Below are 112,721 nucleotides of genomic sequence, written 5' to 3'. Positions count from 1 at the left end.
TCAGGTAAGCCTCTTCCCAGGCCTTACGCAGATCCTGCACATCTTTCGGCATGGCAGCGCCCTGTTCGGCCAGCAATGCTTCAAGCGTTTCCAGCCATGCGTGGAAGTAATCGTCACCGCCATCCAGTTCCCGGGCAAGCCCGTTGCGTTTCAATGTCGCTGAAAAACGCGCCGCCCAATCCGCCCATTCGAACCGCCCGGCCTCGTTCAGCGCGACTGTGACGGCAAAGACCTGAGCGTGCCAGGGCTCAGCAAAAACCGGCTCGGGGGCTCCGTATGTGATACAGTCGTTCATGCCGGTTGCAGGTAGCTTTGCCAGAGGTCCAGAACCACCTGGTCAGCGGGATGTTCGGGGGCGGCCCAGAGTTCTGATGCCGCAAAAGCCACTGCATAAATCGGCTCTGGCGCCTCACCCAACCCATGCGCATTGGAATCGGGCAGAACATGGGTTCCGTGCAGGCGCAGGATTCGGCCCCTGGCACCGGATGCATAGACAGGCAGGCGCGTGTGACCTCCATCCACGAGGCGATTTGCCGCCGGTTGGACCGTGACAACCTCTTGCCCCACAGAATACAGCGCCGCGACATTGGAAGGCCTGTCCGCAGGCCCGCCTTTGGCCAGCGCTGCGGACACCGCTTCCGCCTTGAGCGCTCTGTCTGCCAAGGGGTGCGGTTTGTCGCCACGCACGCCACGCAGATCTTCCAATGTCAGAACACCCTTTTCGACAAGCAGATCGGCCAGACCGGATATCCATTTCTCATAATACGAAAACCGGGTGTAGTCCTTCGGGGACAGGCGTTCGCGCGCGTGGCGTGAAACGTCGATGTTCCACTGCCCCAGAAACCCAGATGCAAGTGTGACCGCAAGAGCGCGGGCGTGCCAGTCTTCGGCAAAGACCGGCGCATCCTCTGCCTCTGGACGTATCGGACCATCACCGAAACGGCCTCCCATATCGTGAACGCGGGTCATGCGGGCACCCTCGGAAGGCCCGTGCCGATCATGCTGTCGCGCGTCACAAGCGCGGTTAGTTCATCTTCGTTCATCCCGTCTGTGCCTTCAGGGCGCATGGGCAAGACAAGGTAGCGAATTTCGGCCGTCGAATCCCAAACCCGTACAGAGGTGTCTTGGGGCAAGGTGACGCCGAACTCGGCCAGCACCTTGCGCGGTTCTCGCACTGCGCGGGCTCGGTAGGCGTCGGACTTGTACCATCCGGGCGGGATACCCAGCAGTGGCCAAGGGTAACAGCTGCACAGGGTGCAGACGACCATGTTGTGCCGATCCGGTGTGTTCTCGACAACCACCATATGTTCGCCCTGGCGGCCATAGTAGCCAAGGTCGGCTACGACCGGAGTGGCGTCTTCAAGCAGGGCGGCTTTGAAGGCAGGGTCGCTCCAGGCTTTGGCAACGACGCGCGCACCGTTTTGCGGCCCGATCCTGTTCTGATAGGTGTCGATGATCTCATCCAGAGCCGCCGGATCGATCAGCCCTTTGCGAGTCAGAATCGTCTCAAGCGCTTTGACGCGCAATGCGGGTTCGGGTGGCAACAGGGCATGCGGGTGGTCGTGATCGTCATGTGGCATGGCCGCAGCCTGCGTCACAACTCAACGCACTGTCCAGTCCCTTTGACGTGATGGGATACATCAAGGAAGTTGATGCCAACTCCTGACTTGCCCCCGCTGGCAAACTTGCATAAGTACCACGCGATACACGCCACGCTGTACAGGACCACCATGGAAAACGTCGTTCTCATCATCCATCTTCTTCTGGCTCTGGGCCTGATCGCCGTTGTCCTGATGCAGCGGTCTGAAGGCGGTGGCCTTGGCATGGGCGGTGGCGGTGGTGCGATGACCGGTCGCGCGGCAGCGACGGCTTTGGGCAAGCTGACCTGGATACTTGCAGCGTGTTTCATCGTCACCTCGATCACGCTGACCATTCTTGCGGCTCAGAAATCTTCGGGCAGCTCGGTAATCGACCGTCTGGGCGTTCCGGCACCGGCTTCGACCGAGGAAAGCGCACCGGCTATTCCGTCGGTTGATGATCTTCTGCCGCCGGCACAGGACGACAACGCGCCGCTGATCCCGCAGGCGGATTGATCCACAAAACCTAGAAACCTGAGAGAGGACTGCAACAGCATCTTGCGGTTCTCTTGCGCTTTTGGCGCGAATCCTTTATACGTGAAGTCCCGTGATGCAGCGGTTTTTCGGAGCCGCCGGGCAGCTGATTTTGACGTCTCACGGGAGCAGCCGAAAAACTATGGCACGTTTTATTTTCATCACCGGTGGTGTGGTTTCGTCCTTGGGCAAAGGGCTGGCTTCGGCAGCTTTGGGCGCTTTGTTGCAGGCCCGCGGTTATTCGGTGCGTCTACGCAAGCTGGACCCCTATCTGAACGTCGATCCCGGCACGATGTCGCCCTTTGAGCATGGCGAAGTATTTGTCACTGATGATGGCGCCGAGACCGATCTGGACCTTGGCCATTACGAACGGTTCACCGGTGTCGCGGCACGCAAGACCGACTCGGTCAGCTCGGGCCGGATTTATTCCAATGTTCTGGAGAAAGAGCGCCGCGGCGATTACCTCGGCAAGACCATTCAAGTGATCCCGCACGTCACCAACGAGATCAAGGATTTCATCGCCATCGGCGAGGATGAGGTTGATTTCATGCTGTGTGAGATTGGCGGTACTGTGGGTGACATCGAAGGCCTGCCCTTCTTTGAAGCCATCCGACAGTTCAGTCAGGACAAACCACGCGGCCAGTGTATCTTTATGCATTTGACGTTGCTGCCCTACATCAAAGCGTCGGGTGAGTTGAAGACCAAGCCGACCCAGCACTCGGTGAAAGAACTGCGCTCGATCGGTCTGGCACCCGATATTCTGGTCTGCCGGTCTGAAGGGCCGATCCCGACCAAGGAACGGGAAAAGCTGGCCCTGTTCTGCAACGTGCGTCCAGACAGCGTGATCGCGGCACAGGACCTGTCGACCATCTACGACGCCCCGCTGGCCTATCACCGCGAGGGGCTGGATCAGGCCGTTCTTGATGCCTTCCAGATCAGCCCCGCCCCCAAGCCCGATCTGGCCAAATGGGAAGATGTGAGCGACCGCATCCACAACGCCGAAGGCGAAGTGAAAGTGGCCATTGTCGGCAAATATACGCAGCTTGAAGACGCCTATAAGTCGATTGCCGAGGCGCTGACCCATGGCGGTATGGCCAACCGCGTGAAGGTCAAGATCGAGTGGGTGGATGCCGAGGTTTTCGATACCGAAGACGCGGCCCCGTATCTGGAAGGCTTCCACGCCATCCTCGTCCCCGGTGGGTTTGGCGAGCGTGGCACCGAAGGCAAGATCAAGGCGGCGCAATATGCGCGCGAGCACAAGGTTCCCTATCTGGGCATTTGTCTCGGCATGCAGATGGCGGTGATCGAGGCTGCGCGGAACGCTGCGGGAATCGCCGAAGCCGGGTCCGAGGAATTCGACCATGAGGCCGGGAAGAAACGGTTTGAACCGGTGGTCTATCACCTCAAGGAGTGGGTACAGGGCAACCACAAGGTCGAGCGCAAGGTCGGCGACGACAAAGGCGGCACAATGCGCCTTGGGGCTTACAACGCAGTATTGGCGGATGGATCCAAAGTGGCCGAGGTTTATGGCGGCACGCAGATCGAGGAACGACACCGCCACCGCTATGAGGTGGACATCAAGTATCGCGACAAGCTTGAAAAAGCGGGCCTGAAGTTTTCGGGCATGTCGCCGGACGGACGTCTGCCTGAAATCGTGGAATGGGCGGATCATCCGTGGTTCATCGGCGTTCAGTACCACCCGGAACTGAAGTCCAAGCCGTTTGACCCGCATCCGCTGTTTCGCGAATTTGTGCGGGCCGCGAAAGACACTTCGCGGCTGGTCTAATCTCTGACTGTGTCGGACTGTCACCCCACGTTGTTTCGTGGGGGCTGACCTCTTAACTGTGTGGAGAGGCAGGTTTTCTGCTTTTGCATTTCACGGTTTCAGGAGATTTCCGATGAGCAACGCAACAACGATCACCAACCTTCAGCAAGCGCTTCATATGGAGCTTACTGCCGCGCACCAATACCAGTTGCACGCGCACGTACTGGACGACTGGGGCCTTGATATTCTGGCCGAGAAAATGCGGGGCGAGATGCAGGAAGAACTGGTGCATTCTGACGCCTTTATCGAACGTATCCTGTTTCTGGGTGGAACCCCCGAGCTTGCGTTTCAGAAAAGCCCGGCCGCAGCAGGCACACTAGAGGAGATGTTCGCCTCTGATCTCAAAGACGAGAGTGAGGCCGTCGACTTCTACACCAATGCAGCGCAACAGGCGGCTGAGGCCGGTGATGTTGGTTCGCGTACACTTTTCGAACGCATCCTGATGGAAGAAGAAGGTCACAAAGCCTGGCTGGAGACACAGCTGAGTCTTCTGCAACGTCTGGGCGAATCTGCGTTTAGCGCAAAATTCGTCTCTGGCGCCGTGGGCGAAGCCTGAGACCTTGGTTTCAAACCGATGCAAGTCACAGGTGCTGTGCGCAACTGACGCAATCTGTGCCTGTGCCGTCACCTCAAAATGACCTGGCTGGTCGCAAAAACTCTGGCCGGGTCATTGTCGCAGCGTTAGCTGTAGGATTCGCGACAACAGGAGAGTTCCGATGACCAGCCAGTCCCAGAAAGCCGTGACCTTTACCAGCCTTCACAAGAAGGGCGATCCTGTCATTCTGTTTAATATCTGGGACGCTGGCAGCGCTGGGGCTGTTCGGGACGCCGGTGCCCAGGCCATCGCGACCGGCAGTGCCCCTGTTGCCATAGCGCAAGGTTATGGCGACGGGCAGAACATTCCACTTGAGGCCGCGTTGGACAATGCACGCCGCATCGTTGCGGCTGTTGATCTGCCGGTAACACTGGATTTCGAGGGGGCTTATGCCGAAGACCCGCAAGGGATCGCACTAAACGTTCGGCGCGCGCTTGATTGCGGAGTGGTCGGTTTCAACTTTGAGGACCAGATCATTAGTGGTGACGGTCTCTACGATATCGCCACTCAGGCCAAACGTGTTGAAGCGGTATGCGGCGCTTGCGCGCGCGCGGCTATTCCCGCCTATGTCAATGCGCGCACAGATATCTTCCTGAAGGCCGCTGCGGACACCCATGACGACACGATGCTGGATGAGGCCATTGCCCGTGCCAATGCCTATGCTGATGCAGGTGCCAGCGGATTCTTCGCACCCGGGCTAAAGAACCAAGCCTTGATCGCCCGGCTTTGCGAATCCACGACCTTACCGGTCAATATCATCGCCCTGCCCGGCACGCCGGATACGCCCATTCTGGCAAAGCTCGGGGTTGCGCGGATCAGCTACGGCCCGGTCCCCTATCGCCAAATGCTGGCCTGGTTGCAGAACGCAGCCAAAGAGGCGCTGACATGGTAAACGCAGGCCTTTGTTTCTTAAGGACAAATTGAAACTCATGGATATTGGGCAATGATTGATTGTTGGCCGGTGTGTACCCGGTGCCGCGCAGCTCTGGTTCAGCGCGGGACACACGCAATACTATAGCAAGACCGGCATTTCGTGCTTGGCCGATCACGACCTGTCGTCTAGGTGTTTGTTATGTTGAAAAGGTTCTTTAAGGCGCTCAGACCGCCTCATCATGAACAATTGCCGGACCCGGATGCAGAACTTGCTCTGGGTGCTCTGATGGTGCGCGTCGCGCAGGCAGATCGCGATTATAAGCTGGAAGAGATCAGTCTGATCGACAAGATACTGGCCCGTCTTTACCAGCATAACGCGATTGAGGCGGCCAAGGTTCGGGCCACCTGCGAAAAGCTCCATGCTGCGGCACCGGAAACTGATACGTTTGGCAAACTGATCCGGGAAACCACGGACCTGAAAGAGCGGCTGGCAGCCCTTGACGCGTTGTGGGAAATCGTTCTGGCAGATGGCAGTTCGGACGAGGGCGAGATAAAGATCGTCGAAGAAGCCCGCATTGCCATGGGCCTGAGCTATAATGACAGTCAGGCAGCGCGCGAGCGCGTCCAAAGCCGCTTGGATGTGAGTTAAGCGCCCGCTATATCTTACCCATGTTCAGCGACTTTCTTTCCAGGCTCACACAGCCCAAGCCCGACCCGCTTGTCGAAGATGATGCCCGCCTGGCCCTGACGGCCCTGCTGGTGCGTCTGGCACGATCTGACAACGATTATTCTGATTCTGAGATGGCGCGCATCGACCGCATCTCGGCTGAACGATACGGTTTGTCCCCGTTCGAAAGCGCGGCTTTGCGCGCCCGTGCCGAAGATCTTGAGGCCGAGGCCCCCGACACGGTCCGTTTTACCCGTGCCATCAAAGAAGCTGTCGCTTATGAAAACCGGCTGGCGGTGGTTCAGGCGCTGTGGTCGGTGGCGCTGGCTGATGGCCACCGTACGGGTGAGGAGGACTCGCTGCTGCGTCTGGTTGTCAGCTTACTAGGGGTCAGCGACGTGGATTCGGCTTTGGCCCGGCAAAAGGCCGCTAAATCTTGATCGCCATGCTTGGCATGTATGACATGCCCGAGGTTCAGGCCGCCAATGATCGGTTCTGGGGGTTGATTCGTGCGCATTTGGGATGCGGGCCAGAACAGCTGACCCGAGACACCGATGTTTGGCAGGTCTGGCTGGATCCCGAACTGGTGCTGGCGCAGACCTGTGGAATGCCCTATCGCACACGCTTGCATGGTCGGGTTCAACTGGTGGGCACCCCGGATTACGGCCTGCCCGGTTGTCCTGCCGGGCATTATTGCTCGGTCTTTGTGGCGCGGCGCGACGACAACCGCACGCTGGCGGGCATGACTGACGGTATCTTCGCGTATAACGAAGCGCTGTCTCAATCCGGCTGGGCAGCACCGATCACGCATCTATCCCGAGAGAACCTGAATCCTGCGTCGTTGTTGGAAACAGGCGGTCACGCGCTGTCAGCGCAGGCGGTCTCGGACGGGAAGGCAGATTTCGCCGCGCTGGATGCATTGACCTGGATGATGTTGCAGGAACATACCGATCTGGGCAAAAGCCTGCGCGAATTGGCAAAAACCTCTCCTACACCAACCCTGCCCTATATTACTGGACCCGACCAAAACGCGGATCTGGTCGCAGACGCAGTTCGAACCGCAATAGTCGGCCTTGCCGAACACGACCGCAAAACGCTGCATATTCAGGGGCTGATCGACATCCCGGCGGAGGAGTACCTGTCCGTACCGACCCCGCCACCGCCATGCGCACAGCGGATAATCTGATGACCAAATTGTCCGGTGCATTTGGTCATTTTGGCTGTTTCCGACCCTGAATTTGCGAATTGCGCATTGCATTGAGCAAATTTTTCGGCCCTATTACCGCACCAACACCACAAACTACTGGACTGCCCGTGACAGAAATCGCTCCCGTCATCGAAATCAAAAACCTTCACAAAAGCTTCGGCAATCTGGAAGTGTTGAAGGGGGTGGATATCACAGCACATGGCGGCGACGTGGTCTCGCTGATCGGGTCATCGGGGTCAGGAAAATCAACTTTGCTGCGCTGCTGCAATCTGCTGGAAGACAGCCAGCAGGGTGAAATCCTGTTCAAAGGCGAGCCTGTCAAATGGTCGGGCGATAGCCATGGGCGTCGCCCCGCGGACCCCAAGCAGGTTCTGCGCATCCGCACCAACCTGTCGATGGTGTTTCAGCAGTTCAATCTGTGGGCGCATATGACCATCCTGCAAAATGTGATGGAAGCCCCCGTGACCGTTCTGGGCCGCGACAAGGCCGAAGTGGAAGACAGCGCGCGCAAATACCTTGAGAAAGTTGGGATTGGCGACAAATGCGACGCCTATCCGGCGCAATTGTCCGGCGGTCAGCAACAGCGTGCCGCGATCGCGCGGGGGCTGTGCATGGAACCGCAGGCGCTGTTGTTCGACGAACCGACCTCGGCGCTGGATCCCGAACTGGAACAGGAAGTGATCAAGGTGATCAAGGATCTGGCCGCAGAAGGGCGCACCATGATCATCGTGACCCATGACATGAAAATGGCGGCAGATATCTCGAGCCACGTGGTATTTCTTCATCAGGGCCTGATCGAGGAAGAAGGTTTGCCCGAAGATATCTTTACGTCACCCGAATCCGAACGGCTTCGGGGCTTTCTCTCCGCTACTCAAGCGGCTTAACTTCAAGAACAGAACCAAAACTGGGGAGTAACCAATGAAAAACCTGATTCTGTCCACTGCAGCCCTGGCGCTGACTGCTGGTATCGCGATGGCCGACACGGTCCGCATGGGCACCGAGGGCGCCTACCCTCCGTACAACTTCATCAACGATGCAGGTGAAATCGACGGGTTCGAGCGTGAAGTCGGCGACGAGCTGTGCAAACGCGCTAACCTGGAGTGTGAATGGGTCAAGAACGACTGGGATTCGATCATTCCGAACCTGGTCTCGGGCAACTACGACACCATCATCGCCGGTATGTCGATCACTGCCGAACGTGATGAGGTCATCGACTTTACCCAAGACTATTACCCGCCGACCGCGTCGGCCTATGTCGCGACCTCTGACTCGGCAGACGTAACCGGTGGTGTCGTTGCTGCGCAAACCGCCACGATCCAGGCAGGCCACGTTGCCGAATCCGGTGCAACCCTGGTTGAATTCGCGACCCCGGAAGAAACCATTGCAGCCGTCCGTAACGGCGAAGCCGATGCCGTTCTGGCCGACCGCGACTATCTGGTGCCGTTGGTCGAGGAATCGGGCGGTGAGCTGGTCTTTATCGGCGATCCGGTTCCGCTGGGCGGCGGCGTCGGCATGGGCCTGCGTGAAAGCGACGGTGAACTGCGCGGCAAGTTCGACGAAGCCATCACTTCGATGAAAGCTGACGGCACGCTGAACGAGATGCTGATCAAGTGGTTCGGTGAAGGCACCGCCACATACGGTTCTGACGGTTCGGTCGTCACCAACTAAGACCTGACCAATCCCGGTCCGGTGCTTTGGCGCCGGGCCGCTTCCGGCCTAGCCGGAACAGACGTTGGAAAGACGCCATATGTTCTCGTACTGCGCTGATCCTGACACGCTGGGCACGTTCCGCTGGTTTTCATGCTACCTGACCAATGGCGTCCACTGGTCGTTCTACCTGTCTTTCATCAAGGTTTTGGCCTTGCTGGCTGTGACCGCGCCCGTCGCTCTTGGCTTCGGGTTTGCAGGTGCCATGGCGGCGCGCTCGCATTTCCCCCCGCTCAGCTGGCTGGGCAAAGGGTATATCGCGATTGTGCGCGGCGTGCCCGACATTGCGTTTTTCCTGTTCTTCGTCATAGCGTTGGATCAGGCGTTTGAGTGGACGCGGCATAAGATATTGTGCCCGGACTGGACCGACCCAATCCGCCAGGGCAATGACTTCCTCGTTTGTCAGGCCGCCAAGCTGCCGCTCGGAACCGCGCCTGAATGGGTGCATGAAACCTATGGGTTTTTCCTTGCGGTCATCACCTTCTCTATCGTTTTTGGTGCTTTCGCGGCCAATGTCCTGTTCGGCGGAATGCGCGCCGTACCACATGCGCAACTGGAAACGGCCGAAGCTTATGGCATGAATCGCCGCCAGACCTTCTGGAAAATCCTCGTACCTCAGATGTGGGTTTACGCGCTGCCCGGCCTGTCCAATCTGTGGATGGTGCTGATCAAGGCGACACCCCTGCTCTTCCTGCTGGGCGTCGAAGATATCGTGTATTGGGCGCGCGAACTGGGCGGCACCAAAACCTCGAAATTCACGCAATACCCGCATGGCGACTGGCGCATGTGGTATTTCCTGTTCCTGCTGATCTTTTACCTTGGCATGACCCGTTTCTCGGAACTTGGGCTTGAAAAACTGATGCGGCGATTGTCCCACGGACAGGCCACTTCCGGCGGAGAGCTTCTGCGCAAGGAGACCACGGCATGATGATCCGCGTTCAAGACCGCAACCGGGTGCCGCACGCGATTGCACAGCAATCTCTCTCGCGCCCGCAATCTCCTTTCCAAGGAGCCCGATCATGAGCTGCATCCAGACCATTCAGGATTACGGCCTGCGGTCGCTTGGCTTTGGCGAACGCCTGCTGCCCAAGACCGATTTCACCCTGTGCGAACAGTTCACCCTGATCGGCTCGGGCATGATCTGGAACATCTATTTCGGCGTCATGGCGCTGGCGACCGGGTTCTTTCTGGCCACCGCGCTGGCCGTCGGCAAAGCCTCGACCAACAAATGGCTGCGCAAACCTGCCGAATGGTTCATCTTTCTGTTCCGGGGCTCGCCTCTCTTTATCCAGTTCTTCTTTGCTTATTTCTTCTTCCTGTCGCTGAAGAAAACATATCCGATGTTCGACGCCTTCACCTCGGCCTGGCTGGGGGCGCTGATCGTGCTGTTCCTGAACACCGCAGCCTATTCGGGTGAGATTTTTTACGGTGCCCTGCGCTCGATCCCCAAGGGAGATATCGAAGCGGCAGATGCCTATGGCATGTCCGGCTGGTCGCGGTTTCGGCGGATCGTCTGGCCCACCATGCTGCGTCTGGCCTGGCCGGCCTATACGAACGAAGCCATCTTTCTGTTCCATGCCACCACGCTGGTCTTCTTCTCGGCCTTTCCGGCCTGGCAACAACGTGGCGACGCGCTCTATTACGCAAGTTATTTCGCGGACAAAACGTTCAACCCCTTCATCCCCTATCCAATTCTGGCGTTCTATTTCATCCTGCTGACATTGGTGATTGTCGGGGGATTTGGCCTGATCAACAAACGCCTGAACCGCCACCTGCCCACCGCCAAACGGGCAAAAATGCGGTTCAAACTGAACCTGGCGCGCTAAAGGACAGCGCGCCGTAAATTCCGGCATTCAAGCCTACACTACCCTTGTAATACGCTTGGTGATGCGAACACGGACAGTCGATTTGGGGGGAATGGTACCGCCTCCCTGGCTTGAACAGGGGACCTCTGGATCCACAATCCAGCGCTCTAACCAACTGAGCTAAGGCGGCACTTTGTGAGGGGCGATGTACCGAACGCGCCGGGGGAATGCAAGAGGATTAAAGCCGAATTCTCCAGCTTTGTTCGACAAGATCGACGCCAAAGGAATGCACCGGTTTGCTGTCGATCAGTTCCCAGCCAAACGCCCCGTAAAGCGCGCAGGCAGCCGTATGACTTTCATGGGTCCACAAAACCATTTCCCGATATCCAGCCTCGCGTGCGAAGTCTGTACAGGCCTGTAACAGCCGTTTTCCCAACCCAAGTCCGCGCGCCTCGGGGACAAGCAGGAAGAGGCGCAGTTTGGCGGTTGTCTGGTCAACACGCACGCAGAAAATGCTACCCAGTCTTTGCCCAGCCCGTTCAGCAATCCAGCCTTTTTCAAAGGACGGGTCATTGTCGGCAATGAACTCCTCAAGGATGCGCGCAACCAATGGGGCAAAGCTGTCATCAAATCCTTCGTCGCGCGCATAGAGTAACCCGTGCTGTCCAACCAGCCACGCGGCATCATCGGGGCGAAACGTTCTGAGAACCACATTTTCCATGTCTTATCTGACCGCAAAGGTGACTTGATTCTCAACCCCGTGCGCGCTAGCACGAATGCTCAGTCTCGGAGGCATAGATGGGCATCAATACCGAACGCGATATTCAGGCCAACCTGCAAATCGGTCCGACCGATCAGGGGATGGTACGCTTGTTCATCGAAGCCGACGGCATCGAGATTCCGATGGATTTCGACCCCGAGGAAGCCGAAGAAATCGCCGATGAGATCCGCGCCGCGATACAGGCCGCCCTCGCCGTCAAAGGCTGAGCTTTTACAAGCGCGGATCGCGCAGCGCATGCAGACGGCGTGCTGCATCTGTTGCAAATTTCTGGATCATCTTCTTGCGCCGCGCCGGGGCAAGCTTGTCCTCGGGCGCCATGCGCACGATCTCGGCATCATAGGCGTCAGCAATGATCAAGCCCGTTTCATCAGGTAACAGATCGGTCGGAAACTCGGTATCCACGGCCCAGAAGAATCGATCACACCATTCCAAATAGCCCTGCCATTTGGCATCCGATTGATAATCGGCACGGCTGGATTTGCATTCGATCACCCAAATCTCACCTTTGGGACCCAGCCCCATCACATCGACACGCAAACCACGTGCCGGAACGAATTCTTCAACAGAAACAAAACCATGCGCGGCAAGGTGGCGTGCGACGCCACGCGCGAGCTTCTGTCCGGGCTGCAAATCTAACAACATACCCCAAATGTGAACAATTGGTGAACAAAAGTAAAGTACTGCATCGCGCTTGACATGGTACCATTTGGTATCGCATTAATATGATACCAAATGGTATCTGTTCTGGGGTTGCTTATGGATAACCGAACTCAAAACGCGTTCCGTGCGCTGGCCGATCCCACACGTAGGGACATTGTACAATTGCTTTCGTCTCAGGACATGACCATCGGGCAGTTGACAGACCGGTTCGACATGACCCGGGCCGCGGTCAAAAAGCATCTGACCGTGCTATCCGACGGCGGCTTGATCACCGTTGAAACCCGTGGCCGCGAACGCATTAACCGACTTGAACCACAAGGCATGGCCCCCGTTCTGGACTGGCTCAGATATTTTGACCAGTTCTGGGACGATCGCCTCAACTCTCTCAAGGAAGCTGTTGAAAGGAAATCGAAATGACCGATGCAGTTCTGAAGAAATCGATCTTTCTGAGGGCCGAGCCGGAAACGGTTTGGGCTTATCTTACAGACCCGGATCGCCTGGCGGAATGGTTCCACAAACCGAAACATCCTCTGACCGCGGGTCAAAAGCTGGAGATGTTTGGCACAACAAGCGGCGACCTGTTGATCTGGGGTGAGGTTCGCGTTGCCAACCCTCCCAAGTATCTGGAATACACGTTCACCGTAAAACCGATGGGCGACGCGGTGAGCGTCGTCAAATGGACCCTGGAACCCGTCGCAGGCGGGACGCGCCTTGACCTGCGGCATGAAGGCCTGCCGCAGGGGGCCGATGCCTTTGGCCTGATCCTGGCACTGGACAAGGGTTGGGACGAGCACTTTGGCAAGATGCGCACGGCATTGCATGAAACTGTTGATGCCTGACCCCTTGTGCGAACCCGTCAGACGCCCTACTTAAGCGCGTGGCGGGTTCTGCCCTTCTTGTGACAGGTAGCATTCTGGTGGCCTTAAGCAATTCCGAGGGGGCTGGCTCTGTTCAGGTCCTGGCCTGATTACCTGGCGCCCACCTGTATATACAGGTCCTCGGGAATCAAACCACACGGTTGTTTGGTGGTCCCGCCACATTGCTGAATTGGCTCAGAGCACCACCAACGTCGGTCTTTACACGCCTGGATGTCATGCAGATCAAATTAATCCGCTCTGATAGCCCAATTCTTCCAAAAGCAATGCTGACTTAGTGTACCAGCCTTCCTGTTGAAACATAGCACCCATTCCCTGGCCCCAAGAATATTCATGCAAACTGGTTCAAGGCTATCCTTCGATGAGAGAAAACAATTCGATTGGATTAGCAAGGCCACGAACTTCGTGAACCCCACAAGGCAAAAACAGATCAGGTGAGGTCCCAGCAATCGCTGATGTTACCAGCACTCTGTGACCGATAGACTTGGTTAGACCTTCTATGCGACTGGCAACGTTCACTGCGCCCCCGAGAACCGTGAAATCAAGCCTTCCCGGACTGCCGATATTGCCATAGCTGACTTGCCCAACATTGATCCCGATTCCTACATCCAAAGACGACTTATTAGCCTCAACGCGGCGACTGTTGAGCGTCGTCAAACCGGCCAATACACTTTGTGCGGCTTGCGCAGCCTTTCGGCATCGGTCGGCGTGGTCAACCTGAGTTGCGATGGTGAAGATCGAGAGAATACCGTCACCCATAAACTTGAGAACATCGCCGCCGTTCTCTTCTACGGATTGCACAACCAGATCAAAGTAACCGCTCAGCGCGTCAAAAACATCCACCTCGGGAGCGGCTTCCGAAAGAGCCGTGAAACCTCGCAAATCAGAAAACATGACAACTGCATCAACTGTCGTTCGTTCGCCCCGCTTGATCCGCCCATTCCAAACCGCATCAGAGGGCCCATCACCAAGATATGTTCGCAGCAGCCCCTTGGCTGACTTGCGCATTGTGACGGGTTCCAAGGCGGACGATAGAGCAGGCAGAGCTTCCTCAATCAATTCCAGATGTTGCGGTGAAAAACCGTCTGGGTCCTGTGTAACAAATGTACAGCCGTGCAGAGATCCATCACCATAATACATAAGGGTGGCATAGTAGTCTGTGCCACCCGACTCAGCGAATTCAAGATACGATGAATGCTCGGTCCTTGGATCAAGTTGTCGCAGACTTTTATGAAGTGGCTTTCTGTGCTCCAGAATGTACTCAAATGAGCTGCCAACATACCCGTCTGTCGACATCGTTTCATGAGTTACGTCGTAGCTGTCGGTCCGGTCAGGGGTCCAGACTATCCCCCATGCAATAAGTAACGGATTGGCGAACCGCTGACCAATATTGACTCGCCAGAGTGGAACGCCTTCGTCAACTAATGACGAGCAGAAATGAGAAACTACTTTCACGGGGTCGCCTGAGCGGCGTCCTTCGGTAATCATCCAGTCGGTTAATTGTGGTACGGAGGCCATGTTGTCAAACTAGTCGCATGGACAAGATGATCAAAGTCCCTTCCTATTAGCAGGTTATTCAAAGCGCTATATTGAAGGAATATGTTCAGACCAAGGCCCCAGATACGCCATTCTGAATATCCGCGATAGGCTGAAATCAACCGCATACAAACGTGACAGCGGCTGCATCTGCTTTGAAGCTGCAACAGTCAATGTCGGCGCAACCATCTCACGTTATGCCAGAGAACCCATAAGAGGCTTGGTGTGATTAAGCCTGGCATCAAAATTAGCGTGAAACACTCGCCTCTTGCTTGATCGCAACTGGTTTCAAATCATCTAAAACCGGTGTTCCCCGGCGCGGGCCTTGCGGCTTTTCTGCCATGCTCATGATCTTGTAGGCGAACTGGACACCGGCAAAGACAATGCCGTTCATGAACCAGATCATCACCAAAGCGATAAGACCGATTTCCGAACTGGTTATCAGATGGCGCAGGTTTGCGACATTCAGCGCCAACAGGACGCCGACAAACACAGCCGAAATGACAAAGCCCCAGGCAACTTGCGTGATATAAAGGCGGATCAGTTTGGGCATGGCGAACCTCTTTGCGCTATGACATTCAAGTTAGCGCATATCTGGTTCTCGTAAAGGCGTCAGAATGCCTCGGGCTGTGCCTCGCGGGCCATATGATCCAGCACAGCATTGACGAATTTCGGCTCTTTGCCTTCCGGGAAAAACGCACGCGCAACGTCAACAAATTCAGTGATGACAACCTTTGGCGGCGTGTCGCTTTGGGTCAGCTCTGCCCCAGCCGCACGGAACAGCGCCCGCAAGGTCGGGTCAATCCGAGCGATCGGCCATTTGGCGACCAGCGCACGGTCCGTCATCTGGTCGATGGCCGCCTGATAGTTCACCGCATTATCGACCAACGAGCGGAAGACGCTGATATCACCGTCCAACATTTCCTCACCCTCATAGACAGCGCCAAAACGGTGATCCAGAAACTCATTCACGACAGCTTCGGTCGTTTGCCCGGACTGTTCCATCTGGAACAGCGCCTGCACGGCATAAAGCCGGGCGGCGGATTTCATCAGGCGTTTCTGGTTGGCCGGTTTCGGCGCGTCTGTCTTGGTCATGCTGTCGAGGGTCCGTTGCTGTCGCCCGCCACGAGGATGGACTCGGACGGCGGTTTGAAACCAACGCCCTTTTTGGAAGAGCCCCACTTACGGCTGAGCGCGATCAGATGCAAGGCCGCAGCAGCAGCCCCACCCCCTTTATTCATCTTTTTCGGGTTCGCGCGGACTTCGGCCTGCGCGTCGTTTTCCACAGTCAGAATGCCATTGCCGATGCACAGGCCCTGTAGGCCCATCAACTGGATGGCCCGGCTGGAGTCGTTGCAAACAGTTTCGTAATGCGTAGTCTCGCCGCGAATGACGCAACCCAGCGCGACGTAACCGTCAAAGTTGCATTGACGGTCGGCCATTGCGATGGCGGTCGGGATTTCCAGCGCGCCGGGCACCTCGACCACTTCGCAGGTTCCACCCGCGGCTTCGATTTCGGCCTTCGCGCCCGTGATCAGGTTATCGGCAATCGCACGATAAAACGGCGCCGCCACGATCAGCAGCTTGACCGGCTTGTCAAATTTCGGTGTCGGCAGAACGCCATGTTCGTCTTGAGCAGCCATGATCAGTCTTCCTTCAAAATCGAACGGGTACCGACGATGGACAGGCCAAACGCGTCAAGCCCCAGATATACGGTTTCTGGCGAGTCGGTCAGCAGAACCAGTTCCTGAATTCCCATCTTGGACAGGATCTGGGCCCCCAGACCGGTTTGTTTAATGGTGCGCGGTCCCTCGTCACCCGTCGCATATAGCGAGTTGCGCGGTTGACGGAACAGGCAGACCACGCCCCGTCCTTCTTCAGCAATCTTTTCCATGGCACGCGGCAGTTCGCGCGAGGATTTCGGACCAAGACCCAGAATATCGGGGGCCTCGTGCAGAGCATGGGTGCGGGTCAACACCGGTTCGGGTGTGGTGATATCGCCCTTGATCATGACCACATGTTCGATGCCATGGGTCTGATCGGTGAACAGCCGCATCTCCCACTCGCCGCCATATTCTGACGTCACCATCTGACGCGAGGTTTCAACCACCAGATTGTCGTTGCGCGACCGGTACGCGATCAGGTCACTGATCGTGCCGATCTTCATGTTGTGCTCTCGCGCAAATTCAACCAGATCGGGCAGACGCGCCATGGTGCCGTCGGGTTTCATGATCTCGCAGATCACGCCCGAGGGGTTCAGGCCGGCCAGACGTGAGATATCAACGGCAGCCTCGGTATGACCGGCACGCACTAGCACCCCACCCCGCTTGGCGCGCAAGGGGAAGACGTGGCCGGGCGTTGCGATATGAGCCATCGTGTTTTGCTCGTTGATCGCAGTCGCCACGGTTAGCGCACGGTCGGCGGCAGAGATCCCGGTGCTGACCCCTTCGCGCGCCTCGATGGACACGGTGAATGCGGTTTCGTGCCGGGATGAGTTGTTCACCGCCATCATCGGCAGCCCAAGTGCTTCGACCCGTTCTGCCGTCATCGGCAGGCAGATCAGGCCACGGCCATGGGTGGCCATAAAGTTAATGGCCTCGGCATCGGCGAACTCGGCAGCAATCACCAGATCGCCCTCGTTTTCGCGGTCCTCGTGGTCGACCAGGATATACATCCGGCCCGCACGCGCCTCTTCAATAATGTCTTCGATCGGGCTGATCGCATCGCGCAGCCGGGCCTCGACCGGGCCGGGTGTCTCAAAGCTCATTGGGCAGCCTTTCGCATGGCATGTTTGAACGGCGGAATAGACCACTGAGGGCACAAAGACCAGTCCACAAACGGCGCAGGTCTGCTCCGACGCGACGTATGGTATCAGGACATCTCGGCCAGACGCGCCACATAACGGGCCAGCGTATCGATCTCAAGATTGACCCTGTCACCGACCTGCACGTCACCCCAAGTGGTGACCTCTTTGGTGTGTGGAATGAAGTTGATGCCGAAATCGCAATCTGTCACGTCATTGACCGTCAGGGATGTGCCATTCAATGCCACCGATCCTTTGGGCGCGATGAACCGTGCAAGATCCTTTGGCGCGCGCAAGGTGACGCGTGTGCTGTCGCCGTCTTCCTTAATCGCGATCACCTCGGCTACGCCATCCACATGGCCCGAGACGATGTGACCGCCCAATTCGTCACCAACCTTCAGGGCACGTTCAAGATTGACACGCTTGCCGACAGTCCAGGTGTCGAGATTGGTTTTCGAGACGGTTTCCGCGCTGATCTGGACGTCATACCAATCGTCGCCCAGCGCGATCACGGTCAGACAAACACCGTCACTGGCAATCGAAGCCCCGATATCGATGCCCGCAGTGTCATACGCAGTCCTGATCCGCGCACGCAGGTCTCCCTGCTGCTCCAGCTCGGCGACGGTGCCCATGTCGGTGACGATCCCTGTAAACATTCCGTTAACCCTCAGTTCCTAACCTGTGCCTGACTATCACCGTCGAGGTAAGGCCAACGGGCCGCGCGGGCAAGCCCTGCCTTGCCGTACACCGACCAAACGGGCATAGTTTTGGCAACAACAACAATACGAGCAGTTCGGATGCCGCACCCGCCTTCAAGGTCTCATGATCGGGTCTTCCTGTTCCTTCAGGGCCCGCACGGACCTTTTTTCCCGGCCTTGGGGCGTATGTTGCGCGCCACGGGGGCTCGGGTCTGGCGGGTTGGGTTCAATGCAGGCGATCAGGCGTTCTGGTTTGACAAGGCAAGCTACATCCCGTTTCAGGACAAACCGGAAAACTGGCCCGCAACACTGTCCTCTTTGATCGCTGAAAAAGCTGTTACGGATATTGTTCTATATGGCGACACCAGACCCATACATGCGCGTGCGGTCGAAATCGCGCGGTCTTGCGGAGTTACCGTTCATGTATTCGAGGAGGGGTATCTGCGCCCATGGTGGGTGACTTATGAGCGGGACGGATCAAACGGAAATTCCCGGCTGATGTCGCTGGACGTTCAGCAGATGCGCCAGGCCTTGGCCCTGTCCGACCGAAAGGCGCCGCCGCCACCGTCGCATTGGGGAGACATGCGGCACCATATCTTCTATGGCGCCCTTTATCATTGGTTCGTGATGGCCCTGAACAGCCGCTACCGCAACTTTCAACCGCACAGGGAATTACCTGTCTCGCAAGAATTCAGATTGTACCTCAAGCGCCTGTTTTTGATGCCTTTTCATCGCCTTCAACGAAGTGTGGCAACGGCGCGGGTCAGATGGGGCGGATACCCCTATCATCTGGTACTGTTGCAGCTTGGGCATGACAGCTCGGTGCAGGCTCATTCCAGCTTTTCGGGCATGTGTGAATTTCTTGAGCTGGTAATCGAAGGATTTGCGCAGGGCGCGCCTGCCCATCACAGGCTGGTGGTAAAGGAACACCCGTTGGAAAACCATCGCGAACCGTTGCGACGCCGGGCCCGCGAGATAGCCGGAAAACATGGCATCGGCGACCGGGTTCATTATGTGCCGGGCGGCAAACTGGCCAGATTGCTGGATGAGGCGAATTCGGCCGTCACCGTGAATTCCACCGCCGGACAGCAGGTTTTGTGGCGAGGCATTCCATTGCGCATTTTCGGGCGTTCGGTTTATGACAAGCCCGATTTCGTCTCGCAGCAGCCAATCGCGGCGTTTTTCGCCGATCCCCATCACCCGGATGCCGAAGCCTATCGCTGTTATCGTCAATTTCTTCTGGAAACCAGTCAGGTACCCGGCGGGTTCTATTCAAGGCGCGGCCGCCGTCAGCTGCTGCGCCGCGCCGTGGATATGCTTTTGGACACCAACGACCCCTACCAATCGGTTCTGAACACGAACGAGGCGCGAACGACACAGTTGAAAGTCGTCGAATGAAACGGGTGGTGTCTGACTGGAAGTTAAGCAACTTACCAGCTAGTCTGCACGCAACTACAAAAGACTGAGGATATCGGGCGGTGAAAGTCTCTCCTAGGCGATGGATGCGGGGTGTGTCCCTTGTGGCTGCAATTGGTCTGCTGGCTGCGTGCCAGCTACCAAAATCCGGACCGAACAAATCCGAAATTCTGGCCGGTTCAGTTCAAAACGGGGGCAACGCATATGTCGTTGAAGTTGACGACAATGTCACACGCGCGACGTCCGCCATTCCTCAGTACGGCTTTTCGTCCTCCTTCAGCAGTGCCCAGACATTGACCGCAGATACCGTCCGCCCTGGTGACGTGCTGGGGCTGACCATCTGGGAAAACGTCGACGATGGCTTGCTGTCAGGCGAAACCGGTCTTGCGACCGCGTTGAACGAGGTTCAGGTTGATAGTGACGGATTTATCTTTGTCCCCTATGCAGGCCGGATTCGGGCCGCGGGAAACACGCCGGAACAGCTGCGCGTTCTGATCACAGACAAGCTTCAGGAACAAACGCCGGACCCGCAGGTCGAAGTACGGCGCGTCGCGGGTGACGGGTCCACCGTCTCGCTGACGGGCACGGTCGCCGCACCGGGCATTTATCCGATTGAACGGCCAACCCGATCGCTGCTTGGTATGTTGTCCCAGGCGGGCGGGGTCTCGGTCGCGTCGGACATCGCGCTGGTGACCCTGATCCGGGGCGATCAGAAGGGTACCGTTTGGTACGAGGACCTGTTCCGCAACCCCAAGCTGGACGTCGCCCTGCGCGGTGGCGACCGCATTCTGGTGGAAGAGGACAGCAGATCGTATATCGCCCTTGGCGCAACCGGGGGCCAGTCGCGAGTGGCGTTTGAAAGTCAGGATCTGTCGGCACTGGAAGCCTTGGCGCAGGTCGGCGGTCTGCTGACGCTGTCCTCGGATCCAACGGGTATCTTCATTCTGCGCAAGGAACGTCAGGATGTCGCCCGCAGTGTCACCGGACGGGCCGACCTCAAAGGGGATCAGCGCATGATCTACCTGCTGAACTTGACAGCCCCCAACGGCCTGTTCATTGCACGCGATTTCGTGATCCGGGACGATGATACGATCTACGTGACCGAAGCGCCCTATGCGCAGTGGAGCAAGTCGATCTCACTTATCGCAGGCGGTCTGACTCCCGTTGCAAACGTTGCCACGCTAACCGGCAATTGATGCATGCGGCCCGATCCCGACACGTCAGCCGGGAGCGGGCAAAATCGGCTGTTTGTTTATAACGGCGGCTTTCTGACCCAGAAACGTCTGAGACGAATTCTGTCGCTTTCGGGTTACGACATTCGACTGGGATTTCCGAAAGAAGGCGATTGCGTAGGCGTCTGGGGCAACAGCCCGACAGCACATCGCGGTCTTAAGATTGCTGAAAAACACGCTGCCCCGATTCTGCGGGTCGAGGACGCCTTTCTCAGATCTCTGCACCCGGGCCGGAATGGCGAGCCCCCTTTGGGGCTGTTGCTGGATCGTTCCGGCCTGCATTTCAATGCCGCCACGCCGTCTGAACTTGAAACAGTGCTGGCCACGCACCCTCTGGATGACACGGCCCTGCTGAACCGTGCCCGCGCCGCGATCACGCGGATCAGAGAGCTTAACCTCAGCAAGTATTCCGCCTTCGATCTCGATCTTGAACCACCCGATCCGGGTTATGTTCTGGTGATTGATCAGACGGTCGGCGATGCGTCGGTAACAGCAAGCGGAGCGGACCGCGCCCGGTTTCTTGAAATGCTTGTGTTGGCGCAGGAGGAAAACCCCGGCGCGCGCATCCTGATCAAGACGCATCCTGAAACACTGGCGGGTCACCGTCAGGGGCATTTTACCGATCAGGACCTGTCAGACCGGATAACGCAGTTCAGCGACGCGATCAGCCCATGGCCGTTGCTTGAAGGGGCTGTTGCTGTCTACACCGTGTCCTCGCAACTGGGGTTCGAGGCAATTCTGGCAGGCCACAAACCGCGTGTGTTCGGCCAACCTTTCTATGCCGGATGGGGCCTGACGCAGGATGACAGACCCGTTCCGCACCGCCAGCGCAGCCTGACACGGGCGCAATTGTTCGCGGCCGCCATGCTGCTTTACCCGACTTGGTATGACCCCTATCGCGATCAGCTGTGCGAACTGGAAACGGTACTGGACACGTTAGAGGCAAAGACCCGCGCCTGGCGACAGGACAAGAACGGCTGGACGGCATCCGGGATGCGCTTGTGGAAACGCAGGCATCTGCAACAGTTTTTCGGGCAACATGGAAAGCTGCGCTTTACGGCATCTCAACCCGGCACACTGGACCGCCCCCACATGGTCTGGGCCAGCCAGGCAAGGAACACCGAAGGGGCGGTTCGGGTCGAAGACGGGTTCATGCGTTCACGCGGGCTTGGGGCGGCACTGGTCCCGCCATTGTCGCTGGTGACGGACGAGAGCGGAATTTATTACGACCCGACAAAACCCAGCCAGTTGGAAGAGCTGATCACTTTGCGTGAAACGTTGAGGCCGGATCAGGACCTGCGCGCGGAACGTCTTGTCGAAAACCTTTTGGCCGCCGGCCTGAGCAAATACAATACCGGCAATCCGACCAGCACCCTGCCCGAAGGCCATCGTATTCTTGTGCCCGGACAGGTCGAGGACGACGCCTCGATCCTGTTGGGTACCAGCGCGGTCCGCAACAATCTGGACCTGCTGAAAACTGTGCGCGATGCCAATCCCGACGCGATCCTGATTTACAAACCCCACCCCGATGTCGAAGCGGGTCTGCGCGAAGGCAGGATCGATGCCGAGGCGATTGCAGACATTGTCGTAACCCAAACAGACCCCGCATCATTGTTGCCGCACGTGCAGGAAGTATGGACCATGACGTCGCTTCTGGGGTTCGAGGCTTTGCTACGCGGCGTGAAGGTTACAACTCTGGGCGCGCCCTTTTATGCGGGTTGGGGGCTGACCACGGATCTGGGGGCTGTTCCCGCCCGGCGAGGCGCACGACCGACGTTGATGGGCCTCGTCCATGCCACCTTGATTGATTACCCTCGTTATTTCGACCCGGTCACAGGGCAACCCTGCCCGGTCGAGGTTGCCGTTGAACGTCTGGCGCAGGGCACTTGTGCTCCGACCGGTCCGTTCAATCGAGTTCTGTCAAAACTTCAGGGCGTGTTTGCGACACATGCGCACTTGTGGCGCTAAACCTAGTCAGACGCCCTGCGCCAACGGTGCAGGATATCCCCACCCACCACTTTCGCTTCAACCAGTTCGAACCGTGGCGCGGCGTCCAGTGTCGTTAAAGCCAATGTTCCCACAGCAGCCAGACCTTCGGCCCCAATGGTCAATCCAGCGGTAAATCCGACCAATTCATCCACCAGATCCTCGGCCAGCAGCGATGCAGCCAGCGCCGCCCCGCCTTCGCAGAAGACGCTGGTCAGACCGGCTTGCCCCAACTGTTGGAGCAGATCGACCGCGTCAATCTGATGATCCTTCAACGCGCAGGGGATCAGCCTTGCGTCCAATCCTTCCCAGGCTTTCGCGCGCTCGGCATCCGGGTGATGCGCATGGCAGAGCCACACAGGTGTCTTTGATGCCGTGCGGGCCAAATGCCCCATCAGGGAAATATCCATATGGCGCGAAACCACAACGCGCACGGGCTGATGATCTATGCCAAGATCCCGAACTGTCAGTGAGGGATCGTCAGCCCGCGCTGTACCCGCTCCGACCATCACCGCGTCGTGTCGCGCACGCATGGCATGGACAACGCGGCGCGCCTGTGGCCCGGTAATCCATTGGCTGTGCCCGGTCGAGGTTGCGATCCGCCCGTCAAAACTGCTGGCCAGCTTGAGGGTCACGAAAGGTCGTCCCTGTTCGGTCTTCAGAAAAAAGCCCGCCAGATCACGTTCCGCCTGCTCTGCGAGGACACCGGTTACGACCTTAATTCCGGCCTCGCGCAACTTGGCAAAGCCCTGCCCCGCGACACGTGGGTCGCTGTCTTCCACGGCTGCCACGACACGGGCGACACCCGCAGCAATCAAAGCCTCGGCACAGGGGGGTGTTTTGCCGTGATGGGCGCAGGGTTCCAAAGTCACATAGGCGGTCGCGCCATGTGCGGCCTGCCCGGCTTGCGCCAAAGCCTCGGTTTCGGCATGGGGGCGGCCGCCCGGCTGGGTCCAACCGCGCCCGACAATCCGGCCTTTGCGCACGATAACACACCCCACCGCAGGGTTTGGCCAGCACATCCCCTGACCGCGCCGCCCCAGTGACAGGGCCAGCGCCATGAAACGCTTATCTTTTTCGCTCACTCGTCCGTCGGTGGCTGCGGCGGGCGCAGTTCGTGGACAAACTCCTCAAAATCATCGGCCGCCTGGAAATTCTTGTACACACTCGCAAAGCGAACATACGCGACGGTATCGATCCGCGCCAGAGCTTCCATAACGATCTCACCGATCTTGTGGGACGGGATATCCGTGTCGCCCATGCTTTCCAGCCGACGCACGATACCCGAAATCATCTGATCGATCCGCTCGGGATCAACTGGCCGTTTCTGCATCGAGATGCGGATCGAACGTTCCAGTTTATCGCGATCGAAATCCTCGCGCTTACCATTGGTCTTTATGACAACCAAATCACGCAGCTGCACACGCTCATAGGTCGTGAACCGCCCGCCACAGGCCGGGCAGAACCGGCGTCGGCGGATTGCCACGTGGTCCTCTGCCGGACGTGAATCTTTTACCTGAGTATCGATATTTCCGCAAAACGGGCAGCGCATCCGCCGTCTCCTCGTCCCTTGTTCCGCCTCTTTTTGTAAGCGCTGCGACTTACTTATCCACAACTATAGGGCAGCAACTAGAGTTTGGGTAGTCGGAAATTTCAACCGCTAGATAAAGGGTCAGACAAGGTGCGCTGCAATCCGTCTCTGGTGTGGTGCCGTGCGGTGTTCAAACAGATATATCCCCTGCCATGTTCCAAGGCACGGGCGACCCTGCACCACAGGTATCGACAAGGATACCGGCAACAGCGCAGCCTTTATATGCGCTGGCATGTCGTCGGGGCCTTCATAAGTATGCCGAAGATACGACATTGCCGGGTGATTGGACGGCGGCACCAGCCTTTCGAAAAACGCCCGAAGATCAGTTTGAACTTCGGGGTCTGCGTTTTCCTGAACAAGCAATGAACAGGAGGTGTGGCGAACAAAAAGCGTCAGTAAGCCATCCGTCGCCACCTGCCCCAGCCACTGCGTCACCTCGGACGTGAATTCGTAAAGACCTGATCCTTGGGTCCGGATTACAAATTCAGTCTGCATTCGCGGTGTCTCGCCGTTTTGTCAGTCGTTATAGAACGGTCGATAGTTACACCTGGCATTCGCGCCTTGTACAGACATGCTGGTGCCAGGTTGAAAACCGATTGTAACAAAGCTGCTTGGCTGTGCACCCACATTCTGGGGCGGCTTGGTCGAGAACTGAACCGCCGTTTTACGACCGGTGGTGACGCTTGGCCCATACCCGCGCAACACGTAGATCCGATCGCGCCAGCCCGCGCCCAATGTACGCCGTGCATAATCCGCTGCCGCGCACCAGTATCCTTCGGTACGCTGGTCGCCGCGCGGAATAACTTCGAAATCGGTGGCGTTTATCGGCTCGGTCCGGTACCCGTGCGGTGCCGCGTCAGCCGTCATTGGAATGCTGAACGCCAGGGCGGCAATCGCGGCAAATGTCCGTGTATGTTTCATTGTCATTTCTTCCCTGATTGTGTGTCTCAAAAAGGTTAGGCCATAAGCTTCGTCGGCACAGGGTCGCTCACGTTCTGTTTAATCCGTCTCATGCGTTGCGTGAACCGGCGTGAGCCATCCCTGGTACCTGATCAACAACCCCAGTCCCGGCGCGTCCGCAGACACATCAAACCGAAAGCGCCCCGCTTTGTCCTGCCATTCGTGCGTTCTTGAACGCGGCAAGGAAAAAGATGGCATCGGGATGCCAAACACGGTCAGGCGGAGAATTTTGATATGCATCCCGTTTTCCTGCCAAATGGGCTGCAACCAGATCGAGATCGCGCCAAAAGATTCACGGACACACTCTCTTTTTGTATCATATTTCAGAGTTGATCGGGTTTTGTGGCCCGCAAAATTCCGATTCCATGACCAGAATTCGCCATTAATATCAATGTGCAGGGAGACGGGGACGTCTTTGCCGCTTTGCGGAAACCCGGCCAGACGTGTTGCAAGGGCAGCCCATATCCCTTTGCCACGTTCGATATCGCAGCGTCCTGCAAAGCAGCCCTCGCTCATGTGCAGATCTCGAACCGCCTTTGGCAACCTTTCGGTCGATCCTACCGCCTTAAGAAAGGGATCGCCCATCGCTAGTACCCGTTTTCGGCAAAACGAGCCCTGATATCGGGACTGGGAACCAGACATGTTTCGGAACGCCCAAAGAATGCATATCTGTTTCGTGCGATCAGGCGATAGGTCGGATCCTTGATGAGCCAAGGCAGAAACCGACACATTGATAACAGCGACCATGGGCCGCGCAACTGTCGCATCGCCGCTGCAAATGCATCCAGATGCTGAAAAACAGCGCCATTCACGACCACCAGATTTGTTGGAAAATCCTGTGTGGGAAGGCCGAGATCACGATATAGCTTTTGCCCAAGCGGGGACTGCGCCGTTGCAAATTGAAAAACATGGCGCTGGTCACGTTTCAGCATAAACTGGAAAAACCCCGAACACAGCACGCATTCGCCGTCAAACACAATTAGGTTTTTGTCATAAACCGCTGTATTCTCAAAAATATCCTGCAAGGTTTTACACCGGAACTATTGACTTAAAGCCAGCCTGACAAAACCACCTGAGCGAAGCAATGCGACATGTATGAAAGGTGTGGGGGCGTGCCGGGGAGCCTTAACCAGAGGCTGGTGATTTCCCCGAGGCTCTGACCTCATCCCCATAAAGGTCTGGACCCGGCAACACCACTGAATTGGTTCGTTGCACATGGCGATGCTTGTCCATACCGGTCAAAAAATTTCGAGAAACTGCCACCGACGGCTTGTTTCTGTGTGAAATCCACTTGTCAGCACCGTCGATCCTGAAAGACAATTCCGCAATAGTTTGTGTATGTAATTGAAAATTTGAGGTACTGTTTCGCGATGGATGTCGATATCGGCCGACTTCATCTGTTTGTTCAGGCGCTGGACCGCTATTCCGGAAATGGCGACATGTCCTGCGATGTCCTGAAAATGGCAGGGCTGCGCCCTCAGGATATCGCGCCGCCGGTGACCACCTACAGCGTACAAAGCGAGGCTTTGTTTATCCGTTATGCATGTGACGCCACCCATGACATAACGTTTGCGGCCCGCACGGGTCTTGAGGTTACATCAGCCTCGACCGTGACCGCCTATATCAGCAAGTATTCCCGCGACCTGAAACAGGTGATGGAGAACCTCTCGCGCTTTCACGGTATCATCGACCCTGCCATCGCGCTTAACCTGCGCGTCGCGGATAACTTTGCGACCTTGGAAGCCGAGTGGAAAGACCCCGGATTTGCGCGGTATCACAGACGCACCGAATTCCTGATATTTGCTGCCCTGGCCAGAATGCGGAACCTGACGCAAGTCGATCTTTATCCGATAGAAATTCGGTTTCAGCACAGGGTCGGTGACCACGCCCGAAGATTTGAAAAGCTTGCCGGTTTTCCCGTGACCTTTGGGGCTGAGAACCTCGAGATTATCCTGCCTCTTTCAGCGCTGGACCTGCCTGTACCGACTTATGACCCCCAACTCAGAGAGCACTTGCTGGAATATGCAGATCGCCTGCTTTCTGAGAGAGGCGCGCCCAAACATCTGACCCGTGCCAAGGTCGAAGGGCTGGTTACCCGATCCCTGCCCGGCGCAATCCCGCAGGCCGAAAGCCTCGCGGCTGATCTGGGGATGAGCCTTAGAACCTTCAGTCGGCGCCTCAGGGACGAAGGCACCAGCTATCGCGATGTTGTCGACGATCTGCGGTGCGACCTGGCGCAGACCTTTATCAAGAATGAAATGCCCTTGTCCGAAATCGCCTATTCGCTGGGCTATGCCGATCAGGCCGCATTTTCGACCGCTTTCAAACGTTGGACAGGCCAGCCGCCCAGCGCGTTCAAGACGCGAACAGAACACCCGATACGGACGTGAGACCGGGGGTCATCAGCTTGAAAAACCTCGCCCCGGCCCGTCCCATGAGTGGACAGAACGGATATAGAAGGACAGAAGGTCCAGCCCTTGTGCGTTCCCGCCAATGTGATGGGAGAACAGGCCATCGTGAAGAGTGTCCGGAATAAAAAAAGGCGCCTCGGGAGAGGCGCCTTGATACTTACTGATCCAGGAAGGACCGAAGTTTTCGGGATCGGCTGGGGTGCTTCAGCTTCCGCAGCGCCTTCGCTTCGATCTGGCGGATACGTTCGCGGGTCACGCTGAACTGCTGACCCACCTCTTCAAGCGTGTGGTCGGTGTTCATACCGATGCCGAAACGCATCCGCAGCACACGTTCTTCACGCGGGGTGAGTGAGGCCAGGACCCGTGTCGTGGTTTCCTTGAGGTTCTCCTGAATGGCGCTGTCCAGCGGCAGCACAGCATTCTTGTCCTCGATGAAATCACCCAGCTGGCTGTCTTCTTCGTCACCAATCGGAGTTTCCAGCGAAATCGGCTCTTTGGCGATCTTCATCACCTTGCGAACCTTCTCAAGCGGCATTTGCAGCTTTTCGGCCAGTTCTTCTGGCGTCGGCTCGCGGCCGATCTCGTGCAGCATCTGGCGGCCGGTCCGGACCAGCTTGTTGATCGTTTCGATCATATGAACCGGAATACGGATCGTGCGTGCCTGATCCGCGATTGAACGCGTAATAGCCTGACGAATCCACCACGTTGCATAGGTCGAGAACTTATAGCCGCGACGGTATTCGAACTTGTCTACCGCCTTCATCAGGCCAATGTTACCTTCTTGAATAAGATCAAGGAATTGCAGGCCGCGGTTCGTGTATTTCTTGGCGATCGAGATCACCAGACGCAGGTTGGCTTCGACCATTTCCTTCTTGGCCTGCCGCGCCTCTTTTTCGCCCTTCTGGACCTGCTGAACGATGCGGCGGAATTCGCTGATGTCCAGACCTACATATTGGCCGACCTGAGCCATGTCGTTGCGCAGCTCTTCGACCTTCGCGGTCGAGCGTTCGATGAACATCTGCCAGCCCCGGCCCGGCTTTTCCGCCATTTCGGCCAGCCAGTTGGGGTCCAGTTCACGCCCGCGGTATTCGTCGATAAACTCGCGACGGTTTATCCGTGCCTGATCGGCCAGCTTCACCATCGAACTGTCCAGCGACATGACGCGACGGTTGATACCGTAAAGTTGGTCGATCAGCGCTTCGATCCGGTTGTTGTGCAGGTGAAGACCATTCACCAATTGCACAATCTCGGCCCGCAACTTCTGATAGGTCTCTTCGTCTTTTTCGCTGAACGTGCCATCCTCGTTCAAGGTGGCCGAAATGCGGCTGTCCTGCATTTCGGACAGCATCGCGAAATCGGTTGAGATCCGCTCCAGCGTGGTCAGAACCTGATCCTTCAATGCAGCTTCCATCGCGGCCAGCGACATGTTGGCCTGATCGTCTTCGTCATCGTCGTCGTCGCTGGTGATCGGGTTGCCATCGGCATCCAGTTCCGGCCCGGCCTCTTTCGCGGGTTTCGCAGCCTGCACCGCCGACGCGTCAACAACTGGCGCGTCCCCATCTTCGTCCAGTTGGTTGCCGAATGTGGTTTCCAGATCGATGACATCCCGCAGCAGAATATCCTCGGACAGCAATTCGTCGTGCCAGATGGTGATTGCCTGAAAGGTCAGTGGGCTTTCGCACAGGCCCGCAATCATGGTATTGCGCCCTGCTTCGATCCGCTTGGCGATGGCAATCTCGCCCTCACGGCTCAGCAGTTCAACCGAACCCATCTCGCGCAGATACATGCGAACGGGATCGTCGGTGCGGTCCAGCTTTTCAGTGGCGGCCCCGGCCAACGCAACCTCGCGGTTGCTTTCGGTGGTCGTCAGTTCGGTCGAGCCCTTGTTCTCTTCCTCTTCGGCCTCTTCATCTTCGATGATGTTGATGCCCATCTCGGAGAGCATAGACATAACGTCTTCGATCTGTTCCGAGCTGACCTGATCGGGCGGCAAAACCTGATTGAGCTGATCGTAGGTGATGTAACCTTTCTCGCGGGCCTCGGCGATCATCTTCTTGACGTTGGCCTGGCTCATGTCCAGCGAGATTTCCTGGTCCTGCTCGTCGGATTTGCGATCTTCGGTCGTGTCTTTGGCGGCCATTCAATGCTCCTGCAGGGATGGGTGATTCGATTGAACCGAATCATTAGCGCGTAGAAGTGATTCGGCCACCCGTTTACCCGTTTTTCTTTTCCAGTGCCTTACGAAAACACCATTTTACCGGCGTTTCCGCTCGAATTTGATGCCGGACATGATTGCCTCGAACGCGTCTTTCTCGTCGCGGTTGATTCGCGCCCCGTTGTCGGCGATGTCGAATATGGCCCTGTCTTCATTCTGGCTTCGGTTTGTCCGGTTGCGTTCTTCTGCCGCTTGCGCCAGCCGATATGTCAGCGCCTCATCGGCCAGATCGGACAACTCCTCTGCGGCTTCGGCAATCTCAGCATCCAACCCCCGGAGCGCTTTGATTTTCGCGAGTTCTTCGGCCAGAGTCATCTCGGCCTTTTCAACGTCGCCCGGTTTGAACACACAGGGGATTACGGCGACATGGCGAAGGGCCAGCAGGTTTTCAAGGGCCTCAGGCCCTAAAGTTTCGGCAATGTGGTCCTTCAGATTGTCCGGGTCATCGATCGCGTGGCGCAGAATTGCAGTTCGCAATGCGGCGTGATCAACATCGCGGCATTCCATCTCTTCCAGTTGGTGTTCGAACTGCACGACGACTTGGGGGTTAAGCGCGGCAATAGCCAGAATGGCCGCTTCGCGCAGTTGAATCTCGGCATTCTCGGACGAGGCCAGAAACGAGGACCGCGCGCCGGGCGTGGCGGGTTGTTTTGGCGGCACCCATTTGCCGCGCGGTTGCCATTGCCGGGATTGCGGCTGCCGTTGCGGACGGAACAACTGCCAGCGCAGGTCCTTGATTTCTTGCCCATAATGCGCCCGTATCGATGGGTCGCGGATCAGCTTGATTTTCTCGCGCAGGGACTTGTCCAAAGCCGCCTTGCGTTCAGGACTGTCGAACACCTTGCCGTCGGTCTCGCGCTGCCACAGCAGCTTGACCATCGGAATGGCACCATCCAGCACGGCCTTCACAGCGCCTGCCCCTTCGGCGCGCAGCAGGTCGTCGGGGTCTTTGCCCTCGGGCATCAGGGCAAACCGCAGCGACTTTCCAGCTTCGAGCATCGGCAAAGCCAGATCAACCACCCGCATCGCAGCGCGCAGACCTGCTGTGTCGCCGTCCAGCGCAATGATCGGCTCGTCCGATATCCGCCAGAGCAGTTGCAGCTGATGTTCGGTTATGGCGGTACCCAATGGGGCAACCGACGCGCCAAAGCCTGCTTCGGCCAGCGCGATCACATCCATATAACCTTCGGCCACGATCAGCGGCTGCCCCTTACCTGCCGCCTGTCGAGCCGGGCCTTGATTGTAAAGACTGCGCCCTTTGTCGAACAGCTCGGTCTCGGGCGAGTTCAGGTATTTCGCGTTGTCATTGGGGTCCATCGCCCGCCCGCCAAACGCGATGCAACGTCCGCGCGGGTCGCGGATCGGGTACATGATGCGGTTGCGGAAGGTGTCATAAGGCTTTTTGCCCTTGTTTGACGGCTTGGCCAGCCCGGCCCCAAGGATCAGGTCCTCGGCCACGTTCTTGCCGCGCAGATGGTCCCACAGCGCCTGCCAATCGTCCGGGGCAAATCCAATCTCCCACCGGTCCAGCGCTTGCGCGTTCAACCCGCGGCGCGTGAGGTAGTCTCGTGCGGCGGCTCCTGCCCCCGTCTTGAGCTGCAGGCGGAAGAACTGCGCTGCCTGCTCCATCACTTCAGCCAGCTGTGTGCGGTGGTCCTGTTTTTCCTGCGCCTTCGGATCGCGCGCAGGCATCGGCATCCCGGCTTCGCGGGCCAGAATCTCGACTGCTTCGATGAATGAGACATTCTCGGTCTCTTTCACAAAACTGATCGCGTCGCCTTTGGCGTGACAGCCAAAGCAGTAATAAAACCCCTTTTGGTCATCCACGTGGAACGAGGCCGTCTTTTCATGATGGAACGGGCAAGGCGCCCACATGTCCCCTTTGCCCTGATTGGACTTGCGCTGGTCCCACATGACTTTGCGCCCGACAACCTGAGACAGGCTGAGCCGCGTGCGCAATTCGTCCAGAAATCCGGGGGGCAATGACATCTGCTAAACCTGCCAGAAATGAAAACGCGCGCCAAGAGGAAGGCGCGCGGTTGTCCACAGGGAAATGTCCGAGTTGTGGATTATTGTTGCAGGCACAGTTCAAGCCACGCCGCGCCCAGGTCTTTCTTGCGCACGTCCCGCATCTTTTGCTCATAAACCCAAGGTGTGATCAGCGGGATTGCAGCATTGTAGTTTTCGGGCCATGTCGGGCCGCTATCCGCCACCGCTTGTACAACGTCACGTTCTTTTACACGGTCCAGTCGCGCCTTTTGAACCGCAGCCACCACATCAGCTTGGTACTTGCAGCTTTGTTCCTTGGTTTCCTGAGCGGCCAAAGGGGTGGCCAACAGAGCCGCGACAAAAGCGATACGCAACATGGAATTCTCCGGAGATTCGTTTCTTTGAAGTAGATTGCCCGTCAACCTAACGGGCTGTCATGGACATTCAAGCCGCAGCGCGTACTGGCGGGATGAAATGATCACCCCGCCCACCTAATTCACAGCCCCTTGGCGCGGTAGCTTTTCGCAACGCGGTCAATCGCCACGATATAAGCCGCCGTACGCAGGTCCTCGACATCATCACGGCCGTGCCAAACCTCACGCATCGACTGATAAGCAATACGCATTGTGTCATCGAGACCCGAGCGCACCAACTCAAGCTCATCCGCGCCTTTGAGGTACTTGGCCTTGAAGTCCGGCGACATCGACCACGCATCCCCCAGGTACCGGTCCAGCCTTTCCAGCTCGCTGACGATCAGTTCGTGACGCGACTCTTCCTGACGACGCTGCATCCGGCCAAAGCGGATATGGCTAAGGTTCTTGACCCATTCGAAATAGGATACTGTCACACCGCCTGCGTTGGCATACATGTCGGGGATGATCACTGTGCCCTTCTTACGCAGGACTTCATCCGCGCCAGCGGTTACCGGACCATTGGCAGCTTCGATAATCAGCGGTGCCTTGATCCGATCGGCGTTCGACAGGTTGATGACACCTTCCAAAGCCGCCGGGATCAGAATGTCGCATTCAGCCTCCAGCACTGCCGCGCCTTCAGCGGAATGGGTCGCATCGGGATAGTCCTTTACGCCACCGTGTTTGACAATCCACTGACGCACGGCTTCGACGTCAATCCCGTCGGGATTAAATAGCGCACCGTCCCATTCGATGATTCCGGTGATGCGCGCGCCATCTTCCTCGCTGAGGAACTTTGCAGCGTGATAACCTACATTACCAAGCCCCTGCACGATAATGCGCTTACCATCCAGTTTACCTGACAAGCCTGCTTTCTGGATGTCTTCAGGGTGGCGGAAAAACTCGCGCAACGCGTATTGAACACCGCGCCCAGTCGCTTCGACCCGCCCCGCGATACCACCGGCATTCAGCGGCTTTCCTGTCACACAGGCGCGCGCATTGATGTCCGTTGTGTTCATCCGCGCGTATTGGTCAGCCATCCAAGCCATTTCACGCTCCCCAGTGCCCATATCGGGCGCAGGCACGTTTTGCGATGGGTTTATCAGGTCTCGCTTTGCAAGCTCATACGCAAAGCGCCGCGTGATCTGTTCAAGCTCATGCTCTTCATATTCTCGTGGATCAATGCAAAGCCCACCCTTGGAGCCACCAAACGGTGTTTCGACAAGTGCGCACTTATACGTCATCAGCGCAGCCAGAGCTTCGACTTCGTCCTGGTTAACCGCAGTGGCATATCGAATACCGCCCTTGACCGGTTCCATATGCTCCGAGTGGACAGACCTGTAACCAGTGAAGGTATGGATTTCACCACGCAGCCGCACGCCAAATCGAACTGTGTAGGTTGCGTTGCAGACACGGATCTTTTGCTCCAACCCCGGCGGCAGCTCCATAAGGGCGGCTGCCCTGTTGAACATCAGGTCAACACTTTCACGAAAGCTGGGTTCTTTGATGCCGGTCATAAAATCCTCCGTAGCGGTACATGACGATGCGTCACGACGTTTTGTCGCACCACTGGCGGCCTGCTGCAATCAAACAATGCACTTTTTTTAATCATTTTATGAACGCACGCTTAGTTGCCCTAGGGTGAGTCGCTCAGATCGGCCAACTCCTTAACGAATTGTTTTCATTTCATCGACAGATCACCTGAAACGGTCCAAATTATACCCCTTCGGCGCGTAAAAAGGCCAAAACCAAGCCTTTTTCGCCCAATTCACGCCACGTTTGAAAATTAACTTTGTCCCAAATCTCTTTTTCTTTGACGCACGAATTCGACGTGTGAGGCGGAGTAACCAGAATGCTAAATTCCTTGCTTTGTAACGACGGCTCGAAACCGAAGCGCAAAACGTTCAAGTTAGAGCAGTTCGCTCGGAACGAAGATGGCGTCTTCACTATCTTCGTATTGTTCATGGTGGTCCTGATGCTGGCAATTACCGGCATGGCCATGGATGTCATGAAGTATGAGCGTGACCGCGCCAGCCTGCAATCCACCCTGGACCGCGCTGTGCTTGCTGCCGCTGACCTTGACCAGGATCTTCCTGCCAAGGCGGTTGTCGATTCTTACATGGACAAGGCCGGGCTGGGCAATCTGAACGCCATTACGACGGTTGTTGAAGGGTTCGGCTCTAAAAAAGTAAGTGCTACAGCCGAAGCGGTTGTTCCGACCCGCTATCTGAGGTTCGGCAAAGTCACTGAACTGGGCCTTGTTGCCAGCAGTGCGGCTGAAGAATCCATTGGCGCTGTAGAAATCTCGTTGGTTCTCGACATTTCCGGCTCTATGTCGCGCTCGTCTGCCACACCATCGAAGACAAAAATCGCAGTGTTGAGAGAAGCTGCGTCGGAATTTGTAAGGCTCATGCTGGACAAACCTGATGAAACACAGATTTCAATCTCGATTGTTCCTTATGCAACGCAGGTCAACGCGGGTGCGCCAATCCTGGACAAGTTCACAAATGTCACGCAGGAACACAGCTATTCGCACTGCGTAAACTTCATTCCGGAACAGTACAGCGATTCTGATCTGGAACGCGATGACACGTTGGAGCGCACCGCCCATTTCGATCCTTTCACCTATTCTGAAGGGTCAATCGACCTGCCCGTTTGTCCGGTCCGCGCAGGAAGTGCAATCACCCCTGTCACCGACAATATGAACAAACTGCTTGCTCAGATTGCGTCCCTCACCCCCGGTGGGAACACGTCGATCGATATTGGGATGAAGTGGGGAACTGCCCTGCTGGACCCGAGCATGCGCGGAATTGTTCGCGACCTGTCGCTGGAACAGGACCCATCCTATGCAGGTACAACAATTGTGCCATCAAAATTCTCGGTCCGTCCCTCGGACTATGGCACCGACGTTCTGAAGATCGCCATTGTTATGACCGATGGTCAGAACACCGATCAATACATGCTTAACCCATCGCTGCGCGAAGGTATGTCAGACGTTTGGTACAACCCGGAAGCTGATGAATACACCGTGTACCATTCTCAGGGTCGTCCGAATTTTTTCTGGCCTCAGCAAGACGTTTGGGCGGATCATCCCTACGGAAACCCGGAACCTGAGACGCAGCTGAACGAAGAACCTGGAACAGCCGTTCGGTTGTCATATCCCGAACTGTTTAACCGAGTATCTTTGGCATGGAACGCACGGTACAACTATTACTGGCAGTCCAGCGGTTGGGCGGAATGGTATTCCAAGGCCTACGCGAAAGTTGAAACGTCGGCCAAGAACCAGCGCACCAAGCACATTTGTGATGCGGCCAAGGATCAGGGCATCATCGTTTACGGTATCGCGTTCGAGGCGCCCAGAAGCGGGTACAGGACCCTCAAAGACTGTGCCAGCTCTGACAGCCACGTCTATGACGTAAGTGGCCTGAACCTTGAGAAAGCCTTTGAATCCATCGCATCGTCGATCCGCAAGCTGAGGCTAACCCAATGATCAGCAGAAAGCTGTCGATGCTCCGCCTGTTTCGACAATCCGAGGCAGGCAATGCGACAATCGAGTTCATCATGCTCGTACCCTTCTTCCTGGCGCTTCTCGTGGCAGGAGCCGAACTGTCCATCATCACAATGCGGCATGCTGCTTTGGAGCGTGGGGTAGACCTGATCGTAAGGGATATTCGGCTGGGCACCGGTACGAACTGGGATCACGACGTAATCAGAAATCGGATTTGCGAAGTGTCCGGAATCAAGGATTGTACAGGGAATTTGCGACTGCAAATGGTCAAGCAGGACGCGTTCGCTGGTATCGTACTTTCAGACAACGTTCCCTGCACGGACAGTTCCGAAGATCCCAAACCGGTTCTGGATTTCAAAAGCGGCCAATCCAACGAGTTGATGATCTTGCGGGCCTGTTTGCGCATAGATCCGGTTCTTGAGACCTCAGCCATTGCCAAGCTTGTCCCGGACGCTACCGGTCACTACGCGGTGACCGCAACAACGGCATTCGTACAGGAGCCACTGTAAGATCATGTCTGTATTCCGAAACCTGAAGAATCGCTTCAAAGTCTTCAAGAAAGACGAAAGTGGCATTCTGACCGTAGAAGCCCTCATGATTTTTCCGCTGATGTTATGGACGATCACGTTCACGTTCACAGCATTCGAGGGGTTTCGTCAAAGCGCATCCAATCTGAAGGCAGCTTATACGATCAGCGACCTGATTTCGCGTGAAACGCAGGCCGTGACCGATGTGTATATTGACTCGTTGCACGATTTGGCGGGCAAGATGATCAATAACCGGTCAGAAGTGAAAATGCGGGTTTCTCTTATCGTTTACGATGAGGACGATAAACGCCATTATGTGCGCTGGTCGACCGTACGCGGCTTTGATCAGGAATGGGATGACAACAGGATCGATGAAATCGAAGACCGCCTGCCGCCAATGCCCAATCAGGACACCGTTATTCTGGTTGAAACGTCCAATGAATACATCCCCACGTTCCGACCGGGCTGGGATTTTGCGACAGGTATCACCTTTGAGAACTTCATCTTTACCCGTCCCCGCTTTACAAACGAAGTTGCTTGTAACTTAACCCAGACCCCGTTCGTCTGCACAAATAGCGGATAGAATTTCGGACATGAACTTGGCCTCGGCGGCAGATGTCATGCCGCCCACGCCAACCCGGTGACCAACCCGCCACCACAATCCCGGAGCCCAACTGTTCGCCGCCTTGTTTCGCGTACGGACCAGAAAGCCGTTTGACGGTTTGAAGGCGAACACACCCCGATCTACCGTTTCAATGTCGGCCACTTCTGCGATGATCTGACCCGACCCCGTTCGCAACTCGGTCCGCGTCAGTTCGATCCAGTCTTCTGTGGCGCGCCAGACGCGAAGCGCCAGCCAAAGCGATGCACCGCCAACGACAAACAGAAACACCTGCCAAACCGGTTCGGGTGGCGATGCCAGCGCGACATAGGTAACCAGCGTTCCAACCGTTGTCAGCATCCCTACCCCGGTCCATCGTCTGGGGGATGAGGCCTGAATCGTTGCCAACACGTCGTCCTGCATGGAAGTCTCCTGTCTGATCCGCTTCGATCTAGCCATTTTGCGCCGGAAACAACAGAGGCTTGGCCGCAAAACAATTTCGCACAGGTCCGGTTATTTCATGCAAATTGACTGCCGTGGCGCAGAGATTACATGCTGCCCGGATGAAACGGAGGTGAACATGTCCCTTAGACCGACGTTAGAAACACGCAAAGCCATCCCCACAATGGAAGGGGCTGGTGTCAAACTTCACCGTGCATTCGGGTTTCAGGATCCGTCCGAACTGGATCCTTTTCTGCTGTTCGATGATTTCAGAAACGACCGCCCGCAGGATTACCAGGCCGGGTTTCCCTGGCACCCGCACCGGGGAATTGAAACGATCACTTACGTTCTGACCGGCACAGTCGAGCATTCGGATTCGCTGGGTAACACCGGCACGCTTGGCGCCGGTGATGTGCAATGGATGACCGCAGGATCCGGTATCTTGCATCAGGAAATGCCAAGCGGCAACATCTCGGGCCAGATGCACGGCTTCCAGTTGTGGGGCAACCTGCCCTCGGATCAGAAGATGACCGCCCCGCGCTATCAGGACGTTCAAAGCAAGGACATCCCCGAAATCACCGATGACGATGGCACCACAGTGCGGGTGATCGTAGGTGAGTTCTGGGGTAAGACCGGACCCGTTGACGGGATAGCTGCTGACCCGCAGTATCTGGATATCTCTGTCCCGGCAGGTGTGAAGAAAACCCTCCGGATCGATACGTACCGCCGTGCCTTCGCCTATGTGTTTCAGGGTCAGGCCGCCTTTGCCGATGCCTCGCAGCCGACAGGTGTGCTGTTGGAAAAGGAAATCGCCGGGCAAGAGGTCAATATCCGCGACATGTCAGGGGATCGCACGCTTGTCCGTTTTGGCACGGGCGATGAAATCACCGTTCAGGCTGGCCCCCAAGGTGTGCGGTTCCTGCTGATCTCTGGGGCTCCGATCAACGAACCCGTCGCGTGGCATGGCCCCATCGTGATGAACACGCGGGCCGAACTGGAACAGGCATTTCGCGAGCTGCGCAATGGCACGTTCATTCACCCCGCGCACTAACAGCGTGACGGTTTGACCCTGTCAGGCCGTCACGGCCTTGTGCACCATGTTCCAATAGATCTCTTCGACCTCGTCCAGTGACAGGCGACCACCCGAACGGTACCAGGTCATCACGCCGTTCAGCATGGCAATCACGGCCAGCGTTGCAATCTTCGTGTCCGAAATTGCGAATTGTCCGGCCTGCTGCCCTGAGTCAAGGATGCTTTCCAGCACGTTTTCGTATTGGCGCCGCAAGTCTTCGATTTCAGCAAAGTTTTCGGGCGAAAGATTGCGCAACTCCATATAGGCGATGAAAACTTCGTCGGGGCGTTGCAAATGGAAGCGGATGTGAAAGCCGATAAACTGGCGCAAAGCGTCTTCGGCATCGTCGCAACGGCCCATTGCATCAAGCGCCTCAAGCAGGTCCTGCATGTGTTCGCGCATCAACCGGTGCAAAAGGCTCTGTTTGTCGGGCGTATAGTTATAAAGCGCGCCTGCCTGTACGCCGACCTCTTTTGCGATCTGCCGCATCGAGACAGCGGCATACCCATAGCGGGCAAACAGGTGCAGCGCGGCCTTGCGGATTCGCGGGCCGGTTATGTCGGAATGTGAGCCTTGAGTGCGTGCCATGGGTCTACAGTATATGAACAGATGTTCATATAGAACCCCGCTTGAACGATGTCGTCAAAACGTGCATCACGATGGGGCAACAAAGACCGAAAAGCCTGCGACATGAAACTGCTGCCTGTTTTGCCCCTTATTCTATTTTGCGCCGCCTGTGCGGACATTCCCGAGTTGGAAGGCAGCGAACCGGCTGCAGTCAGATCCGCCCCCTACCCGCGCCTTATTCCGTTGCAGGAAACCTTAGGGCCACCGGTGGACCCGATCCATCAGGCAGCAGCAGTCGAAGACGATCTGACCCAACGCAGCAATGCCTTGGCCCAAAAGGCGCAGGCGCTACAAAACGCGCAAACCAACTGACGCGTCATAAATCACCCCTACTATCCCCCAGTGACGGATTGCACCCTTGGCCTGAACCCGCTAAGGCAGCGCTGATTGGACAAGCATCCGACACCAGAAAAATTCGAGCGGAAAAGGACCCACGACATGACACAGGCACTGCGGCTGGGAATTGCGGGCTTGGGAACGGTCGGCGTGGGTGTCGTCAAGATCGTCCGCCGCCATGCAGAATTGTTGCAGGCCCGCACAGGCCGTTCGATTGAAATCGTGGCTGTATCCGCGCGCGACCCGAACAAGGACCGTGGCGTGAACCTGTCGGATTATGCCTGGGAAACCGATCCGGTTGCACTGGCAAAACGCGACGACATAGACGTTTACGTCGAATTGATGGGTGGCGAGAACGGTCCTGCCAAAGCCTCGGTCGAAGCAGCATTGGCCAGTGGCAAGGATGTGGTCACCGCCAACAAGGCGTTGCTTGCCATCCACGGGCAGGAACTGGCTGAAAAGGCCGAGGCCGCCGGTCGTGTGATCCGGTTTGAGGCCGCTGTCGCTGGTGGTATCCCGGTAATCAAATCCCTGACCGAAGGTCTGGCGGGCAACGAAATCACCCGCGTGATGGGTGTCATGAACGGGACGTGCAACTACATCCTGACCCGGATGCAATCGCAGCGTCAGGGCTACAATGCCCTTTTCGATGAATGCGCCGAATTGGGATACCTTGAGGCCGACCCCAATCTGGATGTCGGAGGTATCGACGCTGCGCACAAGCTGGCTCTGCTATCCTCGATTGCGTTTGGGACCAAGCCGAATTTCGACGGGATCGAGATTGAGGGTATTCAGCAGATCAGCCTGGACGACATTGATCAGGCCGAAGACATGGGCTTTCGCATTAAACTGCTGGGCGTGGCGCAGCGCACCGCACGCGGGCTGGAGCAACGCATGCAGCCTTGCCTGGTACCCAGTGAATCGCCACTGGGCCAACTGGAAGGCGGCACCAATATGGTCGTGATCGAAGGCGACGCGGTTGAGCAGGTTGTTCTGCGCGGCCCCGGCGCAGGCGAAGGTCCGACAGCCAGCGCTGTGATGGGCGATGTCTGCGATCTGGCGCGTGGATTGCATATCCCGACCTTTGGCCGCCCAGCCACCACGCTTGAAACCGCAGTTCCCGCCGTCACCGGCCGACCTGCGCCGTATTATCTGCGGCTGGGCCTGCTGGATAAACCTGGTGCATTGGCCAAGGTTGCGGCCATTCTGGGCAATGCCGGGGTGTCAATCGACCGGATGCGCCAATATGCACATGCCGAAAGCACCGCGCCTGTGCTGATCGTCACCCATAAGACCACCCGAACGGCGCTGGACGTCGCGTTGGAGGGTTTCCGCGAAACCGATGTGGTTGCAGGCGACCCAGTTGCATTGCGGATTGAGGCGGTTTGACCTTGCGGCCTGCATGAAACGCAAGCTATGCCGGAAGACACGGCTATACTGACCAGAGGATACAGAAACATGAGTGCTGCCAAGACCGATTTCAATGACCGCCTGCTGTCTCTGGGGCTGGCCAGGGTGGCGGAACAGGCTGCACTGGCCTCGGCTTCGCTGGTAGGCCGGGGCGATGAGAAAGCCGCGGATCAGGCCGCTGTGAACGCAATGCGCGAACAGCTGAACCTACTGGATATCGCAGGTGTTGTAGTCATCGGGGAAGGCGAGCGTGACGAGGCGCCGATGCTGTATATCGGCGAAGAGGTTGGCACCGGAAATGGCCCCGGCGTGGATATCGCATTGGATCCGCTGGAAGGCACCACGCTGACCGCCAAGGATATGCCAAACGCACTGACCGTCATCGCCATGGGCCCGCGCGGCTCGATGCTGCACGCGCCGGATGTGTATATGGACAAACTGGCGGTTGGCCCAGGGCTGCCGGAAGGTGTCGTGAATCTGGACATGTCGCCACGCGAGCGTGTCGAAGCACTGGCCAAGGCCAAGGAGTGCAAGCCGGCCGACATCACCGTCTGCATTCTGGAACGCCCGCGCCACGAGGCGATGATTGCCGAAGTGCGCGAAACCGGCGCCGCGATCCGTCTGATCACTGATGGTGACGTGGCGGGTGTCATGCATTGCGCTGAAAGCGAAGTAACCGGCATCGACATGTATATGGGCCAAGGTGGCGCGCCCGAGGGTGTGCTGGCCGCCGCTGCGCTGAAATGTATGGGCGGGCAAATCTTTGGCCGCCTGTTGTTCCGTAACGATGACGAACGTGGCCGGGCCGCCAAGGCAGGCATCACCGATCTGGACCGTGTTTATGCACGCGATGAGATGGTGACGGCGGATGTGATCTTTGCCGCCACCGGCGTGACCGGTGGCTCTTTGTTGCCCCGGATCAAGCGCGAGCCCGGCTGGGTGGAAACCACGACGCTGTTGATGCGGTCCAAGACCGGGTCGGTGCGCCGCATGTCCTACCGCACGCCGACATGGCCGCATGACAACACATAACGGCTTGCGCCGTTGCCTTCGGCGAGAGTATTTCTGAAAAGGTGAAGAGGCCGGGTCCGCAAGGGTCCGGCCTTGGCGCATGAGAGGCGAGCAATGAGTTTTCTTGGAGTCGAGCAATCACTGACGGGACGGCTTTGGGTTGGACCCAGCCCGGAGATTGAGCGGGCGGCCGAGATGATGGCGCAACAAACCGACCTGCCCCGTGCCGTTTGCCAGGTTCTGGCCCGGCGCGGCGTGCCGGTATCGGAGGCGCCCGGCTTTCTTGACCCAAAGCTGAAGGAATTGCTGCCTGATCCGCGGGCCATCAAGGATATGGAAGTTGCCGCCACGCGCTTTCTGGAAGCCGTCCGCAATCGTCAGAAAATTGCGGTGTTTGCGGATTACGATGTCGATGGCGGCAGCTCTGCCGCGTTGCTGCTGGTCTGGCTGCGGCAGATGGGCGTGCAGGCGACGCTTTATGTGCCGGACCGGATCGACGAAGGGTATGGCCCCAACGTTCCCGCGATGCAGGAGCTTGCGGCTACGCATGATCTGATCATCTGCGTTGATTGCGGCACGCTCAGCCATGATCCGATTGCGGCGGCTACGGGGGCGGATGTGATCGTTCTGGACCACCATCTGGGGGGCGAGACGCTGCCCGATTGCGTCGCGGTGGTGAACCCAAACCGACAGGATGAAAGCGGCGATCTTGGTTATCTTTGCGCGGCGGGCGTTGTGTTCCTGATGCTGGTCGAGGCCGGTCGGCAGCTGCGTGACGCGGGCGCAAGGGGACCGGACCTTGTGGCCCTTCTGGATCTGGTGGCCCTGGCGACCGTTGCCGATGTGGCACCACTGATCGAGGCCAACCGCGCCCTGGTGCGACAGGGGCTGAAAGTGATGGCACAGCGGCAGCGCCCCGGCCTTGTCGCGCTGTCCGATATCTCGCGCATGGATACCGCGCCGAACTGTTATCACCTCGGGTTTCTGCTTGGGCCCCGCGTGAATGCCGGTGGACGGATCGGTCAGGCCGATCTGGGCGCGCGCTTGCTGAGCACCGATTCCCAGCAAGAGGCGCAGGCGTTGTCCGAACGTCTGGATGCCTTGAACACTGAGCGCCGTGACATTGAAAACACGGTACGTGCCGCCGCGCTGGAGCAAGCCGAGGCGCGTGGCTTGGACGCCCCTTTGGTCTGGGCAGCAGGCGAAGGCTGGCACCCCGGTGTCGTTGGTATCGTGGCCTCTCGGCTGAAGGAGACAGCCGATCGACCGGCGATTGTGATTGGCTTTGACGGGGATGAGGGCAAAGGTTCGGGCCGCTCGGTTTCCGGCGTCGATCTTGGGGCTTCGATCCAGCGTCTGGCGGCCGAAGGGTTGCTGGTCAAAGGAGGCGGTCACAAGATGGCCGCAGGTTTGACCGTCATGCGCAATCAGTTGGAACCCGCAATGGAACGCCTGAGCGAGTTGCTGGCCAGACAAGGGGCGGGCCAGGGTGGGCCTGCGGATCTGAAATTGGATGGCGCGTTGATGCCCGGCGCGGCAACCGTGGAACTGATCGAGCAGATCGAACAGGCCGGACCGTTTGGCGCCGGTGCCCCGGCCCCGCGCTATGCGTTGCCTGACCTGCAGGTTCGCTTTGCCAAGCGGGTCGGTGAATCGCATCTGAAACTGTCGCTGACCGATGGAATGGGCGGCGGGCTGGATGCGATTGCCTTTGGTGCTTTTGACGGGCCGATGGGCGAAAAACTGTCAAATCACGGCGGTGCGCGCTTTCATTTTGCGGGTCGGCTTGAGGTCAACACCTGGGGCGGGCGCCAATCTGTGCAGCTCAGGCTGGAGGACGCGGCAGAAGCCCGTTAACACGCGGCTTTGGTGTGCTAAAAAACTTTCCCGTCCCTGCGTTTTTACGCTTGCGGGGGTCACGGCGAAACCGTAAAAGGCCCTCCACAAGCCAGCGTGGCCCGTTCGTCTATCGGTTAGGACGCCAGGTTTTCAACCTGGAAAGAGGGGTTCGATTCCCCTACGGGCTGCCATTTGCGCTTGTGACCTTATACCAAGTGGCCCGTTCGTCTATCGGTTAGGACGCCAGGTTTTCAACCTGGAAAGAGGGGTTCGATTCCCCTACGGGCTGCCACTCTTCCTTAGCTTCTTCCATCCCAAAGCAGCAAGATCATCCGGGCCGCGTCTGGAATCAGCAACCTAGCTGTCATCAGCGATCTGAATTTCGATGCCCCAACGGTCAAGGAATCTGGCCACCCCACCCTTTGGCACAGCATCCGTGACCAGCGAATGCACCAGCCGAGGATCCGGCCCCACATAAGGTGCCCTTTCACCAAACTTGGAATGTGCTGCAGCCATGACAACCTGGTCCGCACACCTGACCACCACCGATGCAAGATCCGCTTCGACCGCGCTGTGGTAGAGAAACCCTTTGCTGTCGGAAATCGCGTCCGTGCTCAGGATCACGATGTCAAAGGCATAGCGTTGCAGCTGCTTGTGGGTGACGTGACCAAACGTCCCCCTTTCATCGATCTGCAACTCACCCCCCAAAAGGTGCACCCGGTTTCCGTTGACCCCGGCCAAGGTCTGAACGACACCGACGGAGTTGCTGACAACCGTGAGGTTGCTGACCTGGCGCAGCTCTTCAGCGACGAAAGCGGTTGTCGATCCCACATCCAGGAAAACGGTCATCTGATCGCGAACCAGTTTCGCGGTATGCCCGGCAATCAAACGCTTTTCATCCGCGTCTTGTGATATCCGGTGAAAGAAGTTGGGGGCACCCTGCACTCCGGCAAGGTAAGCTCCGCCATGAACGCGTTCGACCGTACCCGCCTTTGACAAGGCTTTGATCGTTCGGCGCACCGTCTCTTCGGATACGCCGAGCATATTCGCCAAATCCGAATTCCGGGCCGTTCCACCCAAACGTCTGAGGGCATCAAGCAATTCCAGCTCACGATGGGTGTTGAGGGTATTCTTCTTCACGAACCGGCTCCGGAATTTTTCTTTATATGGACACGGAATACCGTGAACGGCAAGGCAGTGCTACATCCGCATTGCCACAACTGGCCTTTTGTCGGAACGGATTGGTGCCATGTGAGCACTGAGTTTCAGCAGTAGTGATCCGGGAAGCTGGTTTGCCTGACTTCTCACGAGTGCCGGATCAGTGTCCATGCCTCTCGCAACGCGAATGCAATTCAACGCACCCTCTGTCATCTCTTGCTTGCAATGGGTCTCAGTGGAGTTCCCTATTTCCCTCGCGGAGAAATTTTGAAATTTCGATAACATAATTATATAGTTACAATCATTTACAGCGTTGGATACAAACTCAATTCATGCGGCTCCGGAGTGCCTGAACGTCAATTACTAAAAATTTAGTTTGACACATACGCAAAAAATCGCTGATGCTGTTCTGCATCCGGTTCCCGCCGGAGAACCATAATTTTTGGGAGGAGACAGATGCGGAGACATCTACTTTCCGCAGTGGCGGCGGCTGCCGTCATTGCGGGGCACGGGTCCGCTTGGGCCGACGAAGCCGCAGCACAACGTTGGATCGACGACGAATTCCAGCCATCGACCTTGTCGAAGGACGAACAGATGGCCGAGATGCAATGGTTTATCCAAGCTGCACAGCCCTACGCTGGCATGGAAATCAACGTCCTGTCCGAAGGTATTCCGACGCATTCCTACGAGTCGGAGGTTCTGACCAAGGCGTTTGAAGAAATCACCGGCATCAAGGTCAATCACCAGATCCTTGGCGAAGGCGAAGTGGTCCAGGCTGTTCAGACCCAGATGCAGACAGGTCGGAACCTGTATGACGGCTATGTCAACGACAGTGACCTGATTGGTACCCACTCGCGTCTGCAACTGGCATATCCGCTGACCGACATGATGGGCGGTGACTGGGCGGCGACAACCTCGCCGACAATCGATCTGGATGACTTCATGGGCATTCAGTTCACCACCGGGCCGGACGGCAAGCTGTATCAGTTGCCCGACCAGCAGTTTGCGAACCTCTACTGGTTCCGCAAGGACTGGTTCGATGACGAAGCCAACAAGGCCGCGTTCAAAGAAAAATACGGCTATGATCTGGGCGTTCCGGTCAACTGGTCGGCCTATGAAGACATCGCCGAGTTCTTCACCAATGACGTGAAAGAAGTCGACGGCGTGGCGATCTACGGCCACATGGATTACGGCAAGCGCGCGCCTGACCTTGGCTGGCGCATGACTGACGCCTGGCTTTCGATGGCCGGTGCCGGTGACAAGGGCGAGCCGAACGGTATTCCGGTTGACGAATGGGGCATCCGCATGGAAGCGGGCACCTGTAACCCGGTCGGCGCCTCGGTGTCGCGCGGTGGTGCTGCAAACGGTCCGGCTGCAGTCTATGCGATCCGCAAATGGGATGAATGGCTGCGGGCCTATGCGCCTCCGGGTGCGGCGTCTTACGACTTCTACCAGTCGCTGCCCGCACTTAGCCAAGGCAACGTGGCCCAGCAGATTTTCTGGTACACCGCCTTTACCGCCGACATGGTGAAGCCGAAGTCCGAAGGCAACAACACCGTGGATGACGAAGGCACGCCGCTGTGGCGGATGGCGCCCAGCCCGCACGGCCCCTACTGGGAAGAAGGCCAGAAGGTTGGCTATCAGGACGTGGGTTCGTGGACGTTCCTGAAATCGACCCCCTCGGATCGTGCGCAGGCAGCCTGGCTCTATGCTCAGTTCGTGACCTCCAAGACTGTCGATGTGAAGAAGTCCCATGTGGGTCTGACCTTCATCCGCGACAGCTCGGTCAACCACGAGTCGTTCACCGAACGCGCGCCCAAGCTGGGTGGTCTGGTCGAGTTCTACCGCTCGCCTGACCGCGTGGCATGGTCGCCGACCGGCATCAACGTGCCGGACTATCCGAAGCTGGCCCAGATCTGGTGGCAGCAGATCGGTGACGTGAACTCGGGTGCCTTTACACCGCAAGAGGCGATGGATCGTCTGGCCGAAGAGATGGACATCACCATGGCACGTATGCAGGCCGCGGATGAAAGCGCCGGTGTCTACGGCGGCTGCGGTCCACGCCTGAACGAGCCGCAGGACCCATCTTTCTGGCTGGAAAAAGCGGGTTCGCCCAAGGCCAAGCTGGAGAACGAAAAGCCGCAGGGCCAGACCGTCAACTATGACGAACTGGTTAAGCGCTGGCAATCCCAGTAAAAGCAACATCGTAGGCCGGGCTTAAGCCCGGCCTACCCCTGAATGCCCCGCGAGTTTCCCAGATGATTGAACTTCAAGACGCGACCAAACGGGTCGGCAACGTCATCCATATCAAGCCAACCAACCTGACGCTGCAAACCGGCCATTTCAACGTGCTATTGGGCGCGACAGGTTCCGGAAAAACGTCACTGATCAAAATGATGGCCGGGTTGGACCCGATCGCCTCAGGCAAGGTCCTGATGGACGGGCAGGACGTGACACGGTTGAACACGCAAAAGCGGCAGATCAGCCTGGTGCACCAGTTCTTCGTGAACTACCCGCATATGACTGTATTCGACAATATCGCCTCGCCCCTGCGCGTGGCTGGCATGGCTAAATCGGAGATCGATGGCCGCGTGGAAGAGGCCGCCGATCTGTTGCAACTGCGCCCCATGCTGCACCGCCGCCCACACGAGCTGTCGGGCGGGCAACAACAACGAACCGCGCTGGCGCGTGCCATCGCAAAAGAAAGCCGCGCCGTCTTCCTGGATGAGCCGCTGGCGAACCTTGATTATAAACTGCGCGAAGAGTTGCGCGAACAACTGCCCGATCTGTTCGCTGGTCGCGGGGCCGTCGTTGTCTACGCCACCTCGGAACCTGAAGAGGCATTGCTGCTGGGAGGCTACACCGCGCTGATGGAAGACGGCCGCGTGACCCAGTTCGGCCCAACCACCGAAATCTATCGCAATCCGGAAAACATCGCCGCGGCGCGTGTATTCTCGGACCCGCCTATCAATGTGGCCCGTATTACTGTTTCCAGCGCCCGGGCGCAATTGGCAGGCAATGTCGGCTGGGCAGCCTCGGGCATGGCCGACGGGGAATATATGATCGCCGTTCGCCCTCATCGCGTGACGCCATTCCGTACGTCTGACGCCGATGTCGAACTGACCGGACGTGTGATCGTGACCGAACTGTCAGGTTCGGATTCCAGCGCGCATTTCCAGCATGGTGACGAAGCCTGGGTTTCACTCGCCGCTGGCGTGCATCCTTATCAGGTCGGCGAAGATCACAGTTTCTACATGAACCCGGCGCATTGCCGGTACTTCAGCCAAGACGGCAAAAGGGTGGCCTGACATGGCACAGATCAAGCTTTCAAACCTTCGACACAGCTATATGCCATCGCCAAAAGGCCCCGAGGACTATGCCCTGAAGGAAATCGACGTGACATGGCGCGATGGCGGGGCCTATGCGCTGTTGGGGCCGTCAGGTTGTGGCAAGTCCACGCTGCTGAACATCATATCCGGTCTTCTCACCCCCTCGGAAGGCCGGATTCTGTTCGATGATCAGGACGTCACCGCCCTGCCCCCGGACCAACGCAACATCGCGCAGGTCTTCCAGTTTCCGGTGATCTACGACACGATGACCGTGGGCGAGAATCTGGCGTTCCCGTTGAAGAACCGGGGTGTCGACGCCGAAACCATCAAGCGCCGTGTTCTGGAAATCGCCGAGATGCTGGACGTCACGGATATGCTGGACACCCGCGCATCAGGCCTGAGCCCGGACAACAAGCAGAAGATCTCGATGGGTCGCGGCCTTGTTCGCGACGACGTGAATGCAGTGATGTTCGATGAACCACTGACAGTGATCGACCCGCACCTGAAATGGAAACTGCGGTCCAAGCTGAAAGAGCTGCATCAGCGCGTGCAGGCCACAATGATCTACGTGACACACGACCAGACCGAGGCGCTGACCTTCGCCGACGAGGTGGTGGTAATGCAAGACGGTGAAGTGGTTCAGATCGGAACACCTGTCGAATTGTTTGAACGGCCCCAGCACACATTTGTCGGCCATTTCATCGGCTCGCCGGGCATGAATGTCCTTCCATGTGAAGCCAAAGGCGACCGCGCCGTTTTTGAAGGGCACGAGGTCATGCTGGAAGGTCCCACACATGGTGACGGCGGACGCACCGATCTGGGTATCCGCCCGGAATATGTAGGTTTCGGCGACACTGGCATTCCGGCGCATGTGACCAAGGTCGCCGATATCGGCCGTCATTACGTGGTTAGCGCCGTGGTCGGCAACACCGCCCTCAAGGTCGTGACCGAACACGGTGTACCGGAACCGGGATCACAGGTCTTTTTGCAATTCAAACCCGAACAATCCCGCGTCTACCGCGACGGCTGGATTGCAACTCAGGAGCGGGCGCAATGAGAACGGAAAACCAAAAGGCATGGTTCTTTGTCCTGCCCGTTCTTGCGCTGGTGGCGTTCAACGCGCTGGTGCCCATGATGACGGTGGTCAACTACTCGGTGCAGGAAACCTTCGGCAACAACCAGTTCTTCTGGGAAGGTTTGGGCTGGTTCGAACAGATCCTGCGATCCGACCGGTTTCAGGCAGCACTTGGTCGGCAATTCCTATTCACCTTCCTAATCCTGCTGATCGAGGTTCCGCTGGGCATCATCGTTGCCCTGTCTATGCCGCGCAAGGGCTTTTGGGTGCCGGTCTGTCTGGTGCTGATGGCTTTGCCGATGCTGATCCCATGGAACGTTGTGGGTTCGATGTGGAACATCTTCACTCTGCCCAAAATCGGATTGCTGGGATATTTCCTGAATGACGTGCTGGGCATCAACTATGACATGACGCAACAGCCGCTTTCGGCCTGGATCACCGTCATCGTCATGGATGTGTGGCACTGGACGTCGCTGGTCGTGCTGCTGTGCTATGCCGGCCTCGTGTCGATTCCCGACGCCTATTATCAGGCCGCCAAGATCGACGGCGCCAGCCCGTGGTCGGTGTTCCGCTATATCCAGTTGCCCAAGATGAAGACGGTTCTGACCATCGCTGTTCTGCTGCGGTTTATGGACAGCTTCAATATCTATACCGAGCCTTTTGTTCTGACCGGCGGCGGTCCCGGCAACTCGACCACCCTGCTGTCGATTGACCTTGTGAAGATCGCACTGGGACAGTTCGACCTTGGCCCGGCGGCAGCGATGAGCCTGATCTACTTCGCCATCACTCTGCTGGTGTCGTGGCTCTTCTACACTCTGATGACAAAGGACGACGCAGAATGAAAAAGCGGTCCATCATCCCGATCCTCTATATCGCGTTCCTGATGCTGCCGATCTATTGGCTGGTGGCGATGTCCTTCAAGACAACGAACGAGATCCTGTCGGGCTTTTCCCTGTTTCCCCAGACTTTTACGCTGGAAAACTATATCACCATCTTCACAGACCCAACCTGGTACTGGGGTTACATCAACTCGATTACCTATGTGACTCTGAACACAGTGCTTTCCGTCTGCGTTGCCCTGCCTGCGGCTTATGCGTTCTCACGCTATCGGTTCCTCGGTGACAAGCAGCTGTTCTTCTGGCTGTTGACCAACCGTATGGCTCCGGCGGCCGTGTTCGCCCTGCCATTCTTCCAGCTTTATTCGTCGATCCACCTTTTCGACACGTATCTGGCCGTGGCTTTGGCCCATACTCTGTTCAACGTGCCACTGGCGGTGTGGATCCTGGAAGGCTTCATGCGTGGCATCCCAAAGGAGCTGGATGAAACCGCCTATGTGGATGGATATTCGTTCCCGCGTTTCTTCGTGACGATCTTTCTGCCCAACATCAAGGCAGGTGTCGGTGTCGCGGCGTTCTTCTGCTTCATGTTCTCATGGGTAGAAATGCTGCTGGCCAAGACCCTGACCGCGGTTGAGGCCAAACCCATCGCTGCCGTGATGACCCGCACAGCATCCAGTGCCGGGTACGAATTGGGGCTGCTGGCCGCCGCGGGCACCCTGACCATCATCCCCGGTGCCATCGTCATCTGGTTTGTTCGCAACTACATCGCGCGTGGCTTCGCGATGGGACGTGTGTGAGGTTCAACATGCGAAAACTGCTTCTCACCCTGCCCTTCTTGCCCTCAGCAGCCTTTGCCCAGGCCAAGGCCGGATGGGGCAATGTCGGACAGGAGGCCGAAAAAGGGTTCTCGTGGACGGACCCCCTGTGGCCCGATTTCTGGATGGCATGGACACCTGCCACGCTGGCCGTGTTTGTCGGTATCTTCTCGGCCATAGCATGCATTGGCTTGCTGGAAGGCTTCAAATTCCGCGACGGAATTGAACGGCGCGGGGTTCTGGGGCTGACAACCACACTGGGGGATCGCCTGTTCATCACCCTTCTGGGGTCCGCATATATTTTCCTGGCGTGGCTTGGGCTGGTCGGGCAACCCGTCTGGACACCGCTGTTCCTGTCCATTGGCTGGGGCGTTTTTGTTTTCTGGAAAGTTTAGACTTTGAGAAATCGCGAAAGGATGCTTGTCTGTCAGGCATACTAACCATGACGACACCGAGACCAATGCGAAAGAAAAAGACAACAAATCTGCTGACCGAGGTCGAACTGGAGTTCATGAACGAGCTCTGGGCCCTCGGGCAAGGCTCGGTGCGTGATGTCCTGGACCGCCTGCCGTCAGAACGCAACCTGGCCTATACATCCGGGGCCACGATCCTGCGCATTCTGGACGAGAAGGGTTTTGTGGAAAGCCACAAGTCGGGAAAGACCCTGATCTATACGCCGCTTCTGGAAAAGGACAGATATCAGGCCCGTTCGCTTCAAAATCTGTCGCGCACGCTTTTCGACGACACCCCCGCCACACTGGTGGCGCGGCTGGTCGACGACGCGGGGCTGAGCGAAGCCGACCTGGAGGAAATTCGAGCACTGGTAGAGAGGAGACTGCAAAATGACAGCGGTTAGACCGGTTCTCGACGCATTCATCGAACTCAACATCGTGCTGGCCTTTTCGGCGGTGATCTGGCTGGTGACCCGCACGGCCCTAAGCCGCACCGCCCTGCGCAATGGCTATGTCGCACAGTTGCGGGCGCTCAAGACCTTGTGCATCTGTGTTCTTGCCAGTCCGTTTCTCGCGGTTTGCGTGTCGTCGCTGGCGACTTACGCTTGGCCGGGCAGTGCCGTGGCCCTTGGCGATATCGCCGTTGCAGCCTATCTGCGCGGTGACATCGCAATGCCTGCTACTCAGTTCGAAGCACTGCTGAACACCCGCGAAAGGTGGGTTGATCTGGCATTGTCCGGGCGGCAGCCCGTGATCACCCTCGTTACCGCCATACTTGCCTGTATCGCAGCCGTGTACGCCGCGCGTGCCTTGCGGGACGCAATGACGATCTGTCAGACTGTCAATTCCAGTTTTCTTTGGCGGCGGTCCGCCAAGGTGGATATTCGACTGTCCGATCGCATCACTGTGCCCTTTGCCGTGCGAGGACTTCGCCGCCGCCACGTCGTTCTGCCCAGCCATCTGCTGGACACCCCGCGCGAGTTGCGTTTTGCACTTGCCCACGAGTTTCAGCATATCCGTACGGGTGACGTCGAATGGGAACTGGGGTTTGAGCTGCTGCGTCCGCTGTTGTTCTGGAACCCCGCCTATCTGATGCTCAAGTATCAGTTCGGCCGGCTGCGCGAGTTGGCCTGCGACCAGTCGGTTGTTGCGCGCAAACGGATTGATGCGCGGGAATACACGGCGTGCCTGCTGGACTATTGCGCCCGGACAATCTCAACCAACAGCCCACGCGTTCTGAATGTTGCCTTTGTGACAGGCGGTAAGGCAAAGCGCGTATTGCGGCAACGTGTAATCGCGCTGACCGATGTTCAGCCATCGGTACCTGCCCTACCGGCAGTGTTCCTTGGAATGACGCTGATCTTTGGTGCGCTTTTGGCTCTGGGGTCGGCCTCAATCCAGCAGACACGGGATTGGAGCCATGACCGTCTGATGCTGTCGACAGTGGTCAACCTGGAACGGCTGGAAGCGCGCAATCAGGGGAACTGACCTGATCGCTTACCAGCCGCGACGCCCGAACAGCGAGTGAAGCCGCCCCTGGTCGGCAAAAGGCTCGGGCGTTTGCACCCGTTCCAGCCGCGCAACAACGCGCGCGACAAGAACCCATCCTATGACAGCAAAGATGACGCCCCCAAAAGCCTGACCCAGCAGAACGCCCGACGCCCCGGCGATTTGTGAGCCAATCGTGGCAAACACCCATGTGCCAATGGTGTGACGACCCCAGTTTATCCATGTGGAATAGACCGGATGGCCCAGATTGTTGAAACTGGCATTTGTCACAAAAATCACACCGTTGAAGAACGACGCCAATGCCAGCGGGCCGCAGAACAGATAAATCAGTACGCGCGTTTCCCCCTGGGCTGCGAACAAATTCGCAATTGGCGAACGCAGTAAAAACAAAATGGCCGACATGCAAAGAACATAGATTGCGGTGAACTTGATCCCGGCCAAAAACGCAGCGCGCACGCGATCAAATTTTTCTGCCCCGAAATTTTGCCCGATGATTGGCCCTATCGCACCGGACAGCGCAAAGATGACCGAAAACGCCACCGGCAACAGCCGCCCAATCACCGCCATGCCCGCAACCGCATCCGTTCCAAACTGTGCAATTTCCCGCACTACGATGGCATTCCCGATCGGCGTGGCGACATTCGTCAGAACGGCAGGGATTGCGATGGCCCGCACGGGCCGAAAATCCTGTGCCACCTGTTTCAGCGATGGGCGTGCAAATCCCTGATGCACCCGCAGCGCGGGCCACAATGCTGCTCCCAACATGCATAGCCGCGCCAGAACCGAGGCTATCGCGGCGCCATCCAACCCCAGCCCGACGGCAAAGATCAAAATCGGGTCAAGAACTGCATTCACAATGCCGCCGTAAATCGTTGCCATCATTGATCGGCGCGCATCGCCGTGGGCGCGCAGCACAGCCATCGCTGCCATCGCAATCGACATCACCCACATGGTCGGCAGAATGATCGACACATAGCGCGTCGCCAGCCGCAAAACCTCGCCTTCTGCGCCAAGCAGCGACAGCAGAAAGCTGACGTTCAGCAACACCAGAACAGAGGTTACCAACCCGACGATCAGCCCCAGAACGGCGACACTGGATGCGTATTGCCTTGCCTGTTCAGCCCGCCCGCCGCCCAACTCACGCGCGACCAGCGCCCCGGCAGAAATCGACAGACCGATATTGATTGCGTTGGTGAAAAACAGCAGCGTCCCGGCATAACCTACCGCTGCGGCCAGCGCGTCGTTGCCCAGCATCGAGATAAAGACCATATCGACAAAATCGACAGCAAATATCGCCATCAATCCAATGCTCGTGGTCAGCGACATGCGCGTCACATGTAGCATCAGGTTGCCACTTAGAAAGATTGCCTTACCTGCCGATTTTTCCACCAAGTCTTTGGTCGTCCCACCTGCGCGACCCGGACGGGCCCATGATGCCACTGCGTTCGACAAGGGAAAGCCCCGGACAACGCCTAAGTAAACTCACGCGTTTCCGGGGCTTTGTACACCGAATATTTCAGTTCAGGCTCAGCCGACCGAAATTACACAAAGCGGTTCGCGTAGTTCTCAAGCACTTCCTGACGCCCCGAGCGTGGCTGAGGATTGAGGTCTTCGGCAAGCACCCGCGCTGCAATCTCGTCGAGGCCAGAGGTTAGCATCGCCTGAGCTTTAGGCGTTTTCCAGCCTGCATACCGGTCGGCCAGCGCCTGTTCCAGACCACCATCTTCAAGCATCGCAGCTGCCGCTTTCAGGCCCCGGGCGCAGATATCCATCCCGCCCACATGCGCCGCGATCAGGTCTTCGGCATTGATGGATTGCCTGCGAAGCTTGGCGTCGAAATTGGTACCACCCGTGGTAAACCCGCCCGCTTTCAGGATGTGGTAATAAGCCAGCGCGACTTCAGGCGTGTTGTTGGGGAACTGATCCGTATCCCACCCGGACTGGTAATCGTTTCGGTTCATGTCGATGGACCCAAGCATACCTTCGGCCGAGGCAACAGCGATCTCATGTTCAAAGCTGTGTCCTGCCAGGATTGCGTGCCCTTGTTCCAGGTTCAGCTTTACCTCATCCTCAAGGCCGTACTTGCGCAGGAAACCGATGCAGGTTGCTGCATCGAAATCATATTGATGCTTGGACGGCTCCTGCGGTTTGGGTTCTACAAGGATCGTGCCGTTGAAGCCGATCTTGTGCTTGTACTCGACCACCATGTTCAGGAACCGGCCCATATGATCCAGTTCGGCCTTCATGTCGGTATTGAGCAGCGTCTCGTAGCCCTCGCGCCCGCCCCAAAGCACATAATTCTCGCCGCCCAGCTTGTGGGTCGCGTCCAAACAGGATTTCACCGTGGCGGCGGCAAATGCAAAGACATCAGGGTCGGGGTTGGTGCTGGCACCCCCCATCCAGCGACGGTGGCTGAACATGTTGGCTGTGCCCCACAACAGCTTGGTTCCGGAAACCTGCATCTTTTCACCGATATAGTCAGTGATCTCATTCAGCGTTCGCAGGTTTTCTGCAAAATTGCCCTGTTCGGGACGGATATCCGCGTCATGCCAGCAGAAATAGGGCTGACCAATGATCTCGAACATCTCAAAGGCAACATCGGCCTTCATTTTAGCGCGGCCCATGTCATCTTGCGGATGCCATGGACGTTCAAAAGTCGAGCCACCAAACGGATCCCCGCCTTCCCAGGCAAACGAGTGCCACCACGCCACGGCAAAACGCAGGTGATCCTCCATGCGCTTACCCATCACGATCTCGTCCGGGTTGTAGTGACGGAATGCGAGCGGGTTCTTACTGTTCTCGCCCTCGAACTGGACCTGCTCGATCCCCTGAAAGAAACCGCTCGTCATCTCGTTTACCTCATTCCGTCTTTTCGCCGGGCTTCTTGCCCAAAATGATCATCGACAACAGATCGTCATCCGTGACATCGGCGATGTCGACAGTGCCAACCAGTTGCCCGTTTTTCATGACCGAAGCCCGGTCGCACAACTCCATCACTGCATGCACGTCGTGGTCGATCAGGAAAATCCCGATCCCCTGCGCCTTGAGCTGCTGGATCAGGTCCGCCACCATCTGTGTTTCGTGTGGGCCAAGCGCGGCTGTGGGCTCGTCCATGATCAGGATACGCGCGTTGAAGTACACCGCACGCGCGATGGCCACCGACTGCCGCTGACCGCCGGACAGCGCCGAGACCGGGTCATTGAACTTCTGAAAGTTCGGGTTCAACTGTGCCATGATCTTGCGGCATTCGGCCTCCATCGCGGCATCGTTGACCAACCCGAAGGGCGTGACCATCTCCCGCCCCAGGAAAAGGTTCGAACTTGCATCCAGATTGTCCGCCAAGGCCAGCGTCTGATAGATCGTCTCGATATTGTTTGCACGCGCATCGCGGGGGTTGTTGATCTCAACCCTCTTGCCGTCGATCAGGATCTCTCCGTGGTCCTTCTGATAGGCACCCGAAAGCACCTTGATCAGCGTAGATTTACCGGCCCCGTTGTGGCCCAGAAGGCCCACAACCTCGCCCGGGTACAAGTCGACCGAGACACGGTCCACCGCCTTGATGCCGCCGAACGAAATCGAGATATCGCGCATTTCGACAAGCGGAGGCTGGCCGGACCCACGGCCCGAAGTTTGGTTCTGTGTTTCTTGTGCTTGCATCATTTCGCTCCCAGACGTTTGCGATAGACGATGTCGATATAGACGGCCAAAACCAGAACGGTGCCCACGACGATGTTCTGAAAGGGTGCGTCCACGCCAACCATGGCCATGCCCGATTGCAGCGCCTGCATGATCAGCGCGCCTAGGATCGCGCCGTAGATCGTACCAATACCGCCGGACAAGGCGGTGCCGCCGATCACGGCCGCAGCAATCACGCGAAGCTCATCCAATGTGCCGATATCGTTCGAGTGGTTGGCCAGACGGGCCGAGGCCACGACCGCCGACAGCGCACACAGGAACCCCATCAGCGCAAAGATCTTGACGGTCATCATGCGGGTGTTGATGCCCGACAGTTCCGCCGCATCCGGGTTGCCCCCCGTGGCAAAGATATAGCGGCCAAATCGGGTTTTGCGGGCCACAACAGTCAAGGTTACTGCAACAAGGATCAGGATCAGAACCGAGATCGGGATACCATAACCCACAACAAGCCCTTCAGGCATGGTCTCGCCCCGCGCTTCGAACATACGTTCCAGCCTGCGTGTGGGGATCGAGTAACTGTTGACGATCAAGACATAGCCCATAATGGCGATGCCAATGATCCCCGCCAAAGTTGTTTCGGCCCAAACCGGTTTCACAGGGAACCCATGGGCAGCCTTGGAGCGGCGTCCGCTCCACAACGCCCAGACCGCAATAGCGGTGGCGGCAAGGCCGAACAGAAGGCTGACCGTTGTTCCCAACGTCCCGTTGGTTCCGCCAAATATCAGGAACGTGCTGTCCAGCGGGCCGATTGTCTGGCCGTCTGTCATGTACCAGGCGACGTTGCGCCAGACCAGAAAACCGCCAAGCGTCACGATAAAGGCCGGTATGGTCAGATAGCCTACCATCCAACCGTGGAATGCGCCGATCAAGGTTCCGACTGCGAGGCCGACAACAAGGGTGATTGCCCAAGTCGCCGGGTGATTTAAACCTAACCCCAGCACGTTCGGCAGAAGTTCGGTCTGTGTCATCGCCATGACGGCGGATGTGGTCGCCAGCAGCGCGCCGACCGAAAGATCAATGTGGCGCATCACGATAATGAACACCATGCCGCAGGCCATTATCGCGACCGAGACGGTCTGGATCGACAGGTTGAACAGGTTTCTGGGCGTCAGAAAACGGCCATCCGTTACGATGTTGAAGCCGATGCAAAGGATGATGAAGGCGCCGATCATGCCCAATAGCCGCATGTCCAGTTCCAGTTGCTGGAACAGGTTGGCCTTTGCTTTTTGGGGTACCGGCTGAGACGAAGTTTCGGTCATATCCGATCTTTCATGTTCAGCTATGGTCTCTGGCCCGGCCTTGCGGGCCAGAGACGTTATGGTTTGGAGACTTGACTTAGTTGCAGGGTGCAGGGCCGTTTTCGACGCCTTGGCACAGGTCTTCCAGCGGAATCCAGCCAGCATCGACCACAACGGAAAGGTTGTCTTTTGTGATCGGCACAGGCGCCAGGAAGACAGACGTCATCTCAGTCCCACCGGGCGAAGTCCAGCTGACCGCGCCTTCGACGTCCGCCGCAGCCGTTCCACCGCTCAGCGCGACCGCGATTTCACCTGCGGCCTTGCCCAGCTCACGTGCGTCTTTCCAGACCGAAACGGTTTGCGTGCCTTTGGCCACCCGGTTCAGCGCCGCATGGTCGCCATCCTGACCCGACACCGGAATACCGTCCATACCTTGCGCGGTCAGTGCAGCAACTACACCGCCTGCGGTTCCGTCATTTGACGCGACTACAGCATCGACTTTGTTTTCGTTGGCGGTAAGGATCTGTTCCATGTTGCGCTGCGCGTTCGCAGGCAGCCAGCCATCGGTATAGGCTTCGCCCACGATCACAATGTCACCACTGTCAACAGCGCCCTGAATGATCTCCTGTTGACCACCGCGCAGGAAATCCGCGTTCGGGTCGGTGGGCGAGCCCTTGATCATCACATAGTTGCCCTTGGGCATGGCGTCGAACACCGCGCGCGCCTGCATACGACCGACTTCGACATTGTCAAAGGTCAGGTAGAAGGCCCGATCATCTTCGATCAGACGGTCATACGCGATGACTGGGATACCTTCGTCGGCCGCTGCCTGAACAGCTGGACCGATGGCCTGGGAATCCTGCGCCAGTATAATCAGAGCATCAACGCCCTGGGCGATCAGGCTTTCAATATCCGACAATTGCTTGGCCGACGACGATTGCGCATCTGCCGAAATATATTCGGCACCGCCCGCCTCAAGCGCGGCTTTGATTGCCGCTTCGTCGGTTTTCCAGCGCTCTTCCTGGAAGTTCGACCAGCTGACACCGACCGTGGTTTCTGCAAACGCAACCGTCCCCATCAGGGCGGCCACAGCAGAAGCGCTGAGAATTCGTTTCATGATTTCCTCCCGGTTTATCGAGCCATCGCTTCATGATTCGTGGCTCTCACAATTCTGAGTAGCATAATTATTTCAGTCAGTAAAATATTTATGCTACCCGAAAGAAGAAAAACCGCTTACGCTTGGGAAATCATCAGATTCGCGAGGGCAGGATGCTGAAAAGCAAGGTTTCTTCAAACGCTACGGATCAACGAAACATCACCCGTTTGCGCGTGCTGGAACAAATCCGGTCGACCGGGGCGATATCGCGGATCGACATTGCAAGCGCGCTTGAGACCAGCCCGGCGACAGTGACAACGGCAACGTCAGATCTGCTTTCAGCTGGTCTGATTCAGGAAATCGAAGGCGAAACACCGTCTAAGTCCGCGCGCCGCGGCAGACCACGTGTGTTGCTGAAACTGCATGGCGGATGTCACCTGATTGCCGGTGTGAAAGTGGCCCGGCACCAGATTTCAGTCATCCTGGTCGATTTTGAAGGCACCGAGATCACCTCTTACACTCATCCGCTGGAAGAGGCCCGGATGGCCCCAGAGGTTTTTGCAAAAAAGATATACGCGGCGCTGGAACAGGCCTGCACCTCTGCAAGCAGGTCCCTGACAGAGGTTTCCGGCGTCTGCATCGGAATTGCCGGACTGGTCGACGCAGAGCGGAATTTTGTACATTGGTCATCTTCGCTGACAGTGCGCAATGTGGATCTGAGCCCGCTTCTGTCCCAAGTGCTCCCCTGCCCCGCGTTTATCGAGAATGACGCCAATCTGGTTGCAAAGGCCGAACAGCTTTTCGGGCTTGGCAAAGGGCTGAAGAACTTTCTGGTTGTCACGATAGAACACGGCATTGGTTTGGGCATTGTGTTGGATGGCAAACTATATCGCGGCGAGCGCGGCTGCGGCGCGGAATTCGGGCATGTCAAAGTTCAGCTGGATGGCGCGTTATGTCAGTGTGGGCAACGCGGATGCCTTGAAGCTTATGTTGGGGAATATGCCCTGATCCGCGAGGCAACCATTGCCAGCCAGGCTACTGACCCGCACACTCTTGCTGATATTCACGCCGCCGCCCAATCCGGTGATGCCCGGTCCATTTCAGTTCTGTCCCGCGCTGGCCAGATGTTTGGAATGGGGCTTTCCAACCTGATCAATCTGTTCGACCCGGAATGCATCATTCTGTCCGGCACCCGAGGCAGCTTTGAATACCTGCATTCCGACGCAGTGATGACCCGCATCAAAAACGGTGTCGTCAGCGTTGACGCGCCACTGCCTGAAATCAACGTAAACCATTGGGGGGATTCAATGTGGGCAAAAGGGGCAGCGGCCTATGGGATCGAACAAGTCTCGATCCTGAAAGTCAGGGAACTGGCGGAAAATGCAAGTTGAACTGACGATCCTGCTAGCGACAGCTTCCACCGCCATGGCTGACATCAGCCTGCCGCAGTTTCACAGTATCGACGTCCCGAGCCATGTTTACGACGGAGGATGGGAGCACTTCGTCGGCGGAGGCGTCGCCGTTTTCGATTGCAACGGCGATGATCGGCCCGAGCTGTTTGCCGCAGGGGGAACCAATCCGGCGCAATTGTTTGTCAACACATCAGGACCCAATGTCAGTTTTCGGCCAGAAACGCCAAGCGCACTGTCCCTGACCGGCGTGACCGGCGCCTACCCACTGGATATCGACGGGGACGGATTTGTGGACTTGGCGGTTTTGCGTGTTGGTGAAGACGTTTTGTTGCGTGGCAAGGCGAATTGCGCATTCGAACCGTTCACCTCGCTGAATTTCCAGTCTCAGGAACACTGGACCACCGGTTTTTCCGCCACTTGGGAAAGCGGTCAATCCCTGCCGACACTGGCTTTTGGAACATATGTCGACCGAACCAATCCCGATGGCCCGTTTGAAGCCTGCGGGCCGACGCTTTTGTATCGCCCCGAAGGGACGGCTTATGGCCCACCTCTCCACCTGGTACCGGGACATTGTTCCTTGTCCATACTGTTTTCCGACTGGGCGCGCAGCGGGCGCGCGGACCTGCGTGTCAGTAACGACCGCCATTACTATGTACGCGGCGGGCAAGAGCAGCTTTGGGCTATGGAAGACACGCCACGCCTTTACGCGCCGGAAGATGGGTGGCTGCCCTATTCGATCTGGGGCATGGGGATTGCATCAAGGGATATATCAGGGGACGGCTTCCCTGATGTTTACCTGACCTCGATGGGGGATCAAAAGTTTCAGATCTTTGATCCCACGGCCGAGGGGCCGACATGGCGCGACGCGACTTATGACCGGGGGACAACGGCGCACAGGCCGCATGTCGGTGGCGATGGTCGCCCGTCAACCGGCTGGCATGCGCAGTTCGGCGACGTCAATAACGACGCGCGCGACGACATATTTGTCGCCAAGGGCAATGTCGAACAGATGCCTGATGCGGCGCAAACCGACCCCAACAACCTGTTGCTGCAATCCGCAAATGGCCAGTTTTTCGAAGCTGCCTCAGCGGCGGGTGTCGCCTCCATGGGCAAGTCCCGCGGTGGAGCCTTGGCCGACCTGAATGGGGATGGATCGCTTGATCTGGTCGTGGTCAATCGCGGGTCAGCGCTTGAGGTATTTCAGAACGAACAACAGCTTGAAAACTGGATTCAGGTTGATCTTGGCCAAGATCGACCCAATCGCGCAGCTGTCGGAAGCTTCATCGAGGTTAAAACCACCGACGGAAATCAAACGCGGGAAGTGACCATTGGCGGCGGTCATGCAAGCGGCATCTCCGGGCTTCACCACTTTGGCTTGGGCCACGCGGACGAACTGGAGCTGCGGGTTATCTGGCCAGACGGCACGGTTGGTGATTGGCAGACCTTCAGAAGCAACCAAGTGCTTCGCATCGACCGCTGATCATTGATCAACAGGCAAACCGCTGGGAACATGCGCTGGCACACCCAGCCGTACTGCCGGGTCTTCCAATGTGCTGAGAAAGCTCAAAATGGCGTTTACTTCATCATCACTCAGGCTGATTGGGGCCAGATCATTCGACGCTGCAATCGCCTCGGTCAGCGTGGGGTCGAGCAAGGCTTTTTGATCTTCCGCGCCCGGAAACTCTGGCAACGCTGCTTTTTCGACCGAGTAGCTGCGCAAAGCTGCGACCGGATCCAGATGATGACGGACAACATCTTCAAGCCGCGCGTAGGCTCCGTTGTGACCATAGGGTGCCGTAAGGGTCACATTGCGCAAGGATGGCGTGCGAAATGTGAAGGCGTCATCCGCATTGCCCGTCACACGCAATCGCCCGTCGTCGCGAAAATGGTTCTCGAACCGGGCGGCTTTTCCCGGCCCGATTTGCGGCATGGCGATAGAATGAAATCCATGATCCGTCTGGAACCAACCGGAATGGCAGGTGCTGCACCCGGCTTTGCCGTAAAAAAGGTCGAGCCCCATTTGTGCCTGTTCGGGCAGCGCCTCTTTCCCCTGCATCGCGCGATCAAACAGGCTGTTGTCAGCGCGCCATTCAAAGGCGATGAAATCGGCAATGATATTGGCGATTGCGGTAAAAGTGATCTCTTCTCCGGGCGCGAGCTGGTCAAAGCGCGCCCTGTATTCCGGGATTGCGGCAACACGCGCCGCGATAAGCTCCCATGCGCCGTCCTTTTGGGTCAGCAACCCAAGACGTACGGCTTTGCTCACTTCGTTTTCCGAATAGTGGCCGGCCATTTCGTCAGCCGACAAGACCGGGAACATCGCTTGCGCGGCCAGTGCAGATTGGAAGCCCGGCCTCATATCTGTGCCCAAGGGCGTTCGGAACCCGTCAGGCTGTGACGGGTCTGCCTCAAGACGCCCGTCATGAAAGAAGGTGGTGAATTCCAGCGCCCCAAGGTTCCACAGCCCCGGTGCATTTCGGGGAATGCGCTGCTCGGGCATGTTTTCCTGATCAAGCCTGCGCGCTGCCCCCAGCCCCACACCGCCTTCGCCGATACCCAGAGACAGCGCGTCTGACGTTCCCAGTTTCGGATGATGACAAGTGGCGCAGCTGATGTTTTTGTTCCCCGACAGGATCGGGTCGTAAAACAGCAACTGTCCCAGTTCGACCTTGGCAAGGTCCCGTTCTACAAATTGAGGAAGCGGCCCGAGGTCCTGCGCCTGCGCCGCCGACAGTGTCACGCAAAAGGCCAGAGCATACACCGATATCGCAACTTTCATGCCTGATCCTCTGCGATTTCCAACGTCAGAACTTGTTTATACGGATTGTCCGGAGAATAGATGACGGACGGAAACAAGGGGTGGTTCACAGCGTCCGTGTAACCGGAAGGCTCAATGCAAAGCCCTGCGCATGGCGTGAAAGGATCGGACAGGTGCGCGGCGGAATAGACCTGCGCGCCGGGCTGATCAGAGTAGGTATTCATGCGCAAACCTGACGGTGTTTCGACTGTGGCAACCGGTCGATCGAAATTGCCCGCCTCTTCAAACACGAAGTAGTGGTCAATGCCACGCCCCTCATCACCGATAACGCGCGGGGATGAGAAATCCAGCGCTTGGTTTTCGATCTCATCCACGACGCCTGTCGGAGTGGAGCTGTCGTCCAGTTCCAGTACCCGCTTGGAATTCAGGGTCAATCGGCTGTCAAGAATACTGCTATGACATCCCAGAGAATAGTAATTGTGCTGCGCAATGCTGATCGGCGTAGGACGGTCCGGCCATGCGGTGATCGTGTAAGTCAGCCGTGGAAAAGCCAGCTCGACATGAATCACGAACCTGATTTCTCCGGGAAAACCGTCAGCGCCGTCAGGTGACGTCAAGGACAGAACCGCACGGTTCGACTTGGTCTTCCTGATAATCCAGTGGCTGCGTGACAGCCCGACCACACCGCCATGAAGCGTGTTTTCCCCCTCATTCGCCGTCAAGCGATAAGCGGCATCCTGCATATTAAACTTTGCGCCACCGATCCGATTGGCGACGCGACCCACGATTGCACCCAGATAATATGGGTCCGTCAGATATTCCTGCGGGTTTTGATAGCCCAGGATCAAGGGCGTTTCACCGATCCACCACCCTTGTGTGATCGCCCCATAGCTCAGCAGGGAAACCGACATCGCACCATCTTCCAGAACAACCTGTTCGATGGGTAGGGAAGTGACGCCCTTCATCATGGCGCAGACAAGGGGGATAGTGCCGCATAAAATTGGCGGTATCTTTGATATTCAGCCTCATAGGCGTCGAATAACCCCGCGCGCGGCTGAACAATTTCAGAGATTTCTGGCGATGTCATGAGCTCCACCGGGTCTGCGCCGTTTACTGCACAGGCAGCAAGGCGTGCCGCGCCTATGGCGGCTCCGAATTCACTGCCTTTAGGCAAGGCAAGCGGGACGCTCAGAACAGTTGCCAGCGTCTCGACCCAGAACCGGGATCGTGCGCCCCCGCCCACGACCATCAGGCTTTCAGGTTTTGTTCCCGTGCTCCTGAGAGCCTCAAGGCAATCGCGCAGCGCGAATGAGACACCTTCCATCACGGACTGTGCAAGATCCGCTGGATCCGACGCAATATCCAACCCAAGAAATGCCCCCCGGATGGCGCTGTCATTATGAGGGGTACGTTCCCCCGACAGGTATGGCAGGAACTTGGTCTTCGACGGCCCGGTGACGGTATCCGGTAAAGCCGATGCGAGTACACCAACGGATTGGCCGAGATTCCGGGACAGCCAGTTCAGGCTGTTGGTCGCCGAAAGGATGACACCCATTTGGATCCAGCGCTCCGGCAACGCGTGGCAGAAGCAGTGAACCGCCGTTTCCGGTGCGGGCGCGTAACTGTCCTTGGCAACCAGCAGCACACCGGACGTTCCCAGCGATAGAAAACCGCGGCCTTCGGCGATGCTTCCAATACCACAGGCCGCCGCCGCGTTGTCGCCTGCCCCGCCCGCAACGACTACGGGTCCGGTCAGGCCCCAGTGCTGCAAAATCTCCGCCCTCAGCTCGCCCCCGGCGGCGCTGCCTTCGACCAGTTCGGGCATCTGATCCCGACGCATGCGGCTGAGCTCAAGCGCTTTTTCTGACCATTCCCGACGTCCGACGTCCAACCACGCTGTACCCGCGCTGTCAGACATGTCGCTGATGTATTCTCCGGTCAGCCAGAAGCGCAAATAATCTTTGGGGAGCAACACTTTGGCAGTCTTTTCAAAAACGTCAGGTTCATGCCTGCGCACCCATTCCAGTTTAGGCGCAGTGAAGCCGGGAAAAACGATGTTTCCGGTGATCGATCGCATCGCGGAATGCGCATCCAGTTCGGCAGCTTCGCGGGCAGACCTTGTGTCGTTCCAAAGGATACAGGGCCTCAAGACGCTACCCTGTCGGTCCAGAAGCGTTGCGCCATGCATATGTCCGCTCAGACCAATGCCGCGCACTGCCGAAAACGCAGCGTTGTTTTGCCCGCGCAACTGGGCAACGACCTTTTGACACGCTTCAACCCAATCCGCAGGTTCTTGCTCTGACCAGCCCGGATGCGGTGTCGATGTATTCACGCTTGCTTCGGCCTCGGCAACGACGCCGCCGTCTTCACTGACCACAATTCCCCGAAGACCTGACGTCCCCAAATCAAGACCGAGATACACCTGTTCCTCCCACTTGTAAGCCGCAATACGTAGGCAACAGAAACCCAGTTTTGCAAAGGTATCAGGTTTCACTGGCACAGTTTGCGCTAACATAACAAGGTGAAACAACACAAGGCACATAAAAATTGATGCCGTGCTGGACAGCACCGAATGACCGGGACCCAGACAGCGACCAATGCGAAGGCACCCGGTGAGAGGTGACCTGAACTAAGCCGCAGGAGAGATTTTTTGCGATTGTCTGGCGCCATGTTTCCGTAAAAACTTCGGAACGTTCTCATCTTACTGATTTCGGGCAGGCAGAGCGTCTGACACTATGATCAGTCGCAAGAAGGAAATCGGCAAATGAAGTCACATGCCAAAGTTGTTGTCGTTGGCGGCGGATGTGTGGGCGCGTCCATTCTGTATGGGCTGACACAGCACGGCTGTAGCGATGCGGTGATGCTGGAACGGACCACGCTGACCTCAGGCTCGACCTGGCATGCGGCCGGTCTGCTGGTCACCTTCGTGCGGTCCCGAAACGTGTCGAAGATGACGATGGAAACCATCCGCATCTATTCCGAAGTCGAACAGAAGATGGGTGCATCTGTAGGCTTGCGCAAAGTGGGTCAGCTGCGCGTTGCCAACACCCAGGAACGTTGGGATGAATTCCAGTCATATATCTCGATTGCCGAGGCCGCCGGTGTGCCCTGCAAACTGTTGACGCCGGCGGAAATTGCCGATGTTCACCCCCTTTTGAGCCAGTCCGAGCATATTCGCGGCGGTATCCTGCATACCGAGGACGGCTATGTGAACCCGGCCGACATCACCATGGCAATGGCAAAACTGGCGCGGGATGCAGGCGCCACAATCTGTCAGAACACCGAAGCACAGGCGTATGAAAGGCTGGAAAGCGGTCATTGGAAAGTGACCACCAATCAGGGTGAGATCACGTGCGAGCATCTGGTTTTTGCCACCGGCAACTATGCCCGTGAAAATGCCCGGCGCGTTGGGCTGGACCTGCCCTGCATTCCTATCGTTCACCAGTACTGGACCACGGAAACCGTTCCACTGCTCAAGGAACGTCGCGCGCAGGGTTTGCCCGAGTTCCCGATCCTGCGGGATGAGGATTACGGCGCATATCTGCGCGAAGATGTCGGTGGCATTCAGTTCGGGCCCTATGAATTCACCAAGGACCTGAAACTGTTTGCCGAAGACCGCGTGCCACCTGACTTTGGCGCAGACCTCTTGCCCGAGGATTTCGATGCCGTGGAAACCCAATGGGAACGGGCAATCGAACGGGTGCCAGTTCTAGGCGAGGTGGGCATCAAGGCCAACACGCGCGGCCCCTTCCAAATGACGCCGGACGAATTGCCACTTGCCGGGCCAGCGCCGGGGCACAAAAACCTGTGGCTGGCCGAAGGGATGCCCGGTGGCATTCTGTGGGGCGGCACCGTGGGCGAACGGCTGGCCCGCTGGATCGTCGATGGTGATCCGGGCATGGACATGTCGGAACTGGACCCGCGTCGTTTCTCTGACTACGCCTCCAAACGCTGGACCATGGACAAGGTTCGCGAAACCTGGGGCACACATATGAACGCGCACATCCCCGGCGAAGATTTCCCGGATGCGCGCCCAATGAAAACCGTGGGGTCTTACGATCTGCTGACGGCGCATGGCGCAGTCTGGACCAGCTTCAACGGCTATGAATTCCCGCGTTGGTTCGCCAAATCGCCGCAAGAGGCGATCCCCGAACATTCTTTCCGCCGCGCCAATCACATGGAACGCGTTCAGGAGGAAGTACGTACCACCCGCGAAGAGGCCGGGTTCATCGAGATGTCGCCGATGACCAAGTTTACTATACGCGGTCCCGGCGCTGCGCGGTGGCTGGATGGTCTGATGGCAAACAAATTGCCCAAAGTGGGCCGGATGAACCTGTCGCTCTTGTTGAATCCAAAAGGTGGCATGGATGCGGAATACACAGTTGTCCGCTATGCCGAGAATGATTTTTACCTGGTCTCTACCCCGAATTGGCGCGCCTATAACTGGGATCAGCTGCAACGCCTGCTACCACAAGATCAATCGGTTATCCTTGAAGACGTTTCGGAACAGTTGGGTGTGATCGCGCTGGCCGGTCCCAAGGCGCGCGAGATTTTGCAACCATTGACCGACAACGATTTGTCGAATGCTGCTTTTCCCTGGCTCTCTGCACAAATGGGTGAAGTGGGCTATGCCAAAGACGTTCATCTGCTTCGGGTATCTTACACAGGCGAGCTGGGTTGGGAACTGCACCATCCGGTCGGGTATAACCGCCACCTTGTCGACCTGCTTTTGAAAACCGGTGTAAAACCCTTCGGTCTTGAGGCTTTGGAATCCATGCGCCTTGAAAAATCCTATCGCGCCATCAAACGCGAGATTTGCAAGGACATGACACCGTATGAGGCCAGCCTTGATCGGTTTGTTGTCACCGAGGGGCGAGAGTTCATCGGAAAAGCGGCGTTGGAGAAGCAGAGATGCGAGGGCAATCACAAACGGCTGGTCACGTTGAAACTTCCCTTTGGTGAAACTTCGGTGATGTTCGATGAAGGCGTTTATGCAAACGGTGAACTGATCGGGCACGTTACGTCGGGCGGGTTCTCTTATTATTGCAACCACGACATAGCGATGGCACTTGTACCAAACGATATGACCGCGCCGGGTAAACGGATGCAGGTGTTGGTCCATAACGAAATGCGCGATGCCGAGGTGATCGATACTTGCGCCGTTGATCCCACCAGCGCGCGTGCGCGTGCCTGACCCCTGAAGTAAAAAGACTGGATTTGAAAAGATGACCGAACAATCGACCAATACGCTTTCTCTTGCCGAGGTTCGGGCGCTGGCGAAATCCGTACTTGTTTCTGCCGGTGTAAACGCGCAGGGCAGCGATATTCTGGCCGACATTGTTACCCGGTCCGAGCGGGACGGTCCGCGCAGCCACGGATTGCGTATGCTGCCGGTCTATGTCCAAAGCTTCACCTCGGGCTATGCAAACGGCAATGCGAAACCCAAGATAGAAAAGGTTGCCCCGGGCGTTCTGCGCTGTGACGCAGATAACGGGTACTATCAGGTCGCCGCAGCAGAAGCCCGCGACGCGTTGATCGAAATGACGCAGGAAAACGGCATTGCCGCTTTCTCCTGCGCAAATTGCCACCATCTGGGCGCGTTGCGGTTTGACACCGAACCGCTGGCCGAAGCGGGTCTGGTAGCTTTCGCCGTGATCAACTCTTTGTCCATGGTGGTGCCGCAAGGCGGGGTGCGCCCGGTATTTGGCACCAACCCGATGTCTTTTGCCTGCCCGCGCGAAGACGGCGCGCCGATAGTCTGGGATCAGGCGTCTTCAATGGTTGCTTTGATGGATATCCGCATGGCCGCAGCCGAAGGGCACGACCTGCCCCGCCCTGCCGGGCTGGACCCTGACGGCGCACCCAGCACGGACCCGAACGCCATTCTGGAAACCCGCAGCCTGTTACCTTTTGGCGAGCACAAGGGCGCCGCAATCGCTTTCATGGTTGAGGTGTTGGGTGCCGCCCTGGCTGGTGGAACCCTTTCCGTAGACAATCAGGAACGCGAGGCGTTCGGGGCCCTGAACATCAAAGGCGGCGCAACACTGATTGCGATTGATCCGACGCGGTTCGGCAACGCGGCCTTCAATCAATTTATCACGCGCATTTGCGCAGAAATTGTCGGCAATGGGGAAGCCCGTGTTCCGGGTGACGGGCGTCTGGCCAAACGGGCGGCAGCCGAGGCTGACGGTGTTGTGGTCAGCACCGAGGTTCTAGCCGCGTTAAACGCGTCCTGAAATACCCACGCTTAGCTTCCTGGCTAGAGAGCCTTCCTGCGACACGGGCGGCTTCAAGCGCCAATCCAGATTTGCCCAGGCGGCAATCCTGCAGAACCAAGCACGGATGCGACAAACCATTCTCCCCTCGGAACGGCGGTCCGTTGTGACCAGAGACGTCGTACTTATCGACCGCCGCCCGAAACAAATAGTCTGGAGAAGAAGTCACACAGGTCAGCGTGACACTCCAGAGGCAAAACATGCGCCACATATTGGTCCGGTCTGACGACGACCATACAGCCCTTTGTCCGGTTAATTCCGCGCATTTCGTAGATGTCTTCGCGCCTCTTGTGATCAACGCAAAAAACCTTCTCGAAGTCGCGCAGGCCATACCTGCCCTTCTCGGGTTTCAAAAGAGACGGCATATCCTCATAGGCCAGCGAATTGAAATCCTGCGGGAAGATGGCCCGTAGATCTATCAAACCGTCGATGTCTTCGTCAGGGCGCGCAAACCGTCGCAGAGGAGAGTTCGGATCGCTTTGCAAAGCCTCGCAAAGGTGATGGATCGATCCGCCTTGCGTACCTGCGTCTCCCTGTCCAGCGAAGGCATAGAGCCTCCAACGCGCATCCGCTTCGGCCACATGTCCCAATTGCATAGGCATGGCATCCGCAAGCCGGACAACTGGTGCGGAATGAAATCGCTTGCCTATAACCAGCCCACGCGCCAGATGCTGGTGAACCGGTTCGGCGACCAAGTCCGAAGGCCCATAGTGAACCGAAAGCCCGCCAGTGAATTCCAGATTTTCAATAAACTGTTTTTGAAATCGGGGCATGTCGGTGCCGTCAAGCTCTGACTCGCCCGGTGGCGCACTCATGATCCGGGCCCATCTATGGTCGGTTTCGACCAGTCTTTTGGCCTCTTGCAAACGCTCGGCCGAGTAGCTGTGAAGAAGGTCAGGCTTTGACCTTCCTGTCAGCACATGCACCAGTTTCCAGCCCAGGTTGAATGTATCGCCCATCGACACGTTCATCCCCTGACCCGCCTTGGGGCTATGGGTGTGGCAGGCGTCGCCCGCCGTGAACACGCGCGGGGTGCGTGTCGCAATTTCATGCTGCGGAACATCGTCGAACTTGTCGGTCAGCCTGTGGCCAATCTCGTAGACCGACCACCAAACGACTTCTTTTACGTCGATGGAATAAGGACGCATGATCCGGTTCGCGGCAGCGATGATATGGTCAGCCGTCAGATTGCGGTTGGCGACCCGCTCATCCGGGTTCAGTTTGTCAAGCTCGACATACATTCGGAACAGGTATCCGCCTTCGCGCGGAAGGATCAGAACGTTTCCTTCCGAAGCCGATTGAACAAGGCATTTCCGTCGCAAATCGGGGAAATCGGAATTCGCCAATATGTCCATAACGCCCCACGCCTGGTGTGCGGCGTCGCCTTGCAGCTTACCCCCGATAGCCCTGCGCACATTGCTGCGTGCACCGTCACAGCCTACGACATAGTTCGCACGTACTGTAAGCCGTTCAACGACGTCACCATCATCGCCCAGGCGTTCAAGCTCTGCCCTGACAGGGTGATCCGTGGAACCGGTATCAATCGTCAAATCGCTGACACGAAGCCCGTAATGGGGTTGCAGCCGCGTTGGAGCGTTTCTCATCACGTCCAGAAACAGCTCATGAATCCGGGCCTGATTCATCAAGGTATGTGGCATCTCGGATTGATCGTCGGCCACGTCCTGCACCGTGCCCGCCCGGCGGATGTGGTCCGGGTATGCGGGATTGGGCGTCCAGAATGCCGTTTGGTTGACCCAATACGCTTCGCGCTTCACTCTCTCAGCGAAACCAAACGCCTGAAACATCTCCATCGAACGGACGTTGACACCGTCCGCCTGGCCTTTCTCCATCGGACCCGGCTTTTGATCCACGATCATTGTCGAAACTTCGGCGAACCCGGCCAGTTGCGCCGCAAGGCAAAGCCCGGCCGGTCCACAACCCGCGATCAGAACATCAACCTTTTCGGGGAGGGTTGTGGGGTGGTTGTGGTGACCGAACGCAGCCGGTTTGATATCCGGATCACCCGGACGAAATCCATCAACGTAATATTGCATTGCCCCCTCCTCCGCAGGTTCACGCAAGTTTAATAACTATACTTACTAATTCCTGTCAACAAAGATATGTACACTCACTAATTGCCGCGGTAGTTCTGAAAAAGTGACGGCGTAAAGTGATTTCGGAGGTTTTGAATGAGTATTTACGGAATGGCGGGTCACCTCATCCGCAGGCTCAATCAGATTTCAACCCACGTGTTCTCGGTCCGGATGCAGGAGGCCGGGATCGACCTTACATCCGTTCAGTACGCAGCACTTGAAACAATTCGCGCCGAACCCGGCATTGATCAGGCGACAGTCGCAGCGAAAATCGCCTATGACCGCGCAACAATCGGCGGGGTTATCGACCGGCTGGAGCAGAAAAACTACGTCAAACGCTCGGTCAGTCAACGTGACAGACGCGCGCGAGAGGTCACCTTATCCGAAAAAGGAAAAGACATCCTAGCGGCAGCTGCGCCAGTCGTAATTGACCTGCAAAATGAGATCCTCGAAGGGCTAACTCCGAATGAACGCGAAACTTTCCTGAAGCTCGCAGGCAAGGCAGTTGAAGCTGTCACCAACGATAGCACACGGTCTTGAATTCCACCGCGGGCGCTGGTCCAATTGAAACAGGGAAAGCAAATCCACCGTTTTCGCTCTTTAGTTACCGAAAACAGAAACTAAAACCTAAGAAATCTCAATTTACCTTTGAGCCAACCGAGGGCAATGTAATCCTGAGAGGATAACTTGGCGTCCGCGCATAACCTGTCTGTTGCGTAGCGTTTCGACGAAAAGGTTCACATGTGTGAGCATTCTGTTTTCCGAAAAGGACCTGAAACCAAACACTAAGAAAGTGGATCAAAATCGTTATAAAACATAACTAATATGAGCAATCATGAACAGGGATGATACTCATAGGTCATCTAGGGAGGAGACCATGACCAACTTGCGCAGAACCATACTCAAATCTGCAGTGGCGGCGATTGCTTTTGGCGCCATGTCAACCACTGCCATTGCGGCCGAAGTGACACTGCGGATGCACCAATTCCTGCCAGCACAAGCCAACGTACCCAAGAACGTTCTGGATGTCTGGGCCGACAAGGTCGAAGCGGATTCGGATGGCCGGATCGAAATTCAAAGGTTTCCGTCCATGCAGCTTGGGGGCAAACCCCCCGAACTGATCGACCAGGCCATTGATGGTGTGGCCGACATTGTCTGGACGGTGTCCGGATATACGCCGGGCCGCTTTCCCCGGACCGAAGTGTTCGAACTGCCGTTCACCATGACGAATGCAGAAGCCGTCTCACGCGCCTATTGGGATCTGGCCGAAGAAACCATGATGGACGATGACTTCAAGCAATTCAAAGTTCTCGGGCTCTGGGTGCACGGGCCCGGTCTAATCCATTCAAAAGAGCCGATCGAAAGCATCGAGGATCTGAACGGTGTAAAGCTGCGCGCACCTACACGCGTAACGAACGGCCTTTTCAGCTCGCTTGGGGCAACCCCGGTTGGCATGCCTGTTCCCGCGGTACCTGAAGCGCTGTCTAAAGGCGTGATCGACGCAACTGTGATTCCCTGGGAAGTGACCGGCGCCCTGAAGGTCAACGAACTGGTCGGAAACCACACGACCTTTGGCGACGACACGCTATATACCACCACCTTCATCTTCGCGATGAACAAGGACCGCTGGGATGCATTGCCGGATGATCTGAAGGCCGTCATCGACGCCAACTCGGGCGCTGAATTCTCGGCCTTCGCAGGCAAGCAGATGCAGGCCGATGATGACGGGCCACACAAGCAGGCGATGGAACGCGGCAACAACATCATCACGCTGAGCCCGGAACAGGTTGCGGAATGGAAGGCAGCATCACAGCCGACCACTGACGCCTGGATCGCCGAGATGGATGAAAAAGGTCTGGACGGAACCGGCTTGCGCGCCCGCGCGCTCGAACTGATTTCGCAATACTCCGGCAACTGATCCGGTCGCTCTTCCGGCGCTATTTCCCGCTGGGAGAGCAATCCCTTTGGAGTTGATCATGCAGAAACTGGTTGAGCGCATCGCGCGCTTCATGGCCGTTCTCGGCGGTGTGGTTCTGACTGCGCTGGTCCTGCTGACCTGTGTCAGCGTGCTGGGGCGCGGCTTGAACACGCTGGGTCACTCGGACATTCTGACGTCACTGTCGGAAGCAGCGGCAAATGCGCTGATTGCATCGGGCGTCGGGCCGGTGAATGGCGATTTTGAACTGGTCGAAGCCGGCGTTGCATTCGCCATATTCTCGTTCCTGCCGATCTGCCAGCTCTACGGCTCTCACGCCACGGTCGATGTATTCACAAACGCCCTTCCGGCTAAGGTGAACAAGGTGATCATCACGTTCTGGGAAATCGTCCTGTCGCTTGTCATCCTTTTGATTACATGGCGCCTGTTTGTCGGCATGCAAAACAAGCTGGACTATGGTGAAACGACCTTTCTGCTGCAATTTCCTGTTTGGTGGGCCTATGGGCTAAGCTTTGTTGCCGCCCTTGTCGCATCACTTGTTGCTGTCTATTGCGCCGTCGCGCAGGTCATCGAGCTTGTCACCGGGCGTCATATCCTGCCCTATCGCGGGGAGGCCGCACATTGACCATGCTCGAACTGGGCTACGTGTCCTTTCCCGTACTTCTTATAATGATTTTCCTGCGCGCACCGATTGGCCTTGCCATGTTGCTGTGCGGGATTGGCGGGCTGTATTTTGCCATGGGTGGCACCAGCATGTTCATGGCCAAGCTCAAAACCGAAACCTACTCTACCTTCTCCAGCTATTCGCTGACGATCATTCCGATGTTCCTGCTGATGGGGCAGTTCGCGACATTATCGGGCATGTCTTCGGCCTTGTTCAAAGCGGCCGAAAGCTGGTTGGGCCACCGTAAAGGGGGCGTCGCCATGGCGGCAGTTGGCGCTTGTGCCGGATTTGGCGCAATCTGCGGGTCCTCCCTGGCCACCGCCGCGACGATGAGCCGTGTCGCGCTGCCCGAACTGCGCCGCTACGGCTATTCCGGCGGGTTTTCGACCGCAACGCTTGCTGCTGGCGGCACATTGGGCATTCTGATCCCGCCTTCGGTGATCCTTGTGATCTATGCAATCCTGACGGAACAGAATATCGCCAAGCTGTTTCTCGCGGCCTTTGTCCCCGGCATTCTGGCAGCGCTCGGCTATATCATCACGATTTCGATCTATGTGCGCATGTATCCTGACGCCGCCGGCACCCGCGAAGCGATCCCTTATCCTGAACGCGTACGGGCACTGCTGGATGTCTGGCCTGTCCTGCTGGTTTTTGGCCTTGTTGTTGGTGGCATCTATCTTGGCTGGTTCACCCCAACCGAAGGCGCAGCCGTGGGGGCGGCGGGAACCGGGTTGATCGCTCTGATCTCGGGCAATCTGAACTGGCAGGTCTTCGTCGAAAGCATCATTGCCACGGCCTCAAGCACGGCGATGATCTTCTTCATCGTGTTGGGCGCAGGGCTGTATAACAGTTTCCTAGCGCTCACTCAGGTACCGCAGGAACTGTCTGGCTGGGTCGTTGGACTTGGGCTCAGCCCGTGGATGGTGTTGTGCCTGATCCTGGTGTTCTATCTGATCTTCGGATGTCTTATGGACAGCCTGTCAATGATCCTGCTGACAATCCCGATCTTCTTTCCGGTCATCAGCGCACTGGATTTCGGCATGAGCCCCGAACATGTGGCCATCTGGTTCGGTATTCTGGTTCTGATCGTTGTCGAGGTCGGGCTGATCACCCCTCCGGTCGGAATGAATCTGTTCATTATCAACGCTATGGATCGTTCAACCCCGATGACCCAAACTTACAAGGCAGTGATGTGGTTTGTCACCTCTGACATCATTCGGGTCATGATCCTGGTGCTGTTTCCAGCCATTACCCTGTTCCTGATCCCCTAGCTTAGACACCAACAGCGGTCCGGAGCAGGCCCATCCGAAAATAGGTATGAGATACAACAATGATTGAGCATAATAAATTGGAGAGAGCACCATGCAGCTAAGTGGATGTATCGCCCTGGTCACCGGCGGTGGAAGCGGACTGGGCGCTGCAACGGCAAGGCATTTCGCCGCCAGCGGAGCAAAGGTTGCCGTTTTGGATTTCAATGCTGCAGGTGCGAAGGCAGTCGCTGACGAAATTGGTGGTCTTGCCCTGCAAGCCGATGTCAGTGACGAGGCCGCCGTCAGTGCCGCGTTTGAGACGGCAGTATCCCATTTCGGGTCGGCGCCCAGAATCGCCGTCAGTTGTGCAGGCGTCGGCATGGCGGCCAGGATCGTTGGGCGCGAAGGCAAGCTGTCATTCGACGTGTTCGAGAAAACTCTGCGCGTGAACCTTTTTGGCACCTACAACGTGATGAGCCACGCGGCGAGACACATGGCCGGTCTCGACCCGTTGGCTGACGGTGAACGCGGTGTGATCATCAACACGGCGTCGGTTGCGTGGCAGGACGGTCAATTGGGTCAAGCCGCTTATGCCGCGTCCAAAGGGGCAATCGCTTCGATGTGCCTGCCTGCCGCGCGGGAACTCGCACAGTCGGGTATTCGGGTGATGGCCATCGCACCCGGCCTGTTCCACACGCCAATGATGGAAGGCTTGCCGGAAGAGGTCACTGCCAAGATCACTGCGAACATTCCTTTCCCTGCCCGCCTTGGCGAAGCGCGCGAGTTCGCAATGCTCGCCGAACAGATCGTTGAAAACCCGTTTTTGAATGGCACCACTATTCGACTTGACGGCGCCGTTCGTCTGCCGCCCCGGTAAGGAGTTCCCCATGGACAGCCAAATCCTGAACATTGAGGTCAACGGATCCATCGCGACCCTGACCATGAACCGCCCAGACAAGCGAAACGCGATGTGCGAGGAACTGTTGGGCGCGCTGGATGATTTCTTTTCTGCACCACCCAAAAATGTGCGTGTGGTGATCCTGACCGGAACTGAAGGGCACTATTGTTCCGGGTTGGACCTGTCCGAGCATGTTCATCGTACAGCCGAGGAAAACCTGCATCATTCCCGTCACTGGCACAGCGTCATGGACAAGATCCAGTTTGGTGGGCTTGCGGTTGTCTCGGCCATGTTTGGTGCCGTGATCGGCGGCGGGCTGGAGCTTGCAGCGGCAACACATGTTCGCATCGCTGAACCTTCGACGATCTTTCAGCTTCCCGAAGGCCGCCGCGGAATATTTGTCGGCGGCGGTGCGACCGCGCGGGTCGGTCGCCTGCTGGGGGCCGATCGGATGACCGAGATGATGCTGACCGGCCGCAAATATGGTGCCGATGAAGGGGTATCGCTGGGGCTGGCACATTATAGCGTTGGTGAAGGCGAGGCTTTGGCGCTGGCCCAAACGCTGGCAGGTAAGATTTCCCGAAACGCGCCACTGTCAAACTATCTGATGATTCAGGCGGTCGCACGGATCAATGAAATGTCGCAAAACGACGGGCTGTTTACTGAATCTCTGGCTGCGGCCCTGTCGCAAACAACACCCGATGCGCAGGAGGGGCTGCGGGCCTTTCTTGAAAAGCGCGCCCCGAACTTCAGGTGAACACATGAAAAGGAAACATGAACACACGCCAGAAGACGGCGCGCCAAACACGATCAGCGATGCTACGCTGCGGGGGTTTGTCGGGTATCGCATGAAACGGGCCTTCAATGTGGTGCAGGAAGATCTGACAACAACTCTGCGCCCCTTTGATCTGCGAATGCTGACGTATACGGCACTGGTTCTCATCGTCGATAACCCCGGATTGCGGCAGTCCCAACTGGCTGATGCAATGGATATCGAGCGCCCGAACCTTGTCGTTATCATTGATGAACTGGAGCGCAGGGAACTGATCGTCCGCGACCGGGTACCCACCGACCGGCGCGCCTATGCCCTCAGGACGACATTGGCGGGAAGGCAATTATATGAAAAGGCCGTCGCCGCGGTTACCGCCCACGAAGGCAAGCTGCTGGCCGGTTTGGATGACGCAACCATCACCACCGTTTTCGATGCCCTCAGGACGATCGAAAAAGCGAGGGAAAGGGGCTGATCATGCAACGCACATCGGAATACCTGGTGCATTCTGTTTCGCGCGAAGATCGGGCCGACGGCTCCATCCTGCTAAAATCGAACCACACTCTTGGTCCTGTCGTCGACAAAACCGGTGTCTGGCTGCACGCCTGGGCCTCGGACGCGCCTGACCGCACGTTCATTGCTGAACGCAGCGGCGCGGGATGGCGCAAGGAAAGCTATGCGACCACGCTTGAAAAGGTGCGAGCCATCGCAAGCTCGCTATTGGGGCGTGGGATGGGGCCTGACACACCGATCCTGATCATGAGCGGTAACGGTGTCGATCACGGTCTGCTAAGCCTTGCTGCTCAGTATATCGGCATACCAACAGCCCCCGTGGCTGAGCAGTACGCGTTGATCCATGGCGCGCACGGCCGCCTGCGCCATGCCATCGAACTGGTGCGCCCGAAGATGGCCTATGTCGTCGATGGGGATCAATACCGAGAGGCGCTGGAACTGGATGCGCTTCAAGGGGTCGAAATCGTAGCCAGCCGACAAGGCAGGAACAGTCAGGTCACAGCGTTCGACGAACTTCTCAAAGGGGATGTCAGTGTCGATCTTGCGGCCGCCTATGAACTGGTTGGCCCCGATTCCGTCGCCAAGATCCTGATGACCAGCGGTTCAACCTCGGCCCCGAAGGGGGTCATCACGACCCAACGCATGATGTGTGTGAACCAGACCATGCTGGCCGACGCGTTGCCATTTCCGCGCACGCGTCCGCCCCGTGTGGTCGATTGGCTGCCATGGAACCACGTCTTTGGCGGATCACATAATTTCAACATGATGCTCGCCAACGGCGGAAGCTTCTACATCGACGACGGCAAACCGGTAGCTGGTTTGTTTGAGCGGACGCTGGAAAATCTGTCTATGGTCACCGGCACGCTCAGCTTCAATGTTCCCGTAGGTTACGGCATGCTGCTGGGCGCATTGCAGCGGGATGGCGATCTGCGTCGGCGGTTCTTCGAAGAACTTGATCTGATCTTTTATGCGGGCGCTTCACTGCCTCAGGACATCTGGTCTGGATTTGAACAGATGGCGCTGGATGTCAAAGGTGAGATACCGCTGATGACCTCGTCCTGGGGACTGACCGAGACAGCGCCCGCCACAATGATGCAGTCCGAGCCCATTGATCGTTCCGGGGTTGTTGGCGTTCCGATGAACGGCGTGACACTCAAGCTGATACCGGATGAAGACATGAGGTGCGAAATGCGCATCAAAGGGCCAAACGTGATGCCCGGGTATTTCAACGAACCCGAAAAGACGGCCAGTGTTTTCGATGAAGAAGGGTTTTTCATTACCGGCGACGCCATGCGGTTCATCGACCCGCAGGACGTAAACAAAGGTATGAAATTCGATGGCCGGATTTCTGAAGATTTCAAGTTGCTGACCGGTACATGGGTGCGTGCCGCGCAATTGCGGATGGACTTGTTGACCTGTCTTGCGCCTCTTGCTTCAGATCTGGTCATTACAGGTGCCGACCGAAATGAGATCGGCGTCCTGGTCTTTCCCGATGTCGCCGAGTTGAAGCGGGAAGGATTTGACCTGAGCGACGACAGTGGCGCCTACCGCTGCAAACTGCTGCAAGGTGAAATCCACCGCCGCCTGACAGAGCGCGCACGCGAGTTATCGGGCAGTTCCACACGGATCGGGCGCGCCATTGTCCTTAGCGAGCCCGCCTCGATGCCCGAGGGCGAAATGACCGCCAAGGGGAACCTCAATTTCCGCAAAATACTGACACGGCGGCAAAATTTACTTGTGCGTCTTTATGACGACGCCGACCCGGCAATCGTAAAGATCTGAGAAAGGAACGAACAGATGGTCGATATCTCCAAGGTTCGCGCAATCGACATTCACACCCACGCTGAAGAACCCTGCGGGTGCCACTCGGATGATGGCTATGACGACCTGCAGGCAACCATGGCCAACTACTTTGGCGCTCCGTGGAGCCACCCGCCTACGGTTCCCGAAACTGCACAGCACTATCGTGAGCAAAACATAGCCGCGGTGATCTTCCCGGTCGATGCCGAGCGGGAGACCGGCTATCGGCGCTACAAGAACGAAGAAGTTGCCGCTTTGGCGGCGGAAAATGACGATGTGCTCATCCCGTTTGCGTCAATCGATCCGCACAAGGGCAAGATGGGCGCACGCGAGGCGCGCCGCCTGATCCGCGAATTTGGTATCAAAGGGTTCAAGTTTCATCCGACGATGCAGGGGTTCTACCCCAATGACCGTATGGCTTATGACCTTTACGAGGCAATCGCGGAGGAAGGCTGCATCGCCCTGTTTCACACAGGCCAAACCGGTGTCGGTTCGGGCATGCGCGGCGGTAACGGAATGCGGCTTAAATACTCGAACCCGATGTTCATGGATGACGTCGCCGTCGATTTTCCGGATATGAAGATTATCCTCGCCCATCCGTCATTTCCCTGGCAGGAAGAAGCTCTGTCCGTGGCGCAGCACAAGCCCAACGTCTATATCGACCTGTCCGGCTGGTCACCAAAGTACTTCCCCGAGATTCTGGTGAAATACTGCAACTCGATCCTCAGGAAAAAGGTCCTGTTTGGGTCCGACTGGCCAATGATCACTCCTGAACGCTGGCTGTCGGATTTCGAGAAGATCAATATCAAGGACGAACTGCGCCCTGACATCATCAAAGGCAATGCCGCGCGCCTGCTGGGACTGACTGCGTGATGCTGCCCCCTGCCCCATCGCGCCCCTACCCAGTCACTTTGAACTTCGACTGTGCCGAACCGCCAGAACCGGGCCGCGTCGTGGCCGCCGAAATCACCAGCTGTCGGATGATTTGATCATGAAGCCATTCGAAGCCCCGCTTGCGGATATCTTATTCACGTTGAACCACGTTGCCCGGGCAACCGAGCTTCCAGATTGGGACGCTGACCTGGCTGGTGAGATCGGCGAACATTTTGCGGCCTTCGCGCAAGGTGAAATTGCCCCGCTGGACGAGCCGGGAGACAGGCAGGGATGCTCGCTGGAAAACGGTCGCGTATCCATGCCGGCTGGCTTTGCCCAAGTTTATGCCACGTATTCGGAACAGGGCTGGCCCTCTCTCACCGTGCCTGAGGAATATGGCGGTCAAGGGCTTGGAGCCTTGATGCTGGCCATCACGTCCGAGGTTTTTTCGGGCGCAAACCACAGCCTTCAGATGGTTACGGGGTTGGTTCCGGGCGCGGTGCGTACCTTGTTGCGCTTTGGCACAGAGGATCAGCAATACCGGTACATTCCGTCTCTGGCCTCGGGTGAAACTCTGGCCACCATGTGCCTGACCGAACCCGGGGCCGGATCTGACCTTTCACGCGTGCGCTGCCGGGCGGAACCTGCCGAGGATGGCTGGAGGATCACGGGCGAAAAAATCTTTATCTCTGGCGGTGACCAGGACATGAGCGATCACATCCTGCATCTTGTGCTTGCGCGCACGTCCGATGACGGCGTCAGAGGTTTATCGCTGTTTCTATGCCCCAGTTCCTGCACTGACGGCAGCCGCAACCACGCTACCGTAACGCGCATCGAGGAAAAGATGGGCCTGCATGCCTCACCCTCGTGCCAGCTGGCATTTGATGGGGCCAAAGCCGAATTGATCGGGGCCGAGGGTGAAGGTCTGATGGCCATGTTCACCATGATGAACCACGCCCGGCTTGATGTCGCCCTACAGGGCGTCGCGCACGCCGCGCGGGCCTATGACATTGCCAGTACTTATGCCAGTGAAAGGGTGCAGGGACGCAATGCCGACGGTCAACCGGCAACACTGGATCAACATGCCGACATCCGCCGCATGCTGGATCAAATCGACTGGCTGGCAGTCAGTAGCCGCAGTCTTGCACATCTTGCATTTGTCACAATGGAACGGGGCACATCGCCTGACCTGGTCGATTTTCTGACCCCGGTTGCCAAGGTCTATTGCTCCGACGCCGGTATCAAGGCCGCCGAATTGGGTATGCAGGTTCTGGGCGGCTATGGCTATTTGCGCGAATACCGGCTGGAGCAGACCTATCGTGATGCCCGTATTACCTCGATTTACGAAGGGGCCAACGGCATACACGCGCGTATGCTGGCAACACGTCTGGCCGCAGGGCCTGCGGGTGACGCCTTTGCCGAATTTGTTTCACAAGAAGCCGAGCATTGGACATGCGATGCGATTTCGGACGCACTGGACACTTGGCAATCCGCTCGCAGAAAGCTGAATCAGGGTGACAGCGCGGCGATGGCGCATGGGTTCATGCAAACGACGATTGATACCGCTCTGATCTGCTTGCGGGCGCGGCTGCGCAACGCCGCGAGCCTCCACCCATCCCCGGAACGGATCAAACGCATTTGTGGTTGAGGATTGATCCACACGCACCGATTATCGACAACCAATACCCACCGCCAGTCGGACAGAAAGGCAGGCAACATGACAGATCCAAAAGTGCTGATCGCGGGCGGTGGTATTGCCGGGTTGTCGCTGGCGCTGACACTGCATCAGATTGGCATCGACTGCACCGTCTTTGAAAGCGTTCGGCACCCGCGCCCGCTGGGTGTCGGGATAAATCTGCAACCCAACGCAGTGCGTGAGTTGTACGATCTGGGTTTCACGGCTCGGGACTTGGACGGGTTCGGCGTCCCAGCGCGGGAATGGGCGCTTGTTGGTTTGAATGGGCATGAGATTTATTCGGAACCGCGCGGAACTTTTGCCGGTTACAACTGGCCGCAATACGCGGTGCATCGCGGCGCGTTTCACATGGCGCTTTACAAGCGGTTTGTCGAACGCGCAGGCCCGGATGCCGTGCGCCTCGGGTCTCGGGCCACGGGGCACCAGACCAATGCGGACGGGACGGTTACAGTGCGGCTGCAAACTGATAACGGGGCCATCCACGAAACCGGTGCCATTCTGATCGGTGCCGACGGTATCCATTCAGCCATCCGCGCCCAAATGCATCCAAGCCAACCTCCGATCCATTGGGGAGGTGCCGTCATGTGGCGCGGCACAACACTGGCAAAGCCCGTGCGCACGGGTTCCTCCTTTGTCGGACTGGGTACGCATAAGAAACGAATGGTGATCTACCCGATCTCGCACCCCGACCCCGAAACCGGCTTGGCGCTGATAAACTGGATTGCCGAAGTCACCCACGATGACCCGGCCGCGCATGCGGCAACCGGATGGTTCCGGCAGGTTGAGGCCAAGGATTTTGCGCATCATTTTGACGGATGGACCTATGACTGGCTGGATGTTCCAGCTCTGATCCGCGGTGCGGGTGTGACATACGAAAACCCGATGATCGACCGCGATCCGGTTGAAACGTGGGTAGACGGGCCGGTTGCCTTGATCGGAGACGCCGCCCATCCGATGTACCCCACCGGTTCGAATGGGGCCAGCCAGGCGATCATGGACGCCCGCGTTTTGGGGGCCAGCTTGCTCAAGCATGGCTTGGGTCCAACCGCGCTGGCGGCTTATGATGACACGCTGTGCGGGCCGGTGTCAGACCTTGTCCTTCGCAATCGGGGTGCCGGGCCTTTTGGCCTGTTGAATTTGGTCAACGACCGCTGTGCCGGTGTGTTCGACGATATTGAAACGGTCATTCCCTTGGCTGAAAGGGCCAGTTTCATGGCCAAATACAAAGCTGCCGCCGGTTTCGCGCGTGATGCCCTGAACAGCGCACCGCCAACGATTGCGCCCGGCTCGCAACTTGTGCGGCAGGTGTAATGTATGAGCCGTCAGAAATAGAACACCTGCGCCTATGACAACAGCGTTTCGCCGGGCCTGTGTATCGCCCGCAAAATCACTCGCTGCCGTGAACGATTTTGCGGGACCACAGCTTGCCCCTCTGAATTTTCGTTTGTGGCGAAACGACCAACAGCTAAACGGAAAGAATGCACCGGATCAGACCTGTCTGAACGCCAGACATGGTTTGATCGAAGAAAATTAATTTCATTGCACCGCCTTCTCATGTTCAATTGCACGCAAGGCGGCATGACCAGCGAAAGGATTGATAATGCAGGATCATGGATATGCGTCAGGACGACTGAACCTACCTTTCGTTGGAATATCGACCTTTGGAAAATCTCCGTATGTCGAGGATTGGGATAATATTGATGCGGATGTTTGTGTCCTTGGTGCCCCATTTGATTTCGGCACCCAATGGCGCGCTGGGGCAAGGTTCGGACCTCGGGCCGTGCGCGAGGCTTCGACCCTGTTCAGTTTTGGACATGCCGGTGCCTATGACCACGAAGACGACGCAACCTATCTGGACAGTTCCGTGCGCATCGTGGATTTGGGGGATGCGGATATCGTCCACACAAAGACCGAGGTCAGCCATGAAAACATCGCCTATGGTGTCCGCAAAATCCTGACCGCCGGGGCGCTGCCGCTTGTGATCGGCGGCGATCACTCTGTCAACATTCCCTGCATTTCCGCGTTTGAAGATGATTGTGCACAAAATGGCCCGATCCACGTGGTTCAAATCGATGCGCATCTGGATTTCGTAGACGAGCGTCACGGTGTCACCAATGGCCACGGCAACCCCATGCGACGGGCGATCGAGAAAGACTATGTCTCGGGGATGACCCAGTTGGGCATTCGAAACGTCTCGTCAACCGCCAAGGAAGGATACGAGGACGCACGCGCACGTGGATCAGACATCCTGTCCGTGCGTCAGGTGAGAAAGCTGGGAACCGGGGGCGTTCTTGAACGCATTCCTGAAGGTGCTCGGTACTATGTGACAATAGATATCGACGCCTTTTGCCCCTCTATCGCGGCGGGGACCGGGACGCCAAGCCATGGGGGATTTTTGTATTATGACGTTCTGGAAATCCTTCAGGGCCTCGCTAAACGCGGCAATGTCGTCGGCATCGACCTTGTCGAAGTGGCACCAGCCTATGACCCCAGCGAAAGCACGCAGATATTGGCCGCGCAGCTATTGTTGAATTTCCTGGGTTTTATCTTTCACGAACGCGCCGGTCGCGAAAAATGAAGGGGGAGCGTTTGCTCCCCCTTCTTTGTATCAGGCACCGATGATGTTGTGGCCGGGCCCATATGGGAAGCCGGTGATGTTCTCGGCCCCGTCTTCGCCCACCACCAGAATATCATGCTCGCGGTAGCCCCCTGCACCGGGTTGCCCTTCGGGGATCCACAGCATGGGCTCGATTGAAACGACCATTCCAGGTTCCAGCACGGTGTCGATATCCTCGCGCAGTTCCAGACCCGCCTCACGCCCGTAATAGTGGCTGAGAATGCCGAACGAGTGGCCATACCCGAACGAGCGGTATTGCAGTAGCCCCTCATCGGCAAAGAAACGGTTGATCTCGGCGGTGATGCCTGAACAGGTCGCACCGGGTTTGATCAGGCTCAGGCCCAGTTCATGGGCCGCCACATTGGCCTTCCAAAGGCGCAGGCTGTCAGCGTCCGGCTCACCCAGAAACAGGGTACGTTCCAGCGCGGTGTAATAGCCCGAGATCATCGGGAAAGTGTTCAGCGACAGGATATCGCCTTTTTGCAGAGCGCGTTTTGTAACCGGGTTATGTGCGCCATCGGTGTTCAGCCCGGACTGGAACCAAACCCAGGTGTCGCGATATTCGGCGTCTGGATAAGCGCGCGCGATTTCCTCTTCCATTGCGTCTCGGCCCGCCATGGCAATCTCGATCTCAGTTGCGCCTTCACGGATGGTGGCATGGATCGCCGCCCCGCCAACATCCGCGGTGCGAGCCCCACCCTTGATCAATTCAATCTCTTCAGCGGATTTGACCATGCGCGCGGTCATTGTATCCGGCGCGATGTCAACCAGCTCGGGGGTACCCAGCATCCGCAGGGCGGTGTCGCGGGCGGCCAGCGTCATGTGGTCGCCTTCAATGCCGATCCGCTTGGCGTTGCCGATCAGACTTGCAACCGCACGCCAATAGTTGTCGCGCTTCCAGTCAGTATAAATCACGTTGTCTTCGACTGACCGGCGCCACGGTTGCCCGGCGTCGATGTTGGCCGAAACGGTGGTGCAGGCCTCTTGGGTGACCACGCAGCCATACGGACGGCCAAAGGAACAATACAGAAAGCCCGAGTAGTAGGCGATATTTTGCATTGATGTCAGCAGAACCGCAGGAATATCACGTGCGGCCATAATGCTGCGAAGCCTGCTGAGACGGCGATCATACTCACCCTTGCTGAACGGCAAAGGCGCTTTGTCACCATTGTGACAGGTAAAGAATTCGGGGCGTTTTGTTGTGTCGGTCATCACTTGGTCTCTCATCTTTGCCGGGCGACAAATCCCGGCCACATGTCCCGGCGTTCAGGACAGGCGGTCTCGGGGTCCGAGAGCCGATCATCCCCTTAAACGCCGCGACGCCATCGCAGCGGAGATGAACACGAGAATCGTTAGATCAGACAGAATGCTCCGTCAAGCGGGTGAAAGCCCCCGCAAACGTTCGGACCGACGACGCAGCAACTCAACCGTGGTCAGTAACGCAATCGACAGAACCACAAGGATCGTCGCAACCGCCAGAATGGTCGGGCTAATCTGTTCCCGCAGGCCCGTGAACATCTGCCACGGCAGAGTCTTCTGACTGGCCGAGCCCACGAACAGAACCACCACAACTTCGTCGAACGAGGTGATGAAGGCGAACAGACCACCCGAAATCACACCCGGCAGGATCAGCGGCATCTGGATCTTGAAGAAGGTCCGCACCGGCCCTGCCCCCATGTTGGCAGCCGCACGCGTCAGTGAACGATCAAAGCTCACAAGCGTGGCGGTCACAGTGATGATCACGAACGGGATACCCAGTACGGCGTGCGCCAGGATGACTTTCAGATAGCCCACAAAGTTCTTGTTCATGCCCAGGGTCCCTTCAAGGAACCGACCGATATCGCTGTAGAAAAAGAACATGCCAGTGGCCGAGATGATCAGCGGAACGATCATCGGCGAAATCAGGATTCCCATGATAGCACGGCGGCCGGGGACGTGGCTCTGGCTGAGGCCAATGGCCGCCAAGGTGCCAAGCGAGACCGAGATGATTGTGGCAATCGGGGCAATGATCAGCGAGTTCTTGAAGCTGCGTTGCCATTCATTGTTGGTAAAGAAATCGCGGTAGTGCTTCAGCGAATACCCTTCAGGGTCAAGCCGCAACATCTCGGGCGTGAAGGTAAAAAAGTCCTGTGCGTTGAACGACAGCGGCAAGACCACAAGGATCGGTGTGATCAGGAAGACAAAGATTGCACCGCAGATCACCCGGAACAGGTAGTGGTAAAACACCTGCTGCGCGGTCAGGTACGGCAACAGCTTGCGCCGGTATCGCCCTTCGTACAACCAATAAGTAAACCAGGCGAAGAACCAGCCCCCCAGCAGGCCAAGTACTCCCCCCATTGGGCCGGACATCAAAAAGCCCGCGATGCCAAAGCCGAGGATATTGATCCAGCGGGCCAACTGCTCATTCTTTAGAATGTTGATGTAAGTCCATGCCAGTCCGGCAATCACGATGGCACCGCCCACGATCCCTAGCAGGACCGAGCCGTTTCCGGCGCCGACAAAGATACCAGCGAACGCTCCGGCCAATGCAACGCTGGGCAGAACCATCGACATAGGTTTACGGGATATCGGAGTAAGTGCGGCCATGTCGATTATCCCAGCTTCACGTTATCAATGCCCACGATCTTGTCGTAGACCCAGTAGAGCAGCAGAACGACCGCCAGAAGTATCGTTCCCAGCGCCGCCGCCAGTCCCCAGTTCAGTGAGGACGAGATGTGATAGGCGATCCGGTTCGAGATGAAGACACCTTTGGTACCGCCCACGATTTCAGGCGTGATGTAGTAGCCAATCGCCAAAATGAACACGAGGATTGAACCCGCGCCGATACCCGGAATGGATTGAGGGAAGTAGATGCGCCAGAACGTCGTCCAGTTGGTCGCACCCATGGATTTCGCGGCACGCGTGTAGGATTCCGGAATGGTCTGCATCACCGAATACATGGGCAGGATCATGAATGGCAGCAGGATATGCGTCATTGCGGTGATCGTACCGATCTGGTTATTGATGATCACCAGTCGCGCATCGTCAGCCACTAACCCCAGCCAGACCAGCGTTTCGTTGATCACGCCTTGCTGTTGCAGCATCACCTTCCACGCCGACGTCCGCACCAACAGTGACGTCCAGAACGGCAGAAGCACAAGGATCATCAGCAGATTTGAGACACGCATCGGCAACGTCGCCAGCAAATAGCTGACCGGATAAGCCAGCAGGATACAGGCACCCGTTATTACCAGAGACATAAACAGCGTTCGACCGAACAGCTTAACAAGGATTTGCTTGTCTTCGGGTTGTGCCTGCGCGCCGTCGGGGGTTCTGCGCATATCTACCGCGTTCAGAAAATACCCGTTGGTGATCTTCGGCGAATGGGTTTTGATCACGCGCCACGTTTGTGTATCGCCCCATCCGTCGTGAATATCTATTAGTTGCTCTTTAAACGGACCATCCGTTTCAGGATCCAGTTTCTTGATCTGACGACCTGACTTGCGGAACATCGAAGACATACCGGTTTCTTCGTAGTTCAAACGCGAACCAAGCCGTGTGTGCTCTTTATTGTCAATCGCAACAATCATGTCCCGCACAAAGGCATCATACACGCCCTCGCCCGGCAATTCTCCAGACTGTTCATCCCAGTTTTGAAGCGCCTCGACGGTAAGAGGCAGAGTGTCAGAGACGATGTTGTTTTCTACTGAACGGAATAGCATCGCAGCTATTGGAACAATAAAGGAAAACAGAACGAACAGAAGCAAAGGAGCGATCAACAGCAAGGCACGCAGCTTTTGCCGCCGCAACGAGCGTGCCAGCGATAGCTTGAGCGGTGTTCCATCCGCTGCCAGCATGGGTCCGGCATTTTGGCTTGCGTCAGTCATTGGAGCCCCTTGGATCTGTCTTGGTTCAGGGGCGGCGCACCGCCCCCGACTGTGTCATGAAATCAGACGCTCATTGCGCCAGCCACGCCTGGAATTTGGCGTCGATGTCATCACGGTAATCCGCCCAGAACTCGTAGTTATACAAGAACGTGTTCTTGGCGTTTTCCGGATCGGTCGGCATATGCGGGGCCATGTCGATCCCCAGATCGGCGTGCTGACCAACCAGCGGAGCCGACGAGGCGCGGGCCGGACCGTACGAGATGTACTTGGCCTGATCCGCCAGACGCTGAGTGTCGGTTGCGAACATGATATAGTCCAGCGCGCGCTGCTTGCGCTCATCACTCAGACCGGCAGGAATGATCCAGCCATCCAGATCGAACACCTGCGCGTCCCACAGCATTGCAACCGGCTGTTTCTGCTCTTCAATCACGCTGAACAGACGGCCGTTATAGGTCGAACCCATGATGACTTCGCCGTCAGCCAGCAGTTGTGGCGTGTCCGCACCGGCAGACCACCAGACAACGCTGTCTTTGATGGTGCCCAGCTTGGCCAAGGCCTGATCCTGACCTTCCGAAGTCGCCAGAACGTCATAGACATCATCCTTGGCGACACCATCACACAACAGCGCCCATTCCATGTTGTTGATCGGACGCTTCTCCAGCGAACGTTTGCCCGGATAGGTTTCCAGATCGAACACTGCACAGATGTCGGTCGGCGGGGTGTCACCGACCAGATCAGTGCGGTAGCCGAATGTGGTCGAATAGACGATCTGCGGGATAAAGCAGTCGCTGACCAGCAGGTCGCCGAAATCCTCAGAGGCGGGCGTGCCATCCGGAGCTGCGGCCAACTGGCTGTCGAAATCGATCTCGAGGGCCAGACCTTCGTCGCAAAGACGGATCGCGTCAGCGGCCACAACATCTACCACATCCCATGTGATGTTGCCCGCTTCGTTCATTGCGCGCAGTTTGGCAACGGCTTCGGCCGAGCTGTCATCGTTCAGAATGGTGATGCCGGTCTTTTCCGAATAGGGCTCGTGATACGCCTTCAACTGCGACTTTGAATAGGCACCGCCCCAGGAAACGATGGTCATCTCCTCGGCTGAAACAGTGCCCGCAGCCGTCGCAATCGCAGCCGCAGTGAGCATGATCTTGGTTGGTTTCATGTGTTACTCCCAGTTCATCCCGTTTTATGTGGTGGTCAGCCGATGCACGGGTTTTCACCGGCCGGTCCCTCAGCTTAACCGCGCTTGTCCCGCGCGGTTTGGTCTATGCGTCGAGCGCACGACAATCCTGTGCCAGCCAGCCGATCTCGATCTCTTGACCTGGGGTCAGGCGTACGGCGTCAGGCGCATTTCGAGTTTTGGCGATGAATTCGTTGTTTCCGGCAACGGACATGCGGAACCGGAATACGTCGCCCATGTAAATGAACTCTTCGACCCTTGCTTTCAAAGTATGCGCGTCAGCATGCAGTCGGTCTTTGTTGAATTCCACACGTTCAGGGCGGATCGAAACTTTGGTCCGGTCGCCTGCGCTGTGGACGTTGATCGGAACCGCGTCGATTTCCGAGCCATCATCCAGACGTACGACGCAAGTGTCGCCGTCAATTGATTTAACAACACCTTCCAACGTGTTGTTTTCACCAATGAATTGCGCGACAAAACTGTTTTCCGGCTCTTCGTAAAGCTGATCAGGCGGCGCCAGCTGTTGAATGCGGCCGTCATCAAATACAGCCACCCGATCTGACATGGTCAGCGCTTCGGTCTGGTCGTGGGTCACGTAGACTGTTGTGATCCCAAGCTCATGGGCCAGACGCGTGATTTCGAACTGCATATGTTCACGCAGCTGCTTGTCCAATGCCCCCAATGGCTCGTCCATCAAGACCAGTTCGGGTTCGAATACCAAGGCACGAGCCAGAGCAATCCGCTGTTGTTGCCCGCCCGACAGCTGAGCAGGACGTCGGCCACCAAAGGCGCCCATCTGAACCATATCCAGTGCGCGCTTGACCTTTTCATCCCGCTCCGACTTGCCCAGTTTACGGACTTCCAGTGGAAACGACAGGTTTTCGGCCACCGTCATATGCGGGAACAAAGCGTAATTCTGAAAAACCATGCCAATACCGCGCTTGTGCGGCGGGATATTGTTGATGGGCTTGCCGCCCAAGAGGATTTCACCGTGCGTGGCGGTTTCAAATCCGGCGAGCATCATAAGACAAGTCGTCTTGCCCGAGCCTGACGGCCCAAGCATTGTCAGAAACTCACCTTTGGGCATTGCAAGGTTTAAGTCTTTTACGACGAGGTTCTCGCCGTCATAAGACTTCTGTACGCGTTGGAATTCGACAAACGCGGCGTCGTTCATTGTATCGGCCACAAGACCCCCTGTTACGTCAAATGATTATCCGTCTTCTGCGGATTTCATTGATCTGTAGCCGTTAGTTAAGACCAAGCGATGTTCACATTGCAACAGTGAATCCTGATTTTGTTACACAATATCGGGATTTAACAGCTCACCCGGCTTCGTTCAGAGCACGCATATGCCACGCAAGACTTTGATTACTGGACAGAACCGGCTTGCCGATACGCGCGCGAATCTCGGGAATAGCCTGTTGCGTGCGAAGGTTTGTGCAACTTAGAAAAACCGCATCAACCGACGGGTCCGAGCCCAGTTTTGTGGCAGCGTCAATGACGGATTGCACCGAAATCCGAACAACTTTGGCCTCTTCTGATTCCCCGAATGTCCCAAAAACATCCATCTCCACTCCGCCTTGGGCAAAGGCCCGGCGCAGGGGAAGGTTTACCTCTTCAATATAGGGCGACAGCAGCGCGAATTTCGAAACGCCCAAGTGTCGCGCACAGGCCGTTGCCGCACGCAAAGGGTTTGTAACCTCGGCGGTCTGGCATGTCTGTTTGACAAGTTCTGCCACGCGGTCGGACCCGATAACCGAGCTTGCAGACGTGCACCCGTACCCGACAACGCGATAAGGTCGCGCGCTGGGCAGCAATCCGGCGGCGGCCGGCAGCGCCTTCTCCATTTCCGCAAGGCTTTCCGTCGTCACCTCGATCCCGCTGGGAATTCGCGTCACGTAAATTGGATACTTGCGGTCCGAAAAATACGAGCTGAATTCGGGCTCCAACGTTTCATCTGTCTGCAACACGATCAGACCAAGCGGGGTGGCCTTGGGATCGTCTTCATCAAGAGCGTAATGGATCCGGGTCATATCTCGATCACCTCTGGCCCTATGCGTGGGCTTAGAAAACGTGGGGTGCCTTCGGTGATGACAATGTTTTCTTCATGGACAAGTATTTTTGTACCAACGGCGATGCCCGGCTCCAACGTCAAAACCATGCCGGGTTCCAGCATGGTCTGGTCTGCCGGGATAAGGGACGGCCACTCTGTCAGTGACATCCCCAACCCATGACCCAACCGCCCCGCATCTGTGCCTTCCGCCTCTTTGGTCAGAACCGTGTTCATGGCATGAAACAAATCCGAGGCAGTAGCACCGGGCCGTGCGATCTCGAGCGCGGCATCCGAGGCTTCTACCAGTCTGGCGTGCGCTGATCTCACCTCGGACCGGGCTGGGCCGACGGACCAATTGCGATCAAAATCACAGAAGTAGCCATCCCAAACCAGACCTGTATCCAGCATAAGCACGTCGCCAGGTTCCAACGGCGCCGAAGTTGCAGGTGATATTACATCACTGTAACCGCCCTGCTCTGCCCCGCCTGCAAGATACGGCACCCAATCGGCCTCTTCCTCAAGGCAGAGCATCTGGAACCGGCGAAAAACCATGTCCAAAGGCACTCCTGCGCGGGCAACCTCGGGCACGCGGGCGAACGCGCGTCCAGCGATATCGCAGGCGGTTTGGATCTTCGTAATTTCAGCCTCGGATTTGATCATGCGCAACCGGCGCAGGATACTCTGATCACCGGTAATGCGACGCGAACCGAGAGCGCCGCGCAAGCGTTCAATGTCCGCCATGGGCATCCGCACGTGTGTCTCATGACCATCCGGCACCCCGATATTGCCCGAAACGGGCGTCAGTTCGGCCAGGACGTCGGCCAGAAGCGAGATACCGTCGTCTTGCAAGTCGGGCGCACTCCAGGTTCGGATGTCATCGATCCAGGTCTGCCCCATGAGCGCGGCCCCGATCGAAGGGATCACGGCCACCGGTTTGCCCGTGGCCGGTACCACCAGAAACCATGGCCGGGTTGGGCTTTCCCAAAATCGGGTCAGATAGCCGGTAAAGTAGCGCACATCAGTTTCTGTCGTCAGCAGCAGCGCCGATATATCCGCGGCTCGCATCAGCTCCTGCGCGCGTTTGGTGCGCGCCTCGAATTCTGCCTGATCGAACCCCCTCATTCCGCGATCTCCGACAGAAAGCACAAAACGCGTGAGTGTTCGTCGATCCCTATGGCTTTCCGCGCGGTTTCGTTCATCACTGCCGCAAGGCCTGCCCCGCCGGACGCCGTGGTGGCCAGCCCGGCCTTTGCCATTGCGTCAAGCTTTGCCGCCACATCGTCGTCTGACAGGGTCAGGAACAGGTCTGCGTCGCGAGCCAATCCGTTTAACGCGATCAACGATGGTTCCTTGCAGTCCAGACGCCCCATAATGCTGTCAGGGCCATCCGCGAAAACACATTTTCCGGCGGCTAAGCTGGCCTGCAACGCGGGTGCCGCTTCGGGTTCAACCACAACGATCTTCGGTGCGTCGCCCCAGATGTTTCGTGCATAGGCAGCAACGGCACCGGCCAGCCCGCCCACGCCTGCCTGCAACAGAATATGCGTCGGAACCTCGGGACACTGCCTGACAGCCTCTGCCGCCATTTGCAGATAGCCTTCCATAAGCGTCCATGGCAGGTCATAATATCCTTCCCACGAACTGTCCGACAGCAATATCCAACCGTTTTCGTCGGCAGCCATTCTCGCGGCCTCCATGCTGGCGGCATAGTCAGCACCACTTCGAACAACTTCGGCTTTTTGGCCTTTGAGACGTTCCGAAAAGGTTTCGGGCACAGTTTCAGCAATGTAGACGACGGCCTTCGCACCGAAAATTCTGGCACCCGCCGCTACACTCATGCCGTGGTTCCCGGCGCTGGCGGTCACATAGGTTGCGCCTGCCAGAGTTTGTTCACCCGGCTCACCTGTCCTCTCGGCCGCATGACGCGCAATTACATAGGCCGCCCCTAAAGCTTTGAACGAACCAAGGTTCATCCGCGCCCGCTCATCCTTCACCCAAAGCTGGGCTACAGGGGCCAGTTTCCCAACATCCACCAATGGCGTTTCTTTCGCGACAGGGCACTGAGAAAGCAAATCTTCAACACGGGCAGCATTTGTAGAAGGATACGGCGCAGACGGTGCAAGCTTTTGGCCCGCCCGATGTGGATTGGTGATGACCTGCATACTTCTCCCCTGAGTTTAGGCCCGTTGACGTGATCCCATCGGTGGAACACTGTCAACCAACGTCTGACGTCAATCAGGGACGTTGACGGCATTCGAGGCCTGTTCTGCAACCAACGCCAACAGCCAGTCGTGAAACAGCCGGGCAGCCGGATTGGCAGCGTTGGACGAAAGGTAGTACCCTTCGTTGCTGTCCACCGAACATTCATGCACGCGTACGACCAGACCCGCGGCAATCGCATGGGTCGTCAGTAATTCGCTGACCAAGGCGACACCGCTACCATGAACGGCCAGTTGCAGGGCCATCCCAAATGTATCGACAAAAACACCGGGTTGGCGGCGCAAGCCCTGTTTTTCAAACCATGTGCCCCACCCACTTGATGTCCCGACAGCCTCGATCAGCGGCAGGTCAAACACGTCTCCTGCGACTGCCGGGGATTTCACAGCAACCAGCCGGTCAGGTATCAGTCGGACAGCGCCATGCCCTACCTGTTTCTTTGACCCGAACCGAACCTGAACATCAGCGTGAGACGCGTGGAAATCATCGGGCCAGATCGCACTGAGAAGCCGAACGCGTACTTCAGGATGGCGTCTGGTAAAATCTGACAGGTATGGGGCAATAACCCAATGAGCGATGCTAACAGACGTGGCGACAGTCAAGATGTCTCCGGAGGCACTGGCGTCCACGCGCCCGGCAGCCGCGGCAAGCGCTTCAAGCGCGCTGCCAACCTCGGGCAATAGTTTACGCCCCGCATCCGTCAGCGCCAAGCTTCTGGGGTGCCTCACAAAAAGAGCTGTCCCCAAACGCATTTCGAGCGATTTCACCTGCTGACTGACCGCCGATTGCGTCAACCCAATCTCTTCGGCAGCCGCCGTAAAGCTAAGCGTTCGTGCAGCCGCCTCGAAGGATCGGAACCAGGTCAGTGGTGGAAGAGATTTACCCATTTGGTCAAGCTGTCCATTAGTCTTTTTAATGGCAAAGCACATAATTCAATCATTTGTCAAAAACCCTGTCCGTTTTTAACGTTTGCGAGCGCGACAGGAGAGCTTTGATGCAACCGGAAATACGTAAGATTGTCACCTACGATGAGGAGGTCCTTGTCGAGGGCTTCCAAGCCGCCAAAACCCCATGGCGCATGTTTGCCGTGGCCGCAGTGGTTCACAACCCCTGGGCAGGACGGTTTGTGGAAGACCTTAAACCCGAGATACAAGCCTATGGCCCTGTTCTGGGTGAGATGATGACGAAACGCATGATCAAACTGGCCGGGAGTGGAGAGGCAATCGAAGCCTATGGCAAAGCCGCTGTGGTCGGGCTGAATGGTGAGGTCGAGCACGCTTCGGGCCTTATTCACACCTTGCGATTTGGTAATCACTACCGAGAGGCCGTCGGCGCGAAATCCTATCTGGCGTTCACCAACACACGTGGCCCGGCAAACGCACCGATCATGGTGCCGTTGATGGATAAAAACGATGCTGGGCGGAGGTCGCACTACCTGACAATTCAGTTCTCGATTTCTGACGCACCGCGCGATGACGAAGTTGTGGTCGTATTAGGCGCAGCAACCTCGGGCAGACCGCACCACCGTATCGGTGACCGCTATCAGGATCTTAAGGATTTGGGCCATGACCTGGACAACCCGGCCGCGGTCTGAGATCGGCGGGCTGGCGGCCATCCAGACCGGTTCGGGTCAGAATATCCTTCTGTTGCATGGTGTTGGCTTGCGGGCTGAAGCCTGGGGCGCGCAATTGGACGGGCTGGCTTCTGAAGGTTGCATGACCGCTCCGGACATGCCCGGACATGGAAACAGCCCTTTGGCTGACATGAGGTTGGGGTTGTCGGCGTACACCGAAGCGGCACGGGGTGTTCTGGACTGCCTGAGTGGTCCGGTCGTTTTGGTGGGCCACTCGATGGGGACCATGATCGCGCTGGATCTTGCCGCCAAAGCGTCAGACCGGGTATGTGGGATCGTCGCATTGAACGCGGTTTTTGAGAGAGACGCGAATGCGGCACAGACCGTGCGCGACCGTGCGGCGCAGCTGGATGGCAAGACGATCGCTGATCCCACCAGCACATTGCATCGATGGTTCGGAGACGTCGCCTCGGCCGAGCGCGATGCCTGCCGTAGTTGGCTGACGGCGATGGACCCGGCTGCGTATAAAACGGCCTATTCCGTCTTCGCCCACAGTCAGAGCCCCCGACGCGACGCGTTGGAGAAACTAAGCTGCCCGGCGCTTTTTCTAACCGGCAGTCTTGAACCCAATTCGACCCCGGAGATGTCACGCGCCATGGCGGACACCGCAATGAGCGGACGCGCGCAAATCATTGAAGGCGCTGCACATATGATGCCAATGACGCACGCACCTCAGGTCAACGCCGCCATTTCCAGCTTTCTGAGTGAGCTGCGCCAATGACCGCGCTTGATCCTCGTGACCTTCGTCGTGCTTTTGGACGGTTCATGACCGGTGTAGCGGTTGTGACGACGCGCGATGACACAGGCAATCCACTCGGCTTTACGGCCAATTCCTTCACTTCGGTTTCTCTCGACCCGCCGCTGCTTTTGGTTTGTCCGGGAAAAAACCTGTCTTCTTATCACGAATTCGCAACCTGCGCCCGTTTCGCGGTGAACATTCTGGCCGAGGGGCAGGAAGATGTATCCAATACGTTTGCCGGGTTCAAAGGTGATCGATTTGCCAAAGTCGATCACTGCTTTGATACGCACGACGTCCCTTTGATCAGAGGGGCAGTCGCAACGTTTTCCTGCCGCACTCATCAGGTTGTCGAAGCCGGGGACCATTGCGTTTTGATCGGTCAGGTCGAAACGTATTCTCAGGACGATGCCCCCGGGCTTGGCTATGCGAACGGGCAGTATTTCAGCCTCGGGCTGGAACGTGGCGCGCTGGAACCATCCGGGCGAAACGTGGTCTGCGGCGCAATCATCGAACAGGACGGGCACGTCTTGCTGGAGAAAACAGAAGCCGGTTTCCGTCCGCCGCAAGTCACGCTGTCAGATCGGCAAGATTTGCGAAACAGCCTTGTGCAAGACCTGACGGCTAAAGGTGTCGATGCACGCCTTGGGGTTGCGTATTCCGTCTATGACGATGCCAACACGCATCATGTTTACATTCTTGCGTCTGCGCCGTCCCTGCCCCGGCATGGCACTTTTCAGGCAATCGCAATCAAAGACCTGGCGACCCTGCCATACGCGTCAGCACCCATCGCGACCATGATGGCTCGTTTTGCGCTGGAAAGCCGAACCCGCAATTTCTCGCTTTATCTGGGTGACGCCCAGCGGGGCGATGTGCACAGCCTGTCGGAAAGGACCTGACGAATGGAGTTTTCCCTTTTTGCCCATATGGAACGGCTGGGCCCCGAAGAGCCGCATGAGAAATTGTATGAAGAGTTCATCGAGCTGTGCAAGATGGCTGATCAGGCAGGGATGCGTGCGGTCTGGACTGGCGAACATCACGGGATGGATTTCACCATCGCACCCAACCCGCTGATGTCGCTGGTGGATATCGCGCATCATACCAAAAACGTGCGCCTTGGCACCGGCACTGTGATCGCGCCGTTCTGGCATCCGATCAAACTGGCGGGCGAAGCAGCCGCAGCGGATATCATGACCGGAGGCCGGATCGAGCTGGGCATAGCGCGCGGGGCCTACTCTTATGAATACGAGCGGCTTATGCCCGGTCTGGACGCATGGACCGCCGGTCAGCGAATGCGAGAGATCGCTCCTCTGCTGCCCAAATTGTGGGAAGGCGACTGCGCGCATGACGGAGAGTTCTTTCAGTTTCCCGCCACCAGTTCGGCCCCAAAGCCGGTGCAACCCGACGGGCCGCCCATCTGGATTGCCGCGCGGGATCCGAACAGCCACGAGTTCGGCGTTCAGAACGGGTTCAACATTCAGGTCACCCCGCTGTGGCAAGGTATCGAAGAAATTGAGACACTGATGACTCGCTTTGAGACCGCCTGCGCCAATCACGGCGGAGCGCGCCCCAAGATCATGCTGCTTCACCACACCTATGTCGGGCGCGATGACACTGAACTGGATCAGGCTGCGCGGGATTTGTCCCGGTTTTACAACTATTTCGGCGCGTGGTTCCAAAACAAGCGACCAGTCCGACAGGGATTGATTCAGGCGCTAACCGAAGAAGAAATGGCAGCCAACGCAATGATGGCACCCGAAAATCTGGCGCGCGATCTGACAATCGGCACGGCGGACGGGGTAACAGAACGTCTGAAACGCTATGAAGACCTTGGATATGATGAATACTCGTTTTGGATTGACAGCGGCATGAGCTTCGAACGCAAACGCGCATCCCTTGCCCGTTTCATCGACGATGTAATGCCAAAGTTTCAGTGAGGGGCCGCAATGCACCAGAAGCCACATTACCAGCTATTTATCGACGGCACTTGGACCGAAGGCGCACGTGGGCAAGTGATGGCCTCGTTGAATCCGGCAACGGGTGAGGAATGGGCCAGTTTCGCCTGTGCCGCACCCGAAGACGTAGAGCGCGCCGTTTCCGCGGCGCGCCGGTCACTTGATGATCCGGCGTGGCGGGACATGACACAAACTGCACGTGGCAAACTGTTGTTCCGGCTTGCAGAACTGATCGAACAGAACGCAGGACGCCTTGGTGAGATCGAGACGAAGGACAGCGGCAAGCTGCTAGCGGAAACCGCGACCCAAACGGCATATGTCGGCGATTACTACCGCTACTATGCGGGGTTGGCGGACAAAATCGAAGGCGCGGTCCTGCCGATCGACAAACCGGACATGCATGTCTTTACGCGGCGCGAGCCCATTGGCGTGGTGGTCGCAATTGTCCCCTGGAACGCGCAGATGTTTCTCACGGCTACCAAGCTTGGGCCAGCTCTGGCCGCGGGGTGCTCGGTTGTGCTGAAGGCATCAGAGATTGCGCCCGCCCCAATGCTGGAGTTCGCCCGCTTGATCGACAAAGCGGGATTCCCACCCGGCGTCGTTTCCGTCATTACCGGGGACGCAGAAAACTGTGCGATCCCTCTCACCCGACATCCTGACGTAGACCGGATCGCATTCACTGGCGGCCCGGAAACGGCGCGTCAAGTGGTGCGCAACTCGGCTGAGAACTTTGCCGTAACCACGTTGGAATTGGGTGGAAAATCCCCAATCATAGTATTCGATGATGCCAATCTGGATGGTGCGGCCAACGGACTGATCGCGGGCAATTTCGGCGCTTCGGGTCAAAGCTGCGTCGCAGGATCGCGCGGGTTGATCCATCGTCCCCTTATGGAATCTCTTATCGCCAAGATCGAAGAAAAGATGTCGGGCATAGTCATCGGCGATCCATTGGAACCTGAAACCCATATTGGCCCGCTGTGCACCAATTCCCAGATTGTCAGAATTCAGGCGACACTGGCCAAGGCCAGGGAACAGGGTGCCCGTATTCGTTTCGGGGGCGCGCCACTGGATCGGTCTGGTCATTTCATGGCCCCAACACTGGTGGAATGCACCAGTGCCGAGACAGAGACCCTGAAGGTCGAAATGTTCGGTCCCGTCATGTCCTTGCTGCCCTTCGACACTGAAGAAGAGGCAATCAACCTGGCCAATGACACGCCATTCGGGCTTGGCTCGGGTATCTTCACCGAAAATGTCGCCCGTGCTCACCGTGTTTCATCCCGCCTGAAATCGGGCATCTGCTGGATCAACACCTACCGCGCCGTCTCACCCATCGCGCCCTTTGGCGGCTTCAACCAATCCGGTTATGGCAGGGAAGCGGGATTAGAGGCCATTCACGACTACACGCGGACCAAGACCGTTTGGCTGAATACATCGGACAAACCGATGTCGAACCCCTTTGTTATGCGCTGAGGTGATCTGCAACACGATCAGCATAACCCAAGGGGCGCTTATCTGAATGCGGCGGCTCCTGTTACTCTGCCGCCGTTCTCACCCTCTCCGGCGCGGTCAACCGCTGCCAAGCGTCGTACTGGGCCAGAAAGATTTGCCCGTTGAGGTCGTCGAGGAAATGCGATTGTTTCAAGCGGTCCATGACGGGGCCTTTGACCTCGGACAGGTGCAGACCAACGCCCATGTCACGCAGGCGGTGGTTGATGGCCTCAAGGCTTTCGAGGGCCGAAAAGTCGACCTCGTTCACCGCCGAGAACATCAAAACCACGTTGCGGATTTCGCAGCCCTCGGTCACACGCGCCTGAATCAGGTCTTCGAGGAAACGGGCGTTCACGAAATACAGGCTTTCATCCACCCGCAGCGTCACCAGTGACGGCTCGGTGTCGACCTTGTGGCGATTGATGTTGCGGAAGTGTTGCGTACCCGGCACAAGCCCGACCTCGGCCACATGTGGGCGCGAGGTTTTGTAGAGATGCAGAAGGATCGAAATTGCCACGCCGCTGGCCACGCCGGTTTCGACCCCGGCCAACAAAGTCAGGACGATGGTGGCGGCCACCGCTGTAAAATCGGCGCGCGAATATCCCCAGGTCTTTTTCAGGATTGACAGGTCCACAAGGCTCAGCACCGCAACAATGATCGTCGCGGCCAGCGTGGCCTTGGGCAAAAAGTACACCAGCGGTGTCAGGAACAGTGCGGCGATCGCCAGACCACCAGCGGTATAGATGCCTGCCGCCGGGGTTTCCGCCCCCGCATCGAAGTTCACGACCGAGCGTGAGAACCCACCGGTGACCGGAAAGCCGCCGGTAAATGCCGCGCCCAGGTTGGCTGCGCCCAGACCGATCAACTCCTGATCGGGGTCCACGCGCTGGCGTTTCTTGGCAGCCAGCGTCTGCGCAACCGAGATGCTTTCGACGAAACCGATGATTGAGATCAGGATCGCTGGCACCAGCAATGCACCGATGAGGTCCGGGGACAGCCCCGGCAAAGTCAGCGGCGGCAGGTTCTGAGGCACTTCGCCGACGATCTTGACGCCCTGCGCATCCAGCCCGAAGCCCCAGACGACAACCGTGGTCACCACCACGGCGGCAACTGGTCCAGCCTTGGTCAGCACGTCAGCCAGCAGGGGCGGCACCCCCATGCGCCGCAACGCGGGCTTGAGGTTCTTGCGCACCCAAAACAGGAACGCAGTGGCCAGCACGCCGATGATTACCGTCAGCCAATTGGTTTGCCCGAGGTTTTCGAAGATTGAGCCCAGCATCCCTGGCAGAGTATGCCCATGGGCGCTGACACCCAGAATGTGCTTTAACTGGCTGGTCGCGATCAGGATGCCCGATGCGGTAATGAAACCTGCGATGACAGGATGGCTGAGGAAATTGGCCAGAAAGCCCAGTCGAAAAACGCCCAGCAGCACCAGAAACCCACCCGACAGGAAAGCCAGCGTCAGTGCCGCCACCATGTATCCAGCTGTGCCCTGCTCGGCCACCTGCCCCACAGCGCTGGCTGTCAGCAGTGACACTACCGCGACAGGCCCCACCGCCAACGCCCGACTGGTGCCAAAAACCGCATAAAGGACGATCGGCAATATCGAAGCATAGATCCCGGCCTCGGGCGGCAGCCCTGCCAGCAAGGCATAGGCCAAGGACTGTGGGATCAGCATGATCGTGACGATTACAGCCGCGATCAGATCATTCGACAGCGACGCACGGCTATACCGGCGACCCCAGTCAAGAATAGGAAGGAAACGTAAAAGGCTCTGCATGGGTTCACGTCCTGAGAAAGCGGCGGCCAGAGCGTGGGAGGCTCTGACCGCCATACCTTGGCCGGTCGCACTTTTGGTGAAGGCGGGACAGGCCAGAACTTACGCCGGTTCTTCCGGTGTCAGTTTCGAAAGGAGTTAATCGGTCGCCACCTTCAATGGTTCGGGCTTGGCCAACCACTCTTTGCCCTTCAGCATCGCAGACCAGTAGATCGGCGGCAGCAACTTCTCCTTCAACAGCCACGCCAACCGGCTGGGTTTGGTTCCATCGATCAGGAATTTCGGGAAACTGGGCGTCATCACCCCACCATAGGCGAACTCGGCCAGAACGATCTTGCCGCGCTCGACCGTCAACGGGCACGAACCGTAGCCGTCATAGGCGGCAACCGGGCCACGGCCCTGAATGTCTGCTACGATATTATCGGCCACGGTCGGTGCCTGTTTACGCGCCGCCGCCGCGGTTTTGGCGTTGGGCGCGTTCATCACGTCGCCCAGCGACCAGATATTGTCAAAGCTCTTGTGGCGCAGCGTCGCCTGATCAACATCGACCCAGCCACCCGCATCCGCCAGCGGCGACACGCGAATAAAGTCCGGCGCGACCTGTGGTGGGCAGACATGCATCATGTCAAACTCGACTGTGACCAACTCGGGCTCGGCATCCGGCATTGCAACCTTAAAGGTCGCTTTTTTCGCCGCCCCATCTACCGACACCAGATTGTGAAAGAAATTCAGTGAGGCGTCGTATTTTGTGACGTATTCCATCAGCGCCGGGACATAGTCCTTGACCCCGAACAGCACGCCGCCCGCGTTCATGAACTGGATGTCGATATCCTTCAGAACGCCTCGCCGGAACCACGCATCGCCCGACAGGTACAACGCTTTTTGTGGCGCACCCGCGCATTTGATCGGCATTGGCGGCTGTGTGAACAGCGCCCGGCCTTCCTTAAGCCCTTCGACAAGCTGCCATGTGTAGGGCGCCAGATCATAGCGGTAGTTCGAGGTCACCCCGTTGCGGCCCAAGGTTTCTTCCAGCCCTTCGACCGCGCCCCAGTCCAGCTTGAGCCCCGGAGATACGACAAGACGGTCGTATTTCACCACGCGACAGCCATCCAGAATTACGGCATTGTTCTGCGGCTCGAAGGCCGCAACTGCCGCCTTGATCCACTTCACCCCGCGCGGGATCAGCGACCCCATCGTCTTGGCGGTCTGTTCTGCCGAGAAGACACCCCCGCCCACCAAAGTCCAGCCGGGCTGATAATAATGCACGTCAGACGGATCAATGATGGCGATCGACAGGTCGGATTTGCGCGCGTGCAGGCTGGCCGCAGTGGCAATACCGCCAGCCCCACCGCCCACGATAACCACATCAAAAGATGCGTCGCCCGTGTCGGTCGGCGTTTTCCCACCATTGGCAATGCGGCGGGCAACGCCGCTCATGTCATAACCGGCGACCTTGGTGGCTGACAGGATCTCGGACACCGGACGCTTGTGCGCCGCCTCGTTTAGCGACCACAGAGTGGCCGAACGCGTGCCGGTCCGGCAATAGGCCAGAACCGGACCCGGCAACTCGGTCAGCGCGCGGCCAAAGGCCTCGGCGTCTTCGTCCCTGACGATCCCGGTTTGCACTGGAACATAGCGCACCTCGAGACCCAGTTTTTCCGCTGCTACCTCGATTTCCTCGAATGTCGGCTGATCGGCACCTTCGCCATCGGGGCGGTTGCAAATGATGGCACGAAAGCCCGCGCCTTTTATCGCCTCGATGTCATTTGGCGTAACCTGCGGCGACACCGAAACTGCGCCTGATATCTTTCTGATGTCCATGGGTGCCTCTTGCGTTCAGAGCTTGTTGACTGGAACTTTGAGCATCTGGTTCCCATCCTGGTCCGTTGGAATGCCGCCCGCCCGGATGTTGACCTGAATCGAAGGTACGATCAGCGTCGGCATCGCCAGCGTCGCGTCGCGCTCGGACCGCATCTTGATGAACTCGTCCCTAGTCTTGCCACCGCCCACGTGAATGTTGTGGGCCTTCTCCTCGGCCACCGTGGTTTCCCACTGGATGTCACGCCCGTTGGGACCATAATCGTGACACATGAACAGCCGGGTTTCGTCCGGCAGGCTGAGCACCTTGTGGATCGAGTCAAATAATGTCCCCGCGTCGCCACCGGGGAAATCGGCCCGCGCCGAGCCACCGTCAGGCATGAACAACGTGTCGCCCACAAAGGCTGCATCCCCGACAACATGCACCATGCAGGCGGGTGTGTGGCCCGGCGTATGCATGGTAAAGGCGGTCATGTTGCCGATCTTATAGGTCATGCCATCGACGAACAGGGCGTCAAACTGGCTGCCATCCCGCTGAAACTCGGTGCCTTCATTGAAGATCTTGCCAAACACGTCTTGCACGATCTTGATGTTTTCACCGATGCCGATCTTGCCGCCCAGCTTTTGCTGGATGTAAGGCGCCGCTGACAGGTGGTCGGCATGGGCGTGGGTCTCAATGATCCATTCCAGCTTGAGGCCCCTCTTCTCAACCTCGGCAATCAGCATGTCGGCATGGCCAAACGTAATGCGGCCAGCGGCATAATCGATGTCCATGACACTGTCGATAATCGCACAGGAATTCGAGGTCGGGTCCGCAACGATATAACTGATTGTCGCCGTTGCCTCGTCGTAAAAACCCTGAACATCGGGTTTCACGCTCAGATCCACTGGGTAGCTTCCAATCGGCGTCGCTATCGCGTCGGCCATCTTTTGGTTGTGTATCTCGATAGACTTCTGATCATTCATGATCTTGCCTCCTAACTGGCGCGGATCCGTTACCTGTTTCCGCCGCGTGTCATCATCATTTCGTGGACGGCGTCCATGCCGCGATCCGCCATCGCGCTCACTTCGGCCGCATGGATATGCATGGCTTTGGCTATTTCCGGATCGTCGGATGTTTGCACCACTACAAACCCTTCAGAGGTCACTTCGATATCCGAGGTGATCTTGTCGCCATGTTCAAAAAATATGTCGAGGGTCGGGCTCTGAATGATGATCATCGGATCATCCTTGCGGCCCACCCGATCGATCATCCCGGCAACATGGGAGATCAGAGCATCCATGACATCCGGGTCGGAAGATCTCGTGACAGTGCGAATACCATTGGGAAGGTTTTCAACCTCGCGCGTGATCGTATCGAAATTGCGGAACATCACAGCCAGCTCGGCGCTTTCCTCGGGCGTTGCGTTCTCGCCCCGCAGCCCCGGCATGTTGACCTCGTCGTGGCCTTGCCCGTCTGCACCATGACGATGCTCTGCCCGATCACCGGCCATGCCCTGGCGATGCCCGTGCCCGAACGTCAGAAAGATGTAACTGCCAGCCGCGCCGACCAAAGCAGCAACAAGCAACGCAATGGCGATGCCGCCGAACGTCCGGGCGGGTTTGCGCTCATTCATCTTCGTCTCCTCCGTTTCTGCCAGCCCATATCCGGCCTTCACGTCAGACCTGCAATCACCTTGGCGGCTTGAAAAGTTGAGGAGTAAATATAACTTTGAAATCCTGACTTCAGTGACAAAGTCACGAAACCGGAAAATTTCCCGAAATGGTCAAGTGCTTTGCGCCAAGCGTTCCAATGCCGCCTTGTCGGTTATCGTAATGCGCCCCCGCGATTGGGTAATCATCTCGCGCTTTTGAAAGTCCTGCAAAATCCGCGAGACAACTTCACGCGCGGTGCCCAGTTCGCTGGCAAGTTGCTGATGCGTTGCCTGAATGTCTTCCCGCCCCCCGGCCAGAACCAGAAGACGTTCAGCCAGGCGAATATCCAGGTGCCCGAATGCCACGTCATCGACCACCCGCAACAGATCAATCAGTCGGCGCGAGTAGGCCTCGAATACAAACTCGCGAAATGCGTCTTCTTCCGAGATCAAACGGTCAAAGGCATGTTTCGGCAACGTCACCGCCGTTACGTCGGTTTCGGCAATACCTTCAGCGTTATATGCTTCTTCTGCCAGCATACAGGCCGTCGTCAGTACACAGCTTTCCCCCGCCTCGACCCGATAGAGCACGATCTCGCGGCCCGAATCCGAACTTTGAGAAACGCGAATCCGTCCGTCGCACAAGAACAATAGGCTGTCGGGAACGTTGTCAGGGCCGAATACCTGAGCGCCTTTTGGGCACCGCACGATACGGGCCGCTGTACGCAACCTTTCACGCACAGCTTTCGGAAGGCGACTAGTCCCGTGAAATCGCTCAGTCCAATCTAGGATTGTCATCTTGCGTTGCGCATAGGTGCCACGATGCCCTCCTCAATCGGCGCGATACGGTTTAACAACTCGTTTCTGTTTGAGGCAATGTCAGCCAGCGTCAGATCATCAAGCACAGCCATGAATGCCCCGGTCGCTTTTTGGATCGCTTGGGACAATTTACATATACCGATCAGAGGGCAGGTGTTTTTTTCAGGGTTAAAGCATTCGACCACATCCAGGGGCCCTTCGGTCAGGCGAATTACATCGCCGATCTTTATCTGTTCCGCGGGTTTAGCCAACCGGAAACCACCGCCTCTGCCGCGTGCTGTTTCCAGATACCCGGCCCGACCCAACTCGTGCACGATTTTTACAATATGCGGCCGGGCAAGGCCGTGCACCCGCACGACATCGTCAACGCGAATGCGATCTGGGGCCTTGAGCGCAGCCAGTTGCAAAGATCGCAGCGCATAGTTGGAATAGGATGTCAGTTTCATGCGTGCCTCCGGCAAAAGCTCTAGGCGCAATATAACTTATTTGCAATTTCTGTGTGTTTTCACTGACCATGTGTTTTGCTGAGGGTGAAGTCAGGCCAACTTACCTGACCTGCGCAGCGACTGGGTCGCTGACTGGGCCGCAACGGACATCACGACTTTTCTGATAAGGAAGCTGTCGACACCCGACCGGAACGGCAGTTCAATTCTCTGCAAAAAACGCTGAACAAAGACGGTATGGGTGGCGGTGCTGTCAGACGAATTCGAACCAGTCTCAGTTTGCCGCAGAAACCACGAACCTATCCAGAACAAAGCTGACGCCACTCGGCGAGAGCGGCGGTGCGTGTCAACTTGAAGTTGTCTCGGCTGGCTAGCGATCTTTCCTAGTTGAAGTGGTTGTAGACGGACGCGTGGACGGCGGCGAACTTCTGCAAACTTTGCATGTGCCTGAAACGCTGCATCGCGCGTTCTCTTCGTCGGAAAGGCAGGTGCGAGTTCTCGACGCGGTTGTTGAGCCACCTACCCGTCCTTTGTTTTTCGGTAGAGCCAAGCTTTCTGAGAGCGGCCCGGTACGATGCGAAGCGACCCGTGGCGACGGTTTCCGCCTTACCATGTCGCTTCATCAATTTCTTGAGGAATTTCAGCGCTGCAGCTTTGTTTCTGCGTTTGGCAACAACGGCCTCCGGCACCTCGCCGTCATGATCCACAGCCCGCCAAAGGTAATGCCGCTTGCCATTCACCTTCACGAAAACTTCGTCTACGCGCCACTTCCATTTGCAGTATGCTCTCAATTGCTTAACACGCATTCTTCGAATTTCAGCAGCAAACACTGGGCCAAACCTGTTCCACCAATACCGGACAGTTTCGTGGCTCACGTCGATGCCTCGCTCGTGCAACATGTCTTCGACATTCCGAAGCGAGAGCGGGAAACGGATGTACAGCATCACTGCGAGGCGGATGATCTCGGGACTGGATTTGAAATACTTGAAAGAGGCAGGATTGGTCATGGGCAAAAGCTGCGCAACCGCCCTGCCCCGCTCAAGCAAAGTTCTTCTGATAAGGCCTTTGCCCTCCTTTTGCATGGACGCAGACTTACTTCTTAAAAAAATTCCGTTTCCAGAGAATTGTGCAAAAATTTTGGAGTATAGAAAAAGAGTCACGCAGATTTCTTGAGTATTGTGCTTATAGGCACCAGGGGATCGATGATATGAAGACCATTCTAATTACCGGCGCGTCGTCTGGTATCGGCGCGGCAACGGCCGGGTATTTTCAGGCCAGGGGATGGAACGTCGTTGCCACGATGCGGACCCCTGCCAGCGGCTTGGATCTTGCCAATTTGGAGAACGTCCACCTGGCGCGGCTGGACGTGACGGATGCCAAATCAATCGCGACGGCCGTGGCAGAGGGCATCGATCGCTTTGGACAGATCGACGTTTTGCTGAACAATGCAGGCTATGGGGCCTATGGCGCGCTCGAAGCCTTTACGATGGACCGCATCCGACGCCAGTTCGACACCAACGTTATCGGCTTGATAGAGGTGACCAAAGCGGTGCTTCCGCACTTTCGTCAAAACCGTTCCGGCACGGTGATCAATATCTCGTCCATCGGTGGGCAGATCACCTTCCCACTGGGTGCGCTTTATCACGGCACCAAGTTTGCGGTGGAAGGTCTGTCCGAAGCCCTGCACTACGAGTTGGAACCGTTGGGCATACGGGTGCGTATTGTTCAGCCTGGCATGATCCAGACGAATTTCGGCGGCAGCTCGTTCGATTTTGCGATGGATGAAAATCTGTCAGGCTACACGCCGATGGCCGAAGCCATGGGGCGCCTGTTCGGCAGACTCGCATCGAACCCTTCTGCGCCAGAGACGGTTGCTGAGGTGATTTGGGACGCGGCCAACGATAGCAGCGACCGTTTACGGTATCGCGCAGGACCTGATGCCGAGGCTTTGCTGGATGCCCGCAAACAACAGGACGATGCGGCGTTCATCGGGGGCATTAAACAAAAGATGGCGCCCTGAAACACGACGTGACCCGTCATCATGAGAGGAAAAAACATGTACCAAAAAGCAGTCGAAAAAGGCGGCCTGGCCGTTGTCACCGGGGCGGCAAGCGGCGTGGGTCTCGCTGCGGCCAAACGGTTCCTGCAGGCGGGTCTGGGTGTTGTGCTGGTCGATCTTCCGGGAGAGGCGCTGGACAAGGCCGAGGCGGATTTGATCGAACTGGCGGATACGTCCCAGACGGTTCGGGCGATCCCCGCGGACGTGACCAACGCCGCAGCCATGACGGATCTCGCCGATCAGGTCTTTGAACTCGGAGAGGTGGCTGTTTTGATGAACAATGCCGGGATTGCGCTGCCGACCGGCAGTTGGGAAAACAGTGAGAACTGGCGGAAACTGATAGAGGTCAATCTGTTTGGCGTCATGAGCGGAGTGCACGCCTTCCTGCCGCGGATGATCGCCGCAGCACGCCCTGCCGTGGTTATCAACACAGGCTCGAAACAGGGGATCACCACGCCACCCGGTAACGCCGCCTATAACACCAGCAAGGCCGCTGTGAAGGTCATGACCGAGATGCTGGCCCACGAGCTGCGCGAGGCGGGTGCCGAAATCAGCGTCCATTTGTTTGTGCCCGGCTTTACCTATACGGGCATCATCCAGAAGTTCATGCCCGAAAAGCCCGCGGCGGCATGGTCAAGCGTCGAGGCCATCGACTATCTGCTGAAGCGCATGTCGAACGGAGATTTCTATATTCTCTGCCCCGACAACGATGTCTCAGAAGCCCGCGACAGGAAACGCGTCGAATGGGCCCTAGGTGATATTGTCCATAACCGGCCCGCGCTGTCGCGCTGGCATCCTGACTATGCGGATGCCTTTGCCACCCACGAGGTCTCGGAATAGCCGCTCCAAAAGTGCGGCCGTAAATGGAGCCAACGAAACTGCTATCCAAATCACAGGGCTTACACCTCGTCGAAATACCTAGCAAACATTCGTACGAAGCGCGGCATCTGAGACTTTGGGCTCAATGTCGTCGTTCTCGGCTTCGCAGCATTAAATTGGCCATAGTCAAATCCGGCCTTCGCTCCGGCTCGAAGGATACCTTGGACAATGCGATCAAATGCTGTGTGTGCAGCCCGCATTTCTGCCATTCGCCGAGACTACAAGTGCTGTTCCATATCCATACTTTGATGCAGTATTCTGATGATCGCGATCAACTCGCCTCGAATTTGATAGTAAATCGCATGCCTACCGATCAATGTCTTGAGATATCCCTCGCGGACTAAAGATGGTCTGCCCGCCTTCTTCCCCGCCGCGATATCTTCAAACGCGTCGATGATGTCGTTGGAATACACCTCGGCTCGTTCGCGTGACCATTCTTGCGCCGTGTAAATTCAAATCCCTTCGAGATCAGCTTCCGCCATCGGTGAAAGCACATATTTTTGAGATATCAGGTGCTGTTCTTCTGGCGCATGCGTTCCTGAAACGCCTCGCGGTCAAAGGCACGTGGTTCACCCGAGTTTTCACCAACGATCAATGCGTCCTTCAGCGCCTGGATTCTGGCTTCATGCTCCTCGAGAAGCCTTAGGCCTGCCCGTACGACATCGCTTGCCGAGCCGTAGCGTCCGTTGCTGACCTGAGTGTCGATGAAACCGGCAAAATGGTCCCCAAGGGACATCGAAGTGTTCTTTGCCATGTTTGCCTCCTAGATATCACATATACCAATATTCGGTATTTTTTTAATATCCCCGGATACGTGGTACAGTGGCACGTCATCGAACTGACGATGGGGTGGCATGCGGCGGATCGGAGGATCGGTCAAGCGCTGCGGCATAGCTTCACCAGACCAGACTTTCGCTGCGGTGGCAAAATTGAGCGTACGGCGAGCTGGTGGTCTGCGGATGTAGCTGGCACTCACCTCGAAGCAAATAAGCTACACGAACGCCTGATCATTGGAAAACCGCGGGAGTTGGAAATGAGAAAGCGCTAGATTTTCGATTTGGTCTCGGTATTTTTTGGTAAGCGTTAGTCGCGAACGTAACACTCTTACCATTGCATCAGAAGATGATGAATTTTGCCGCAAGATAACGAAACGCAAGCGAGTTCTAACAAGATTGCAAGACGTCTTGCAGCGATACTGGCTGCCGACGTTGCCGGATATAGTCGTCTTACCAGCATCGATGAAGAAGGCACTGCTAAAATGCTCTTAGAGCATCGATCAGTGACTGATGCGCTTATTGAGAATTTTGGTGGTCGGATTGCCAACACCGCAGGTGACAGCATTATTGCTGAATTTGCGAGCTCTGTCGAAGCGGTGCGATGTGCCGTTGAAATTCAGGAAGCAATACGGACACGCAACCTCTCGGTTCCGTCGTCTTCTCAAGTTCAGTTTCGCATCGGGATAAATGTCGGAGACGTGATCCTTCAAGATGGTGATCTTTTAGGTGACAGCGTAAATGTGGCCGCTCGACTAGAAAGCCTCGCTGAACCTGGTGGAATCTGCTTGTCTGGCGAGGTACACGACCAGATACAAGGCAAGCTATCCCTTGGATTCCGTGCCATGGGAACCAAGCGATTAAGGAACATTGATCGTCCGGTGCGCGCTTACAACGTTGAAGGCGTCCAAGATGTCAGTGTGCGTAAAGAAAATAAGCTGCGCATTCTGGCCGCGGGAGGTGCCTTTTTCGCTGCCGCCTGCTTGGGTCTTGTGTATGTTCTTACTGCTCGTGACAGCACTACAACGCTTTCTGGTGGATCGCCGCCGTGGACGTCTGAAAGCAACCTGGATGCACCTCCACTGCCTAAGATGTCTGACGTAGTTGCATCAGGCGAATGGAATGAACATTCCTATTATGCAATTTTGACATGGGGCAGTTCCTGGCAGTCAGCTGTTGCAGATGCCAAAGAGAGGGGTGGCTATTTAGCTTCCATTACATCCGAAGCTGAGAACAGTTTTGTTTTCGAACTCATTAAGAACGATGAGCGCTTGTGGGATATGCATCAGGATGGGCAAGCTTTCGGACCTTGGATCGGCACATATCAGGAGGAAGGTGCTATTGAGCCAGACGGTGGGTGGGCGCTGGTCAGCGGCGAACCGGTTACGTTTTCGAACTGGTCAGAAGGCCAGCCAAACAATCATGGCGGGAACTCGGACGTCGTTCGGTTCCACAATTACGTTCATCAGCCTTCACCGTATTGGGACGATGCAAACGGCACCGGATCATCACGAGGGTATATTCTAGAAGTTGAGCGCGTGGATAGTACTAACTGATAAAAGCGGGCCTTTGACGTTGTAAATATCAGTACATTCCAATTCTCTGAATACGGGGAACCTGAAGAAGCAAAATGCAAATATTCTTTAGACATTGGATCTTATCCGTTTTTTTAGTGTCGTCGATCATTGCGACGTCGGCAAGTGCGCAAAACGTGACGTTCCCAACGGACTTCTTTGCTGAACGCCTGCAAGGCTCTGCATGCTCGAAGTTTTTTTCTTCATCTCGCCTGAACAGTGACCTTAAGATGATTTCAGCACTAAGTTCAGCGAGCATGACGAGCACCAATTCTCTGAACGTCAACCACGATGCCTTCTCCAAAAGGTGGACAAAGCTCTTAGAAGTTTCATATGGCGCGGCGGCAAAAGGTGACGCCGCGGCCAGCAAAAAAATCTTGGGCACTCTGGTCCATCTTGGGAAAGCGAACGCCCTGCTGAATGCCCCATCATATAATAGCGCAAAGAAAGTGGAGTGCTGGAAAGGTGGCCGAAGCGACCAACCATGTCCACTGCATGTTGTGCAACACACTGGCTATACTGGCGTTGCAATGTTGTATTCGGCCATTGTGCTTGAGGAATACGCGACACCAGACCAGAAACGAATACTGGATACGTACTTTGACAAGATCTACAAGAAATTCCTTTCCCCACTGGCGTCAAACGGCGCGCAAAGTGACGGATTGTATGAATTTGGAGACTATGGTTTGGGCGTGCTTGCCTACGCTAGGTGGAAACGTGATGCATGGCTCGCCAAAAGCGAAATACGCAAGCGCCGCTCCTCTTTCATCAAAAAGATAGATGCCCAAGGCATGCTGAAAGAAAACTCATTTCGCGGCTACCGCGGCTATTGGTATCACACTCTGGGAGCAGAAAGCGCCTTTGGTTACGCGCTAGTTGCCAGAAGTTTCGGTACCGACTTTTTCAAGGACGCCAAACTTGGTCCAAGGCTTCAGAACCTTGCCAATCAAACGGTGATTGGTGGGCAGAGTTACTCTGATTTTCGCGAGCGCGCCCTGCAAAAATCTCCGAAAAATGCAATCAAGGACCCAAACGCAGAAATCCCCCACATGCATCAGTTCGCCGTTGGCTTACCGATCATCTTAAAACGGGAATATGGCTACGGGATAACAACAACGTCAGCTTACAGATCAAAGGGCCGTCTCGAAACGATCAGCAAAATAACAGGTTTCAACGCTGATTGTTACTACTCCAGTTTACGCTGAATTCGGCAGCGTATCTGTTGCAGCGTGGCACACTGTGGACGTGTCGCGGTTTGCTGCCGCTCCTTTGATAGCATTTATTGCAGCAAAGGAGACGAACTATGGGACTGAAACGGACGGACGAATTTC

Annotated in this window: 109 protein-coding genes, 3 tRNA genes and 1 pseudogene (1 of these 113 running past the window's edge); 61 read left to right on the top strand and 52 right to left on the bottom strand. The window is 57.1% G+C overall.

The window, feature by feature from the left end; translation table 11 throughout:
- The 3 genes in view from ACR0J7_RS08810 to nthA are tightly spaced (each overlapping or abutting the next) and all read right to left on the bottom strand, a layout consistent with a single transcriptional unit that may run on beyond the window.
- Window positions 1–295, bottom strand: the 5' portion of a protein-coding gene (locus ACR0J7_RS08810) for a nitrile hydratase accessory protein (protein WP_480913915.1). Its footprint begins 35 nt before the window's first position; the window shows 295 of its 330 coding nt (coding positions 1–295); its start codon is at window positions 293–295; the stop codon falls past the left edge of the window.
- Complete coding sequence (gene nthB / locus ACR0J7_RS08805; protein WP_480913913.1) at window positions 292–969, bottom strand: nitrile hydratase subunit beta; 678 nt, start codon at window positions 967–969, stop codon at window positions 292–294. The genes ACR0J7_RS08810 and nthB overlap by 4 nt, the downstream gene beginning before the upstream one ends.
- A complete protein-coding gene (gene nthA, locus ACR0J7_RS08800) occupies window positions 966–1,580 on the bottom strand; it encodes a nitrile hydratase subunit alpha (protein WP_209504290.1) in 615 nt (204 codons plus the stop codon). Before nthA ends, nthB begins: the two co-directional genes overlap by 4 nt.
- Window positions 1,581–1,730: 150 nt before the next feature.
- Between nthA and secG the strand changes: the two genes are divergently transcribed.
- The 11 genes from secG to ACR0J7_RS08745 all read left to right on the top strand — a co-directional run bounded on the left by secG (window position 1,731) and on the right by ACR0J7_RS08745 (window position 10,811).
- On the top strand, window positions 1,731–2,093 hold the full coding sequence (gene secG, locus ACR0J7_RS08795; RefSeq protein WP_209504291.1) for a preprotein translocase subunit SecG: 363 nt from the start codon (window positions 1,731–1,733) through the stop codon (window positions 2,091–2,093).
- 160 nt (window positions 2,094–2,253) lie between these two features.
- Window positions 2,254–3,897, top strand: coding sequence for a CTP synthase (locus tag ACR0J7_RS08790; protein ID WP_480481546.1), 1,644 nt, complete (start codon window positions 2,254–2,256; stop codon window positions 3,895–3,897).
- A gap of 112 nt (window positions 3,898–4,009) precedes the next feature.
- Window positions 4,010–4,492, top strand: a complete 483-nt coding sequence (locus ACR0J7_RS08785; protein ID WP_209504293.1) for a bacterioferritin — start codon at window positions 4,010–4,012, stop codon at window positions 4,490–4,492.
- Between the two features lie 160 nt (window positions 4,493–4,652).
- Entirely contained in the window at window positions 4,653–5,423 is a 771-nt protein-coding gene (locus ACR0J7_RS08780; protein ID WP_480913911.1) for an isocitrate lyase/PEP mutase family protein, read from the top strand.
- A gap of 180 nt (window positions 5,424–5,603) precedes the next feature.
- Window positions 5,604–6,053, top strand: a complete 450-nt coding sequence (locus ACR0J7_RS08775; protein WP_209504295.1) for a tellurite resistance TerB family protein — start codon at window positions 5,604–5,606, stop codon at window positions 6,051–6,053.
- 20 nt (window positions 6,054–6,073) lie between these two features.
- On the top strand, window positions 6,074–6,511 hold the full coding sequence (locus tag ACR0J7_RS08770) for a tellurite resistance TerB family protein (protein ID WP_209504296.1): 438 nt from the start codon (window positions 6,074–6,076) through the stop codon (window positions 6,509–6,511).
- A complete protein-coding gene (locus ACR0J7_RS08765; protein ID WP_480481552.1) occupies window positions 6,508–7,257 on the top strand; it encodes a phosphate/phosphite/phosphonate ABC transporter substrate-binding protein in 750 nt (249 codons plus the stop codon). Before ACR0J7_RS08770 ends, ACR0J7_RS08765 begins: the two co-directional genes overlap by 4 nt.
- 128 nt (window positions 7,258–7,385) lie before the next feature.
- Window positions 7,386–8,162, top strand: coding sequence for an ABC transporter ATP-binding protein (locus tag ACR0J7_RS08760; protein ID WP_267365283.1), 777 nt, complete (start codon window positions 7,386–7,388; stop codon window positions 8,160–8,162).
- A 34-nt stretch (window positions 8,163–8,196) separates the two neighbouring features.
- Window positions 8,197–8,946, top strand: a complete 750-nt coding sequence (locus ACR0J7_RS08755; protein WP_480481555.1) for a transporter substrate-binding domain-containing protein — start codon at window positions 8,197–8,199, stop codon at window positions 8,944–8,946.
- A 79-nt stretch (window positions 8,947–9,025) separates the two neighbouring features.
- On the top strand, window positions 9,026–9,913 hold the full coding sequence (locus ACR0J7_RS08750; RefSeq protein WP_480481688.1) for an ABC transporter permease: 888 nt from the start codon (window positions 9,026–9,028) through the stop codon (window positions 9,911–9,913).
- 91 nt (window positions 9,914–10,004) lie between these two features.
- Window positions 10,005–10,811 carry an ABC transporter permease gene (locus tag ACR0J7_RS08745; RefSeq protein ID WP_209595834.1) on the top strand — a complete coding sequence of 269 codons (807 nt, stop codon included), beginning with the start codon at window positions 10,005–10,007 and terminating at the stop codon, window positions 10,809–10,811.
- Window positions 10,812–10,903: 92 nt separating this feature from the next.
- On the opposite strand, the gene ACR0J7_RS08740 is transcribed toward ACR0J7_RS08745, so the two are convergent.
- Together ACR0J7_RS08740 and ACR0J7_RS08735 are read right to left on the bottom strand one after the other, a co-directional pair.
- A tRNA-His gene (locus ACR0J7_RS08740) sits at window positions 10,904–10,980 on the bottom strand.
- A gap of 48 nt (window positions 10,981–11,028) precedes the next feature.
- Window positions 11,029–11,511, bottom strand: coding sequence for a GNAT family N-acetyltransferase (locus ACR0J7_RS08735; protein WP_480913909.1), 483 nt, complete (start codon window positions 11,509–11,511; stop codon window positions 11,029–11,031).
- A gap of 77 nt (window positions 11,512–11,588) precedes the next feature.
- Between ACR0J7_RS08735 and ACR0J7_RS08730 the strand changes: the two genes are divergently transcribed.
- Window positions 11,589–11,777 carry a DUF6324 family protein gene (locus tag ACR0J7_RS08730; protein WP_117869403.1) on the top strand — a complete coding sequence of 63 codons (189 nt, stop codon included), beginning with the start codon at window positions 11,589–11,591 and terminating at the stop codon, window positions 11,775–11,777.
- A gap of 4 nt (window positions 11,778–11,781) precedes the next feature.
- Here the strand turns inward: ACR0J7_RS08730 and ACR0J7_RS08725 are convergent, their stop codons facing one another.
- On the bottom strand, window positions 11,782–12,213 hold the full coding sequence (locus ACR0J7_RS08725; RefSeq protein ID WP_209504302.1) for an MmcB family DNA repair protein: 432 nt from the start codon (window positions 12,211–12,213) through the stop codon (window positions 11,782–11,784).
- A 114-nt stretch (window positions 12,214–12,327) separates the two neighbouring features.
- Between ACR0J7_RS08725 and ACR0J7_RS08720 the strand changes: the two genes are divergently transcribed.
- Together ACR0J7_RS08720 and ACR0J7_RS08715 are read left to right on the top strand one after the other, a co-directional pair.
- Window positions 12,328–12,648 carry an ArsR/SmtB family transcription factor gene (locus tag ACR0J7_RS08720; protein ID WP_480476940.1) on the top strand — a complete coding sequence of 107 codons (321 nt, stop codon included), beginning with the start codon at window positions 12,328–12,330 and terminating at the stop codon, window positions 12,646–12,648.
- Entirely contained in the window at window positions 12,645–13,070 is a 426-nt protein-coding gene (locus ACR0J7_RS08715; protein ID WP_267365293.1) for an SRPBCC family protein, read from the top strand. The genes ACR0J7_RS08720 and ACR0J7_RS08715 overlap by 4 nt, the downstream gene beginning before the upstream one ends.
- Window positions 13,071–13,457: 387 nt before the next feature.
- Here ACR0J7_RS08715 and ACR0J7_RS08710 read toward each other — a convergent pair whose 3' ends face one another.
- The 6 genes from ACR0J7_RS08710 to ACR0J7_RS08685 form a co-directional block, all read right to left on the bottom strand.
- The gene (locus tag ACR0J7_RS08710) at window positions 13,458–14,624 is read right to left on the bottom strand and encodes an adenylate/guanylate cyclase domain-containing protein (RefSeq protein WP_480492680.1); all 1,167 of its coding nucleotides are present in this window, start codon (window positions 14,622–14,624) and stop codon (window positions 13,458–13,460) included.
- A gap of 265 nt (window positions 14,625–14,889) precedes the next feature.
- Window positions 14,890–15,195, bottom strand: a complete 306-nt coding sequence (locus tag ACR0J7_RS08705; RefSeq protein WP_480481563.1) for a hypothetical protein — start codon at window positions 15,193–15,195, stop codon at window positions 14,890–14,892.
- Between the two features lie 59 nt (window positions 15,196–15,254).
- Window positions 15,255–15,737, bottom strand: coding sequence for a transcription antitermination factor NusB (gene nusB / locus ACR0J7_RS08700; protein ID WP_480481565.1), 483 nt, complete (start codon window positions 15,735–15,737; stop codon window positions 15,255–15,257).
- Window positions 15,734–16,285, bottom strand: coding sequence for a 6,7-dimethyl-8-ribityllumazine synthase (locus tag ACR0J7_RS08695; protein ID WP_480583515.1), 552 nt, complete (start codon window positions 16,283–16,285; stop codon window positions 15,734–15,736). The genes nusB and ACR0J7_RS08695 overlap by 4 nt, the downstream gene beginning before the upstream one ends.
- 2 nt (window positions 16,286–16,287) lie before the next feature.
- On the bottom strand, window positions 16,288–17,409 hold the full coding sequence (ribB, locus tag ACR0J7_RS08690) for a 3,4-dihydroxy-2-butanone-4-phosphate synthase (protein WP_480899584.1): 1,122 nt from the start codon (window positions 17,407–17,409) through the stop codon (window positions 16,288–16,290).
- A 104-nt stretch (window positions 17,410–17,513) separates the two neighbouring features.
- On the bottom strand, window positions 17,514–18,101 hold the full coding sequence (locus ACR0J7_RS08685) for a riboflavin synthase (RefSeq protein WP_480910438.1): 588 nt from the start codon (window positions 18,099–18,101) through the stop codon (window positions 17,514–17,516).
- Between the two features lie 141 nt (window positions 18,102–18,242).
- Here ACR0J7_RS08685 and ACR0J7_RS08680 point away from each other — a divergent pair, with 141 nt between their 5' ends.
- From ACR0J7_RS08680 to ACR0J7_RS08670, 3 genes are all read left to right on the top strand, one after another.
- Window positions 18,243–19,541, top strand: coding sequence for a capsule biosynthesis protein (locus ACR0J7_RS08680; protein ID WP_480913907.1), 1,299 nt, complete (start codon window positions 18,243–18,245; stop codon window positions 19,539–19,541).
- Between the two features lie 80 nt (window positions 19,542–19,621).
- The gene (locus tag ACR0J7_RS08675) at window positions 19,622–20,755 is read left to right on the top strand and encodes a polysaccharide biosynthesis/export family protein (RefSeq protein WP_480831723.1); all 1,134 of its coding nucleotides are present in this window, start codon (window positions 19,622–19,624) and stop codon (window positions 20,753–20,755) included.
- 3 nt (window positions 20,756–20,758) lie between these two features.
- Entirely contained in the window at window positions 20,759–22,759 is a 2,001-nt protein-coding gene (locus tag ACR0J7_RS08670; RefSeq protein ID WP_480913904.1) for a capsular polysaccharide biosynthesis protein, read from the top strand.
- A gap of 2 nt (window positions 22,760–22,761) precedes the next feature.
- On the opposite strand, the gene ribD is transcribed toward ACR0J7_RS08670, so the two are convergent.
- From ribD to ACR0J7_RS08640, 6 genes are all read right to left on the bottom strand, one after another.
- Entirely contained in the window at window positions 22,762–23,862 is a 1,101-nt protein-coding gene (gene ribD, locus ACR0J7_RS08665; protein WP_480913902.1) for a bifunctional diaminohydroxyphosphoribosylaminopyrimidine deaminase/5-amino-6-(5-phosphoribosylamino)uracil reductase RibD, read from the bottom strand.
- Window positions 23,859–24,329 carry a transcriptional regulator NrdR gene (gene nrdR, locus ACR0J7_RS08660; RefSeq protein ID WP_267367325.1) on the bottom strand — a complete coding sequence of 157 codons (471 nt, stop codon included), beginning with the start codon at window positions 24,327–24,329 and terminating at the stop codon, window positions 23,859–23,861. The genes ribD and nrdR overlap by 4 nt, the downstream gene beginning before the upstream one ends.
- 120 nt (window positions 24,330–24,449) lie before the next feature.
- On the bottom strand, window positions 24,450–24,863 hold the full coding sequence (locus ACR0J7_RS08655) for a secondary thiamine-phosphate synthase enzyme YjbQ (protein WP_480486070.1): 414 nt from the start codon (window positions 24,861–24,863) through the stop codon (window positions 24,450–24,452).
- A 21-nt stretch (window positions 24,864–24,884) separates the two neighbouring features.
- Window positions 24,885–25,289, bottom strand: coding sequence for a hypothetical protein (locus ACR0J7_RS08650; RefSeq protein WP_480486072.1), 405 nt, complete (start codon window positions 25,287–25,289; stop codon window positions 24,885–24,887).
- 78 nt (window positions 25,290–25,367) lie between these two features.
- Window positions 25,368–25,913, bottom strand: coding sequence for a DUF4166 domain-containing protein (locus tag ACR0J7_RS08645; protein ID WP_480913901.1), 546 nt, complete (start codon window positions 25,911–25,913; stop codon window positions 25,368–25,370).
- 2 nt (window positions 25,914–25,915) lie between these two features.
- Window positions 25,916–26,305 (bottom strand): thiol-disulfide oxidoreductase DCC family protein, encoded by a 390-nt coding sequence (locus ACR0J7_RS08640; protein WP_480913899.1) that lies wholly within the window; start codon window positions 26,303–26,305, stop codon window positions 25,916–25,918.
- 393 nt (window positions 26,306–26,698) lie between these two features.
- On the opposite strand from ACR0J7_RS08640, the gene ACR0J7_RS08635 reads away from it, so the two are divergent.
- On the top strand, window positions 26,699–27,718 hold the full coding sequence (locus ACR0J7_RS08635) for a helix-turn-helix domain-containing protein (RefSeq protein WP_480486077.1): 1,020 nt from the start codon (window positions 26,699–26,701) through the stop codon (window positions 27,716–27,718).
- Between the two features lie 178 nt (window positions 27,719–27,896).
- On the opposite strand, the gene rpoD is transcribed toward ACR0J7_RS08635, so the two are convergent.
- The 4 genes from rpoD to ACR0J7_RS08615 form a co-directional block, all read right to left on the bottom strand.
- Window positions 27,897–29,879 (bottom strand): RNA polymerase sigma factor RpoD, encoded by a 1,983-nt coding sequence (gene rpoD, locus ACR0J7_RS08630; RefSeq protein ID WP_209504318.1) that lies wholly within the window; start codon window positions 29,877–29,879, stop codon window positions 27,897–27,899.
- Window positions 29,880–29,993: 114 nt separating this feature from the next.
- The gene (gene dnaG, locus ACR0J7_RS08625) at window positions 29,994–31,943 is read right to left on the bottom strand and encodes a DNA primase (protein WP_480481583.1); all 1,950 of its coding nucleotides are present in this window, start codon (window positions 31,941–31,943) and stop codon (window positions 29,994–29,996) included.
- A gap of 80 nt (window positions 31,944–32,023) precedes the next feature.
- On the bottom strand, window positions 32,024–32,320 hold the full coding sequence (locus ACR0J7_RS08620) for a hypothetical protein (RefSeq protein WP_267366003.1): 297 nt from the start codon (window positions 32,318–32,320) through the stop codon (window positions 32,024–32,026).
- 119 nt (window positions 32,321–32,439) lie between these two features.
- Window positions 32,440–33,870, bottom strand: coding sequence for a Glu/Leu/Phe/Val family dehydrogenase (locus ACR0J7_RS08615; RefSeq protein ID WP_480913897.1), 1,431 nt, complete (start codon window positions 33,868–33,870; stop codon window positions 32,440–32,442).
- A 335-nt stretch (window positions 33,871–34,205) separates the two neighbouring features.
- Here ACR0J7_RS08615 and ACR0J7_RS08610 point away from each other — a divergent pair, with 335 nt between their 5' ends.
- The 3 genes from ACR0J7_RS08610 to ACR0J7_RS08600 are packed head-to-tail and all read left to right on the top strand — an operon-like array spanning window position 34,206 to window position 36,971.
- Window positions 34,206–35,843 (top strand): pilus assembly protein TadG-related protein, encoded by a 1,638-nt coding sequence (locus ACR0J7_RS08610; RefSeq protein WP_480481587.1) that lies wholly within the window; start codon window positions 34,206–34,208, stop codon window positions 35,841–35,843.
- Window positions 35,840–36,370, top strand: a complete 531-nt coding sequence (locus ACR0J7_RS08605) for a TadE/TadG family type IV pilus assembly protein (protein ID WP_480773555.1) — start codon at window positions 35,840–35,842, stop codon at window positions 36,368–36,370. Before ACR0J7_RS08610 ends, ACR0J7_RS08605 begins: the two co-directional genes overlap by 4 nt.
- A 4-nt stretch (window positions 36,371–36,374) precedes the next feature.
- Window positions 36,375–36,971, top strand: a complete 597-nt coding sequence (locus ACR0J7_RS08600; protein ID WP_480773554.1) for a TadE/TadG family type IV pilus assembly protein — start codon at window positions 36,375–36,377, stop codon at window positions 36,969–36,971.
- Here the strand turns inward: ACR0J7_RS08600 and ACR0J7_RS08595 are convergent.
- A complete protein-coding gene (locus ACR0J7_RS08595) occupies window positions 36,933–37,412 on the bottom strand; it encodes a hypothetical protein (protein ID WP_480773553.1) in 480 nt (159 codons plus the stop codon). The genes ACR0J7_RS08600 and ACR0J7_RS08595 overlap by 39 nt on opposite strands.
- A 157-nt stretch (window positions 37,413–37,569) precedes the next feature.
- On the opposite strand from ACR0J7_RS08595, the gene ACR0J7_RS08590 reads away from it, so the two are divergent.
- Window positions 37,570–38,481, top strand: coding sequence for a pirin family protein (locus ACR0J7_RS08590; protein ID WP_480773552.1), 912 nt, complete (start codon window positions 37,570–37,572; stop codon window positions 38,479–38,481).
- A gap of 21 nt (window positions 38,482–38,502) precedes the next feature.
- Here the strand turns inward: ACR0J7_RS08590 and ACR0J7_RS08585 are convergent, their stop codons facing one another.
- On the bottom strand, window positions 38,503–39,090 hold the full coding sequence (locus tag ACR0J7_RS08585) for a TetR/AcrR family transcriptional regulator (protein ID WP_267366137.1): 588 nt from the start codon (window positions 39,088–39,090) through the stop codon (window positions 38,503–38,505).
- 48 nt (window positions 39,091–39,138) lie between these two features.
- On the opposite strand from ACR0J7_RS08585, the gene ACR0J7_RS08580 reads away from it, so the two are divergent.
- From ACR0J7_RS08580 to ACR0J7_RS08555, 6 genes are all read left to right on the top strand, one after another.
- Complete coding sequence (locus ACR0J7_RS08580) at window positions 39,139–39,441, top strand: hypothetical protein (RefSeq protein ID WP_480528486.1); 303 nt, start codon at window positions 39,139–39,141, stop codon at window positions 39,439–39,441.
- A 126-nt stretch (window positions 39,442–39,567) separates the two neighbouring features.
- Window positions 39,568–40,854 carry a homoserine dehydrogenase gene (locus ACR0J7_RS08575; protein ID WP_480773551.1) on the top strand — a complete coding sequence of 429 codons (1,287 nt, stop codon included), beginning with the start codon at window positions 39,568–39,570 and terminating at the stop codon, window positions 40,852–40,854.
- Window positions 40,855–40,923: 69 nt separating this feature from the next.
- Window positions 40,924–41,907: a class II fructose-bisphosphatase gene (glpX, locus tag ACR0J7_RS08570; RefSeq protein WP_480773550.1), complete on the top strand. Its 984-nt coding sequence runs from the start codon at window positions 40,924–40,926 to the stop codon at window positions 41,905–41,907.
- 93 nt (window positions 41,908–42,000) lie between these two features.
- Complete coding sequence (gene recJ, locus ACR0J7_RS08565; RefSeq protein ID WP_480899561.1) at window positions 42,001–43,743, top strand: single-stranded-DNA-specific exonuclease RecJ; 1,743 nt, start codon at window positions 42,001–42,003, stop codon at window positions 43,741–43,743.
- Window positions 43,744–43,841: 98 nt separating this feature from the next.
- Window positions 43,842–43,916: transfer RNA gene (locus ACR0J7_RS08560), tRNA-Glu, on the top strand.
- A 26-nt stretch (window positions 43,917–43,942) separates the two neighbouring features.
- Window positions 43,943–44,017, top strand: a tRNA-Glu gene (locus ACR0J7_RS08555).
- Between the two features lie 65 nt (window positions 44,018–44,082).
- Here the strand turns inward: ACR0J7_RS08555 and ACR0J7_RS08550 are convergent.
- A complete protein-coding gene (locus tag ACR0J7_RS08550) occupies window positions 44,083–44,865 on the bottom strand; it encodes a DeoR/GlpR family DNA-binding transcription regulator (RefSeq protein WP_480773548.1) in 783 nt (260 codons plus the stop codon).
- A gap of 474 nt (window positions 44,866–45,339) precedes the next feature.
- On the opposite strand from ACR0J7_RS08550, the gene ACR0J7_RS08545 reads away from it, so the two are divergent.
- The 8 genes from ACR0J7_RS08545 (at window position 45,340) to ACR0J7_RS08510 (ending at window position 52,881) form a co-directional block, all read left to right on the top strand.
- Window positions 45,340–47,079: an ABC transporter substrate-binding protein gene (locus ACR0J7_RS08545; RefSeq protein WP_209504332.1), complete on the top strand. Its 1,740-nt coding sequence runs from the start codon at window positions 45,340–45,342 to the stop codon at window positions 47,077–47,079.
- 62 nt (window positions 47,080–47,141) lie between these two features.
- Window positions 47,142–48,191, top strand: coding sequence for an ABC transporter ATP-binding protein (locus ACR0J7_RS08540; protein WP_209595796.1), 1,050 nt, complete (start codon window positions 47,142–47,144; stop codon window positions 48,189–48,191).
- 1 nt (window position 48,192) lies between these two features.
- Window positions 48,193–49,269: an ABC transporter ATP-binding protein gene (locus tag ACR0J7_RS08535; RefSeq protein ID WP_480913893.1), complete on the top strand. Its 1,077-nt coding sequence runs from the start codon at window positions 48,193–48,195 to the stop codon at window positions 49,267–49,269.
- Window positions 49,266–50,129, top strand: coding sequence for a carbohydrate ABC transporter permease (locus ACR0J7_RS08530; RefSeq protein ID WP_209595792.1), 864 nt, complete (start codon window positions 49,266–49,268; stop codon window positions 50,127–50,129). Before ACR0J7_RS08535 ends, ACR0J7_RS08530 begins: the two co-directional genes overlap by 4 nt.
- Complete coding sequence (locus ACR0J7_RS08525) at window positions 50,126–50,923, top strand: carbohydrate ABC transporter permease (protein WP_155139158.1); 798 nt, start codon at window positions 50,126–50,128, stop codon at window positions 50,921–50,923. Before ACR0J7_RS08530 ends, ACR0J7_RS08525 begins: the two co-directional genes overlap by 4 nt.
- Before the next feature lie 8 nt (window positions 50,924–50,931).
- The gene (locus ACR0J7_RS08520; protein ID WP_480486089.1) at window positions 50,932–51,336 is read left to right on the top strand and encodes a DUF2160 domain-containing protein; all 405 of its coding nucleotides are present in this window, start codon (window positions 50,932–50,934) and stop codon (window positions 51,334–51,336) included.
- Window positions 51,337–51,401: 65 nt separating this feature from the next.
- Window positions 51,402–51,797, top strand: coding sequence for a BlaI/MecI/CopY family transcriptional regulator (locus tag ACR0J7_RS08515; RefSeq protein WP_209504337.1), 396 nt, complete (start codon window positions 51,402–51,404; stop codon window positions 51,795–51,797).
- Window positions 51,784–52,881: a M56 family metallopeptidase gene (locus ACR0J7_RS08510; RefSeq protein ID WP_480870345.1), complete on the top strand. Its 1,098-nt coding sequence runs from the start codon at window positions 51,784–51,786 to the stop codon at window positions 52,879–52,881. Before ACR0J7_RS08515 ends, ACR0J7_RS08510 begins: the two co-directional genes overlap by 14 nt.
- Before the next feature lie 9 nt (window positions 52,882–52,890).
- Here ACR0J7_RS08510 and ACR0J7_RS08505 read toward each other — a convergent pair whose 3' ends face one another.
- The 5 genes from ACR0J7_RS08505 to xylF form a co-directional block, all read right to left on the bottom strand.
- Window positions 52,891–54,228 carry an MATE family efflux transporter gene (locus ACR0J7_RS08505; protein ID WP_480913891.1) on the bottom strand — a complete coding sequence of 446 codons (1,338 nt, stop codon included), beginning with the start codon at window positions 54,226–54,228 and terminating at the stop codon, window positions 52,891–52,893.
- A 215-nt stretch (window positions 54,229–54,443) separates the two neighbouring features.
- On the bottom strand, window positions 54,444–55,751 hold the full coding sequence (gene xylA / locus ACR0J7_RS08500; RefSeq protein WP_480913889.1) for a xylose isomerase: 1,308 nt from the start codon (window positions 55,749–55,751) through the stop codon (window positions 54,444–54,446).
- Window positions 55,752–55,761: 10 nt separating this feature from the next.
- Complete coding sequence (locus tag ACR0J7_RS08495; protein ID WP_480481611.1) at window positions 55,762–56,559, bottom strand: ATP-binding cassette domain-containing protein; 798 nt, start codon at window positions 56,557–56,559, stop codon at window positions 55,762–55,764.
- Entirely contained in the window at window positions 56,559–57,857 is a 1,299-nt protein-coding gene (locus ACR0J7_RS08490; RefSeq protein WP_267364641.1) for a sugar ABC transporter permease, read from the bottom strand. Before ACR0J7_RS08490 ends, ACR0J7_RS08495 begins: the two co-directional genes overlap by 1 nt.
- A gap of 76 nt (window positions 57,858–57,933) precedes the next feature.
- Window positions 57,934–58,953 carry a D-xylose ABC transporter substrate-binding protein gene (xylF, locus tag ACR0J7_RS08485; RefSeq protein ID WP_480913887.1) on the bottom strand — a complete coding sequence of 340 codons (1,020 nt, stop codon included), beginning with the start codon at window positions 58,951–58,953 and terminating at the stop codon, window positions 57,934–57,936.
- Between the two features lie 152 nt (window positions 58,954–59,105).
- Between xylF and ACR0J7_RS08480 the strand changes: the two genes are divergently transcribed.
- Window positions 59,106–60,323 (top strand): ROK family transcriptional regulator, encoded by a 1,218-nt coding sequence (locus ACR0J7_RS08480; RefSeq protein ID WP_480913885.1) that lies wholly within the window; start codon window positions 59,106–59,108, stop codon window positions 60,321–60,323.
- Window positions 60,313–61,824: a CRTAC1 family protein gene (locus tag ACR0J7_RS08475; protein WP_480913883.1), complete on the top strand. Its 1,512-nt coding sequence runs from the start codon at window positions 60,313–60,315 to the stop codon at window positions 61,822–61,824. The genes ACR0J7_RS08480 and ACR0J7_RS08475 overlap by 11 nt, the downstream gene beginning before the upstream one ends.
- On the opposite strand, the gene ACR0J7_RS08470 is transcribed toward ACR0J7_RS08475, so the two are convergent.
- The 3 genes from ACR0J7_RS08470 to xylB are packed head-to-tail and all read right to left on the bottom strand — an operon-like array spanning window position 61,825 to window position 65,524.
- On the bottom strand, window positions 61,825–63,123 hold the full coding sequence (locus ACR0J7_RS08470; protein WP_480913881.1) for a cytochrome-c peroxidase: 1,299 nt from the start codon (window positions 63,121–63,123) through the stop codon (window positions 61,825–61,827).
- On the bottom strand, window positions 63,120–64,067 hold the full coding sequence (locus ACR0J7_RS08465) for an aldose epimerase family protein (protein ID WP_480913879.1): 948 nt from the start codon (window positions 64,065–64,067) through the stop codon (window positions 63,120–63,122). The genes ACR0J7_RS08470 and ACR0J7_RS08465 overlap by 4 nt, the downstream gene beginning before the upstream one ends.
- On the bottom strand, window positions 64,067–65,524 hold the full coding sequence (xylB, locus tag ACR0J7_RS08460; protein ID WP_480913982.1) for a xylulokinase: 1,458 nt from the start codon (window positions 65,522–65,524) through the stop codon (window positions 64,067–64,069). The genes ACR0J7_RS08465 and xylB overlap by 1 nt, the downstream gene beginning before the upstream one ends.
- A gap of 342 nt (window positions 65,525–65,866) precedes the next feature.
- Between xylB and ACR0J7_RS08455 the strand changes: the two genes are divergently transcribed.
- Window positions 65,867–68,296: a GcvT family protein gene (locus ACR0J7_RS08455; protein ID WP_480913877.1), complete on the top strand. Its 2,430-nt coding sequence runs from the start codon at window positions 65,867–65,869 to the stop codon at window positions 68,294–68,296.
- 31 nt (window positions 68,297–68,327) lie between these two features.
- Window positions 68,328–69,338 carry an Ldh family oxidoreductase gene (locus ACR0J7_RS08450; protein WP_480913875.1) on the top strand — a complete coding sequence of 337 codons (1,011 nt, stop codon included), beginning with the start codon at window positions 68,328–68,330 and terminating at the stop codon, window positions 69,336–69,338.
- Window positions 69,339–69,502: 164 nt separating this feature from the next.
- Here the strand turns inward: ACR0J7_RS08450 and ACR0J7_RS08445 are convergent, their stop codons facing one another.
- Window positions 69,503–71,431 carry an FAD-dependent monooxygenase gene (locus tag ACR0J7_RS08445; RefSeq protein WP_480913873.1) on the bottom strand — a complete coding sequence of 643 codons (1,929 nt, stop codon included), beginning with the start codon at window positions 71,429–71,431 and terminating at the stop codon, window positions 69,503–69,505.
- Window positions 71,432–71,566: 135 nt separating this feature from the next.
- Here ACR0J7_RS08445 and ACR0J7_RS08440 point away from each other — a divergent pair, with 135 nt between their 5' ends.
- From ACR0J7_RS08440 to speB, 12 genes are all read left to right on the top strand, one after another.
- Entirely contained in the window at window positions 71,567–72,010 is a 444-nt protein-coding gene (locus ACR0J7_RS08440; RefSeq protein ID WP_480913871.1) for a MarR family winged helix-turn-helix transcriptional regulator, read from the top strand.
- Window positions 72,011–72,347: 337 nt separating this feature from the next.
- Window positions 72,348–73,388 carry a TRAP transporter substrate-binding protein gene (locus ACR0J7_RS08435; protein ID WP_480476338.1) on the top strand — a complete coding sequence of 347 codons (1,041 nt, stop codon included), beginning with the start codon at window positions 72,348–72,350 and terminating at the stop codon, window positions 73,386–73,388.
- A gap of 58 nt (window positions 73,389–73,446) precedes the next feature.
- On the top strand, window positions 73,447–74,031 hold the full coding sequence (locus ACR0J7_RS08430) for a TRAP transporter small permease (protein WP_480486114.1): 585 nt from the start codon (window positions 73,447–73,449) through the stop codon (window positions 74,029–74,031).
- Window positions 74,028–75,341 (top strand): TRAP transporter large permease, encoded by a 1,314-nt coding sequence (locus tag ACR0J7_RS08425; RefSeq protein ID WP_209504353.1) that lies wholly within the window; start codon window positions 74,028–74,030, stop codon window positions 75,339–75,341. The genes ACR0J7_RS08430 and ACR0J7_RS08425 overlap by 4 nt, the downstream gene beginning before the upstream one ends.
- Window positions 75,342–75,432: 91 nt before the next feature.
- A complete protein-coding gene (locus ACR0J7_RS08420) occupies window positions 75,433–76,197 on the top strand; it encodes an SDR family NAD(P)-dependent oxidoreductase (protein ID WP_480899542.1) in 765 nt (254 codons plus the stop codon).
- Between the two features lie 10 nt (window positions 76,198–76,207).
- Window positions 76,208–76,975 (top strand): crotonase/enoyl-CoA hydratase family protein, encoded by a 768-nt coding sequence (locus tag ACR0J7_RS08415; RefSeq protein WP_480773534.1) that lies wholly within the window; start codon window positions 76,208–76,210, stop codon window positions 76,973–76,975.
- A gap of 4 nt (window positions 76,976–76,979) precedes the next feature.
- Window positions 76,980–77,462: a MarR family winged helix-turn-helix transcriptional regulator gene (locus ACR0J7_RS08410; RefSeq protein ID WP_480486120.1), complete on the top strand. Its 483-nt coding sequence runs from the start codon at window positions 76,980–76,982 to the stop codon at window positions 77,460–77,462.
- A gap of 2 nt (window positions 77,463–77,464) precedes the next feature.
- Window positions 77,465–79,282, top strand: a complete 1,818-nt coding sequence (locus ACR0J7_RS08405) for a feruloyl-CoA synthase (protein WP_480913869.1) — start codon at window positions 77,465–77,467, stop codon at window positions 79,280–79,282.
- Window positions 79,283–79,297: 15 nt separating this feature from the next.
- Window positions 79,298–80,173 (top strand): amidohydrolase family protein, encoded by an 876-nt coding sequence (locus ACR0J7_RS08400; RefSeq protein ID WP_480899538.1) that lies wholly within the window; start codon window positions 79,298–79,300, stop codon window positions 80,171–80,173.
- Window positions 80,174–80,291: 118 nt separating this feature from the next.
- Window positions 80,292–81,821: an acyl-CoA dehydrogenase family protein gene (locus tag ACR0J7_RS08395; protein WP_480899537.1), complete on the top strand. Its 1,530-nt coding sequence runs from the start codon at window positions 80,292–80,294 to the stop codon at window positions 81,819–81,821.
- A 69-nt stretch (window positions 81,822–81,890) separates the two neighbouring features.
- Window positions 81,891–83,180, top strand: a complete 1,290-nt coding sequence (locus ACR0J7_RS08390) for a flavin-dependent oxidoreductase (protein ID WP_480913866.1) — start codon at window positions 81,891–81,893, stop codon at window positions 83,178–83,180.
- Between the two features lie 289 nt (window positions 83,181–83,469).
- Window positions 83,470–84,447, top strand: coding sequence for an agmatinase (speB, locus tag ACR0J7_RS08385; RefSeq protein WP_480913864.1), 978 nt, complete (start codon window positions 83,470–83,472; stop codon window positions 84,445–84,447).
- Between the two features lie 30 nt (window positions 84,448–84,477).
- On the opposite strand, the gene ACR0J7_RS08380 is transcribed toward speB, so the two are convergent.
- The 9 genes from ACR0J7_RS08380 to ACR0J7_RS08340 form a co-directional block, all read right to left on the bottom strand.
- The gene (locus tag ACR0J7_RS08380) at window positions 84,478–85,698 is read right to left on the bottom strand and encodes an aminopeptidase P family protein (protein WP_480913862.1); all 1,221 of its coding nucleotides are present in this window, start codon (window positions 85,696–85,698) and stop codon (window positions 84,478–84,480) included.
- 162 nt (window positions 85,699–85,860) lie between these two features.
- Window positions 85,861–87,072 (bottom strand): ABC transporter permease, encoded by a 1,212-nt coding sequence (locus ACR0J7_RS08375; protein ID WP_480537517.1) that lies wholly within the window; start codon window positions 87,070–87,072, stop codon window positions 85,861–85,863.
- A 5-nt stretch (window positions 87,073–87,077) separates the two neighbouring features.
- Window positions 87,078–88,352: an ABC transporter permease gene (locus ACR0J7_RS08370; protein ID WP_209504364.1), complete on the bottom strand. Its 1,275-nt coding sequence runs from the start codon at window positions 88,350–88,352 to the stop codon at window positions 87,078–87,080.
- Between the two features lie 70 nt (window positions 88,353–88,422).
- Window positions 88,423–89,514 (bottom strand): extracellular solute-binding protein, encoded by a 1,092-nt coding sequence (locus ACR0J7_RS08365; protein WP_480481704.1) that lies wholly within the window; start codon window positions 89,512–89,514, stop codon window positions 88,423–88,425.
- A 103-nt stretch (window positions 89,515–89,617) separates the two neighbouring features.
- Window positions 89,618–90,718, bottom strand: coding sequence for an ABC transporter ATP-binding protein (locus tag ACR0J7_RS08360; protein ID WP_480486135.1), 1,101 nt, complete (start codon window positions 90,716–90,718; stop codon window positions 89,618–89,620).
- A 136-nt stretch (window positions 90,719–90,854) separates the two neighbouring features.
- A complete protein-coding gene (locus ACR0J7_RS08355; protein ID WP_480545704.1) occupies window positions 90,855–91,565 on the bottom strand; it encodes a maleate cis-trans isomerase family protein in 711 nt (236 codons plus the stop codon).
- The gene (locus ACR0J7_RS08350; RefSeq protein WP_480870367.1) at window positions 91,562–92,707 is read right to left on the bottom strand and encodes a M24 family metallopeptidase; all 1,146 of its coding nucleotides are present in this window, start codon (window positions 92,705–92,707) and stop codon (window positions 91,562–91,564) included. The genes ACR0J7_RS08355 and ACR0J7_RS08350 overlap by 4 nt, the downstream gene beginning before the upstream one ends.
- Window positions 92,704–93,747, bottom strand: coding sequence for a pyridoxal-phosphate dependent enzyme (locus ACR0J7_RS08345; protein ID WP_480913859.1), 1,044 nt, complete (start codon window positions 93,745–93,747; stop codon window positions 92,704–92,706). The genes ACR0J7_RS08350 and ACR0J7_RS08345 overlap by 4 nt, the downstream gene beginning before the upstream one ends.
- Before the next feature lie 69 nt (window positions 93,748–93,816).
- The gene (locus ACR0J7_RS08340) at window positions 93,817–94,689 is read right to left on the bottom strand and encodes a LysR family transcriptional regulator (protein ID WP_480913857.1); all 873 of its coding nucleotides are present in this window, start codon (window positions 94,687–94,689) and stop codon (window positions 93,817–93,819) included.
- Window positions 94,690–94,796: 107 nt separating this feature from the next.
- Here ACR0J7_RS08340 and ACR0J7_RS08335 point away from each other — a divergent pair, with 107 nt between their 5' ends.
- The 5 genes from ACR0J7_RS08335 to ACR0J7_RS08315 are packed head-to-tail and all read left to right on the top strand — an operon-like array spanning window position 94,797 to window position 99,596.
- A complete protein-coding gene (locus tag ACR0J7_RS08335; RefSeq protein WP_480481716.1) occupies window positions 94,797–95,396 on the top strand; it encodes an amino acid synthesis family protein in 600 nt (199 codons plus the stop codon).
- Window positions 95,368–96,156 (top strand): alpha/beta fold hydrolase, encoded by a 789-nt coding sequence (locus ACR0J7_RS08330; RefSeq protein ID WP_480913855.1) that lies wholly within the window; start codon window positions 95,368–95,370, stop codon window positions 96,154–96,156. The genes ACR0J7_RS08335 and ACR0J7_RS08330 overlap by 29 nt, the downstream gene beginning before the upstream one ends.
- Entirely contained in the window at window positions 96,153–97,070 is a 918-nt protein-coding gene (locus ACR0J7_RS08325; RefSeq protein WP_480773524.1) for a flavin reductase family protein, read from the top strand. Before ACR0J7_RS08330 ends, ACR0J7_RS08325 begins: the two co-directional genes overlap by 4 nt.
- 3 nt (window positions 97,071–97,073) lie before the next feature.
- A complete protein-coding gene (locus ACR0J7_RS08320) occupies window positions 97,074–98,108 on the top strand; it encodes an LLM class flavin-dependent oxidoreductase (RefSeq protein ID WP_480913853.1) in 1,035 nt (344 codons plus the stop codon).
- A gap of 9 nt (window positions 98,109–98,117) precedes the next feature.
- Window positions 98,118–99,596, top strand: coding sequence for an aldehyde dehydrogenase (locus ACR0J7_RS08315; protein ID WP_480899531.1), 1,479 nt, complete (start codon window positions 98,118–98,120; stop codon window positions 99,594–99,596).
- 61 nt (window positions 99,597–99,657) lie between these two features.
- Here ACR0J7_RS08315 and ACR0J7_RS08310 read toward each other — a convergent pair whose 3' ends face one another.
- The 7 genes and pseudogenes from ACR0J7_RS08310 to ACR0J7_RS08280 all read right to left on the bottom strand — a co-directional run bounded on the left by ACR0J7_RS08310 (window position 99,658) and on the right by ACR0J7_RS08280 (window position 107,112).
- The gene (locus ACR0J7_RS08310; RefSeq protein ID WP_480831663.1) at window positions 99,658–101,394 is read right to left on the bottom strand and encodes a SulP family inorganic anion transporter; all 1,737 of its coding nucleotides are present in this window, start codon (window positions 101,392–101,394) and stop codon (window positions 99,658–99,660) included.
- 135 nt (window positions 101,395–101,529) lie between these two features.
- On the bottom strand, window positions 101,530–103,212 hold the full coding sequence (locus ACR0J7_RS08305; protein ID WP_480913851.1) for a bifunctional protein tyrosine phosphatase family protein/NAD(P)/FAD-dependent oxidoreductase: 1,683 nt from the start codon (window positions 103,210–103,212) through the stop codon (window positions 101,530–101,532).
- A gap of 15 nt (window positions 103,213–103,227) precedes the next feature.
- Window positions 103,228–104,112, bottom strand: coding sequence for an MBL fold metallo-hydrolase (locus ACR0J7_RS08300; RefSeq protein ID WP_209504912.1), 885 nt, complete (start codon window positions 104,110–104,112; stop codon window positions 103,228–103,230).
- A 92-nt stretch (window positions 104,113–104,204) separates the two neighbouring features.
- On the bottom strand, window positions 104,205–104,825 hold the full coding sequence (locus ACR0J7_RS08295; protein WP_480913850.1) for a hypothetical protein: 621 nt from the start codon (window positions 104,823–104,825) through the stop codon (window positions 104,205–104,207).
- Window positions 104,826–104,975: 150 nt separating this feature from the next.
- A complete protein-coding gene (locus ACR0J7_RS08290; protein ID WP_480899525.1) occupies window positions 104,976–105,641 on the bottom strand; it encodes a Crp/Fnr family transcriptional regulator in 666 nt (221 codons plus the stop codon).
- A complete protein-coding gene (locus ACR0J7_RS08285; protein WP_480476276.1) occupies window positions 105,638–106,108 on the bottom strand; it encodes an Rrf2 family transcriptional regulator in 471 nt (156 codons plus the stop codon). The genes ACR0J7_RS08290 and ACR0J7_RS08285 overlap by 4 nt, the downstream gene beginning before the upstream one ends.
- A gap of 296 nt (window positions 106,109–106,404) precedes the next feature.
- Window positions 106,405–107,112, bottom strand: a pseudogene (locus ACR0J7_RS08280) (IS6 family transposase).
- Between the two features lie 200 nt (window positions 107,113–107,312).
- Between ACR0J7_RS08280 and ACR0J7_RS08275 the strand changes: the two are divergent.
- A complete protein-coding gene (locus tag ACR0J7_RS08275; protein WP_480505776.1) occupies window positions 107,313–108,125 on the top strand; it encodes an SDR family oxidoreductase in 813 nt (270 codons plus the stop codon).
- 36 nt (window positions 108,126–108,161) lie between these two features.
- On the top strand, window positions 108,162–109,004 hold the full coding sequence (locus tag ACR0J7_RS08270; RefSeq protein ID WP_480899523.1) for an SDR family NAD(P)-dependent oxidoreductase: 843 nt from the start codon (window positions 108,162–108,164) through the stop codon (window positions 109,002–109,004).
- 257 nt (window positions 109,005–109,261) lie between these two features.
- Here ACR0J7_RS08270 and ACR0J7_RS08265 read toward each other — a convergent pair whose 3' ends face one another.
- Complete coding sequence (locus tag ACR0J7_RS08265; RefSeq protein WP_480773609.1) at window positions 109,262–109,495, bottom strand: type II toxin-antitoxin system RelE/ParE family toxin; 234 nt, start codon at window positions 109,493–109,495, stop codon at window positions 109,262–109,264.
- Window positions 109,496–109,551: 56 nt separating this feature from the next.
- Complete coding sequence (locus ACR0J7_RS08260) at window positions 109,552–109,797, bottom strand: type II toxin-antitoxin system ParD family antitoxin (protein ID WP_209504385.1); 246 nt, start codon at window positions 109,795–109,797, stop codon at window positions 109,552–109,554.
- 378 nt (window positions 109,798–110,175) lie between these two features.
- Between ACR0J7_RS08260 and ACR0J7_RS08255 the strand changes: the two genes are divergently transcribed.
- A complete protein-coding gene (locus ACR0J7_RS08255; RefSeq protein ID WP_480607943.1) occupies window positions 110,176–111,372 on the top strand; it encodes an adenylate/guanylate cyclase domain-containing protein in 1,197 nt (398 codons plus the stop codon).
- 74 nt (window positions 111,373–111,446) lie between these two features.
- A complete protein-coding gene (locus tag ACR0J7_RS08250; RefSeq protein WP_480607946.1) occupies window positions 111,447–112,595 on the top strand; it encodes a hypothetical protein in 1,149 nt (382 codons plus the stop codon).
- The last annotated feature ends 126 nt before the right edge of the window (window positions 112,596–112,721 follow it).

The sequence above is a fragment of the Ruegeria sp. O4 genome, assembly GCF_056535125.1.
The sequence above is the reverse complement of the archived record's forward strand: the minus strand, read 5'-3'. Positions and strand labels throughout refer to the sequence as shown.

Excerpts from the sequence above, each read along its gene's own strand:
- ACR0J7_RS08585 (WP_267366137.1), bottom strand. The coding sequence starts at position 39,090 with ATGGCACGCACTCAAGGCTCACATTCCGACATAACCGGCCCGCGAATC.
- ACR0J7_RS08645 (WP_480913901.1), bottom strand. The coding sequence starts at position 25,913 with ATGGGCGATCCCTTTCTTAAGGCGGTAGGATCGACCGAAAGGTTGCCA.
- ACR0J7_RS08345 (WP_480913859.1), bottom strand. The coding sequence starts at position 93,747 with ATGCAGGTCATCACCAATCCACATCGGGCGGGCCAAAAGCTTGCACCG.
- ACR0J7_RS08365 (WP_480481704.1), bottom strand. The coding sequence starts at position 89,514 with ATGAAACCAACCAAGATCATGCTCACTGCGGCTGCGATTGCGACGGCT.
- ACR0J7_RS08745 (WP_209595834.1), top strand. The coding sequence starts at position 10,005 with ATGAGCTGCATCCAGACCATTCAGGATTACGGCCTGCGGTCGCTTGGC.
- ACR0J7_RS08605 (WP_480773555.1), top strand. The coding sequence starts at position 35,840 with ATGATCAGCAGAAAGCTGTCGATGCTCCGCCTGTTTCGACAATCCGAG.
- speB (WP_480913864.1), top strand. The coding sequence starts at position 83,470 with ATGCAGGATCATGGATATGCGTCAGGACGACTGAACCTACCTTTCGTT.
- ACR0J7_RS08730 (WP_117869403.1), top strand. The coding sequence starts at position 11,589 with ATGGGCATCAATACCGAACGCGATATTCAGGCCAACCTGCAAATCGGT.
- ACR0J7_RS08285 (WP_480476276.1), bottom strand. The coding sequence starts at position 106,108 with ATGAAACTGACATCCTATTCCAACTATGCGCTGCGATCTTTGCAACTG.
- ACR0J7_RS08455 (WP_480913877.1), top strand. The coding sequence starts at position 65,867 with ATGAAGTCACATGCCAAAGTTGTTGTCGTTGGCGGCGGATGTGTGGGC.
- ACR0J7_RS08610 (WP_480481587.1), top strand. The coding sequence starts at position 34,206 with ATGCTAAATTCCTTGCTTTGTAACGACGGCTCGAAACCGAAGCGCAAA.
- ACR0J7_RS08615 (WP_480913897.1), bottom strand. The coding sequence starts at position 33,870 with ATGACCGGCATCAAAGAACCCAGCTTTCGTGAAAGTGTTGACCTGATG.
- ACR0J7_RS08305 (WP_480913851.1), bottom strand. The coding sequence starts at position 103,212 with ATGGACATCAGAAAGATATCAGGCGCAGTTTCGGTGTCGCCGCAGGTT.
- ACR0J7_RS08575 (WP_480773551.1), top strand. The coding sequence starts at position 39,568 with ATGACACAGGCACTGCGGCTGGGAATTGCGGGCTTGGGAACGGTCGGC.
- ACR0J7_RS08450 (WP_480913875.1), top strand. The coding sequence starts at position 68,328 with ATGACCGAACAATCGACCAATACGCTTTCTCTTGCCGAGGTTCGGGCG.
- ACR0J7_RS08315 (WP_480899531.1), top strand. The coding sequence starts at position 98,118 with ATGCACCAGAAGCCACATTACCAGCTATTTATCGACGGCACTTGGACC.
- ACR0J7_RS08785 (WP_209504293.1), top strand. The coding sequence starts at position 4,010 with ATGAGCAACGCAACAACGATCACCAACCTTCAGCAAGCGCTTCATATG.
- ACR0J7_RS08725 (WP_209504302.1), bottom strand. The coding sequence starts at position 12,213 with ATGTTGTTAGATTTGCAGCCCGGACAGAAGCTCGCGCGTGGCGTCGCA.
- ACR0J7_RS08520 (WP_480486089.1), top strand. The coding sequence starts at position 50,932 with ATGCGAAAACTGCTTCTCACCCTGCCCTTCTTGCCCTCAGCAGCCTTT.
- ACR0J7_RS08525 (WP_155139158.1), top strand. The coding sequence starts at position 50,126 with ATGAAAAAGCGGTCCATCATCCCGATCCTCTATATCGCGTTCCTGATG.
- ACR0J7_RS08335 (WP_480481716.1), top strand. The coding sequence starts at position 94,797 with ATGCAACCGGAAATACGTAAGATTGTCACCTACGATGAGGAGGTCCTT.
- ACR0J7_RS08655 (WP_480486070.1), bottom strand. The coding sequence starts at position 24,863 with ATGCAGACTGAATTTGTAATCCGGACCCAAGGATCAGGTCTTTACGAA.
- xylF (WP_480913887.1), bottom strand. The coding sequence starts at position 58,953 with ATGAAACGAATTCTCAGCGCTTCTGCTGTGGCCGCCCTGATGGGGACG.
- ACR0J7_RS08685 (WP_480910438.1), bottom strand. The coding sequence starts at position 18,101 with ATGTTTACAGGGATCGTCACCGACATGGGCACCGTCGCCGAGCTGGAG.
- dnaG (WP_480481583.1), bottom strand. The coding sequence starts at position 31,943 with ATGTCATTGCCCCCCGGATTTCTGGACGAATTGCGCACGCGGCTCAGC.
- ACR0J7_RS08325 (WP_480773524.1), top strand. The coding sequence starts at position 96,153 with ATGACCGCGCTTGATCCTCGTGACCTTCGTCGTGCTTTTGGACGGTTC.
- ACR0J7_RS08355 (WP_480545704.1), bottom strand. The coding sequence starts at position 91,565 with ATGACCCGGATCCATTACGCTCTTGATGAAGACGATCCCAAGGCCACC.
- ACR0J7_RS08720 (WP_480476940.1), top strand. The coding sequence starts at position 12,328 with ATGGATAACCGAACTCAAAACGCGTTCCGTGCGCTGGCCGATCCCACA.
- ACR0J7_RS08635 (WP_480486077.1), top strand. The coding sequence starts at position 26,699 with ATGGATGTCGATATCGGCCGACTTCATCTGTTTGTTCAGGCGCTGGAC.
- ACR0J7_RS08430 (WP_480486114.1), top strand. The coding sequence starts at position 73,447 with ATGCAGAAACTGGTTGAGCGCATCGCGCGCTTCATGGCCGTTCTCGGC.
- nthA (WP_209504290.1), bottom strand. The coding sequence starts at position 1,580 with ATGCCACATGACGATCACGACCACCCGCATGCCCTGTTGCCACCCGAA.
- ACR0J7_RS08790 (WP_480481546.1), top strand. The coding sequence starts at position 2,254 with ATGGCACGTTTTATTTTCATCACCGGTGGTGTGGTTTCGTCCTTGGGC.
- ACR0J7_RS08595 (WP_480773553.1), bottom strand. The coding sequence starts at position 37,412 with ATGCAGGACGACGTGTTGGCAACGATTCAGGCCTCATCCCCCAGACGA.
- ACR0J7_RS08755 (WP_480481555.1), top strand. The coding sequence starts at position 8,197 with ATGAAAAACCTGATTCTGTCCACTGCAGCCCTGGCGCTGACTGCTGGT.
- ACR0J7_RS08380 (WP_480913862.1), bottom strand. The coding sequence starts at position 85,698 with ATGACCGACACAACAAAACGCCCCGAATTCTTTACCTGTCACAATGGT.
- ACR0J7_RS08445 (WP_480913873.1), bottom strand. The coding sequence starts at position 71,431 with ATGCAATATTACGTTGATGGATTTCGTCCGGGTGATCCGGATATCAAA.
- ACR0J7_RS08650 (WP_480486072.1), bottom strand. The coding sequence starts at position 25,289 with ATGAAACATACACGGACATTTGCCGCGATTGCCGCCCTGGCGTTCAGC.
- glpX (WP_480773550.1), top strand. The coding sequence starts at position 40,924 with ATGAGTGCTGCCAAGACCGATTTCAATGACCGCCTGCTGTCTCTGGGG.
- ACR0J7_RS08515 (WP_209504337.1), top strand. The coding sequence starts at position 51,402 with ATGCGAAAGAAAAAGACAACAAATCTGCTGACCGAGGTCGAACTGGAG.
- ACR0J7_RS08490 (WP_267364641.1), bottom strand. The coding sequence starts at position 57,857 with ATGACCGAAACTTCGTCTCAGCCGGTACCCCAAAAAGCAAAGGCCAAC.
- ACR0J7_RS08400 (WP_480899538.1), top strand. The coding sequence starts at position 79,298 with ATGGTCGATATCTCCAAGGTTCGCGCAATCGACATTCACACCCACGCT.
- ACR0J7_RS08260 (WP_209504385.1), bottom strand. The coding sequence starts at position 109,797 with ATGGCAAAGAACACTTCGATGTCCCTTGGGGACCATTTTGCCGGTTTC.
- ACR0J7_RS08535 (WP_480913893.1), top strand. The coding sequence starts at position 48,193 with ATGGCACAGATCAAGCTTTCAAACCTTCGACACAGCTATATGCCATCG.
- ACR0J7_RS08480 (WP_480913885.1), top strand. The coding sequence starts at position 59,106 with ATGCTGAAAAGCAAGGTTTCTTCAAACGCTACGGATCAACGAAACATC.
- recJ (WP_480899561.1), top strand. The coding sequence starts at position 42,001 with ATGAGTTTTCTTGGAGTCGAGCAATCACTGACGGGACGGCTTTGGGTT.
- ACR0J7_RS08395 (WP_480899537.1), top strand. The coding sequence starts at position 80,292 with ATGAAGCCATTCGAAGCCCCGCTTGCGGATATCTTATTCACGTTGAAC.
- ACR0J7_RS08775 (WP_209504295.1), top strand. The coding sequence starts at position 5,604 with ATGTTGAAAAGGTTCTTTAAGGCGCTCAGACCGCCTCATCATGAACAA.
- ACR0J7_RS08580 (WP_480528486.1), top strand. The coding sequence starts at position 39,139 with ATGTCGTCAAAACGTGCATCACGATGGGGCAACAAAGACCGAAAAGCC.
- ACR0J7_RS08320 (WP_480913853.1), top strand. The coding sequence starts at position 97,074 with ATGGAGTTTTCCCTTTTTGCCCATATGGAACGGCTGGGCCCCGAAGAG.
- ACR0J7_RS08250 (WP_480607946.1), top strand. The coding sequence starts at position 111,447 with ATGCAAATATTCTTTAGACATTGGATCTTATCCGTTTTTTTAGTGTCG.
- ACR0J7_RS08495 (WP_480481611.1), bottom strand. The coding sequence starts at position 56,559 with ATGCAAGCACAAGAAACACAGAACCAAACTTCGGGCCGTGGGTCCGGC.
- ACR0J7_RS08270 (WP_480899523.1), top strand. The coding sequence starts at position 108,162 with ATGTACCAAAAAGCAGTCGAAAAAGGCGGCCTGGCCGTTGTCACCGGG.
- ACR0J7_RS08440 (WP_480913871.1), top strand. The coding sequence starts at position 71,567 with ATGAGTATTTACGGAATGGCGGGTCACCTCATCCGCAGGCTCAATCAG.
- rpoD (WP_209504318.1), bottom strand. The coding sequence starts at position 29,879 with ATGGCCGCCAAAGACACGACCGAAGATCGCAAATCCGACGAGCAGGAC.
- ACR0J7_RS08590 (WP_480773552.1), top strand. The coding sequence starts at position 37,570 with ATGTCCCTTAGACCGACGTTAGAAACACGCAAAGCCATCCCCACAATG.
- ACR0J7_RS08510 (WP_480870345.1), top strand. The coding sequence starts at position 51,784 with ATGACAGCGGTTAGACCGGTTCTCGACGCATTCATCGAACTCAACATC.
- ACR0J7_RS08340 (WP_480913857.1), bottom strand. The coding sequence starts at position 94,689 with ATGGGTAAATCTCTTCCACCACTGACCTGGTTCCGATCCTTCGAGGCG.
- nusB (WP_480481565.1), bottom strand. The coding sequence starts at position 15,737 with ATGACCAAGACAGACGCGCCGAAACCGGCCAACCAGAAACGCCTGATG.
- ACR0J7_RS08370 (WP_209504364.1), bottom strand. The coding sequence starts at position 88,352 with ATGACTGACGCAAGCCAAAATGCCGGACCCATGCTGGCAGCGGATGGA.
- ribB (WP_480899584.1), bottom strand. The coding sequence starts at position 17,409 with ATGAGCTTTGAGACACCCGGCCCGGTCGAGGCCCGGCTGCGCGATGCG.
- ACR0J7_RS08620 (WP_267366003.1), bottom strand. The coding sequence starts at position 32,320 with ATGTTGCGTATCGCTTTTGTCGCGGCTCTGTTGGCCACCCCTTTGGCC.
- ACR0J7_RS08735 (WP_480913909.1), bottom strand. The coding sequence starts at position 11,511 with ATGGAAAATGTGGTTCTCAGAACGTTTCGCCCCGATGATGCCGCGTGG.
- ACR0J7_RS08715 (WP_267365293.1), top strand. The coding sequence starts at position 12,645 with ATGACCGATGCAGTTCTGAAGAAATCGATCTTTCTGAGGGCCGAGCCG.
- ACR0J7_RS08540 (WP_209595796.1), top strand. The coding sequence starts at position 47,142 with ATGATTGAACTTCAAGACGCGACCAAACGGGTCGGCAACGTCATCCAT.
- ACR0J7_RS08415 (WP_480773534.1), top strand. The coding sequence starts at position 76,208 with ATGGACAGCCAAATCCTGAACATTGAGGTCAACGGATCCATCGCGACC.
- ACR0J7_RS08375 (WP_480537517.1), bottom strand. The coding sequence starts at position 87,072 with ATGGCCGCACTTACTCCGATATCCCGTAAACCTATGTCGATGGTTCTG.
- ACR0J7_RS08275 (WP_480505776.1), top strand. The coding sequence starts at position 107,313 with ATGAAGACCATTCTAATTACCGGCGCGTCGTCTGGTATCGGCGCGGCA.
- ACR0J7_RS08680 (WP_480913907.1), top strand. The coding sequence starts at position 18,243 with ATGCCGCACCCGCCTTCAAGGTCTCATGATCGGGTCTTCCTGTTCCTT.
- nthB (WP_480913913.1), bottom strand. The coding sequence starts at position 969 with ATGACCCGCGTTCACGATATGGGAGGCCGTTTCGGTGATGGTCCGATA.
- ACR0J7_RS08505 (WP_480913891.1), bottom strand. The coding sequence starts at position 54,228 with ATGTCGCTGACCACGAGCATTGGATTGATGGCGATATTTGCTGTCGAT.
- ACR0J7_RS08295 (WP_480913850.1), bottom strand. The coding sequence starts at position 104,825 with ATGAATGAGCGCAAACCCGCCCGGACGTTCGGCGGCATCGCCATTGCG.
- ACR0J7_RS08310 (WP_480831663.1), bottom strand. The coding sequence starts at position 101,394 with ATGCAGAGCCTTTTACGTTTCCTTCCTATTCTTGACTGGGGTCGCCGG.
- ACR0J7_RS08695 (WP_480583515.1), bottom strand. The coding sequence starts at position 16,285 with ATGGCTGCTCAAGACGAACATGGCGTTCTGCCGACACCGAAATTTGAC.
- ACR0J7_RS08710 (WP_480492680.1), bottom strand. The coding sequence starts at position 14,624 with ATGGCCTCCGTACCACAATTAACCGACTGGATGATTACCGAAGGACGC.
- ACR0J7_RS08600 (WP_480773554.1), top strand. The coding sequence starts at position 36,375 with ATGTCTGTATTCCGAAACCTGAAGAATCGCTTCAAAGTCTTCAAGAAA.
- ACR0J7_RS08435 (WP_480476338.1), top strand. The coding sequence starts at position 72,348 with ATGACCAACTTGCGCAGAACCATACTCAAATCTGCAGTGGCGGCGATT.
- ACR0J7_RS08475 (WP_480913883.1), top strand. The coding sequence starts at position 60,313 with ATGCAAGTTGAACTGACGATCCTGCTAGCGACAGCTTCCACCGCCATG.
- nrdR (WP_267367325.1), bottom strand. The coding sequence starts at position 24,329 with ATGCGCTGCCCGTTTTGCGGAAATATCGATACTCAGGTAAAAGATTCA.
- ACR0J7_RS08350 (WP_480870367.1), bottom strand. The coding sequence starts at position 92,707 with ATGAGGGGGTTCGATCAGGCAGAATTCGAGGCGCGCACCAAACGCGCG.
- ACR0J7_RS08290 (WP_480899525.1), bottom strand. The coding sequence starts at position 105,641 with ATGACAATCCTAGATTGGACTGAGCGATTTCACGGGACTAGTCGCCTT.
- ACR0J7_RS08530 (WP_209595792.1), top strand. The coding sequence starts at position 49,266 with ATGAGAACGGAAAACCAAAAGGCATGGTTCTTTGTCCTGCCCGTTCTT.
- ACR0J7_RS08390 (WP_480913866.1), top strand. The coding sequence starts at position 81,891 with ATGACAGATCCAAAAGTGCTGATCGCGGGCGGTGGTATTGCCGGGTTG.
- secG (WP_209504291.1), top strand. The coding sequence starts at position 1,731 with ATGGAAAACGTCGTTCTCATCATCCATCTTCTTCTGGCTCTGGGCCTG.
- ACR0J7_RS08330 (WP_480913855.1), top strand. The coding sequence starts at position 95,368 with ATGACCTGGACAACCCGGCCGCGGTCTGAGATCGGCGGGCTGGCGGCC.
- ACR0J7_RS08545 (WP_209504332.1), top strand. The coding sequence starts at position 45,340 with ATGCGGAGACATCTACTTTCCGCAGTGGCGGCGGCTGCCGTCATTGCG.
- ACR0J7_RS08780 (WP_480913911.1), top strand. The coding sequence starts at position 4,653 with ATGACCAGCCAGTCCCAGAAAGCCGTGACCTTTACCAGCCTTCACAAG.
- xylA (WP_480913889.1), bottom strand. The coding sequence starts at position 55,751 with ATGACGAGCGGTTTCTTTCAGGGGATCGAGCAGGTCCAGTTCGAGGGC.
- ACR0J7_RS08405 (WP_480913869.1), top strand. The coding sequence starts at position 77,465 with ATGCAACGCACATCGGAATACCTGGTGCATTCTGTTTCGCGCGAAGAT.
- ACR0J7_RS08470 (WP_480913881.1), bottom strand. The coding sequence starts at position 63,123 with ATGAAAGTTGCGATATCGGTGTATGCTCTGGCCTTTTGCGTGACACTG.
- ACR0J7_RS08705 (WP_480481563.1), bottom strand. The coding sequence starts at position 15,195 with ATGCCCAAACTGATCCGCCTTTATATCACGCAAGTTGCCTGGGGCTTT.
- ACR0J7_RS08770 (WP_209504296.1), top strand. The coding sequence starts at position 6,074 with ATGTTCAGCGACTTTCTTTCCAGGCTCACACAGCCCAAGCCCGACCCG.
- ACR0J7_RS08420 (WP_480899542.1), top strand. The coding sequence starts at position 75,433 with ATGCAGCTAAGTGGATGTATCGCCCTGGTCACCGGCGGTGGAAGCGGA.
- ACR0J7_RS08410 (WP_480486120.1), top strand. The coding sequence starts at position 76,980 with ATGAAAAGGAAACATGAACACACGCCAGAAGACGGCGCGCCAAACACG.
- ACR0J7_RS08670 (WP_480913904.1), top strand. The coding sequence starts at position 20,759 with ATGCGGCCCGATCCCGACACGTCAGCCGGGAGCGGGCAAAATCGGCTG.
- ACR0J7_RS08750 (WP_480481688.1), top strand. The coding sequence starts at position 9,026 with ATGTTCTCGTACTGCGCTGATCCTGACACGCTGGGCACGTTCCGCTGG.
- ACR0J7_RS08465 (WP_480913879.1), bottom strand. The coding sequence starts at position 64,067 with ATGAAGGGCGTCACTTCCCTACCCATCGAACAGGTTGTTCTGGAAGAT.